This is a genomic window from Butyrivibrio sp. FCS006 (assembly GCF_000424525.1).
GTDB lineage: Bacteria > Bacillota > Clostridia > Lachnospirales > Lachnospiraceae > Butyrivibrio.
In genome coordinates this window covers 1-115343 of the sequence record NZ_AUKB01000014.1, presented here as the reverse complement: position 1 = coordinate 115343, position 115343 = coordinate 1, and the positions used below count along the sequence as shown (strand labels likewise).

Genomic DNA, 115343 nt, shown 5'->3' with positions numbered 1-115343 from the left:
CCCTAAGAGAGAGCCTCATATCGGAGAGGTAAAGATGGAGATAAAGAACTGGAACGTTTATCATCCACTTTATAAAGAAAGAAAAGTCGTTGACAATGTTAACTTATATGTTAAAAAGGGCGAGGTTCTCGGAATCTCAGGTCTTATGGGAGCTGGAAGAACAGAGCTTGCCATGAGCGTATTTGGGAAAAGCTATGGGGAAAACATTACCGGACAGACTTTTATTGATGGAAAAGAAGTTCATCTTAATACTGTAAGTCAGGCAATCAAGAACGGACTTGCATATGTTACAGAAGACAGAAAGGGAAATGGACTTATCCTGTCTAATCCCATAAAGATCAATACAACCTTGGCTAACCTTGACGAAGTAAGTAATAGAAAGGTTATTGATAAGCACAAGGAATACTCAGTAGCAGTAGAGTATAAGGAAAAGCTCAAAACAAAATGTCCTACAGTAGAACAGAATGTTGGAAACCTCAGCGGTGGAAATCAGCAGAAAGTTCTTTTGGCAAAATGGATGTTTGCAGATCCTGAAATCCTTATCCTGGACGAGCCCACAAGAGGTATCGACGTAGGTGCTAAGTACGAGATCTACTGCATTATCAACCAGCTGGTAGCTGAAGGTAAATCAGTCATCATGATTTCTTCAGAGCTTCCTGAAATCCTTGGTATGTGCGACAGAATCTATGTTATGAACGAAGGAAAAATGGTCGGGGAGCTTGATGCAAAAGATGCAACCCAGGAAAAAATTATGACTTATATCTTACAGTCATCTGGAAACGAGGAGGAGAATCATGAATAAAGATCAAGTTTTAGGATTTTTGAAAAAGAACACCATGGTGTTCGTTCTTGTAATAGTTATAGCGTTCTTTTCATTTATGACAGGCGGAGCAATCCTGCTTCCCATGAACGTAAGTAACCTTATTTCTCAGAACGCATACGTATTCGTTCTTGCAACAGGTATGCTGCTCTGTATCCTGACCGGTGGTAACATCGACCTGTCAGTTGGTTCAGTAGTATGTTTCGTTGGTGCCGTTGGCGCAACACTTATGATGAACCTTGGTGTTCCTGTATGGCTTGCAATCATTATCATGATTGCTATCGGAACAGCAATCGGTGCATTCCAGGGCTTCTGGATCGCGTTTGTTCGTATCCCTCCTTTCATCGTAACACTGGCAGGCATGCTTATTTACAGAGGACTTTCAAACGTAGTACTTAATGGTCTTACAGTTTCAATCAAGGATCAGACAAGCTTTGTAAATCTGTTCGGTGGTGGTGCTAACTGCTACATTCCTGATTTCTTAGGCGGCGGAGCACTTAACCTTACATGTCTCTTTGCAGGAATTATCGGAGCAACAATCTACGTTCTTCTTCAGGTTACAGGACGTATCAAGAAAAAGAACTCAGGTTATGAGCTTGAGAACATTGTTACATTCACAATTAAGACAGCAGTTCTGGCAGCAGTACTTGTAGCATTTGCTTACAGACTTGCTCAGCACAAGGGTATTCCTTCAGTTCTTATCTGGGTACTCATCGTAGTATTCGTTTACGGATACATCACAAGCAACACAACAGTAGGACGTTATTTCTACGCAGTTGGTGGTAACGAGAAGGCTACAAAGCTTTCAGGTATCGATACAAACAAGGTTTACTTCCTTGCTTACACAAACATGGGATTCCTTGCAGCACTTGCAGGTATGATCACAATCGCTCGTCTTACATCAGCTCAGCCTACATACGGCCAGAACTACGAGATGGACGCTATCGGATCCTGCTTCATCGGTGGAGCATCAGCTTACGGTGGAATCGGAACAGTTCCCGGTGTTATCGTTGGTGCGGTTCTCATGGGTGTTATCAACCTTGGTATGTCACTTATGGGCGTTGATGCCAACATGCAGAAGGTTGTAAAAGGTATCGTTCTTCTTGCAGCCGTTATCTTCGACGTAGTATCAAAGCGTGGCGGAAAGTTCGTTGTAAAGAACTGATTTTAGAAAAGGTATTTCCAATAGGGTATACAGGACCGGGGCACTCTTGCCCCGGTTTTTTGTGTGGGGAGTCAGTGGGGACGTCGGATTTGGCAGTTTTGGTCCCTAACCCCCGTCCCCAGGGACCAAAACTGCCAAATCCGACGTCCCCACTGACTCCCCCACTCTCCCTCAAATGTGCTATACTATAATCTACTACCCAAATGTTTCAAAAGAGGTATCACCATGATCACAAGTACATCCAACGACCGCGTCAAGAAGGTCGTAAGCTACGTAGAAAAGAGCAAGGCCCGTCGCGAGGACGGCGTCTTTGTAATAGAAGGAATGAAGATGCTCAGGGAAGCTCCTGTTCTTCAGGTTTCCGAAGTATATGTCACAGAGAAGTTCGTCTCCGGCGCAAGCGAGGAGGACAAGGAAATTCTCTGGAGATATGGCGCGGAAGAGGTTTCCGAGGAAGTCATGAAGAAGATGAGCGACACCCAGACACCTCAGGGAGTCCTTGCGGTAATAAGGCAGTATGACTACACCTTGGAGGAGGTCATCGAGGGCTACAACCGGGAGGCGGCAGAATCGGGAAAAGAGAATGCTCCGCTCCTTCTGGTTCTTGAGAATATCCAGGATCCAGGCAATATTGGCACCATGCTCCGCTCAGGCGAGGGCGCGGGAGTAACCGGCGTCATCCTCAGCAAGGGCTGCGCCGATATATACAATCCCAAGGTAATAAGGTCCACCATGGGCTCCATTTTCAGGATGCCATATATATATGTAGAAGATGTTCCTTCTTTGGTAAAAGAGCTGACGGCAAAAGGCGTACACACCTACGCAGCCCACTTAAAAGGGGAGAAGAACTACGACGAATTCGATTACACACAGCCAACAGCCTTCCTTATAGGTAACGAAGGTAACGGCCTTACAAAAGAGACTGCAGATGCGGCTGAGATCTACGTCCTCATTCCCATGAAGGGAGAGGTGGAATCCATGAACGCAGCCACATCATCAGCAATACTTACATTTGAAGCTTCCAGACAGAGGAGGGGATGAAAAAATGACAGTAGGATTTATCGGATTAGGAAACATGGCAAAGGCAATGATCGGCGGCATTTTGCAGAAAGGCCTCATGGGACCCAACGAGATCATAGGCTCAGCCAACACAGAGGAGACCTGCCTTAAGGTTGCCAACAAGTACGGCATCCAGACCAGGAACTCCAACGCTGCAGTTGCCAAGGAGGCAGACATCATCGTTCTTGCCGTTAAGCCTCAGTATCTCAAGGTTGTTATCGCAGATATCATGGACAGCATGGATGATAACAAGGTCATCGTCAGCATCGCAGCAGGCAAGACCATCGCATGGATCGAGAACGAGTTTGAAAAGCCCACCAAGATCATCAGAGTAATGCCCAACACACCTGCTCTTGTAGGCGAAGGTTGTTCTGCTGTTTGCAGGAACGATCTTGTGGACGACAATTCCTATCACTTCGTAAAAGAGCTTTTGGAGAGCTTTGGTAAGGCATATACCGTGCCTGAGTCACTGATGGACGTAGTGGTCGGCGTAAGCGGATCATCACCTGCATATGTCTTTTTATTCATCGAAGCTATGGCAGATGCAGCAGTAGCCGGTGGAATGCCAAGAAAGCAGGCCTATGAGTTTGCTGCCCAGTCAGTACTTGGCAGTGCCAAGATGGTCCTGGAGACAGGCAAGCACCCGGGAGAACTTAAGGACATGGTATGCTCACCTGCAGGTACTACAATCGAAGCTGTGAGAGTACTTGAGGAAGCAGGCTTTAGAGGAACCGTGATGGATGCTGTAACAGCGTGCATCGACAAGAGCAAAAGCCTGTAATTTTCACACTTTTTTGACACAATTTTAATAGAAATTTGACAAAATGGCTCATCTTTGCTATTATTACCTCCGAATTGTTTAAATCTTAATATGTTGCAATATCTTTGTAACAAATTTAAATAAAAAAGAGGATAGCAATCTGTATGGATAACTCACGAAAGTTATTCTCCGGGGCCACTAAGACCATGGCAGTACTTTTCCTGGTTGTGGTAATGTCTTTTACCCAGAGTATAACAGTAGAGGCAAGACGCACTTCAAACTATTTAGAACTTGCTACAGGAATTACAAATATTATCAGTCCCATCGCTCCACTTGGAATTGACAGCGAAGCACCTGAGGTTAAGGCTGCCGAGAATGCAGAGAAGTCAGCAGCAACCGAGAGCAGCACACAGAGTGCTTCAGAGAGCGAATCATCAAATCTCGTGATGGCCAATGTCAGCAGAGTGATGAATGTCAGGGAAGAGCCCAACGAAGACAGCGCTAAGGTCGGAGTTCTTTACAAGGACTGCGGAGGTAAGATCTTAGACAGACAGGACGGATGGACCAAGGTTCAGTCCGGAGATCTTATCGGATGGGCCAAGGATGAGTATCTTTTATTCGATGAGGACGCTGAGGCACTTGCTCAGGACGTTGGTAAGCAGATAGTTACCAGCAACGGAACAGCTCTTAACATCAGGGCTGAGGCTTCATCAGACGCCGAGGTTGTTGGCGTTCTTGCAGAGAACACCTTCGTAGACCTTATCGAGGATACAGGCGATGGATGGATCGCTGTTGATTACAACGATGAGACCGGATATGTTCAGGCTGATTATGTTACATCAACCTTCAAGATCGACTCCGGTGAGACCATAGCAGCCATCAAGCTTCGTGAGGAAGCTGAGAAGAAGGCAGCACTTACCAAGAACCGCGGAGCAGTCAGCGCAGATGCTGATGAGGTCAAGCTCCTGGCAGCTCTTATCCAGTGTGAGGCGGGTAACCAGCCTTATGAAGGTAAGGTCGCTGTAGGTGCGGTAGTTATGAACCGTGTTAAGTCAGGCGGATACCCGAGCAGTATTTACGGTGTAATCTATGCATCAGGTCAGTTCACACCGGCTCTTAACGGAACCGTTGCAAGAGTATACAACTCAGGTAAGATCAGCGATTCCAATTACCAGGCAGCTCAGGCAGCCATAAACGGTGAGACAACCGTAGGCGGAGCACTTCACTTCAGACGTGTAAACGGAAGAGAAGGAATCATCATCGGAGCACACGTATTCTGGTAATTTGGGGTGCACTAAATAAAGCATATATGATAGAATGTAGGGGATTGCTAAGCGCAATCCCCTTTTTGACCCTCGGGGACGGAGTCAAGGGTTCATTTTTATATTTGGAGGAGGAGCATCATGAATTTGTACGGAAGAGATTTTCTGAAACTGCTGGATTTTACCACTGAAGAGATAGAGTACCTCATTGACCTGGCTGCAGAGCTCAAGGACAAGAAAAAGAACGGTATTCTTCACGACGAGCTAAGAGGCAGAAACATTGCCCTGATTTTCGAGAAGACCAGTACCAGAACAAGATGTTCCTTTGAAGTTGCAGCTCACGATCTTGGAATGGGTTCAACCTACCTTAATCCCACAGATTCCCAGATCGGCAAAAAGGAGAGCATCGCAGATACAGCGCGCGTTCTTGCCAGCATGTACGACGGAATCGAGTACAGGGGCTTTGAGCAGGAGATAGTTGAGACAATAGCTAAGCACAGCAAGGTGCCGGTATGGAACGGTCTTACCAACGAGTTCCACCCAACACAGATGCTTGCTGATGCCCTTACAATAAAAGAGCATTTCGGACGCCTTAAGGGAATCCATCTGGTTTACATGGGCGATGCAAGATACAACACAGGTAACTCACTGATGGTTCTTTGCGCTAAGCTGGGTATGCACTTCACAGCAGTATCCAACAAGAAGTACTTCCCATCTGAGGAGCTGGTTAAGACCTGTCAGGAGATCGCAGCACAGACAGGCGCAGTAATTGATTTCTCCGAGGATGCCATCGAGGGAACCAAGGGTGCTGATGTTATCTACACCGACATCTGGGTATCCATGGGCGAGCCCGACAGCGTATGGGAGGAGAGGATAAAAGACCTTGAGCCATACCGTGTAACTATGGACATAATGAAGAACGCAGGAGATTCTTGCGTATTCATGCACTGCCTGCCATCCTTCCACGACCTCAACACAGGCATTGGAAAAGACATAAAGAAGAAGTACGGTCTTGACGAGATGGAAGTTACAGATGAAGTATTCGAATCAGATCGCTCTATCGTATTTGAGGAGGCTGAGAACCGCATGCACACCATCAAGGCAGTAATGTATGCGACCCTCAAGAAATAATGCTAAGTAAAGAACATATAAGCGAGCAGCTGCACACAAGATGGGCAGCTGCAAACATTTGGTATAAAGACATAACGGACTCCACCAACGATGACGCAAAGCGCCTTGCAGAAGAAGGTGCGCCTCACGGAATGCTGGTGGTTGCAGACAAGCAGGAACAGGGCAGAGGCTCACGCGGAAGAAGCTGGGAGACTCCTGCCGGCGCCAACATCGCCATGAGCCTTATAGTACGTCCCAAGGTCCCCATTGAGTGCGTATCAATGCTTACTCTGGTCATGGGACTGTCCGTGGCAGAAGGCGCAGAAAAGGCCATACATGAGAGCATCTCCGAAAGCTCTTTTACCTGTAATATAAAATGGCCCAATGATGTGATCCTGGCGGAGCGGAAGATCTGCGGAATCCTGACGGAGCTTCACATGGAGCCTTCGGGCGAGATGTCGGACGTGGTCATAGGTGTTGGCATAAACGTCAACATGGCGCGTTTTCCGGAAGAAATTAAGGATGTGGCAGGATCTCTTTTGACAGGATGCGGACGACCTATCGACAGGAGCCTTGTGGTGGCCCGGGTCATGGAGAGATTTGAGGAGAACTACGAGAAGTTTGAAAAGACCAATGACTTATCGCTACTTAAGGATCAATATGAAAAGAGACTGGTGAACAAGGGACAGAGAGTGATGCTCCTTGATCCCAGGAAAACTGCGGAAGTAAAAGGCAGAGAAGAAGTAGAAGAAAAATTTGCAGAGCCTCAAAATGAGCAGGGAGAAGCCCTTGGAATAACGGATAAGGGCGAGCTCATTGTCAGGATAGATACCGGAGAGGTGCGCGAAGTTACCGCCGGCGACGTTTCTGTCAGAGGACTCTACGGATATGTATAACAGGAGGCTATGGATATGATCTTAGTCGTTGATGTAGGAAATACAAATATTACTTTCGGCGTTTTTGACGGAGAGGAGCTAAAGAGCTCGTTCCGTATGATGAGCAAGACCGACCACACTTCGGATGAATACGGAATTCAGATGCTGGAGATGATGGGCCATAACGGCATTGATAAGGAACAGATAGAGGGCGTTATGATCGCCAGCGTTGTTCCCCAGGTAATGCACGCTCTGGTCAACGCCATCGTTAAATACATAGGCAGGAAGCCTTATATTGTAGGCCCCGGAATCAAGACCGGCATCAAGATCACAACTGATAACCCAAGGGAGATCGGACCTGACCTTATCGTTGACGCAGTTGCTGCCTATGAGATCTACGGCGGACCTGTGCTTGTGGTTGACTACGGTACAGCAACCACCTATGTTCCGATCAATGAAAAGGGCGAGTTCTTTGCGGGTGTTGTATCACCGGGAATCAGGATTTCAGCCAAGGCCCTCTGGGAGGGAACAGCCAAGCTCCCTGAGATCGAGATCAAAAAGCCCGATTCAATCCTTGCAAGGGAGACCATCTCCAGTATGCAGGCGGGACTTATCTATGGACAGATCGGCCAGTCCAAATACATCATCGAAGAGATGAAGAGAGAATCAGGCCTTAAGGATATGAAGGTTGTAGCAACGGGCGGCCTTGGAAGGCTTATTTCAGAGCTTACGGAGGAGATCGATATCTATGATCCAATACTGACACTTAGAGGCCTTCAGATCCTCTATGAAAAGAACCGTAAGAACAAGCCACAGAACAAGGAATTTGATGATCAGAATCAGCCCGAATAAGGAGTTTATTTAATGAGTGCCAAGGAATTTGAAGAAGAATATAACAAAGAGTTTGAGGAAGACCTCCATATAGATGAGATGCAAAAGACCAACAAGGGACGTGTCTTTGAGCAGGCAGCAGGCGGAAGGATAGTTCTGTGCGGAGCCAACGCCTACGAGCAGAAGTATTATTTTAACCCGCTGTTCAAGCAGATCCCGGACAGCATCAAGAAAGAGCTCAACATCATAAGTGTGCTCTTTACCCAGGAGGCAGGCGGTATCTTTACCATTGTCTTCGAGGAGGACGGCAGCGTTTCAATCGAGACCAATGCTGATGAAGAAGATATCACCTACGACGAGATCACAGCAGGGCTTTTAGTGGGTGAGGTCAGGAGAAAGAGACAGGACCTGTTCGAGGCGCTTGGAATCTACTATAAGATTTATGTGCTGGGCGAGAAGGCTGCAGATGCATTGGATGAGGAAGAAGAAAACGGCGCGTTTTAATTAGAAAGACTTTATGGCAGGATACGGTAAGCTGCAGATTGGCAGCGTAACACTTGATAACAACATAATCTTAGGACCCATGGCAGGCGTTTCCGACCTGCCTTTTCGTGTGCTCTGCAGCGAGATGGGAGCCGGCCTTGTGTGCATGGAGATGGTCAGCGCCAAGGCTATTATTTATAAGAACAGAAACACCAACATGCTGCTGGAGATCCATCCGGACGAGCATCCGGTTTCGCTACAGCTCTTTGGCTCAGAGCCAGAGATAATGCAGCAGGCAGTTGAGATGATCAAGGACAGGCCCTACGACATCTTAGACGTCAACATGGGATGCCCCGTGCCGAAGGTTGTAAGTAACGGCGAAGGTTCTGCTCTTATGAAGGATCCGGCCCTTATTGAAAAAATAGTGTCGGCACTGGTTCAGGTTTCCGACAGGCCTGTTACAGTTAAGATAAGAAAGGGCTTTACCGAAAACAGCGTTAACGCCGTTGAGTGTGCCCTGGCAGCAGAAGCCGGAGGGGCAGCAGCTGTGGCTGTTCACGGAAGAACAAGAGAGCAGTTCTACTCAGGTAAGGCCGACTGGGATATCATCAGACAGGTAAAAGAGTCTGTGAAGATCCCTGTCATCGGTAACGGAGACGTGGTGGACGGAGAGAGCGCCAAGGCTATGTTTGAGCAGACAGGGTGCGACGGAGTCATGGTGGCAAGGGCAGCCCAGGGCAATCCGTTTATCTTCAGGGAGATCAAAAGCTTTTTTGAGAAAGGCGCAGCCTGTGAGAGGCCAAGCAGGAAAGAGGTCTACGACACAGTCATAAGGCATGCCGATATGCAGCTCAAGTACAAGGGTGAGTACATCGGAATCCGCGAGATGCGTAAGCACGTGTCCTGGTACACCTATGGAATGCCCGGAAGTGCCAGGTTCAGGAACGAGATAAACCAGATGACGGACATGGATACACTCAAAGAAGCATGCGGTAAAATAATGCTCCCGCCTAGTGTTGACACATAAAATAATAAACAGTATAATAGCAAAGTTAAAAAATGAAATTAACTATTTTTCAGATATATCTTTTTATGAAGGGTAGGGCAGAGTATTATGGAAGCTAAGAAGAACATTTTAACTAAAGAAGGACTTGCTAAGTACGAGGACGAGCTCCACGAGCTTAAGACAGTCAAGCTTAAAGAGGTTGCTGAGAAGCTCAAGGAAGCAAGAGAGCAGGGCGATCTTTCAGAGAACGCTGAGTACGACGCAGCTAAGGATGAGCAGCGCGATATCGCAGCAAGGATCGAGGTAATCGAGAAGATCCTCAAGAATGCAGAAGTTATCGACGATTCAGATGTTGATACAAACAAGATCAGCATCGGATGCACAGTTAAGCTTAAAGATCTTGAGTTCGACGAGGAGATTGAATACAAGATTGTTGGTTCATCAGAGGCAAACAGCCTTAAGGGCAAGATCTCAAACGAGTCACCTGTTGGCAAGGCACTCATCGGTGCCAAGAAGGGACAGACAGTTTCTGTAGAGACACAGGCTGGCGTCTTCAAGTATAAGGTACTTGGCATTCAGAGATCAGAGGTCTGATAAGAGACTTTAGATAACACGAGCCGGCGATAGCAATTCGTCGGCTCTTTGTACAATATGAAAGACACATATTACGGAGGAAAAAAGGTGGCAGAGAATAATCAGCAGAACAATCAGCAGAATGCACCTGCAGAGGACGTTGGACGTCTTCGCCAGGTAAGAAGAGATAAGCTTACTGAGCTCCAGGCTCAGGGAAGAGATCCTTTCCAGATCGTTAAATACGACCAGACACATCACACACAGCAGGTAAGAGATAACTTCGAGGCTCTCGAGTTTGTAGCTCCTGTAGACGAAGAGGGCAAGGCAGTAGTAGTTCCTATGTCAGATATCCCTGCAGATAAGCTTGTATCCCTGGCAGGTCGTATGATGAGCAAGCGTGTAATGGGTAAGGCATCTTTTGCTAACCTTCAGGACAGAGACGGACGCATGCAGCTCTACGTTTCAAGAAACGATCTTGGAGATGAGGCTTATGCTGATTTCAAGAAGATGGATATTGGTGACATCATCGGTGTTAAGGGCTTTGCTTTCAGAACCAAGACCGGTGAGATTTCAGTTCATGTAAAAGAGCTGACTCTTTTATCCAAGTCTCTTATGCCACTTCCTGAGAAGTTCCACGGACTTACAGATACAGAGATCAGATACAGACAGCGTTACGTTGACCTTATTATGAACGAAGAGGTTAAGGAGACTTTCAAGAAGAGAAGTGCTATCCTTCGTGAGATCCGTAACTTCCTTGCTGACAGAGACTTCATGGAAGTTGAGACTCCTATGCTTGTTGAGAACGCAGGCGGAGCAGCAGCAAGACCTTTCCTTACACACTACAATGCACTGGACGAGGAGCGTAAGCTTCGTATCTCTCTTGAGCTTTACCTTAAGAGACTTATCGTTGGCGGCCTTGAGAGAGTATATGAGATCGGCCGTGTATTCAGAAACGAGGGTGTAGATACAAGACACAATCCTGAGTTCACACTTATGGAGCTCTACCAGGCATATACAGATTATGAAGGAATGATGGAGCTTACAGAGTCCATGTTCCGTTACCTCGCTGAGAAGGTTTGCGGTACAACACTTATCAAGTACGGCGACAACGAGATCGACCTCGGCAAGCCTTTCGAGCGTCTTACAATGAACGATGCCATCAAGAAGTACGCAGGCATCGACTTCGATACAGTTAAGACAGATGAGGAAGCTAAGGCTCTTGCCAAGGAGCACCACATCGAGTTTGAGGACCGCCACACCAAGGGCGATATCATCAACCTCTTCTTTGAGGAGTTCTGCGAGAAGAACCTGATCCAGCCTACATTCATCATGGATCATCCTCTTGCTATTTCACCTCTTACCAAGAAGAAGCCTACAGATCCTGAGAAGGTTGAGCGTTTCGAGCTCTTCATCAACACATGGGAGATGTGCAACGCATACTCAGAGCTCAACGATCCTATCGACCAGCGTGAGCGTTTCGCAGCCCAGGATGCCAACGCAGCAGCCGGCGACGAAGAGGCTGAGCACACAGACGAGGACTTCCTCAACGCCCTCGAAGTTGGTATGGCTCCTACAGGTGGTATTGGTTACGGTATCGACAGACTTTGCATGCTGTTAACTGACAGTGCTACCATAAGGGATGTTTTGCTCTTCCCGACCTTGAAGTCGAGCAAGTAATATAGTGCGTCTTAGAAAGTACAGGGAATCCATAGGAGTCCATATTCGTCCAATCAGGCAACTTTTTGACAGTTCCTTCATTGGACTCCTACGGAGCTATACGACGTTCTATGGATAATAATCGAGAAATCAAAGGACGCGCTATGACGAATTTTGGGGTTGGTCAAGGCCCTGAGGAATAGTCGGTTTATTTTTTGTAACAGTTTTAGCGGCGTATTTTTGATAAATTTGCAATCTTTTAAAACAGAATCTGCATCTTAAGCCACATTTCTTTTCAAAGAGAGATGTGGCTTTTTATCTTTTAGTTCATTTCATTCGTTTTACATCTCGTAACACCCAAAAGGAGGTTACAAGATGGTTCACAAATCAAATTCTCCACCGGATCTTGATAAGTATATCAAGGGAAAACTGCATAACTTCGTCACATATGAAGATGGTGCAAGGCTCTACAGCATTCCTTACTGGAGTTTCGTAAACTCAGTAAAGGAAGCAGGGGCCAATAGGATGATCAGACAACGGGTACTGGTAGATCAGGACATCTATGAAAAATTTATTGAAGATAATTGCCGGTACGAGGAAACGGTAAAGGAGAACAAGGAAATGCCTAAAAGACGAATTGTCCCTAACCTGGAGGAAATGGTTAAAAAGGGAAAAAAGAAATATGTGCGTTACCAGGAAGGCGCTGAGCTCTACTCAATGGGGCTTCATACTTTCGAAAAGCTGGCCAAGGATGCAAGAGCCACAAGGAAGGTCAGAGGAGTTGTTCTGTGTAACACGGAAAAAATTGATGAGTTTATAGAATCATGTTGGGAGGAGGACGATTTTTATGAGTAAGGTTATCAGCGTAGCAAACCAGAAAGGCGGTGTGGGAAAAACCGTCACCAGCGTAAATCTAGGTATTGGTCTTGCAAGAGAAGGCTATAAGGTCCTTATGATCGACGCGGATCCTCAGGGCAGTATGTCAATCAGTCTTGGCTGTGATGAACCGGACAGATTGGATTATTCTCTTGCCACAGCGCTTGTGAGTATTATCAATGATGAGCCTGTAGATGTAACAAGAGGCCTCATCCATCATCCTGAAGGTGTAGATTTTATGCCGGGAAATATAGAACTCTCAAGTTTAGAAATCAGCATGACCGGAGTTATCAGCAGGGAGACAATCCTTAAAGAGTACGTAGACAAGGCCAGAGAAGTATATGACTTCATTATTATTGATTGTATGCCTTCTCTTGGAATGATGACCATAAATGCCCTTGCATGTGCGGATTCAGTAATCATTCCGTGCCAGGCTGCATATCTTCCTGTAAAGGGCCTGCAACAGCTTATAAAGACAATTGGAAGAGTAAAGCGTCAGCTCAATCCCAAGCTCGAAATCGATGGAATTCTCATCACTATGGTAGATAACAGGACCAATTATGCAAAAGACATTTCTGCTCAGATTTACGAAGCTTATTCATCAAGTATAAATGTTTTTGAGACAGAGATCCCGTTATCAGTCAGAGCTGCTGAAATAAGCGCTTCGGGAAGCAGTCTCTACGTATATGATCCAAAAGGAAAAGCAGCATTTGCTTACACATCATTCATAAGGGAGGTAATGGACAATGGCACAAAGAGTTGGACAGAAAGTAAAGCTATCTAGTATTGATGAGCTCCTGGGCGTTCCAAGTATGGAGGGAACTGTAGATCTGGATGTTATGACCATTTATCCCTTTGAGAATCATCCATTCAGAGTGGTAGATGATGAAAAAATGGATGAGCTTGTGGAGAGCATCAAGGAAAGCGGTGTTCTCACTCCGGTTCTTGTAAGACCGGATGATGAGGGCAATTATGAGATGATCTCAGGACACAGACGTCTTCACGCTGCAAAAAGAGCCGGACTAAGGAAGATTCCTGCAATCATTAAGGAAATGACTAATGATGATGCGACTATTGCCATGGTTAATGCGAATATGCAGAGGGAAGAGGTATTGCCCAGTGAAAAAGCATTTGCTTTCAAAATGAAAATGGATGCAATGAAGCATAAAGGTTTTCGCACTGACTTAACCTTGTCGCATGATGCGACAAAGTTAAATACAGGAGAAGATATAGGTGATTCAGCCGGAATAAGCAGATCTCAGGTGCATAGGTATATAAGGCTTACTTATCTATTACCCAAATTATTAGATATGGTCGATGAGGGAAGGCTTTCTTTTATTGTTGCTGGCGAAATATCATATTTCAACCACACCTACCAACAATGGCTCTGGGAATACATCCATGAAAACGGCATGATTAAGCAGGAACAGCTCATGGATCTCCGTCAATATCGTGATGATGACTCTCTCACCCAGGAACAGATGATAGACATCCTTATACAGAAGAGAGCCACTCCTCAGATTAAGAAGAAAGTTACGTTTAACGAAAGAAAGCTCAACAAGTATTTTCCTGCCTACTACTCTCAGTCTGAGATCGAGAGGATCATGATCAGCCTACTGGAGGAATGGAAAAGAACTCATGAAAGCGAGGACACTTAATAATGATGGAATACTTTTATGGTGCGCAGTCAGCACAGTTTGCTTCGGTGGAGATTCCCAAGGAGCTTCTGACAGGGAAGGTGTTTTCTTCCCTGTCTCCCGGAGCCAAGCTTATGTACGCCGTGCTTCTCGACAGAATGCGTGAAGCCAAAAGGCACAGCTGGTATGATGAGCAGAACCGGGTGTATATCCTTTATCCACTGAGAAAATTGGAAGAAGACATTGGCTTTTCCAGGCACACAGTAATCGACTGTATGAAAGAGCTTGAGGATATTGGACTTATATTGCGACTACAGGAAAAGGGAAAGCCCAATAAGATTTACGTCAAGAATTTCAACAGACAAAAGATTTTTCAACTGATTGGGTAGTGCAAATATTGCACCACTATACGTCATAGGACGTCGTAGAAAGTCATTGAATGGAGGAGAAAAGAGCTTTGAGCGACAAGATAACATTTGACTATTTTTATGGTCAGGAATCTGAAATGCATGCTTATTACAGGCTGCCTAAGCTTCTTTTTACAAATAAGATATTCAGAAACATGAGCTCTGATGCCAAGATTCTGTATGGTCTGATGCTGGATAGAATGTCAATTTCGCAGAAGAACAAGTGGATAGATAGCGAAAATAGGGCATTTATCATATATTCACAGCAGGAAGCCATGGAAATGCTGGGCTGTAAGGAGAATAAGGCTATAAATCTTTTTAAGGAGCTGGAGGCCATAGGGCTCATGGAACGCAAGAAGCAGGGCCAGGGAAAGGCAGCTTTATTGTACCTGAAGGACTTCGTTGAGGAAGATCCAGAAGAAGTTCAGACCCGGGAAAAACCAATGTCTGAACAAAATGATGAAGTTTCAGACATGGGAAAAACCAAGGTCAAGACCTTTGAAAAACCAATGTCTAGAGATGGGAAAAACCAAGGTCTAGACATGGGAAAAACCAACCCTAATTATATTAATACTAATAATACTAACTTAGTTAAAATAACAAATCATATCACATCGATGGAGCCTGATCTGAATGATGACTACAGAGCATATTATGAGATCCTTAGGGAAAACCTCGATATGGATACCATGATAGAGCGTCATCCGGAATACAGGGATGATCTTGAGGGAGTCTTTGACCTGATTCTTGAGACAGTTCTTTCCACCCGGAAGACAATCTGGATTGCCAAGAATGAGTATCCCAAGGATTTGGTGAAGTCCAAGTTCTTAAAGCTCAACCACATGCACCTTGAGTACGTAATCGACTGCCTAAAGAGCAACACCACCAAGATCACCCACATCAAGAACTACATGCTGGCAGCCCTGTTTAATGCTCCTTCAACCATGAGCAGTTACTACCAGGCAGAAGTTAACCACAACATGTATGGCACATAATCGTTATATTGACAACATTGTACAACACTCATATAATTTAACTGTAAGTGAACATAAAACAACACTCATGGAGGACAATGATATGCCAAGAGTTAATTTAGCAATCACACAGGAATTATATGATCAGATCGAGAAAGCAGCCAAGAAGGAGAACGTAACAGTCAACTACTACATCTGCGATATGTTGGAAGAGAGGTTCGGCAAAAGAACTGTCTACGACTATACACTTGCCATCAACAACATGATCGCTGAGGCCAAGACAATGAAAGCAGAATTTGTCCTGGCAGATCTTCCGACCTTCGCAGGTGTAAACGATGTTCTTATTGAATACGACATAAAAGAGTCACCGGCCCAGGTCAGATCCCGTCTTGGCAAGATGTTTACAGAAGCAGTCAAGCAGGGAAATGCCAAAGGCATCGAGAGGGCTGTGATTGAAAGAAACGGTGTAGAAGAGTTCAAATCTGCTTCAAGAGCTGCTGTCTACTGTAATAAACTGTATAAACAAAAGAAAAACAGCAAATAATGGCCAGGTGCTTTGGCCATAGAATGGAGGCATAAATGATAGCGGGAATATTTGAAATTCTGTTGGTCATAGCATTGGGAGTGATCTTTATACTGTTGTTTGGTATTCTAAGGGCATTACCTTTTATGTCAGGGCTCTTAGGATCTCTTTTCCTTCTTCTGGTATTTCCAGGGCTTAAAGACATTATTCCCGGAGAAACTAAACTCAGCGTGATAACACTTATTGTTGTGATAGAGTTGTTAATAGCGCTCCTTACATTTAATCAGCAGACCAGTGGACCGATGATTGTGTTTTCCTGCCTCATGTTCGTTGACCTGATCATGGGCCTAAGTTACAGTTTATTCGAATGTGCATCTTGGCAGAAAGCCACGTTTGTGACCGTTGCATACCTGGCTGTGACTTATTTTATATTAGTTTCCAACTGCGACTCCCTCAAAGTCGACAGGGATGATTGCAGAAACATACTTGCCAGTTTGGTTGTGGCATGTATGTATGCCGCTTCAGTTGGGGCTACCTTGCTTGTAATTCTCGGTGCAATCTGGGAGAAGTTCGTCAAGATTAAGTTCTCTGAAGGAATCTATAATATTTATGACAGGATTGGAATAGCCGTAATTTGCATAGCTATGATTGTTACAGCAATAGGCAGTGTGATAAGAGATAGAGTGACGGCATGAAAAGCCGGCTTTGAGTCAGAAGAAAAGTGAAATGGAGAATGGCTCTGGAATCAAGATTTGATTAGTTGATGTCCGGAGCTATTTTATTTTTGTCTGAAAAAAGGTATGATAATCCATAAGTTGTCGGAAAAGATGATAGGTGAGTGGAGAATGAAAAGGTTAATAAGCAAGATTCTTGCTGGGATAGGAATTACGATAGTGGCGATTCCGGTTCTTCTTATAGCGCTATTTGTAGTGATAGAGGTAGTGGGATATGTGGCTAATCATGCAGCAACTGATAAGCAGACAAAAGAGCTGACGGCATATATAGAGAAGTTTATAGAAGATGCAACTATTGTTGACTCACATTCTTTTACCGGAAACACTTCTGGATCAGGTAACCATGTCGAGTGTGAGTCCATGGTCACATTCAATTCAGACATGGCTGAAGATGAAGTGGACCGCATATTTGATGCAAAATACGAGTATCGTGAGCTGGAAAAGACAGATGGGAGCTATATCATTACAGTATATGGTGATGCACCTTTCCCAGATAATATTGAAGGGCATTAAAGGAAACAATATAATTCCAGTAGGATAACTTACTATGGGGTGAAAGTGTGAAAGTATTGATTTTGGGAGCCAGTGGGTTCCTTGGGGGCACTATCTATTCGAAAATAAAGAATAGTGGTAATGAAGTATTAGGAACGTACAGCAAGAATAATAAAAATAGAGATTATATTAAACTGGATGTTTTCGAAATAAGCAGCCTGACTGCTCTCGTGACGGAATATAAGCCTGACGTTATTATCTGGACAGTGATGAATCATGAACGTGAGGAAGAGATTGCTGAAAAAGTGATGCCTGCCCTTTGTGATGCCGTAGGTTCTAAAAGGTTTATATTTGTGTCTACTTCAGTTGCCTATGAGAAAAACATGTCTGAAAGCGTTGAACCATTTCTTAGGACGGAAGAAAGCTATAATCATCATTACTTCAATGGAAAAATAAAGTCTGAGCAAGTTATCCGCAAGTTGCCGAATTATTGTATTGTTCGTCCTGGCAGTATTTATGGCATTGATCCTTTTGGAGAAATGGATAATAGGAGTCTTGCATTGAAAAAACATGTGGACTCCGGAGAGATATATATCAGAGCCAATAATATTGAATTCAGTATCGTTGATGTGAATGAATTAGCTGATGCAATTATTGAACTGACTACAAATGATTATGTCGGGATTCTTAATGTTTCTGAGGAAAAACCAGTATCGCATTATGCATTTAACAAGGCTCTTTGTCGAAAATATGGATGGGATGATAGCTGTATTGTAGCAAATGAGGAAAAAGAAAACATATATTATTTAGACAACAGCTTAAGGAAACGGATTCTTAAGACAAGAATCGGCTGGTTGTAAGATAATATTTCAGTTTAACTCACAGTCACAAGGATATGAATTCTGTGGAATTACATGTTTGTCTTTTTGATAAGATAAATACTATTGATTTTGTCGTGTACACGAGATAAAATCAATATAGATTATCGTGCCAATATGATAACTGGAGGCGGACATGAATCATAATATATTGAAACGGGTCATTTTTGATCAGATTGAGATAATTCAAAGTGCTGAAATCATAGAACGTGACTATGACTTCGAAAAGAATGTCAATTATATTCTTGTCGGGCTTAGACGAGCGGGAAAATCGACACTTTTATATAAAATAGCCAGAGAACTTGTTGAAGCAGGATGCGACTGGTCTCAGATAATTTATGTCAATTTCGAGGATGACAGACTTTTGGGGTTTTCAAAGGATGACTTTAATGACATCATAGAGACTGCTTATGAGCTCACGGATGCCAAAGAGATATACTATTTCTTTGATGAGATTCAGATTATTGATGGCTGGGAACATTTTGCCAGAAGAATGGCTGATCAGAAAAAGCACGTATACATTACTGGAAGCAATGCTAAGATGCTTAGCTCTGAAATGGAAAAGGCTCTTGGAGGCAGATATTTGTCCAAAATGATCATGCCTTTTTCTCTTAGTGAGTCACTGGATTACAAGGAGATAGCTCATGATGAAAAGGCATTTCTGACAACTTCTAAAGCTGCCAAAGTTCGCAGAGGATGCCAGGAATATATTTTGAGTGGTGGCTTTCCTGAAGCGCAGCTTTTATCCAACAAAAGAGAATATATTAAGAGTGTCTATGAGAAGGTTCTCCTTGGAGACATTATAGAGCGTGAAAAAGTAAATAATAAGATGGCCCTCAGGCTTATGATAAAGAAAATAGCTGAAACAGTAATGCATGAAATTTCTTTCAATACGCTGGCAGGGAATGTAAAAGCAACAGGAATTAAGACATCAACAGATTCGATGATTGACTACGTTTCGTACGCTGAAAACGCATATCTCCTGTTCAGAAACAGGAATTATGTCTCGAAGTTTGCAGAAAAAGAGAGCACTCCAAGGTTTTATTTTTATGATAATGGCATTTTGTCATTGTTCCTTGTAGATAAACCATCAGCGCTATTAGAGAATGCAGTTGCGGTATATTTAAAGCGTAGGTTTGACGAAGAAGTGTATTATTTCAAATCCACGCAGACGGGAATAGATATTGATTTCTTTATTCCTGAAGAAGATTGCGCAATTCAGGTTGCCTACAGTTTAGAAACGGCAGAAGGCAGAGAGACTAAGAGTCTTGTATCTTTTTCAGAGAAAACAAAGGGAATACGTCGCCTTATTATAGTTACTAATGAGGAAGAACGTACGATTACAAAAGATGGACTTACTATGGAAGTGATACCTGTTTATAAGTTTATTATGGGGGCAGCATTCTGATTGAATATTATATTGAAGATAATAATTATCACGGCTTATAGAACGTGCTGACTATATGTTGGCGCGTTCTTTTTCTTTAATGTGCTATAATCGAGTTAGCGGAAACTAACACTGTAGATGAGGAGGAGTTTGCAATGAAAGAATGGAGCTTTAAAAGGGGATTGTGGACTGCAATATATGCTGTGTTATATGCAGTCATGACAAGAATCTAACTCTGTGTTTGAAATGGTATTATTGAATTAATCATATGTAAAAACGGGAGGGGAGAGCCTTAGGAAAAGACTTGAAGGAATGTATGATAAGGTGGAGGTCTCTAATGTTCAGAGCATTGCGGTCTTTAACTGTATGAAGAAGCCTGAGGATTTGGGAGTAGAACGATGAAAAAGCAAGTGTTTACTTTGGATAATGATGGATTTATAGGTGCATACTATGGAGGACCTGAGAACAGTAAAAAGGGAGTAATTCTGATGCTTGGTGATTCCTCAGAAGACAGAATGGCCAGATGTGGCGCTAAATGGCTTGTTGATAATGGTTGTCATGCACTTTGCATGTCTGCGGATAAGAAGGACTATGGGCATCACAATTATCCACTTGAAAGATTTGGGTATGCTATATCTTTTCTTAAGAGCAAGGGCATTGAGAAGATTGGGATTGCAGGAGCGTCCACAACAGGAATGATGGCTCTTGTTGTTGCTTCATATTACCCGGAGATCGCGCTTACCATTGCTATGAGCCCACCTGACTTTGTGATGGAGGGCTTTTATCAGGACGGAAAAGATGGAGCACATGAAAGGCCTGGAGATAATGAATCAAGTGTCAGCTGGAAAGGGAAACCTCTGCCTTATCTTCCATATGCATACAGACATCCCGAGTACTGGCAGAAGATAGTAGAAGAGTCCAAAGAGGGTGGCGATAAGATTGCGTCCAGGAAGATGTTTGATGAATCTGAGAAAAGACACCCTATTCAGGAAGATGAAAAGATTAAAGTAGAGAGAATCCATGGCAAGATAGTTTTGGTGGGTGCAGAAGACGATGTACTCTGGGATACCTGTAAGTACATAAGGCGCATGGAAAAGAGGTTATCGGAAATCCCTCATGAGTGTGAATGGGAATCTCTATTATATGAACATGGAACTCACTTTGTTTTTCCAGAGTCGATGCTCAGATCTATGTTGCCGGTGGTCTCAGGACTGCTTGTAAAATTCATGTTCAAGGCAGCTAGACAATATCCAAAGGAATGCAAGGAGACAAGAATTGATATTGATAGGAAGCTTAGCAGGATTTTGAGAAAATGGTGAATTTTCAATTTTTTGTGTAATCTTTAATTGTGTTATTATTGTATCAAAAGGCAAAGGAGGTTATATGATTTGGCGTACTTTGCCTTTTTTATAAGGAGCATTTCTATACTGTAAAGAAACTACACACATAGAATATTCGCGATGGTTTCAATGAGAGATGTTATCATTTAGTTAGCATGTGCTAACTCTAAAGAGGAATGAACGATGACATTTGAAGAAATGGGAAAAATGGATGGGAAGACGCTTATGCTGCTTCCCGGAACATGCTGCAACTGGCAGGGTAAAGAAATAAAGAAAACCTCGTAGTTGCCGTTACGAGGTTTTGCTTTGTGTCAATCATCCAATAGATTTGTCATGCTCTTCATACTGAGAGCTATGGTAGATGCGTTGTGAAGGAATGCTGTAGTGGTTGGGGTGAAGATACCCAACATACCCATGATTATCAGAAAGGAGTTAAACCCGATAATGGAATTGTAGTTCAGGTTGATCCTTCGCATCAGCTCTGTGCTGAGATTTCTAAGTGTCAAAAGAGCTCCAAGATCATCAGAGGAGATGGTTATATCTGCAATTTCTCTTGCAATGGAAGCTCCTGTGCTGACTGCTATTCCGGCATCCGCCTCTGAAAGAGCAGGTGAGTCATTGATACCGTCACCTATCATGATTACTTTTCTGCCTGCTTCATGTTCTTTTCTTATGAATTCAGCCTTGTCTTCAGGAAGAACTTCAGAGAAGTATCTTGTCACGCCGGTCTTTTCTGCAACCGACTTGGCAGTTCTGTCACTGTCTCCGGTCATCATAACTACATTTTCAAAACCAATCTCTTTCAATCTCTTTATTACTGAAGAAGCCTCATCTCTAAGTGGATCTTCGATAAGTATTACTGCAGCGAGCTCTTCACCGATAGCCATATATAGGTGCGAATATTCAGGTGGAAGAGAATCGAATTTGTCACTAAATCCACTTGGAACAATACACTTTTCGTCTTCAAAGATGTAGTGATGGCTTCCTATACATACCTTTTTACCGTCAATCGTACTGGAAATGCCATGTGCAACGATATAGGCAGCTCTGGTGTGTTTCTCTTCATGAGTAAGACCTTTGACTTCTGCAGCTTTTACCACTGCGTTGGCTATGGAGTGAGGGTAGTGTTCCTCAAGGCATGCAGCCAGGCGGAGCATCTCATCTTCGTCATTGTCGCCAAAAGTGACAACCTTGGCAACTTTAGGAGTAGCATGAGTCAGAGTCCCGGTTTTGTCGAAGACTATTGTTTGTGCTTCAGCCACAGCCTCCATGAATTTGCCGCCTTTTACAGATATCTTGTGATCACCTGCTTCTCTCATTGCTGAGAGTACTGAAATAGGCATGGCGAGCTTTAATGCGCAGCAGAAGTCCACCATAAGGATTGATGTGGCCTTGGTGGCATTTCTGGTAAATAACCAGGTGAGGAGTGTGGCACCAAAAGTATAGGGAACAAGTCTGTCAGCCAGGTGAGCGGCCTTTGCTTCTGATTCGGATTTGAGCTTTTCGGATTCCTCTATCATGGCTACGATCCTGTCATATCTTCCCTGCCCCTGTGCCTTCTGTACGGTTATGACAAGTTCACCTTCGTCAATTACTGTTCCGGCATAAACAAGAGATCCTTCTGTTTTGTGGACAGGTTCTGATTCACCGGTCATGGAGGCCTGATTGACGCAGGCGTCACCGCTTAGGACTATACCGTCAAGAGGAATCATGGTGCCGGTTCTGACAACTATCCTGTCGTTTTCTTTTATATCAGAGATATTTGAGAGGACTTCCTGACCGTCAGAAGAAAGCACCCATACCTTGTCTACATTCAGGGACATGGCCCTTGCCAGGTCATCGACGGACTTTTTGTGAGTCCAGTCCTCCATCATCTCGCCCATTTTAAGAAGGAACATCACATTGCTTGCTGTTGCGTGATCGCCCCTAAGTAGTGATACAGCAATACTGGTTGCATCAAGAACAGAAACCTCAAGCTTTCCGGAGAGTAGGCACTTAAGCCCCTTAATTATGTAAGGGATAGCCTTTAGATAAATTATCACCCTTCTTATCTGCAAGGGAATGATAAATCTGCGCACCAGCTTGTTCGCAATGTGAAAGAACATCCTGTCTTCGTATTCGATGCGGAGTTCCCTGCCTGTGTGTTCGGGCACAGTAATCTCTGTTCTATCACTATATTCAGAAAGCGCCTGTATCAGATCATCCCTGCAGGAAGAGTCATAGAAAACTATGGCATTTGAAGTCCGTTCATTTACATCAGCCTTTTTTACAAAAGGAAGTGAGGAAAGATAATACTGGATCTTATCAGCTTCAAAAGAAGACATATGGCGTACAGCAATGTGTACACGCATACGTCCCCCATTTTCATGCAATATTTTACAATTCATAGTATGCCTTTCGTCTAAGCTTACTTATGTCTTATGCATTAGCGGCTTCAGCTTCAGCGTTTGCCAGAACAGCCTTTGCATCCTCTATTTCTTTTGCTCTTTCATCAGCATATCGTTTTTCATTGATTTCCTTTGCATCAGCACTGATATCCTGACAGTTCTCCTTGATGTTAGTGTAGGTCTCAAGGCATGTATCCTTGCATCTGTATGCTGCGGCAGTTATATGTGTGTAGCATTTCTTGGCATCCTTGCTGGAGAGGAGCTTCACTCCTGCGGTACCAAGTGCGAAACCGCATGCCACTTTTCCTATTGTGCTCCAATTGATCATAAATAGTCCTCCTAAGTTTGTGATTGCAACACGAATTGCTCTGTTTCTTTGAAACTCTCGCAATTCTATAAACATTCGGAATCCGCATTTTCATGCTACTTCCTCATGTTTTGTGGCCTCAAAGTCATAAAGCGATTTATGCAAGCATAATCACTTTATGACCTTTAAGCCTTGTTGCAACAATTATAAAACAGTATAGGGAGTGTAGAGTCAGCTAACGAGTGAGAATTTTTATCAATAATGTGGTGGCATGGATATGCATAAAAACGACGATTATGTCTTTGCTTTAGAGTTAGCGAGTGCTAACATATTAGTGGATGACGATTATTCGTCATTGATTGGTGTTGATAAAATGTCTCAAAAATAAAGGAGGTCTTTATGAAATATCATAAGTTTTTTGCATGGGCGGCAGTAATATGCATGATATTAGCAATTATTACCGGGTACAAAAAGGAATAACCTATGACCTACTATGAATTCGGAAAAGAAAATGAAAAAGTAATAATGTTAACATATATCAAGAAGGTACTTCAACTGGTCATAGGTGCAGCTTTTGTTGCGGGGATTGTAATCCTTCATTCTGTGAAGCCGATATGCCACGAGAAATTTCCCGTGTTTATCCAAAACAGCAGGGAATACAAGGACTTAATAAATCTATGATTTGATGGGCAGTCATAATGGCTGCCCTAATAATTTGAGGAAAGGTAGTAGATGCAGTTAATGCGAAAGACTGGAATACTGGAGGAGAAATAACGGACTGATAATAGTTATTGGTATGTATTGAATTATCAGGTCAAGTCTCATATGCTCCATTAAGAAAGATATATCGGAATATAATGATTTACCAATTATTGAATAGTTGTTTTGCTATAAATCCAGGTGTTTATCTGCACCTGTGTTCCTGTGAAAATCTTTTAGCCTCAAAAGGGCAAAATCTTTTATCCAGGACTCATACGCTGGACTCAAAAAAATGGGACTCAAAAACGGGACTTATCTTCGGGATAGGTTCCGTTTTTTTTACGTTTGGAGTCAAAAGAAGAACCTTTATCGGAGTCATACGTAAGACTCAAGTAAATATGCTATCTACGGGATACGGTGTGCATCAAAAAATCCCTAGTTTGAAGCATAAGGAGAGGTTCATAAGAAATAAAGCGTGAAATATGCAAGAAAAAAGAAGGATAGACGCCTTCGTGCTTGTGAGAAAAAACGCTTTGCTGACTCCGAGTAAGAAGCGCTGAGTAAAGAAGTTGAGTCAGGTGAAATGACTCCTAGTAGTTAGCAAAATGAGTCAGGGAGGATGAGTCCCGAGGATAAAAAATCTTACCTCTTCAATTCTGAATAAAATTTCCAAAGACAGCGATAAGGTGAGAAAACTTTTTATTTTCATGGATTGACAATGAGCGTTAGCGTGTGGCTAACATCTTCTGCGTTAGGTATAGCTAACAAAATGATATAAATAGTCATAAGAAATCTTCTACCTGAAATGCCGCATCTTGCCAATGCGGCATTTTTCCTATGTTCTGAAATTTGGATATGGCAAAGGCATTACAATAGAAGTAACTTAAAATGAGCAAAAGCATGGGTTTGTCAGGACAATCATTCGAGAAAGGCTGAAAGAATGGAAAGATGTACATTAGAGAATATATGATAAAGCAAGCCATGCACTTACTGACGGGCTTGATGAAATGTCCGGTTATGCCAAATGGGCTCTAAATCATATGCTTCCGGCTGAGAAAAAAATTCTAAAGAGTGCGAGGAGGCCAGACAGGACAGCTTTAAGCTAATATTGAAGTTCCTTGATGAGTGGGGCAATAGATCCTGCTGAATAAGAGTAGGAGATGAGACAGAAAAAATACTGAAGTACTATTGAAAATGGAGTTAGCGTATGCTAACATTTGAGATAACTGATAATTATTTTCATGATATTAAATATCTATTAAAAACACCCGGTTAGTGCGGGCTTTTCTTTTGAGAATGGGTTAGCTAAAACTAACGAAATAATGTTTGGCTGGAAATGATGCATGATGAATAATGAGCAGATTGTTGAGGCTTTAAAAGAGAGCGGTATGAAAATAACCAGACAGAGAATGATAGTTGCAGATGTCATTGCGGATAATGACGGAGCCAGCTGCAAGGATATCTGCTGTATTGTACGAGGCAAAGATCCTTCTGTGGGAGTAGCTACGGTATACCGCATGATAAATGTGCTGGAAGATATCGGAGTAATTGAGAGGATAGATATGATCAAACATAGGAGGAATGGCGATGAAGGCTGATTACAAGAATTGGATGCCGAAAGGGATGGTACTTGGGACGATTGGAATTACTGCAGCAATATGCTTTGTTACAGTAATCGTAGGTATTGCTTCAATAGTGGGAAAGGTATTGCTGATTTTAACTGTGCTGTTTGCCTTGATATCTTTGTGGATGTACCTGATGTACAGGGCATTTTCCTATAACGGAACACGTCAGATGTCTAAGCAGATAATAGAAGGTGTTTCATCCTATGTAAAAATCCCGGATGGCGGTAAATGCCTCGATGTTGGATGTGGAAGCGGGGCTCTAAGTATTGCCTGTGCAAAGAAAAATCCAGGCGCTCAGATAATTGGTATAGACAGATGGGGGAAAGAGTATGCTTCATTCAGCAAGAGTCTCTGCGAAAGTAATTCTGTTGCTGAAGGTGTAAATAACACATCTTTTCAGCAGGGCGATGCCTGTAAGCTTGATTTTGCAGATGAGACTTTTGATGCAGTAACAAGCAACTATGTATATCACAACATACCAAGTAAGGACAGACAGGCGATTCTTCTTGAAACACTAAGGATCCTTAAGAAGGGCGGAACATTTGCTATTCACGATATTATGTCCAAGGCAAAATATGGAGATATGGAAAGCTTTGTAGAAAAGCTTAAAAATATGGGATACGAAGAAGTAAAACTTGTTGATACTACTAACGGTATGTTCATGAGCAAGTGGGAGTCCATCTGGATGGCTCTTACAGGTTCTGCGATTCTTGTGGGGAGGAAATGATTTATGGGCCTTTTTAAAAACTTTGTAAGTCAGACAAGAAAGCCGGAAGGTTTCCTGGGACAGATGATGGTCAATGGCATGAACAGTGGGCACGCGAAGATGGCAGACTGGGGAATGGCACATTTAAAAACTATTGTACCGGAAGAAATTCTTGAAGTTGGATGCGGTGGTGGAAGAAATGCACATGAGTTGCTACGGAAGTATCCATCTTCTAAGGTTACGGCGATTGATTATTCAGATGTTTCGGTTGCAAAAGCAGCAGCTTACAACACAGGCATGATACAGAAGGGACGCTGCAAGGTTCAGCAGGGCGACGTTTCTAATCTGAACATGAATGAGCAGTATGATCTTGCAACAGCTTTTGAGACCATTTATTTCTGGCCGGGACTTGAGAAATGCTTTTCAGAGGTAAACAAGGCACTTAAGCCTGGTGGAGTCTTCATGATTGTAAATGAGTCTGATGGAACTGATAAGGCGAGTCTCCAGTTTGAGAGCATCATTGATGGCATGAAGTGTCATACAGTAGAAGAAATCGAAGGGGCTCTGAAAGAAGCGGGTTTTTCAAAGGTTAAGTCAGATCATCATGAGAGTAAACCGTGGATTACAGTCATTGCAAAGAAATAAGGAGTAGATGGCGCGGTTATGATGAAGTATAAAGGAACTTATCTGAAGCTCTTTTCGATAATGCTTAAGAAGTACCTGATAAGATAGCGAATCCTCAGTAAAGACGGAGGATAAGGGATGAACAAAAAGATAAAAGCCTATCAAAAGATATATCGAAAAGCGCTGGTAAAAGCAGGGGTGAAAGATATAGATGCCAAGGCAGATGTATATGCTGTTCGCCTGTCAGAGATGTATGCTTCAGATAATTTCAAGAAGCATAATGTTTATCCATCAACAAGTACTCCGCATGTATATGCGGTTATCGCAATGTGCCTGGAACTAAAGAACTTTGGGCTATCAGACAGTGAAATCATGGACACTATTAATTCCGGCTTTGTAGCAAGAAGGACATTTTTCAATGTGATAATTGCAATAATCAATTTACTTCCTAACAGCTTTGACATAGCAAGGAAGTGGAATGTTGGTGACCATGAAAAGCGAGTAGCTGATGGCAGCATAACTTACGATTACTTCAATGTCACAAGGGACAAGGTCGAATACAGAATTTCAAAATGTATGTATGTAGAAATGTTTGAAACATATGGCATAAGAGGGCTTTGCAAAATATTCTGCAATACAGATACAAGAGCCTATTCAGGGCTTAAACGGCACGTAGAGTTTATCAGGCACTCGGATCTGTCAGACGGTCTGTCATGCCATGATGAGGTGATCAGAAAATGTTAAAGAACTACATGAAGGAAGGGCAGAAACTCCCTCTCTTTGGAGTCGGGCCATATATTGTTTATGGAATTGCTATGGTCAATGTAATAGGAATTATCTTGTTTGGCTATGTGCTTAAGATAGGAATTCTGTATGATTCATGGATACTTATTTTACGAGTGGTTGGTACATTACTCATAATAATGGGAATCGGTGTATGGTATATAGGAGCTGTCCGGTCAGATATGGATGATTCTATAACAGAGAACAGGCTTCAGACCAATGGCATTTATTCATGGGTACGGAACCCGATGTACAGCGGCTGGTGGTTTGCACTATCTGGGATTACCCTTATGTGGCATAATGCATGGCTGCTACTTTTTCCGATAGTTGACTGGATTATTATGACAGTTGCACTTATAAAAACGGAAGAGAAGTGGCTTTTGGATTTATATGGTGAGGAGTACGCTGAGTATAAGAAAAACGTAAACAGATGCATCCCGTGGAAACCTGGCATTGGGATATATAGAACGGAGATATCCACAGCTAAGTGGATGATATATGATTTGCCGGGGAATGCAGGCTGGATAATATGGATTGTTTGTACAGTGAAATGTTTGAGGCAAGAGGCGAATATGTATGCCGTACTTTCTGTCATAGCAGCCATTTTCATGATGATTGGCGTGTTGGAACTAATTAGTGAGAGGGCGGCAGGGCTTAACCGCATCCTTACAGCGGCAAGGCTGCACAGGGGCTTTGGAGCATTGTCGCTGGGCGGACTAGTTGGAATCCCTATTTCAATATATGGAATCCTTTCAAATACTGATTATGGATTATCCCTATGGATGCTGACAGGAGCAGTATTATGTGCTCTGTTTGCAGGGCTCATCTTTGTGACCTTTAAAAGAGAGGAATGATATGAGAATACTTGTTTATGGAGCAGGAGTGTTGGGGGGAAATCTTGCAAGCAACTTGTACAGGCAGGGAAAAGATGTCACACTTCTTGCACGTGGAAAATGGTATGAAGAGATAAAAAGAAATGGGCTTAGTATTCATAATTATTTCGGTAGAAAGACCAATGTGAAGATACCTGTGATTGATGGGTTGAGATCGGATGATAGATACGACGTTATATTTGTGGTGGTCAGATATACCCAGATAGATAGTGTTGTTCAACCTCTTAAAGACAATGCTTCCAGAAACATTGTATTTGTTGGGAACAATCTCAAGACAGACGAACTCACAAAAGCACTATCGAAGAAGTCAGTTCTTTTTGCATTTGCAATGTCTGCCGGGCACAGGGAAAAGAGCTATATCAGATCAGTGTCACTGAATAAGATAACAGTTGGAAATACTAAGGGGACTCCCTCGCAGGAGAATTTTGTAAGAAATGTATTCTCCGGAACAAACTTTAAAGTTGTGTATGAATCTAACATGGCAGACTGGCTTTTATGCCATGCAGCATCAGTAATACCAATAGCTTTTGCCTGTTATTATGCAAATGGTGATATAAAAAAGCTTAAGCGTGACAAAGCCTACATCAATAGGATCATGGATGCAACTATTGCGGCTTATACAGTTTTGGAAGACAACGGGCATGAAATTATGCCTGATTCTGATAAAGACTTTAGAAATCCAAAATTCAAGAAGAAATATACCCCATTTTACCAATTCATTTTCGCAACAAAACTTGGAAAACTCTGCACCTCTGACCACGCAATGAATGCAATTGATGAGATGAGTGCGCTCAACAGAGATTTCAAGGAATACATTAGGAAATACGGCGATATCCCAAAGCCGTGGACAGACCTTGAGAGGGATACCAACGGATATCTGATATAAAACAGGGGGAAGAGTAGGGCATGTCAGTTAAGATTAATTCTTTGAGTGAAAAAGAGATTCGTGATATAGGCGATGCTTTCGCAGATTTTCAATATGCTGAATCAGAATTTGGAATGGGGTATCTTGGAAAAGGCAGACAGGCCGTGAGTGATTACATATGCGCTTATGTGCGCATGGCCATTAATGAGAGAGTTCTTTACTCAACAAGCGAGGAACATGAGGGATTTATTGCCTTTAAGAATCCCGGAGTCAACATGAGTCTGAAATCTGCTGTAGGTCTTTTGAAAACTATTCCCGGATGCGCGGATGTAGGTCATTTGCGAAGTGCCGCGAGGGGCTTTTTTAATTCGGGAAAGAGTTATGGAGCCATACTGTCCAAACTTAAAGTGCCTTTCATTTATGTAGGCATGGTTGTGGTAAGAAAAGAATATCAGGGCAAAGGATTCATGCGAAAGGTCCTGGAGATTGCATTTGAGGAAGGCCGAAGACAGGCAGTGCCTGTGGTATTGGATACGGATGCTGTGCTGAAGAAAAATAAATATGAGCATCTGGGCATGAAATGTGTAGTAACTCAGCACTTTACTGATGGAGTAGAACTGTACGGAATGGTATATGAGCCTGACAATATCCCGAAAGAGTGGAAGAGTGAGATCGTTCTCGAGGACATGCGAATTCTGTCTTCGTCCAATAAAAATGTATGGGATCGCTTTGCACCTGTTTATAGCAACTTTGTCACAGGAACTCCGGGAAACAAAAGGGCATATGAGTCCATGTACAAGCGCATAAAAGCAGTGATCAAGGATAAAGAAGTGCTTGAACTTGCTACAGGTCCAGGTGTTATTGCAAGGCAGGTTGCGGATGAAGCAAAAAAGATGATTGCTACAGATTATTCCGAGAAGATGCTTGCTATGGCAAGAAGGGGAATTGTGCCTGAAAACCTTGTCTTTGAAAAAGCTGATGCGTCATCCCTGCAATATGCTGATAACAGCTTTGATGTGATTATCATCGCCAATGCACTTCATGTTATCCCGGAACCTGAAAAGGTCTTATCAGAGATAAAACGGGTATTGCGAAAAGACGGGCTGCTTATCGCTCCAAATTTCATACATGACAATAATAAAAAAGTAAGTGGGATTATGAGTAAGACTCTTTCATGCGCAGGAGTAGATTTCAAAGCAAAATGGGATGCTGACGGATATCTGAAATTCCTTAGAGACAATAGATTTACAACAGTTTACTCAAATCAGTTACCATCAACAATACCTTTAATGTACGTGGAATGTAGGAATGATAGGAAAAATGACGATACATGAATTTGGAAAAGATAATGATAAGGTCATAGTGCTGTTGCACCCATCTGTTGTCATGTGGGATTACTTCGAGTACGTGATTCCGCTACTGGAAAAGAAATATCACCTGATTATTCCGGCACTTCCGGGATATGACCCAGATATTAAGAGTGATTTCACAAGTGTTGAAGAGATCTCAACTGAGCTGGAAGGATGGCTGAATCTGAATGGACTGAGCAATGTGACGTGTCTTTACGGCTGCTCCATGGGAGGAAGCATTGTAGTCAGGATGCTCGCCAACAACAAAGTGAAAGTGCAGAGTGCCGTGATAGATGGCGGTATTACTCCATATCAGCTTCCTTGGATCGTTACAAGATTGATAGCAATAAAGGATTTTTTGTTGATATACACAGGAAAACTTGGTGGAACAAAGCTGTTGGAAAAAGCTTTTTCTACTGATGAACTGTCAGAGGAAGATGTGCAGTACGCAGCAAAGGTCCTAAAGATGATTAGCGCTAAAACAATCTGGAGGACATTTGAATCCTGCAACAATTATTCCATGCCGAAGTATATCCATACTGACTGTAAATACATAGAATACTGGGTCGCAGAAAAAGAGGTAAAAGATAGAAAGTGGGATGTGGAATATATAAAAAAGATCTTTCCACATACAGTATTTAGAAAGATTAAGGACACAGGCCACGGAGGGCTGGCTCCATTTAAGCCGGAAAAGTTTGTGAGGGGGATCAATAGCGTTATATGGAAAAGTATGATATCACAAGGCCGGTAATTCTGAAAAAGGGCGTATATAATCTCAATGACGAAGCAAATTTTAATTATCAGCTAAATCGCGTTATCAACTGGGATGGCGGCAGACTTGATGATGTACAAAAGGTTGCCGGCAGGATCCATAACAGTGATGATTGGAAAAGAGAACTTATCTTGCTCGGCGATGAAGCCATGAAAGAGGGCAGGACAGATAATGCCATTGCCTATTATCGAATGAGCGAGTTCTTCATGTATGACGGTGATCCTGATAAGAGAAAGTACTATGAGAAGGCAACCAAGCTCTTTTACGAGTACTATGCAGATTTCTTTGAGGGAGAAAATCCAAAGATTGAAAGATATGATGTCCCCTATGAGAATGTGAAACTCCCTGTGATGCATGTGGTGCCTTATGGTGAGAGCAAGGGAACTATACTTATCCATGGCGGCAATGACAGCTATTTTGAGGAATTTCTTTTCACTGTCCTATATATGCAGGAACAGGGCTTTGAAGTCTACATGTTTGAAGGCCCCGGGCAGGGTGGCGTAATGCGCGTTCAGGGAATGCATTTCACCCATGAATGGGAGAAACCTGTTAAGGTAATCCTGGATTATTTCAAGCTTTCTGATGTGACTATCATAGGCATATCTCTCGGAGGTTATCTTGCCCCAAGAGCAGCGGCTTTTGACAAACGCATAACTAAAGTGGTTGCCTGGTCCATATTCCCATGCTTTCAGGATATTCTTGTGAGTATGCAACCACAGGGTACGCAGAGAGCATTCCATATCCTCATGAAGCTACATGCCCGTCCACTTCTTAATCTGGTATTTGGCAAAAAAGCTAAGAAATCTCCCATAATCGACTGGGGAATCAAACATGGATGCTATGCCTATGAGGCAAAGGATGCATATAGTTATGCCAAGAAGCTGAAGCTATATGACATTGCGCCCGTCGCAGATCAGATTACGCAGGATATGCTGATTCTTGGGGCCAGTGGAGACCATTTCATTGATTACCATCTTATCGGAAAAGAGATCAACATGCTAAGGAATGTCAGAAGCCTTACATTTCGCCTGTTTACTGACAAGGAAGAAGCGGAAAATCATTGTAATGTGGGTAATGGGAAATTGGCTATAGATGAAATACTTAGTTGGATTACACGTATTGGGAGTAAGGAATGATTGTTACAGCTGTCGCAGTGGGAACCAGGGGAGATGTAAATCCTCTGGCAGAGCTTGGCGAGGAAATGACAAAAAGGGGACATGAGTTTCGGATACTGACATCGGAGGCTTTCCGTCCGCTCATAGAAAGTAAAGGCGTGACCTTCTTAAGGCTTGATACGGATGCAGATCATGTCATGAAATATATGGTTACAGACTATAAGACTAGCCTTGATTTTGTTAATGGGCTATTTAAGCTTAAGAAGGAAAATCCGAGATTTATGGAGCAGACCATTGATGCTATAAAAGGCTCTGACCTTGTAATGTATGGTACGTGCTCAGCTTTTGCAAGACATGCGGCTGAGTATCTTGGAATCAAATGTGCAAGATATTTTTACAGTCCGATGGATCCGACCAGACAATACTCGCTTTATACTGATGATTTTAATTCGGACAAAGTGCTTAAAAGCTATGATGGACTATTGGATGGGATGAGCCTCATGACAATTGTCGCCCTAAATAAATGGAGAAAAAGTGTAGGTCTTCCAAAGTGGAAGAAAAGCAGCAGATATACGGAGCTGGGAGGAAGAAAAGTACTTACTTTTTACCCCACAAGTCCTCTCCTTATGCCAATGGATCCTACATGGGGAGACCATATACATGTGACAGGGTATTGGTATCATCCGGGAGAGAGTATAAAAGAATTTGAAGAATCCGAGGAATTGACGGACTTTTTGACAGCGGGTGAGAAACCGATATTTGTAGCTTTTGGAAAGGCAGAGTCACCTGAACTTGCGAGACTACAGCTGCTGACATTAGATGCTTTAAAAAAGACCGGAATTCGTGCTGTCGTGCAGGCATACCAGATACCGAAAAAAGACAAGATAAATACTGACAAGCTGTATTTTATAGATAACGTCCCATATGCTTATATTTTCGGAAAGGTGAGAGCAGTAGTGCATCATGGCGGAAACACTACAAATGGTCTGGGACTTAGGGCAGGGCTTCCAACACTGGTGATAGCACTGGCGCTTGATCAGCATTTCTATGGCAGGGTGGATCACAAGCTTGGATGTGGACCAAAACCTTTATACATCAGAAAGAAGTTATGTACAGCCACAGAAATCGCAGATTCTCTTAGAGACCTGGTCAGTGGAAATTACGATGTTACGGCGCAGACAATTTCTGAGCTGATAATGAAAGAAAATGGCATAGAAGAGGCTGTTAAAGCAATAGAGGACTATGTTTCAGAGGGGTAAATGAGTATGCTTTTAACTGTTTTTCTTACAATTGTTTTCTGTGCTGCGATAACGCTGATGATGTTTTCTGCGGTGGCATTTATACAGAATGAAAAGTTCTTTTCTTCAGCGCCAAAGGAAGCACAGGCGGTGCTTCGTCATAGAGACAAGGAACTTTTCTATGGGGCGAGGATAATTGGATGGACACTTATGATATTCAGCCTTCTGATGATACTTGGTGTTGGAGTGATTTCAATCTGGGATGGCTTCAGGAGTGGGTTCACGTTTGGGCAGTTCTTCTTCAGATTTGTTTTCATATTCACCGTATACAAGATTTACGATATGGTCTGTTTTGATTACTTCCTTCTCATGAAATTCCGTTTCTTTCAGTTTTATTATCCAGAGGTGGAAAATGTATATAGAAATAGGAAGTATGGATATAACATCAAGAGCCAGCTGCTGAAACTTCTTGTGATTTTCCCGGCAGCGTCAGCTCTTGCGGCCTGGATATGTTCATTGTTTTGAGAAAAATGGGAGAGTTTGAACAATGCAATTTGAGGAATTGGGAAATATGGCCGGGAAGAAACTAATGTTGTTGCCTGGAACATGCTGTGACTGGCAGACGAATTTTGGAACGGTTATCGACAGCTTATCTGAAAAAGTATCATCTTATATGTGTGAACTACGATGGATTCGATGGAAGCGATGATGTTTTTCCGGACATGATAACTGTTACTGAGAAAATTGAGAAGTATATAAAACCATAAAAGATGCAGATCATATACTTGTCATATCTGATGGAAAGATAGTAGAGCGAGGGGATCACAAAGCCCTGATGGATATGAATGGGGAGCATGCACATATGGTTGAATTGCAGGCTTCATGAGAAGATTTATCAATATATCATTTTTCTAATTAGCGTTGATTTTTTATATGTATAATAGTTAGCGGTAACTAACTAAAATGCTTAGCCATATGGCGGAAGGAGAGAAAAAGTATGGATGGAGTAATGACTCAGAGAAAAACGAATGAAAAACTTGGAGGAAAGGACCTGATAAATATAGGTATTTATGCAGCTATTTTCCTTGTGATAATGACTGCTATCTCAATGCTTGGATTTATTCCAATCATGATGCCGATGTTATCTGTCCTTTGCCCTCTTATTGGAGGTATTACCATGATGCTCTTTTATACAAAGGTTAAGAAGTTCGGAATGATAACCATTATGACGATTATTATCGGAGCATTTTTGTGGGTTACGGGAATGGGATATTACCCGTTTTTCTTTGGAATTGTATGTGGACTAGTTGCAGATCTTGTTGCGAAGAGCGGACAATACTCAAGCAAAAAGAAGACGGTCTTAAGTTATGGAATTATGTGCATAACTATATTTGGATGTTTCCTGCCCTTATACCTTGATATTAATGGATATTTTTCCACAAGGACATCTTTTGGAAGTGACTATGTTGAGGCTATGACAAGAATATTCAGACCCTGGACAGCTCCTATAATCTTAGCTTGTTCTTTTGTTTTCGGAGTACTTGGAGCACTCCTTGGAATGCATTTCCTTAAGAAACATTTTGAGAAAGCCGGTATTGTTTAATGGAAGGTGCGGCATATAATCCCGGAAAACTTGATCGCGGACTTATCATGGATCCAAGGACAAAACTGGCGCTTCTTGTTACAGTAACGACATTCGCACTGGGAGGCGCCGGAGGAAGAAGATGTGAGATGCTTGTGCCAATACTTTGTATGGTGCCGTTTCTTCTGCTTCTTACTGCAAAGAGATTTAAGACATCGATAATCGGAATGATACTGTTCTGGGGATCCAGTATGCTTCTGACCTTTGCAAATGCGCGAGGTATGGGAGGCTTTCTATACTATATTATCCTTGGTTCCTGCGGTGTGCTTGGTAGGTTCCTGCCATGCATAATGATGGGACGTTATCTGATGGAGTCAACAACAGTGAGCGAATTTACAGCTGCAATGAAAAAACTCCACGTAAGCGATAATATCATCATCCCATTGTCCGTTATGTTCCGCTTTTTTCCTACAGTTTTAGATGAAGCGGATTCGATAAGCTCTGCTATGAAAATGCGCGGAATACGCATTGGTGGAAAACATGCTTCCAAGATTATAGAGTACAGAATGGTTCCGCTTATGACATGCTGTGTAAACATTGGAGAGGAACTGTCAGCAGCAGCTCTTACAAGAGGTCTCGGAGGAGAAGTGAAAAGAACCAATATATGCAGGATTGGATTTCGGCTGCAGGATTACGCAGCATTGGCATTATGCCTTATTCCCTGGATATTACTGATTATGGATGTGGTGAAATGATTGAGTTTAAAAATGTAAGTTTCAGTTATGCAAGGACTGATGAAGCGTCGGTAAAAGATATCTCCCTGAAGATTAACAAGGGCGAGACAGTTCTTTTATGCGGAGAATCCGGCTGTGGCAAGACAACGCTGATCAGGATGATCAATGGTCTTATTCCACATTTCTACGAAGGACAAATGAGAGGGAACATATACGTGGATGGAACTGATATCACACAGGCGCAGCTTTATGAAACAGCCAAAATTGTGGGATCTGTGTTCCAGAACCCCAGGAGTCAGTTTTTTTGTGTGGATAGTACAAGTGAGCTGGCTTTTGGACCTGAAAACATGGGACTTCCAGAAGATGAGATCCGTGCGCGTATTGACAGTACCGTAGATTCCATGAAGATAAGGGCTTTGATGGACAGAAGCATATTTGAAATGTCAGGTGGTGAAAAACAGAAGATAGCCTGTGCTTCTGTAGATACGCTAAATCCTCAGGTTTGTGTGTTGGATGAGCCTTCGTCAAACTTAAGTCTTGAGGCTATTGAAGACCTTAAGAATACTCTCCTTGGCTGGAAAGAAGAAGGAAGGACTATTGTGGTTGCTGAACACAGACTGTACTGGCTTAAGGATATTTGTGACAGGGTTATCTGCCTTAAAGAGGGGCGGATTATTTTTGATATTCCAATGAGAGAATTTAAGAATCTGTCGGAAGAAGATTTAAGGTGTCATGGTCTTAGGGCTGTAAATGAGAATCTTACGATGATTCCGGTCAAAACAGAGAGTATAAATACCGAGACAATAACCTTCGAGAAGCTTATCTACAATTACAGGAACTGTGATGCACTTAACATAAAAAACCTTGAAATACCCCGGAATGAAATAATTGCGGTAGTTGGACCTAATGGTGCCGGTAAATCAACTTTTTCAAAATGTATATGCGGACTGATGAGGGGGTTCAAAGGTAATACTGTTATCGGCGGAAAGAAGTTAAAGGGCAGAAATCTCCTAAAGAGCGCATACATGGTCATGCAGGATGTGAATCATCAACTGTTCTGTGAGACAGTTATGGATGAAGTTACTCTTGGGATGAATGAAGAAAACGAAGATAGGGTTCTTGAAATTCTTGATAAGCTCGGACTTAAGGAATTGTCGAACAGACATCCCATGAGCCTGTCAGGCGGACAAAAACAGAGGGTTGCAGTTGCAAGTGCACTGCTTTCTGATAAGGATATCATCCTGTTTGATGAGCCTACAAGTGGGCTTGATTTCTATAATATGGAGCGGGTGGCTGAGCTGATATGGTCACTGCGTGGTCAGAAGACAGTGTTTGTTGTTACTCATGACCCGGATCTTGTCAGGAGATGTGCTACGGTGGTTCTACGGTTAGAGAACGGTCATGTTGTAAATACTAATTCAGGCGGAGAGATGAAAGACTATGAAAGAGAAAAAGAAAAGTGTTATTGCACAGCTGTTTGAATACGCAGGCAATCATAAGTATTTTACTATATGCTCATGGATACTGGCTGCCATAAGCGCTCTTGTGGCGCTTGTGCCATTCTATTACATATGGTGCATTATTAAGGAAGTTGTGGAAGTAAGACCGGATTTTAGTAAGGCTACCCACATAGTATCTCATGGTTGGAGTGCTGTGGGTATGAGCCTTTTGGCCATGTTTATATATATTGCAGCTCTTATGTGTTCGCATATCGCAGCATTCAGGGTTCAGGCCAACATGAGAACTGCTATGATGGAGCATGTAATGAAGCTTCCTATGGGGTATATAGAATCTGAGGGAAGCGGAAAGATAAGAAAGATAGTTGCAGAGTCCAGTGCAGCTACGGAGACATTTCTGGCCCACAGTCTTCCGGATAAGGCGGTGAGCTATGCAACTCCAGTGGGACTAATCGCCATGCTCCTTATCTTTGACTGGAAGATAGGTCTTATCTGCCTCATTCCAGCTGTCATCGCATTTCTTGCCATGGGCGGTATGATGGGTGAAAAGATGCAGAATGACATGAAAGAGTATCAGAATGCTCTTGATGAGATGTCAGCTGAGGCTGTTGAATATGTCAGGGGAATACCTGTCGTAAAAACTTTTGGGCAGTCCGTCTTCTCTTTTAAGAGATTCAAGGAAGCTATAGATAAATACGAAAAATGGACTATAACTTACACCATAGGAATGAGAATACCTATGATAGGTTTCACTACAGCTGCTAACGGTGTATTTGCTGCACTTGTAGCCTGTGGACTCATTTTTACCAGAGGAGGCGTTTCAGATACATTCCTTTATAACATCCTTTTTTACATCATCATAACTCCGATACTGACGGTCACACTCATGAAGGTCGCTTATGCCGGTGAGAGCCAGATGGTGGTAAAGGATGCTCTTGAGAGAATGTATACCCTTTTGGAGGTGAAGCCTCTTAAGGAGACCGTAAGTCCACAGATTCCCAAGGATAGCGGTATCAGCATAGAGGACATTACCTTCACCTATGATGAGAAAAAGGCTAATGCCATCGATGGCATCACGCTGGATATAAAGCCGGGTGAACATGTGGCATTTGTGGGACCTTCCGGAGGCGGAAAGACAACACTTGCATCACTTGTTGCGAGGTTCTGGGATGTTAAAGAGGGCAGTATCAGGATTGGCGGCGTTAACGTAAAAGATATCGCTTCATCTGAGCTTATGAAGCAGGTGTCCTACGTTTTCCAGGATAGCAGACTCCTTAAGATGTCTATACTTGATAATGTCAGAATGGGGAGACCTGATGCTACGGAGGCGGAAGTAATACAGGCACTTAAGGATGCAATGTGCTGGGATATAATCGAAAAGCTTCCAGAGGGTATAAATACTATGATCGGAAGTAAGGGCACATATGTATCTGGTGGCGAAGCACAGCGTATTTCCATAGCAAGGGCGTTCCTTAAAAATGCGCCGATACTTATACTTGATGAGGCCACAGCTTTTGCGGATCCGGACAATGAGATAATGGTTCAGCAGGCCTTTGCTAACCTGTCAAATGATAAAACAGTGATCATGATCGCCCATCGCCTGTCAACAGTAGTAAATGCAGATAAGATATGTGTTCTTACAGATGGAAAGGTGGCAGAATCCGGAAAGCATGAAGAACTTCTTGCAAAGAACGGAATTTACGGTCATATGTGGAACGAGTATCAGAAATCAGTAAACTGGAAGGTGGGTAAAGGCGCATGAGTATAGTAGAAAGGTTACAGCATAAATACGCCCTTTCAGAGCAGGGCGCTAAGGATATGATAAAAGCGTTTGCAGCATGTACATTTGCAAACCTGGCACAGATGATGCCTGTGGGAATTCTTTTTATGATGACAGGAGATCTGCTAAATGGGCAGCTGCCGAAGAGCCATGTGGTTATATTTATTGGTGGAAGTATTATTTGTCTTGCGCTTATAGCAATCACTGAGTATTTCCAGTATAATGCTACGTTTTTCTCAACCTATGTTGAAAGCGGTGTAAGAAGGCGTTCTCTTGCAGAAAAATTAAGAAGGATACCTCTTTCTTTTTTTGGGAAAAAAGACCTGGCAGATCTGACCAATACCATCATGGCGGACTGCGCAATGCTGGAGACAGCATCATCACACTGGCTCCCGGAGCTTGTTGGAGCTTTTATTTCTACAACGCTTGTAGTAATAAGTCTGTTTTTCTTTGATGCAAGAATGGCAATAGCTGCAGTCTGGGTGCTTCCTGTAGCATTTATAATCGTGTTTTTCTCAAGAAATGTGATGCATGCTGTAAACAGGAGAGGTAGCAGATATAAGGTGGCATGTCTTGACGGCATCCAGGAAGCACTGGAAACAGTACGAGACCTTAAGGCATATAATGCACAGGATACCTACATGGAAGGACTCAATAAGAAGATCAAAGCTGTCGAGTCCCACAATATTTTCTCAGAGTTTTTAAATGCAGCATTTGTCTGCAGCGCCCAGATGATCCTTAAATTTGGGATAGGAACTGTTGCAATTGCTGGCTCAGCCCTCCTTATAAAGAATGAAATAAGTATTGTCACATTTTTTATGTACCTTCTTGTTGTTTCAAGAATGTATGAGCCTTTGCAGATAGCACTTCAGAATTTCTCTGCGCTTATAGCAACAGATACTCAGTGTGAGAGAATGGATGAAATCCTTTCACATGGCGAACAGACGGGAGCAGATATCCTTTCAAACAAAAACTATGACATTGAGTTTAAGAACGTGCGGTTCTCATATGAGGATGGGGAAACAGTATTAGACGATGTGAGCTTTGTGGCAAAACAGGGGGAGGTCACAGCGCTTATCGGACCTTCCGGCGGGGGAAAGACTACGGTATCAAGGTTGTCTGCAAGGTTCTGGGATATTAATAGCGGACTAATAACTGTTGGTGGAATGGATATATCAAAAATAGATCCTGAGACGCTTTTGTCCATGTATTCAATTGTGTTCCAGGATGTAACTCTTTTTAACAATACTGTTCTTGAGAATATCAGAATTGGCAGAAAAGAGGCTACAGACGAGGAAGTCCGGGCTGCGGCCAAACTTGCCCACTGCGATGAGTTTATCGATAAGCTGCCTGATGGTTACAATACACTCATAGGCGAAAACGGTTCGGAGCTGTCAGGCGGTGAACGGCAGAGAATATCCATCGCCAGAGCATTCCTAAAGGATGCACCGATTATTCTTATGGATGAGGCTACAGCATCCCTGGATGTAGATAATGAATCCCTGATCCAGGAGGCAATCAGTGACCTGATAAAGGATAAAACGGTTCTGATAATTGCGCATCGCATGCGCACTGTCGATGGTGCTGACAAGATAGTTGTTCTTAAGAATGGTACTGTTGCTGAGTCAGGAAATCCTTCTGAGCTAAAGGTAAAAGATGGAATCTATAATCACATGATATCAGTTCAGATGCAGTCAGAGAATTGGAAGATGGCATAACAGCTGGAGGGAAGCAGGCAACATTCATTACGCGGAAAACTCTTTGCTATCTTGAGAAATGTGGAGGAGCTATGAGCATTAAATATGAGATCCTTAAGCGGGTAGTAAAAGCCGCAGGTCTAAAGAAGATGTGGGATGGAAAAACTGCTGAGGAGATTGTTGCAGCAAAGAAAAAGGAAAATGCTAAGAACCATATTCCTGAGCTTAAAGATTCTGAGTTTGATATAGACCGGATCAAGGTTATGGGTTTTACAGTAATCAGAATGAAGCATAAGATCAAAGAACCTCACGCTAATCTCTTTATCATCGGTGGCGGAATGGTAATGGCACCAAGACCTGACGCTGTCAAGAAAGCACTCCGTTTTGCCAAGGAAACAGGAGTTGATGTGTACGTGCCTTACTATCCCCTTTGCACGGATTATCCCCTTACCAAAGCATATGCAATGATCCATGAGACATATAAAGAGATGCTAAAGGACTATGACGCTGGGAACATCTCGATTCTAGGTACATCATCAGGCGGTAATCTTGCGCTGGGAATGGTTCCATACATCAATGACGGGCATGATGATACACCGATGCCTGGCTATATTCTTGCCATTTCACCCGGAACCTGCGTTGAAACAGATGAAGAGTGGGAGCGGATGCTGAAGCTTAATAAAAAAGATGTGGCAATTCCGGCAAGCTATATGAGAACCGCTGTGGATATCATGAGACATGGCGATTTGTCAGTTCCTGAATACATGATATGGCTTCAAAAGGCCGATTTTACCAATTGTCCGCAAGTGACTTTTGTTTATGGCTCCGAAGAAACGTTGTATGCCTGCGCTCCATCTTTCGAAAAAGTCATGCAAAAATATGGAGTGGATTATGAGATGATCGTAGGCGAAGGCATGTTCCACTGCTATCCGGCATTCCCAATAGTGAAAGAGGCCAAGGAAGGCTGGGATAAGATGGTGGATTTAATCAGAAATACTACAAAACAGGGGAGTATAAAAAATGCAATTTGAAGAAATTGGGAATATGTCAGGAAAGACGCTTATGCTGCTTCCCGGGACATGCTGTGACTGGCAGACAAACTTTGGAACAGTAATCGATAGGTTATCAGAGAAATATCGTCTTATATGCGTGAACTATGATGGGTTTGATGGAAGTGATGGTATCTTTCCTGATATGATTACGGTAACAGAGAAAATCGAGAAATATATCTGTGAGAAGCATAATGGCAGGCTTGATGGAGCTATTGGATCTTCTCTTGGTTCAAGTTTTGTGGGTCAGCTTGTTATGAGAAAGAACGTGCATATAGATCATGCTATCTTTGGCAGTCCTGACCTTGATCAGAGCGGGCCGGTATCAGCGTGGCTCCAGTCTATGCTTGTTGTGCCTCTTTTAACAAGCTTTACAGGCAGTGAAAAGAAACGGAATAAATCCAAAGAAAAGCTGAAAAAAATCTTTGAAATGGATGATGAAAATGCTGAGAAATTCATGAACTGTTTTTCCAAGTTTAATCCCCGGTCCATAAAGAATGAGTATTACACAGACCTCCTGACCCATCTTAGGGATGATATCAATGTTGAGCATACAAAAGCTCATTTTATCTATGCCAACAAAATGGGTGAGAAGTATCTTGAACGCTATAAGAAGTACTTCCATGATCCTGACATCAGAGAGTTCAACATGCAGCATGAGCAGTGGCTGTTCGGCGGGAAAGAATACGCAGAACCTGTGCTGAAAGCTATAGATGAATTTATGGTAATGACAGTTTGAGGGTAATATGGGGGTGACTATGGTTCTAATATTAGAGTGCATTGTGGTTTGCTTTATACTATTTCTCCCCTGTGTAGTTGTTATAGCAAATGGAACAGAACAGGGAGCTTTTTTATATGAAAAAGATGTACAGGATCGCGTCGTAGAGATGGGACTTATAACAAAGGCACAGATCGATAAGAACTGTAAATTATTCAAGATAGGCACACTTACAGTGATGATTGCTTTTGTGCTGTGGTCAGTTTATGGCATCAATGGAGCAAGAGGATTTATAGTGCCATTTCTCCAAATATATGCTATGACAATGGCAGAAGGTCTATTCGATAGATTCTTTATTGATTGGTATTGGGTGGAGCATACAAAAGCCTGGACGATTCCGGGAACCGAAGATCTAAGGCCTTACATCCCTAAAAAGACGAAGATTGTGAAGTGGCTGATTACGATTGTAGGCAATCCTATTATTGCAGCTGTACTGGCAGGGATTATGATGGTCGTATTATGAGGGAGGGAAGCAGGTAACATGGTTTGGTATGTATTGGTAATTGAAGCGATAGTATTTGCAGTATTATTTACAACAATTCTTTTTGTGTCTTTTCATGGGGAAAAAATGTACAGTCCGGCATGTATCCATAATTACCCGCCTGATATTCAAGAAGAATACTTCAAAACACATGAAAGAGTGGATGTTTCATATAAATCAAAAAAGGTAGTACTGGCGAAGTCCTGTGGAATAATCATGTTTACAGTTATTCTTACCATATGCGCGAAGTTTGCCGGGGCAGTTACATTTTGGCAGGGATTCGCGATCGCTTTTGGACTCATGGTATGGATTGGAGCCTATGACACACTCTTTCTGGACTGGGTGTTATTTGCAAATATGAAAATGTTCAGGCTGGAAGGAACAGAGCACATGGACAAGGCTTACCATCAGAAGTGGTTTCATTTAAAAGGTGCTATATTCCCGGGGCTGTTGTTTGCACTGATTCCGGCAGCGATTGTAGGACTGTTCATAAGTTTGATGGGTTGAATAAGAAAAGAGCTTTGAGTAAGTGGTAAGTCAGGAACAGAGCATGAAACATGTGGGTACAAGAACGCTTGGGGAAAAGAGCTTTATGTATAATCTTGTAAGAGAAAAATGAAATGATAAATTTTTGAGAAAAGTTAGCGACAACTAACAATAAGTAGTATCATGAAGTATAGTAAGTAAAAGATTGGGGATGAAGAAGCAACGGAGAGCAGTCTGTATGAGCAATACTCTTAAAAAATCTTCTATATTTAAGCGTTTTTATTCGGAATTGGCTGAGAAATACGGAAAAGCTAAGGCAAAAGATATATGGGATTATGCTGAAGAGGAGTTTTCCAGATTAAAGAATGCTGAACCATCCGCAGATAAGGCGAGTGTGTCATATGTCTTTCCGGCAGTAGCTCTATATCGTTCAGTTGAATATTTCTATCCCGGAGAGGCTTTGTCTGTTACACGAGGCTTCGGTACAAAGATGGGACGCAGACTACAAGGTATCTTTAGCAAGATTACTGCTTTTCCGGGCATTCCTTCACTCATGTGGAAGAGGATGGATAGAATTGCTGCAAAACTGAGCGATGGATATGAAATAAGGAACCTTAAAGTTACCAAAGAACAGTGCTTCATGGATGTAGTAAGCTGTCCTCTTAATGATAAGGCACGGGAACTTGGGACTCCGGAAGCTGTTCAGATGATCTGCTGCATGGATAAAGAATATATGAACGGCTTCAGGGGAGTTGATTATAAACGGACTAAATCAGTGGCTGAAGGTGATGACTGTTGTGACTACAGGCTCACAAAGTCGTTGTAAGGGGGAGAAAATGAAGAATCTTACATCAAGACAGAAGATCATGTTCGGGGTATATTCGATGATATTGGCGATTATAGGAGATTATCTCCTTGGCTACGGTACATTTAGCACGTCCAGTTCTCCGGATGCATATATGGGAGTTGAGTGGAGCGTTGCTCCCGATTGGAGATATGCAGTATCGTCAATTCTCGGGTTTGCGTGTGCTGCGCTGTTTGCTGTGGCGGCTGTTGAGCTTCTTAGGGTTATGGAAAAGAAATATCACCTTAATGATTCTAAGCTGTTTGGCCTTTTCAAGATTGCAAACTGGAGCGGAATACTTTATTTTGCTTTCATCCACATAGGTATATGCATGCTCCCTGTTGTGTTTAATGCAGGAATGGCTGCTACAGGCGATGTGAAAACTTCTGCTGATATGGTGTTCAGAGTATTGAAAAGTATTGCAGTTCCCATGGGCATCGGATTTGTAGTATGCGATGTTTTCGTTACAATTGCCTGGATCGGAATGGTGTTTAAGAAAATGATTCCTGTGAAAAAGGCTGCATTTATTTGTTGCCCGGTGATTACCTCAATATTAGGGCAGCTCATGAATTACATTTCTGAAGGTCTAGATTCCGGTTTCGAGTCTTTTGGATGGCTGCTCATGTATCTGGTCTGTGCGTTAAGCCTGGTAGACAAGGATGAGAGGGAATGGATATAAGAAGTAACGGCAGAAACTAAAGGACATGCCCTATAGACAGAAGGGAAAGAGAATATTATAATTTTAAGTTAGCATAGGCTAACATATATAAAGGAGGAGTGGACAATGGAACTTACTTTTGGTGATGTACAGGAAACAGCGCTTATCCCGCTTGCAATAAAGGCAAGTGAGACAGCAAGGTCTAATGCCAGGATTATCGACCTTAAGGCAAAAGAGATAATTGATGCTCTTGGAGTTGATGTTAGTAAATACGATCCCTTTTTATCACATGAGGGAGTTGTAGCCAGAACAATACTGTATAGGAATGAGTTAAAACGACTTATCAGCAAGTACCCTGATGCTCTCTGCATTAATCTTGGATGTGGCTTTGATGATAAGTTCTTGCAGGTAGACAATGGCAAGATCACGTGGTTTGATGTGGATCTTCCGGATCAGATAGAGAAGAGACGTAAAGTGTACTCTGACAGGGACAGGTGCACAATGCTCGATGGGAGTGCGCTTGACGGAGAATGGACAAGGAAACTTCCTAAGCGAGACATGACCATCGTGGTTATGGAAGGAGTCCTTGAATACTTTTCCAAAGACCAGGTAAAGACATGCATCAACATGCTTTGTGACAGCTTCGAACATGGATATCTTCTTGCGGAGCTTCATTCTCCGTTCCTTGAAAAGAATGGTAGCCATCACGATGCTGTGAAACATACTAATGCTTCTTTCGGCTGGGGAACAAAGTCAGGCCGTGAATATCTGGATCTTGAACCAAGGATGAGCCTTGTGTCTGAAACGAGCTATAACGAAGAAATGAAGAAGTATTCATTGCGCGGAAAACTCTTTGCTATCGTTGGAAAGAACATCAACAACAGGCTTGCTGTATTTAAATGGTAAAGCATTAAGGGCGGAATGTATGGATAAGTTTAATGACATCGGAATAGATAACAAGTTAGACTGGGACAGGATAGAAAAGCTTATGCGGATAGGCATGTTTGCCGCATGCATGGTGCTTGTGGGAGATGTGCTTATAGGTTATGGGATGCATGATTCCTCTAAAACAGGTATGGAATGGTTCTTGTCAGCATATTTGCAATTATCAGATACCAGAATGTTTTGGTCAGCATTTCTGGGATTCATAGGTATTCCGCTTGAGGCACTTTGCTATTTTGGAGTGTACAGGCTGATTGTTCCTAAATCACAGAAATATGCTCATCTTTATAGAACAGGAATACTTGGGGTATTGGCTTTCGCGGGATGTGGAGTGCATGTCCCGTGTTTGTCCACATGCTTCTTTTACAAGTATATGAACGATGCTGCCCCGGAGATTGCAGTAGATGCAGCAGTGAAATTTGGTAAATACTTTCTTTTGCCGGGAATGATAGTGTTCTTTCTATTCTGGATCATCCAACATGTGGCACATATTGCAGCATTCACAAAAGGGCTGACTCCATATCCTAAATGGTGCTGGATATTCTGTCCTGCGGTAGGAATGGCCGCAGTCATGCTGTTTAAGTTCCTTCCTGAATCAGAAGTTCGCAATGCTATTACTGCTGCTTGGATCAGTATAGGGAATTTGTGGATGTTCGTTGGACTTTTGGTTATGGCGAAGAAAGTCAAGGTTGGTGACAGATGATTATTCTGATACAGATGGTTTTATTCTGCCTGCTTTTTACTGCGATGGTCATGTACGCGGTAAGAGGGGGCGCTATTGATGGATTGTATTTCTATCCGAAAGCAGTACAGGAAAGGGCTATAGATATAGGTCTTATAACAAAAGAAACTATGCAGAAAAAGCGCAAGGTCTTCATGACAGAGTTTTACATAGTAATGCTGACAGCGCTTGTACTCATTATCGGATTATGGAACAGAGTCTCTGATTTCAAAACGGCATATTTACAGGCTCTGCTATTTCTTGAAGTAATGAATATCTATGATGGTATTGTCATAGACAAGATCTGGGTTGGACATAGCAGGTTTTGGATCTTGCCTGGCTGTGAAGATATTCCATATGTTCAGACTTGGGGCCAGGTTTTGAAAAAAAGAAGCTTGCTGGCAATGATATGGATAGCAGGAGCTGCTATAGTTGCAGGGATTGTGGTGTTTTTGTTTTGAAAGGGAAATGAGATGTATATCAACGAGTATGGAAATCCTAATAATCCAAAGCTCATATTGCTGGCGCCAATGATGATATCCGGTGCAAATCTGTATGATCTGATGAGTCCGTATCTTAAGGGAGATTACTTTATCATCGCTCCCGATCAGGGAGGCCATGGTAAAGCCGGGGCATATATCAGCGCTGATGATGAGTACAGACAGCTTAAATCGTATCTGACTGATAAAGACTATAAGGATATCAAGCTTGTATACGGAGCTTCACTTGGCGTAGCAGTTGCATGGCGGCTATTCTGGGATTCCGATTTTAATTTAGAACATGCCTGGTTTGACGGTGTTGCACTCAATAAGAGTTCTAAGATGGCAGAAGTGCTTGTGTGTAATCTGTTCAGAAAGAGAAAGAAACAGCTGGATAAGACTCATGTGGAAGCATCAAAATCCCTAGTGGATTGGTATGGCTATGACTTCGCAAAGATGATGACTAAGAACTTTGAAAGAATCACGCTGAGTGATATCGATGCAATATGCCATGCATGCTGTACCTACGATATGAAGCCATTGTCAAAAGAGCATCAGGCTAAACTGCACCTGGAGTATGGCGAGAAGGACTTTGACCTGAAGCTTTCTAGAAAATCTTTTGCCAAGTATATGCCGGATGTGAAGGTGGTTATTAGAAAAGGATATCCGCATTGTGGATACATGGCAGCACATACCAGAGAGTATGTGGAAGAGATTGAAGATTTCATAAATAGATGAAAATGAAAAAGGAGAAAGTAGTGATGAATAATAAGTGGAACAAGAAAAATGCGATATGGATGGTTGTATATGCTGTAATCTATGCGGTATTCACGGTTTTGGTTTGCGTGTTGGGAGCTATTCATCCGGTAATGTTTGTGTGCTACCAGATTACAGCAGGAATCTTGTTGTCTGGTGTTACTTTCTACGCATTTAGAAGGATACAGGCACCGGGGTGTGCAGCCATCTTCTCACTGATGATCATCCTGCTATTTGTGATAATAGGGGATGCTGTGCCATGGCATGTGATTCCGGTAGTTGTGATCGGAGTTTTGGCGGAGGCTGGCAGGTTCTTGTGCAAGTATAAATGGAATGGGGATGTGATCAGCACTGTAATAATGAGCTTTTCCACGTTTGGATACTATGGGCAGATATGGTTCAATCGTACATATACTTATGAATGTGCAGTAGAGGAAATGCCAGAAGGATATGCAGATACTCTGATGGTAGTAAGCCCTTTTTGGAGCCTTATAGCAGTGTTGATTGCAGGTGTGACTCTTTCTGTGGCAATCACTGCTGTTACAGCTAAGATATTTAAGCTGGAGAAAAATTGAAAAATCCCTGCCTGCCGAACGTCACTAAAAATGCCCAAACGTCACCAAGATGCATGAAATTTGCATGGTTTTTGCGTTGAAAGCCGATTTTCGATGTGATATTGTTATAATGCGCCAAGAAATGAGCAGCAGGGAAGCAGCTCATCTCCTGGCTTTTTCTTTTGCAAAAGAATAACTGTAAACCAAAGACGCTTGTGTCTGATCGAAGGATTGGACCGGCGTCTTTTTCTATGCTCAAAAATACAAAAGAAAGCGAGAAAACAAAATGGATTTTGAGACATTTAGAGAAAATCTTGCCAGAGATATTAAGGAAACACTTGAGGCCAGGACCGGAACAGACTTTGAGGTCGAGCACCGCACAGCGGAAAAGATGAACGGTAACTATGAGGCAATCGTAGTAAAGCCTGCAGACAGCGAAGTAGGAGTCAGCCTTAATGCATCCACTCTTTATAAGGACTACGAGAGTGGCGTATCTTACGAGAGCATCGCAAAGGGAGCAACTGATCTGGCGGACAGATCTCTTAGAAACCAGCCGGAGTTTGATGTGGATTCTTTCAAGGACTATGACAAGATGAAAGGTACACTTGCAATGGAGGTCGTCTCCAAGGAGAGAAATGCGGAGCTTCTTGATACTGTCCCTCATAAGGATATTGAGGATATGTCAGTGGTTTACCGCTTTGTACTTGGCGAAACACCTGCAGGTTCAGGAACAATCCTTGTTACGAATCAGATGCTTGAGAATTATGGGATTACCGCAGATCAGCTTCATGCGGACGCAATGAAGACAGCTCCTGAGGTGAGACCTCTTGTAATTGAGGGTATGGGCCAGGTTCTTGCTAAGCAGATGGGGGTTGAGGACCTGGAGGTGCTTGGCCTTAACATTCCTCCTGAGCAGGAGCAGATGTTTGTTGCTTCTGTGGAAGGAAATGTCCACGGTGCCGGAGTGCTGGCATACTCCGACTTTTTTGACAAAGTAGCAGATAGGCTTGGTGATCAGCAAAACTTCTTCATTTTACCCAGTTCGATACATGAGCTCATAATTGTGCCTGACAACGGTATTATGGATCTTCACAATCTTGAGAGCATGGTAAGAGAGATAAATGCCTCTGTAGTGGATCCTTCGGAGCAGCTCACCGACAATGTTTACCACTATGATGCCAAGGAAAAGGTCTTTGAGCTTGGTGAGAAGTATGTGGAACGTCAGGCTGCCAAGGAGGCAAGAGGCCATGAGGCTTCGGAAAAGAAATCTCTCCTGGGAGATCTTAAAGCTGCTAAGGATGAGGCTTCCAAGACACCTCACAAGGATGCTGACATCGGAGAAAAGTCCATGGATGGAAAAAGCCTTGGCTGATAACAGAAGATAGCAAAGGTATGATTGGCACTGGCCTGTGGTATATCCCGGACTGGTGCCTTTCTTTTACCAAATACATTTTCATAGAACAAGGAGAAACGAGATGCATAAAGGAAAACCAAGCAAGCATAAACTCAGCTGTGCAAGAAACAGATCAAGAGAAATGAATCCTATCCCGGTTGGGAATCTTAAACCACATAATTGCAAAACTCCATGTCCTTACGGAAATGGAACTACCTTTTGTTTTCCATGTATGGCCAAGATCATGAACGAGCATAATGCATTAAGAAAGGCTGGATAACTGTCTATGACAGATGAAACATCAAGAGATGTTGTGAGATTCGTGATAAGGACAGGTAAGGTGTCGGCTAAGGCTCTCTGGAAGGGGCTTTGCGCAGTTGTTCGTGCTTACAAACACCATAAGCAGACCGGAAAGCAGAGCGTGAAAACTCTTATAAGACAGGGGCAGGGTGCAACCAGTATGGAGGTGAGCGGCGAGAGCCTTCGGACTTTCAAGCGCATTGCCAACAAGTATGGAGTGGATTTTGCCATCGTAAAAGACAAGACTTCTGATCCGGTGCGTTACAACTGCTTTTTCAAAGCTAAGGACATGGACGCTATAACTGCCGTGGTAAAAGAGTACTCGGATAAAGTTGTAAAACGTGAACAGAGGAAAGAAAAGCCCAGTCTCATCAATCAGATCCGTAAGCTCAAAGAGGAAATAGCAAAGCATCCCCGCAAGGAGAAAGTAAAGAACAAGGAGATTGTCAGATGACCTCTAAAATAAAAAAGAAGATCATACTAAACATCCCTTACTTTGCTGTAGGACTCTTTTGCACGAATCTTGGTGAAGCCTGGCGAATCGCCTGGGGCAGCAATATGTCTGAGAAGGTCCAGGGGCTTATATTGTACGGAGGCTTTAAAACTGCCTTTGCAAATATGCTTCCAAGCTTTCATCCATTAGACCTGGCTGTTGGCATTGCTTGTGGAGCAGGGCTTCGTCTTGCAGTTTATATCAAAAGCAAGAATGCCAAGAATTTTCGCCATGGAGAAGAGCATGGATCAGCAAGGTGGGGAAAACATGAGGATATAGAGCCTTTTGAGGACCCGGTCTTTGCAAATAATGTGATCTTGTCACAGACAGAGAAGATCACTATGAACTCAAGACCTCCTGATCCGAAGTATGCCAGAAACAAGAATGTTCTTGTGATTGGCGGCTCCGGCTCAGGTAAGACAAGGTTTTTTATTAAGCCGAATCTTTTACAGTTCCACAGTTCCTATGTTTTAACCGATCCAAAGGGAACGCTCATTGGAGAGGTTGGGAACGCTTTTGTGAAGGCCGGGTACAGGATAAAGGTCTTTAATACCATCAATTTCAAGAAGAGCATGCATTTTAATCCCTTCGAATACATCCATTCAGAGTCTGACATCCTAAAGCTGGTAACAACGCTTATGGCTAACACCAAGGGTGATGGTTCGCCCACCGATCCGTTTTGGGAGAAAGCTGAAAGGCTTCTCTATACGGCGCTGATTGGCATGATCTATTATGAAGCTCCTGCAGAGGAGAGGAATTTCAATACGCTGATTGAGATGATCAATTCAATGGAGGTCAGAGAAGATGATGAATCCTTCAAAAATGCGGTGGATATCCTGTTTGAAAGATTGGAGAAAAAAGATCCCAACCACTTTGCGGTAAGGCAATATTCCAAGTACAAATTGGCTGCCGGCAAGACAGCTAAATCGATTCTTGTGAGCTGTGGTGCAAGACTTGCTCCTTTTGACATTGCCCAGGTAAGGGAAATCATGAGTTATGACGAGCTGGAGCTTGATACCATCGGAGATGAAAAGACAATTCTGTTCCTTATCATGTCTGATAATGACAGTACTTTTAACTTTATGATCAGTATCATCTACAGTCAGCTTTTTAACCTCTTATGTGAAAAAGCAGATGATGTATATGGCGGAAAGCTTCCTGTCCACGTGCGCTGCCTCATTGATGAGGCGGCGAACATCGGACAGATACCTAATCTGGAGAAGCTTATGGCAACAATTCGAAGCCGCGAGATATCAGCAGCGCTTGTGCTTCAGGCTAAGTCTCAGCTGAAAGCTATCTACAAGGACAATGCAGAGACCATCTGCGCTAACTGCGATTCACAGATATTCCTGGGAGGTACAGAGCAGTCTACCTTAAAGGATATCAACGCTACTTTGGGAAAAGAGACAATCGACCACTATTACACAGGTGAGACCAGAGGAAATCAGCCCACCTACAATCTGACTTATCAGAAACTAGGGCGTGACCTTATGAGTATTGATGAGCTCTCTGTAATGGACGGTTCAAAGTGCGTTGTACAGGTTAGGGGAGTGAGACCCTTCCTGTCGGACAAATACGATCTTACACAGCATCCTAATTACAAACTAACTGCGGATGCAGACAAAAAGAACTGGTTTGATGTGGAGAAATTCCTTAGCCACAAAGTGGTCCTCAAACCGGATGATGAGTATGAAGTAATTGAAGTAACAGATGAGGATTAAGACTCAAAAGGTCTTTTCCTATAAATGCCTGGAAACAGGCATGTGCGATCGTACGCCAGAAGTCAGTCGACAGGCTCTGGCAGTAACTATCAACCGGCATCCCGGAATACGAGGGGTGTCGCTAACCAACAAAAAATATTGGAAGGAGGATAGCCAGGAATGCAGGCGGCATAGAGCTGCTTGCATTTTTGGTTTTCAAGAATTATGGCATTTTTTCAGAGTGCAGTAGGATCACTGCAGACAATTGTTATCGCATTAGGCGCAGGCCTTGGAGTGTGGGGCGCCATCAACCTTTTGGAAGGATATGGCAATGACAATCCCGGCGCGAAGTCACAGGGAATGAAGCAGCTCATGGCTGGCGGTGGTGTTGCCCTCGTTGGCACAACACTTGTACCTCTTCTTGCAGGACTTTTCTGATCTGCGAAGAGAGAAGCAAAAAAGACAACTGAATATTGAGAAAGTACAGGCTGGCGGGAGAGAACTCCTGACCAGCCTTCCTTTAATTACATCCAGCGATAAGCTGGCAAAGATATGGGAGGGATGTTGTGGATAGAGTAATCCAGCAAATTGAAGAACATATCAAAGAATTTATAATCCCTGTCCTAATGCAGTATTTTCAGAGTATGTTTGGATACGTTAATGATCAGGTGGCAGGAATCGCTTCAGACGTGGCTGTAACACCATCGGCTTTTTCGCCTGGCGTTTTCAGTATGGTGAGGAACGTGTCAGAAACGGTGATAATGCCCATAGCGGGTATAATACTGACCTTTGTGGCCTGCTATGAGCTGATACAGCTGATCATCAGTTATAACAACCTGGCAAGCTTTGAGACCTGGTTTATCTTCAAATGGATATTTAAGACATTTGTTGCAGTTGAGCTTATTACGCATACATTTGATTTTGCGCTGGCTGTCTTTGATGTTGCCGGGCATGTGATTGCAAGTGCCGGTGGAGTCATTGGTGCATCAACAGCAATTGATTCATCAGCTCTTTCAAGCCTTCAGTCCACATTGGAAACGATGAATGTATTTGAATTGTTTGGCCTGTTTCTGCAGGTATCAATTATTTATGTGACTATCCTGGTCCTTTCAAGGATCATTTTTGTCATTATCTATGTGAGGATGATTGAAATATACATGTATGTTTCCATGGCGCCAATTCCTTTTGCAACATTTGGAAACAGGGATCAGAGCACAATGGGTATGAACTATGTAAAGAGTCTTTTCGCTCTTGGTTTTCAGGGCTTCCTGATCATGATCTGTGTAGGAATATATGCAGTATTGATCCAGTCAGTAGCTTTTTCAAGCGATATAGTCGGATCCCTTTGGGGAGTTGTAGGATATACGATCCTTCTGGCATTCTCGCTCTTTAAGACAAATTCAGTATCCAAGTCAATCTTACAATGCATTTAACAGGGAAGGAGAAAAAATGGCAGCTTCGTACGTAAGCGTGCCGAGAGATCTTACAAAGGTCAAAAGCAAGGTCATTTTCAATCTGACCAAAAGACAGATCATATGCTTTTCGGTGGCGGCGCTCATAGGAGTACCGTCTTTTTTTCTGATAAAAAGCGTGGCTGAGATAAACGTGGCAGTTATGGGAATGATGGTTGTTATGATGCCAATATTCTTTTTTGCCATGTATGAAAAGAATGGAAGACCTTTGGAAGTCTATCTCGGGCATTTCATAGAGGCCGTATTCATAAGGCCAAAGAAACGTCCGTACAGAACGGATAATTACTACGCGGCGCTTCATAGATGTGCTGCAGCAAAAGAGGAGGTGGAAGAAATTGTTCGTGCTTCCGTGGAGGAATAATAAAAATACCAGGGAATTTACCATGCCTGAGGGCCTTAACAGAAAGCAGCAGGAAGAGGTAAAAGAGATAATCAAAAATGCCCAGAAAAATGATGGAACGCCGAGAACATCCCAGCAGACAATTCCTTTAGAGAGAATGTTTCCGGATGGCATCTGCAGGGTGGGAGAGGATTATTACACCAAGACCATTCAGTTTCAGGATATCAACTACCAGCTGGCACAGCAGGAGGATAAGACGGAAATCTTCGAGGAATGGTGTGGATTTCTTAACTTTTTTGACAGTTCGGTTCATTTCCAGCTGTCCTTTATGAACTTCGCAACTGAAGTTGGAGACTTTGAGAAAAAGATCGCGATTCCTCATCAGGCAGACAGATTCAATGATGTAAGGGATGAATATTCCGGAATCTTATTAAAGAACATGCAGGCGGGAAATAATGGTCTGACCAAGGTGAAGTATATAACTTTCGGAATTCATGCGGATTCCATGAAGTCTGCAAAGCCAAGGCTTACGCATATTGAGGTGGATATTCTCAATAACTTCAAGCGTCTTGGGGTAATTGCCGAGACTCTTAATGGAGCACAGCGCCTTGAACTCATGCACAGACAGATGCATATGGGTGAGACGGGTAAATTCCGCTTCGATTGGAAGTATCTTGTAAACTCAGGACTTTCGGTAAAAGACTTTATTGCTCCAAGTTCTTTTGAATTCCCTAATGGCAGATACTTCAAAATGGGAGATACCTGGTGTGCCATGAGCTTTTTATCTATAGATGCTTCTGATATCAGTGACAGGATGCTGGCGGATTTTCTAGGGATGGAATCAAGCCAGATCGTTACAATGCATCTGCAGTCTGTGGATCAGAACGAGGCAATCAAAACTATTAAGCACACAATAACCGAGCTGGACCGCTCCAAGATTGAGGAACAGAAAAAGGCTGTCCGAGCCGGATATGACATGGAGATCATCCCCTCAGACCTTGCTACATACGGTAAGGATGCGAAAGCTCTTTTAAAAGAGCTGCAGTCCCAGAATGAGAGAATGTTCCTGCTTACATTCCTAGTGATGAATACGGGAAAGACCAAAGAAGAGCTTGATAACAACATTTTTCAAGCATCTTCAATAGCCCAGAAGCATTCATGCAATCTGGTGAGACTTGATTTCCAACAGGAGCAGGGACTTGTCAGTACGCTCCCTCTTGCTTATAACGAGGTGGACATACAGCGTGGTATGACAACTTCAAGCACAGCAATCTTTGTGCCTTTCACGACTCAGGAACTGTTTCAGGATCACAGAGGAGCACTGTATTATGGGCTCAATGCTCTTTCCAATAACCTTATCATGGTGGACAGAAAGATGCTTAAGAATCCCAACGGCCTTATCCTTGGAACTCCCGGATCCGGTAAGTCTTTTGCCGCAAAGAGGGAAATAGTTAATTCCTTCCTGGTAACAGACGATGACATCATCATATCGGACCCCGAAGCCGAGTACAGGCCTATGGTTGAGTACCTTGGAGGTCAGGTGATCAGGATAAGTCCAACGTCGGATCAGTACATAAATCCAATGGACATCAACATGAATTATTCTGAAGACGACAATCCGGTGATGCTGAAGGTGGATTTCATCCTGTCTCTTTGCGAGCTTATCATGGGGGCAAAAGATGGCCTGCAGCCTGCGGAGAAGACAATCATAGACAGATGTGTAAGACAGGTTTACAGGAAATATCTCGAGAATCCGTGTCCTGAGAATATTCCGATACTGGAAGATCTCTACAATCTGCTCCTGGCTCAGGAGGAGCCTGAAGCCAAGTATGTAGCAACTGCACTGGAAATCTATGTTACAGGATCTCTTAATGTCTTTAACCACAGGACAAACGTGGAGCTCCACAACAGGCTTGTGTGCTTCGACATCAAGGATCTTGGTAAACAGCTTAAAAAGATAGGTATGCTAATTATCGAGGACCAGGTCTGGGGCAGAGTATCCGAGAACAGAGAAGCCGGTAAGTCCACAAGATACATCATGGATGAGATGCATCTGCTCCTTCGTGAGGAGCAGACTGCGGCCTATACAGTTGAGATATGGAAGAGATTTCGTAAGTGGGGAGGCATGCCGACCGGCGTTACTCAGAATGTCAAAGATCTGCTTGCTTCCAGGGAAGTAGAGAATATATTTGAGAACTCCGACTTTATCCTGATGCTCAATCAGGCGGTCGGAGACAGGGCAATCCTGGCTAAACAGCTTAACATAAGTCCGCACCAGCTTTCGTATGTGACACATTCGGGAGAAGGTGAAGGGCTTATTTTTTATGGGAATGTAATCCTGCCCTTTGTGGACAGATTTCCCAAGGAGACCAAGCTGTACAAGGTTCTTACAACCAAGTTTGCGGAAAAAGAAAATGCTGCTTAACCAAAGGAGATGAGCATGGCTGAAGGATTATATACAAGAAATCCTCCAAGGGATAAGGATCCCGGAGACCAGAAGGATAATGCGCCAAGAGTACATGCAAATAAATTAAAGAATAAGGATTCGGCCAGCAAATACTATGGACAAAAACTAAGGACCGGTAAGGCTGACAATAGTGAGACTCTTGAGGAAAAGAACCATCGTGACAAGCTCAGAAAGCAGACTCAGAAGAAAGCATCTGAAGTTGAGAAGACGAGAAAAGCCCAGGAAGCTGCAAAGAAAGAACGAAATGTGAGTAAAAGTTCGGTAAGTGTTTCTGAGACGGCTTCAAGAGTGGCAGCTGCAGCTGACATTATGTCGGATGTGGTTAATTCATCGGAAGATAACAGGGGTGAAAGCGCTGTATCTGAAGAAGTCTTCGAGGCAGGAGGCTACGTGGCCAGCGGTGCAGCAAGCCATGTTACTTCCAAAGTGAAGAACGGCAAGTATAGCAGTAAAGTCCATGGCCGGAAGGAAGCGAGTGCAGAAACCAAAGAAGCCGCAAGGGAAAAGGCCCGTAGGGAAATTCAGAGAAAAATGATGGAAAGACAGGCTAAAGCTGCTGAGAATGGCGGAAAGATCGGAAGGAAGATAACTGAGAAGGCAGAAGACGTTGTTGGAGCTATCGGTGAATTCATTACTGAATTTGTTCAGGACAATCCGGCGATAAGCATCATTATTGTACTGGTTCTTCTGATAGTACTTATATGCTTTGGACTTCTTAGTTCCTGCGGAGCTATTGCTTCCGGCGGCGGAGATGTCACTGTCATAACATCCTACACGGCTGAGGACACAGATATCCTTGCGGTGGAAGATGATTATAAAGAACTGGAAGAGGGCCTGCAGGATGAGATCGATGAGATAGCTGAAGACCATGCGGACTATGACGAGATCAACTACTACCTTGATGAGGTTGGTCATAATCCCTATGAACTTGCAGCTCTTTTAACAGTGATATTCGAGGCCTACAGAGAAGATGAGGTACAGGAAAAATTACAGGAGATCCTTGAGCTGCAGTATGAAATCACCTATGAGGAAGAGGTTGAAACCAGGGAAAGAGAAGTAGAAGACACAAGATGGGTAGAAGATGATTCCTACGCTGAAGGCGGATACTACGAAGACTACACCTACACAGAGGAATATGAGTATTACATCTGCAATATCTATCTTGTTAATCACGGCATTGACTATGTGGCAGAGAACCTGGGACTCACTGACGATGATATAGCCCGATACGAAGTTCTGAAAGAAACCTACGGTAACAGGATGTATCTCTTCGGCGAGGATGATATCTACAGTATTCCCGGAAGCAGAGAAGGTGACAGTGATGAACATCACGTTCCCGGGGAGTATCTCTCAGATGAAGAATTTGCAAGGATGCTTCATGAGGCTGAGAACTATCTGGGCGTTGAATATGTCTGGGGCGGATACAGTCCTGACGGCTTTGACTGTTCAGGATTTGTCAGCTGGGTAATCAATCACTGCGGTAACGGATGGAACTTTGGAAGGCTTACAGCCAATGGCCTGAGGGCCAGAACAGATTATGTTCCGTCTTCAGAAGCAAAGCCCGGAGATCTTGTCTTTTTCCAGGGAACCTATGAAGTCTCCGGGGCCAGTCATGTCGGAATATATGTGGGTGGAGGCTGGATGATCCACGCCGGTAACCCTGTGCATTACTCAAATATCAATACGCCCTATTGGCAATCACACTTTTTAGAATACGGGCGTATACCGTAAGGAGGAAAAGTTATGTTTGAAAAGTTAAAACGACTCAGGGCCGACCGGGACAGGGCACAGGCCAGACTGAATGAAGCCAAGGCAAAGCTTGATGAAGTCAATGAAAGGCTCAAGGCAGAAGAGGCCAGCAGCATGGTCGGTATTGTTGAAAGGCTTGGGCTTTCTCCTGAGCAGCTTGCAGAATATCTGGGAGTTGAGGAGAGCGAAAAGCTAACAGCTCCAATGAACAACAAGAAAGAAACAAAATCAAAGAGCACTGAAGCAGATGCTCAGGACAAAGAAAACAAAGGAATTGTGGAGGATATCTTAGATGAAAGCTTTTAAGTTAATAGCTGCCAAGGCTAAAGTCCTTGGATGTTCAGTGGCTCTTATGGGGTCACTTTTTTGTTTTACACCTGTAACTGCCATGGCGGGTGGATATGACTGCACCTGCGAGACGAAGTGTACAGAGGATCACGTGGATGAAAACTGCAAGCTCTGTAAACAGGACTATCACAACTGTGAGGGAAAAGAGCCTGAGATAGAGGAAAAGTGGGGACCACTTACACCTGATGGCAACATGGAACTTGTGGATGACTACGGATCTCTTGAAGCGGGAGGCAAGCAGTTCATAACTGTTATGACAAAGAACGGCAACTACTTCTACATCATCATCGACCGTGATGATGACGGCAATGAGAAGGTTCATTTCCTAAACATGGTGGATGAGTCAGATCTTTTGTCCCTCATGGATGATGACCAGGTCAGCGAATATATAAAAGTTACAGGGATAGGCAAGGAAGAGGAAAAAGAGCCTGAAGTGGTGACACCACAGCCTCAGCCTACACCGGAACCTGAACCTGAGCCCAAGGAAGAACCTGAACCCAAGAAAGACCCAGTCAATGTAAATGGAATTATGGCGATCATACTTGTGATCGGACTTGGAATTGCCGGCGGATTTATGTATTACACCTCAACCAAGAACTCCAAGAAGAAGTCCAAGGCTATAGATCCTGATCAGGACTATACCGATGATGATTATCTCAGGAGCATAAGTGCCGAGGATGATGAGATAGAGCTTGAAGAGGAAAAAGAGCCTGAGGATGCGGAAGGCGATAAGGAGGATGAGTGATGGGAGTAACTGAAAAAGAGTTTTCAAAAGAAAAGCTAAAGGTAACACTGGCAAAGCTCTTTGGATTTCTGGAATATGACCAGTTGATTGAAGGTTTTTATAACGAAGATGATTACAACAAATATAAGGATGAAGATGATGACGTCATCATAAACGCACTGGCAGAAGAGTATGCCAATAATCTTTATCCTGAAATCCTTGGTCAGTTCAAGGCATTTGTTCCAAACATCTTCGGATATGATTCGGAAGGTGAGCTTCTTAGCTCAGAACTGTTCTATCTTCCTGCGGTGAAGATCTATGAAGACATAGATACTTCCTACAATGATGGCGTAACAGTAGTCTATGACACCAACGAGATTTACATGCTTACAAATGGCGATATTATTCAGGTTATGTCACTGGTGGTTCAGACAAAAGAATTTATGATGAACTATCGTGGATATGTCCAGGAGCTTAAGGGCGATATCAGCTTTGCATTTGAAGAGGAGGATCTCTTCGGAAGATTGTGGGATATCGCAGCAGGGTATCGCGACGAGGAGGATGAGTGATGGCACGAAAAAGCAGATTAACTATCTTTGCAGTAAAAATAAGTAAAGACATGAAGAAGGAGCCTGACAAAAAGGCTCCTTCTTCAGTTAACGGGGACAAGACAAAGAAGTGAGGAGGTGACTTGAATGCCTGAAACAGCAACAGAAAAGAAATCATATGAGCAGAAAGCTGATTTTAAGAGCCGGGAGGACAGGCTTAAAGAACTGACAGATCAGCTTGAGGTTGGCGTTAAAGGTGTAAGAAATAGCGCAGAGTTTAAAAACCTCCTAGCTACAATGGCCAAGTTTCCTCACTACTCAGTTAATAACTGCATCCTGATCGCCATGCAAAAGCCTGATGCAACTCTCTGTCAGAGCTATACCGGCTGGAAGAACATGGGGCGTTATGTGAAGAAGGGCGAGAGAGGTATCAAGGTCATTGCACCTGCTCCTTACAAGATTGAGAAGGAAGTGGACAAGGTTGATGCCAACGGAAAAGTCATCCTTGATAAGGATGGAGAGCCTGTGAAAGAGACCAGGGAGATTAATGTCATGAGTTATAAGGCAGAGACTACTTTTGATGTTTCACAGACTGAAGGAAAAGAACTTCCGCAGCTTGCTATCAATGAGCTTAAGGGCGATGTAAACAAGTTCACTATTCTCATGGATATTATCAAAGATATCAGTCCTGTACCTATTGGCTATGAAGATATCAAGACCGGAGCCAAGGGGTATTACCATGTGCATGATAAGAGGATTGCAATCCAGGAAGGTATGAGTGATCTGCAGACTCTCAAGACCTGTCTTCACGAAGTGGTCCATGCCAAGCTCCACGCTGACCCAAACAAGGAAATCAGTAAGAACAGGAAGGAGATTGAGGCAGAAGGGACAGCGGCAGTTGTCCTTAACTTTTTTGGCTATGATACAAGCTCCTATAGCTTCCCATATCTGGCATCCTATTCCACGGATGAAAGTCTTAAGGAACTAAAGAGTGCCCTTGGCACCATCAGGTCAACCTCTTCAATGATCATCAAATCTGTGGAAGACATGATGATTCACAAGGAAAAATCTCAGGAGATGAGTCCTGAGCAGGGAGCACTCCTGGAACAATATGCGAAGGAACAGGCAGGTGCTAAGTCCAAAGAAGGGATTGAGAAGAGCCATCATGAGGGTGACGTTCCACTGAGAAATGCAGATGGAGTTGTTGCCGATAATTCTGGAATTACTGGAAATATTGGCAGAAAGATCCTTGGTACAGTCCGTATCCTTCCAGATGGGTGGGGCGGAGTTAAGCAGTCTCTTCTGGATAACCTGAATATCCGAAAGGATCAGATAAAAAACGAAACGGCAGAAAAAGCTGCAAGTAAAGAGAAGGAGGTAGTCACGAAATGAGTGGTATAGATGATGGATGGAAGGATGCTGCCGATTTTGGCGACGAGCTTCCATTTGGAAATTTTGAGGACGGCAGTGGAACTAAGCAGGCCTATACGCCCGAAGACGTAGTAGGCAGCTGTCCTGTATGCGGTGGTCACATTGTTGCAAGAGAGAAGGGTTTTCTTTGTAACAATATGGAGTGCCGTTTTGGTTTGTGGAAGAACAACAGATTCTTTGAGGCAATTGGAAAAGAAATGACCAGGGAAGTAGCAGATGAGCTCCTTAACTGCGGGACAGTCAAGCTTGATGGATGTAAGTCCAAGAGAACCGGGAACTCTTTTAACTGCTATGTGGATCTGACGGTGGATGAGGAGCAGAGGCCTCACTTCGAGATCCGATTTCCTCAAAGGAAAAAGAAAGAAGGGGAGTGATGATTGTATGGAAAGAAAAACAGGAACACCGATAGAAAAGTGGGACGACGTTAACGGAAATGTACCTGAACCGGAGCCTGAGGTAGTGGAGCAGCCGGTGAAGCTTCCACAGGAACAGGACCCTAACATCATCGGAAATGTCAGGAGAGGCCTTGAAGATCAGCTGGAGCAGAACGACAACATGATTGGAGATGGTGTTATCAATAATCTCCCTGAGAATGCTCATGAGAAGGAGTCCATTATCGATAACAACGCCAACGGCATTCCGGATGAAGATGAGAAGCCAATTGGCAAAGATCATTTCCATGAAGTTATCACGGAGAGGGAAGAGAAGACTTCTCTTTTAAAAGAACTCCACGAGTGTAAGCCCGAACCTGATGATCATCCCTGCAGGTCTTTTGCTCCTGAGCTGGTGCTGTGATATGAAAGAACCATCACAGGGCAGAATCTTTGTCCGGGTCACTCCTGAAGAACGGATGAAGATAATGCAGAAAATGGAATTGGCCGGTGTCAGAAAAATCAGCGCTTACATGAGAAAGATGGCCATCGATGGTCATGTCATCATGCTGGATCTGTCAGACATAAAAGAAGTGGAAAGGCTTCTTGGCGAATACACTGATACGCTTAAAAAGTTTGAAAAGAAAGCAGAAGAGACCGGCTGTATATATCTTCAGGACATTAAACAGCTCCAGGTAGAGCTGGATGAAATATGGGAAACATTAAAGGAAATTCTTTTCAGATTATCATTCATCAAATAAGGAAATCACAATGGCAGCAACAAGACTTATAGCACTTCATGCCACCAAGGGCAGGACTCTGGCCAAGTGCCTCAAGGAAAGAACTGACTACGCAATGAATCCTGATAAGACAGAAGAAGGGAGCCTCGTTACAGCTTATGCCTGCAATCCAAGGACTGTTAACGAGGACTTTCTTTTGTCCAAAAGAGATTACGAAGTGGCAAACGGAAAAGAAAAGGGAGACGTGATCGCCTATCAGATCAGGCAGTCCTTCAAGCCCGGGGAGATTACTCCGGAGGAAGCAAATCGAATCGGATATGAGACAGCCATGAGATTTACCAAGGGCAATCATGCATTTATTGTGGCCACACATACCGACAGAAATCATATTCACAACCATGTGATCTTTAACTCCACGACTCTTAAAGGCGACAGGAAGTTTACCAATTTTTCTTATTCCGGAATTGCCCTTGGGAGACTTTCAAATCTAATTTGCATGGAAAATGGTCTGTCAGTTATAGCACCTCAGCCTTATCACAGTAAGACAACTTACATTCATGCTGAGCGCGGACCCACATTTCGCGATGGGATAAGAGAAGCAATCGATATAGCTCTTTCCAAAAAGCCCGGCTCATTTGAGGAGCTGCTGTCGAATCTCTCCGAGCAGGGATATGAGATCAAGAGAGGCAAGCACACTTCCGTTAGAGGAAATGGTCAGACCAGATTCATCAGGTTTCGTTCCCTGGGAGATGGCTATTCGGAAAAAGATCTGCATCAGAAACTTGAGGGTGTGGCAAGAGGAACGGAAGAGAGAAGAGACACTTCTCCAAAAGAAAAAGCCAAGCCATTCTACAGAGAGGACAGCTTCGATCTTCTCCTTAACATGCAGGAGGTTATTGCAAAGGGAAAAGGTCCCGGCTATGAACTCTGGGCGAAAAAGTACAACGTCAAAAACGTCATGAAGGCACTTCTCTTTTTCCAGGAGCAGGGACTTAGGACTTACAATGAACTTGAGAAAAGAGCCGGCGACACTTCCGATAGATTCTCTGAGCTCAGTGATGAGATCAAAGGCTATGAGAAACGCCTTAAGGAAATCTCAGAACTTAAGAGTAAGATCATTGACTACTCCAAGACAAAAGACATCTATCAGCAGTACAGACAGTCTGGTTACAGTAGACAGTTTTTTGCTGAGCACAAGGAAGAGATCATGACTCACAAGGCAGCCAAAGATTCTTTTAACAGGCACAAGGGAAAACTTCCTTCTGTAAAAGAACTCAGCGATGAGTACGGAAAAGTTTTGGCAAAAAAGAAAGCGGCCTACTCCGAATACAAGGAAGTCAGAAAAAATATGCAGACCTATCAGACTGCAAAATATGACATCGATAAGATTCTTGGAATCGAAAAGACTCCGGATCATCAAAAGACACGCGAGCAGACGCGATAATTTTTTAGGGACATTACTATCAGAAAGATGATGGTGGTGTCCCTTCTTTTTTTGTGCCTTTAGCTCTCGAAGAGAGCGTAGTCAGATTGAAAATCTGATGCGAGGGGATTGGGGATACGCCCCAACAAGTGAGTACGACGGAGCATTTATGCGCAGGAATACACCACTTGCCACTTTACTTACTACCGTTAGGACACGGCTCAGCCACGGGTCGGCGCGCCGGAACGTGGACCGGACTTTTTTCTCAATATTTTGTATCTGAGTGGACAAGATATTCCTTGATGGCCGCATCATCTAGTTGGCATTTTTATGGGACTCCAAAAAGTTCATACTGTAACCATAGAGGACCATAGAGGAGACCAATATAGGGGAGACCAATACAGATAAATTACTTTTGGAGTTTTGCTCGCAATCATTTTATGAGGAGGCGTATATGGGGCGACTGATCTACTGGATAAAGAAATGTATACATCGTAACAATAAGTTCTGCAAACACTTCTGCGTGACCTGCGAATTCTATGATTTCTGCAGGAGAGACGGAGAGCTTGATTGAAAAAGCTTGTTGGGGAACATCCAGTTTACATGAAAGGTATAGGTGGTTTTATGAAAAAGATGGTTATGATTCTTACAACAATTGCTGCAGTCGGATTGATGGTTGGATTCTCCAGCATCACAGTTAACGCCTCTGGTTTTGATCTACAGGATCATTACGAAAAGATGAAGGCCAAGAGAGAACAGCAGGAGAAAGAGTTTACTGAGAAGTGGTTGGATGAACTTAAGGCCGATGGGAATCTCACCCCGGAGGCAATCAAAGCTGCTGGTAAGTATGGCGAGGGAAGAGTGCCCAATCATAAATCTACAAGTGGTAGCGGTTCTGGTAGTTATGCTGGAGGAAGTTCCGGTGCAACCACTTCAGGTAAAGGCTGGGTCTACTCGGCTGACGAGTTACATGTCATTGGACTTCCTGAAGGATCCAACGGATATACAAAGCCAGGCTACTATGGGGATGTAGATGGCACTTATTCATCCGGTTATTCAGGATCCGGCAAAGGATGGGTGTACTCAGCAGATGAACTTCATGTGATAGGACTTCCAGAAGGAGAGGATGGCTATACGCTTCCTGGGTGGTATGGGGATATAGATTAACAGATTCATAGTTGGGGCGGGGGATGATCATATATCATTTCCCGCTCTGTGTCCTTAACAGGAAGGCGGTGATCTAATGCTATTTTTCTTTGAACTATTATTGGCAATCATTATTGTTGCTATACGACAATATCTGAAGAATAAGAAAAAATACCAGATTAAGATAAAAAGGATCTTATTGAAAGTTGTAGCCACAGTGTTGGCTCTTCTGCTGACGATTACAGTATTACTACAGGAGTTGATCCAGCAGCTGCTTGATAGGATCAGCACCAAGGAAAAGAAACTGAAACTAGCGGACAAGTTCGAATGAAGAAAGAGAGGTCAAGGATATGTTCTTTGGGAAAAGAGATAAAGACGTTAGATTAACAGATAAGCAGTACAAGGATCTTACTAGCAACATGAGCAAAAAGGAGCGAAGAGAGTTTGAGCGTCGCCAGGATGAGTTTCGCAGGGAAAGAGAGGAAGATAGACTGCTCGGATGGCTTGAATTTGAAGATGAACTTGATGATTTGTGACGATTTGTGACGAAGATTTGTGACGACTGTGACGACTTTTCTTTATAGAAATATTATAACTTCTTATAGATTTATTATGTTATCCCATGAACCGATATGGTAGAATTATCTTGTCGCATTTTACGCCAAGATCAGCAAGGGGACAGCATATGAAGGTAAGTTACAACAAACTTTGGAAGCTTTTAATCGACAAAAACATGAATAAGACTCAGCTCATGGAAGCCGTCAAAACCAGTCCTAATACTATGGCCAAAATGGGCAAGAATGAGAATGTTTCGTTGGAGGTAATTACAAGGATTTGTGATTACCTGCACTGTGATGTTGGGGATATTATGGAAATGGTAGATGAAAATGGGGGGAATAATGACTGAATACAGTGCTGGATTAACATCAAAGTTATTTTGGCTGCAAGAATCAAGAAAAACGGCAGCATTAATCATCGAAGGTAAGAAGAAGAATGAAATAAAGGAAATATGTTGGTCAGAGAATATTTACCAGGTTAAAGCAGAGTATCGTGCTGGGGAGGTTCTTAATGGTACATATAGGAGAGTATCGCTGCTTCCATCAGAGGTAATGACAGCATTTGTGTCATGCGATATTGAGACAGCTAAGGTCATTAATCTCATTGCTATATTGATGGATAGTAGGTTGTTCTTCGAATTTATGCATGATGTATTTGAAGAGAAGCTTCGACTTGGTGAGAAAGAAATAACAGATAGGGATTTAAATGTATTCTTCGATGATAAAGCTATGCAGAGTGATGTAGTTGCCGGGTGGACAGATGTTGCGGTTAAAAAATTGAAACAGTGTTTTACGCGAATGTTATTGGAAGCTGGACTTCTTACAAGTAGCAAGAAACCAAGAATGATACACGAAGTGCATGTTGATTATCGCACAAGAGAATTGTTAGTGAAGAACGGATTGGAAATATATCTTAATGCAATTACAGGAGATAAGTAATGCGTGAACTATCGATAGACGAGAGACTTAATCAGATTGAGGACAAGATATCAGAAAAATCCTTTAGAGAGAATAAGGGGCTTGGTAATGAAGTTGGATACTATGTATTTGACTACAGCCCCAAGGATGAAATAATTGTCCGTAATCATCTGAAGTATTTAAAAGACAAGATTAATAACGGCAATAAAGGATTTCATATTATTGAGTTTGACCTGTTTCATTTGATGATAGAAATTCTGACGGAGCAGGGATACCTTGAAGACTTTTTCGAATTGGAAAAAGAGAATGGGTTCCAGGATTGTGCAGAGGGAATTGTAGAAACACTTGGATTGGATGAAACAAATGAACTCAATCTGATTATCAGTAAAATATTGGAGACTGACTTAACGGATAGCGTGATATTTCTTACCGGAGTAGGGAAGTGCCATCCGATAATAGCAAGTCACAATATACTTAATAACCTTCATCAGGTTTTGGATAGTGTTCCGGTGATACTGTTCTGTCCCGGAGAATATAGTGGACAGGATATCTCGGTTCTAGGAAAGAAAGCAAATTACTACAGAGCTTTTAAGTTAGTATAAGCACAGGAGAAATGATATGCAGATAAAGGATATGTTTGAAAAAAGGATTGATCGTGATATTAAGGGTGTTATTAAAGTTGGTCAGTCCGATGAAGAGAATGTATTTCAGGAGTTGGATGAGTATGTTGTAACTAAGGAACTCCTTAAGCATTTTATTGATTTCTTTGATAACTATGAAAAGGGTATCAATGGAAATACAGACAAGATGGGTGTTTGGATTTCTGGATTCTTTGGAAGTGGTAAATCTCATTTCTTAAAGATTCTTTCATATCTGTTGAAGAACAGTGTTGTCGAAGGCAAGCATGCAATTGAATATTTTACTGATGGTAAAAAGATCGATGACCCTATGCTTATCGCAAAGATAACTAAAGCAGGGAACCTCTCATCTGATGTCATGCTTTTTAATATAGATTCCAAAGGTTCTGCTAAGGTTAGTTCTTCTAAGGAAGCTATAGTGGAAGTGTTCATGAAAGTATTTAATGAGATGCAGGGATACTGTGGGTCTATTCCCTATCTTGCAGATTTTGAAAGACAGCTTGATAACGAAGGTAGATTTGACGAGTTTAAGGAAAAGTTTGAAGCTATCGCTGGGGCGCCATGGGAAAAGAAACGACAAGCTTTTGCAGTTATGCAGGATAAGATTGTGAAAACCCTTGTGGAAATGAATTTCATGAGCGAAGAGGCTGCCAGAAACTGGTGCAAAAATGCTAAGAGCGATTATGACTTAACAATAGAAAAATTTGTTGGACTTGTGCAGGAGTATATAGCTAAGAAAGGCAGTAATCATCATGTAGTGTTCATGGTGGATGAGGTCGGCCAGTATCTTGCGGATGATACAAAGCTTATGCTTAATCTGCAAACTATCGTGGAGGATTTGGGAAGCGCATGCCGCGGCAAGGCGTGGGTTATTGTGACCAGTCAGGAAGATATTGATTCTATTACGAAGACAAGAGGAAATGATTTTTCCAAGATTCAGGGTAGGTTTAATACAAGACTATCCTTGTCAGCATCCAATGTTGATGAGGTAATAAAGAAGCGTATTCTTGAGAAAAATGAGACTGCAGATGAGACTCTACGACTGTTTTATGATGATAATTCTACTAGGATTAATAATCTTATACAGTTTAAAGGCGGTGCTACATACAGAAAAGAGTACGCAGATAGGTCTGATTTTGCAGCCTGCTATCCGTTTATCCCCTATCAGTTCAATTTACTGGGATATGTACTAACTGCAATACGTACTTATGGCGCCAGCGGCAAGCATCTTTCTGATCAATCACGTTCTATGTTGGCTTTATTTCAGGAATCCACAAAGAGAATTATGGATGATGACCTTGGAGTGCTGATACCATTTTCATATTTTTATGATCCACTGCATAAGTTCATTGACCACCAGCATAGCCAGGTTATCTCTGATGCACAGGGGCGCAGCAGGCTGGAAGAGTTTGATGTTGAGCTTTTGAAAGTTCTCTTCATGATCAAATATGTAAGAGAAATAAAAGGAAATGTAGATACACTGACAACGCTCATGATAGGGAATATAGAAGATGAGCGAGTAGAGGTAAGACGCAAGATTGAGGATGGTTTAGATCGCCTTGTAAAAGAGAACCTTGTGCAGAAAAATGGTGAAATTTATACATTTCTTACCAATGAGGAGCAGGGAATCAATAATGCTATTAACAGTGAAACTGTAGAAATGGGAGAAATTATTGGTGAAGCATCTACAGTTATATTCGAGGAAATATATCCAGAGAAGAAATACCGTTATAGCACTCGTTATCTATTTCCATTTAATCAGAAAGTTGATGATAGGTACTTCAAGGGAAATCAAAACAATAATATCGGGGTTACTGTAATCACACCGTATGGCGGAGATTATACTGACTCTGCTCTTCGTGTACTGTCAACAAATCCTAATGAACCCGCTGTTATTATCAAGCTTCCAAATAATAGCGCTTTCCTTGATGAGATAACAGACTCTATAAAGATTTATAAATTCCTTAATAAGAATAGAGAAGGAGCAGGCAACTTTGACAGTATTCGCCGGGCAAAGGAAGATGAGCGCATTGAGAAAAAGGATCGTATTCGAATATTCCTTGAGGAAGCACTCAAGAATGCAGATATCTATGTAAATGGTGATAAGGCTAATATTGGAGTCAAAGATCCGGTATCCAGGATAAATGAGGCTCTTGGAAAGCTTGTAGCAGTCATTTATAACAAGCTTACATACATGGAAACAGCCCCAGAATTGTCTGATATTGCAGCAATCTTTAATTCAGACAATGGGCAGATGAGTTTTATTGGCACAAGTGATAAGGTACCAAACAAACTAGCTCTTGATGATGTAATAAGACAAATAGAATTAGGAAATCAGAGAAGAACAAAGACTTCAATGAAAACCTTACAGGATATGTTTATAGCTGCTCCTTACGGATTTGATCCTAAGGATGTACAGTGGCTTGTCGCTATGCTATTTAAACTTGGTCGCATAAGCCTTACACTCAATAGTCAGTCATTGTCGCTAATAACTAATACAAAGGATGAGCTGGTTCGTTATATAACCAAGAGGGATTTTGTTGAAAAACTGCTTATTGACATTAAGGAGAGAGCAACCGATAGTCAGATTCGTTCCGTGAAGCAGGTACTACAGGATTGCTTTGGAATTACTATTACAAGCGACGATGACGATGTATTACAGAAGTCATTCATCACTTATGCTGGGAAGAAGCAGAAGGAATACGAAGATATCCTTGTTGAGTATCGTGTAAATGATAAGCTTCCATGCAAACAATTGATGGAAAAAGCGAAGAAGGAACTGGACAGCATTCTGGAGATAAAGGACGCAGCAGAGTTTTTCAGGACTGTTGATAAAAAACGGGATGATTTATTGGATGATGCCGAGGATACAGCTCCAGTATTCGATTTCTTTAATGGTGAACAGCGAACAATTTTTGAAAAGGCACAGAAGTATATCCGGATTTTTGAAGATAGCAAGACATATGTACGAGACCAGGAAATAACAGACATATATGGAAAAATAACTTCAATTGTTGATGACAAAAAACCTTTTGGAAGGATTCATGAACTTCCAGAGTTAATTCAGCAGTTTGTTCAGAAATATGGTTCTCTTCTTAACAGTGAGGCTAAGGCGATTGAGCCAGCCCTCGATGATGATAGGAAAATCGTTTTTGATGTATTGAATTCTAAGCCTTTTGCCGATGTGTTTAAGGAAAAGTTTACTGACAGGTTTGAGGAGCTTAGGAAGAAGCTTGAAACATCGCATGAAATAGCACAGGTAAAGAATATCAGGCTAGAGAGCGATACATTGAAGCTCAGATGTCTGGATGAGATTGAAGAGTATGAGCAGGAACATGCTACACCATCAGTACCTGATACGCCACCAGCTGGAGGAGAAGTTTCACCCAAGCCAGATGTGTCGACACCTAAGCCTAAGAAAAAGAAAAATCTGTCTATTAGTAGCATGGCAGGGGCAAGAACCTATACTCTCGCTAATGAAGAAGATATAGATAAATTCCTTTCAGAGATGAGGAAAAAACTTGTTTCTGAGCTGGATGGAGACACAGTAATTACATTGAGTTAACCCAAAGCGTATTGGAGAATATTTATATGAATAAGAATGCAATAAAAAAATTTGCAATGGCTGCAAGAACCAGGCTTATTGCTACAGTTTCAGACAAGGCAGGTGAGCTGGGGATAACTAAAGATGGAATAAGTGAACCTTCCAGCAAGGGAGTGGGGTTTGAGGTTTACAGGACACCTGCCGGAACCGAAATCATGCTTCAGGGAAATCAGATTGAGCAGAGACGTCGCCTTGTATGGCAAATAAAGGCTAGAGGACTCGAAGCTGTTGTAGAAGAGATTGCATACACCTGGTTTAATCGCATCTGTGCGATTCGTTTTATGGAAGTAAATGATTATCTTCCTACAAGAGTTAGGGTGCTTTCGTCCCTTCAGCAAGGGAAAAATGAGCCGGATTTATTGACTGAGGCTCCTAATGTGGATTTGGACTTTACAGATAGTGAGCGTGAGTTCATATTGCAGGCAAAAATTGATAATAGGTTAGATGAATTATTCTCAAAACTATTTATTAAGCAGTGCAATAAGCTGTCAGAGATTTTGCCAGAGCTTTTTGAGGCCACAGAAGATTATACAGAGATGCTTCTTTCATTGTCCTACACAAATGAGGATGATGTGGTTCGTATGCTTGTGGATGGCGTGGATGAGGCAGACTTTAATGTTGCTACGCCTGATGAAAATGGGAATCCTACTGGTCAGGTGGAGATCATTGGCTGGCTATATCAATATTACAATACTGAGCTCAAGGACGATACTTTTGCTAAGCTCAAGAAGAATGTAAAGATTAGTAAAGAACGCATTCCTGCTGCTACACAGCTATTTACGCCGGATTGGATTGTGCGTTATATGGTTGAAAACTCGGTGGGTCGTATATGGATTGAGCATTTAAGAGCAGGTAACGCTGAGATTGATGAGAAGGCTGTCGCAGAGAACTTTGGGTGGAAGTATTATCTCCCTGAAGCAACACAGGAGTTGGAGGTTACTACAAGACTGGTAGAGATTCGCAAATCTTATGCGGATATTAAACCAGAGGATATTTTGTGCATTGACCCTTGTATGGGATCGGGGCATATTATTGTCGCTATGTTCGATGTTTTAATGGACATTTATAGAAGTGTGGGGTATGGAGAGAGAGAGGCTTCATTTGAAATAGTAGAGCATAATCTTCACGGAATTGATATTGACAGGCGGGCATATCAGTTGGCGTATTTTGCAGTTATGATGAAGGGGAGGCAGTATAATCGTAGATTTTTTAGGGGCAAAAATGACGAATGTCCTCGACCCCATATTTTTTGTTTTTTGGATAGCAATGAGGTTAATAGATCTCAACTTAAGTATTTTGGGGGAGATTTTAGTGAACTAGAAAAGAATAATGCTATAACTCAGCTAAATGGATTGCTTGATTCTTTTGTAGATGCAAGAGAATATGGTTCATTATTGATAATTGATAATTATGATTGGGAATTATTGAATAGGTTTGTCGCAAAGACGAATGAAGAAGGGCAGATATCGTTGGATTCTGTTGGGTTAGATCAAGCCCAATACACGATAAAAGAAATAGTAAAGATCGCAGAAGTCCTTACTCAAAAGTATTACAGTGTCGTTACTAATCCTCCTTATATGGGGAGTTCTGGCATGGACAGCTTGTTGGCGAGCTATGTGAAAGATAATTTCCAGGACTCTAGAAGTGATTTGTTTGGTGCATTTATTGAAAAGTGTCAAGATATGACGCGTAAAGATGCTTTCTCTGCTATGATAACGCAACATGCGTGGATGTTTTTGGCTAATTTTGAAAGGCTAAGAAAAAAAATATATTTAAACAATATAGTATCAATGGTTCATTTAGGATCAAGGGCATTTGATGAAATAGGGGGAGAAGTGGTTCAAACAACTGCTTTTATCCGAAGAAAAAGTTTCGATGCTGCATATAAGGGAACCTATATTCGCTTGGTGGATTTCCCCGGAGAAATTATTAAGCGTGACAAGTATTTAAGCGTGCTTTTAGGTCGTGATAATGATTGCTGTTACCTATCTTCTGTTGAGAGGTATGAGAAACTTCCAGGCATGCCAACAGCATACTGGGCTAGCGATAGGCTGTCGGATTCATTCAGGAACAAGCGATTAGGAGAACTTGCTCAACCCAAGGTTGGATTACAGACAGGTGATAATGCTAGATTTCTTAGACTTTGGTTTGAAGTAGATATAACAACAGAAGAATTGAGTGCTGGTTCTGTTAACGATGCAAAAAGCAGCCACAAAAAATGGTTTCCGTACAATAAAGGTGGAGAGTTTAGAAAGTGGTATGGGAATTATGATTATGTTGTTAATTGGTTGAACGATGGATATGAAATAAAGAATTTTAAGGATTCTAAGGGAAAGCTTAGATCGCGCCCACAAAACATTGAATATTATTTTAGACCGGCAATAACATGGTCTTTTGTGAGTACTGTGACATTTGGAGTCAGGTATTCCCCTAAGTATTCCATTTTTGATGTTGCTGGCTCTTCGGTTTTTCCAGAGCAAGATTATTATTACTATTTGACAGGGTTTATGTGTTCAAAGGTTTGCAATGAATTGTTGCAGATACAGAATCCAACTATGAATTATCAGGCTGGTAATATAGCAAATCTACCTGTGATAATTGATAAAAAGGAAATAATTGATGAATTAGTAAAAAAGTGTATTGAAATATCAAAAGAAGATTGGGATTCATTTGAAACTTCTTGGGATTATAAATGTCATCCGCTGATCAGAGGAAATAGGATAAGTGAAGCATATCATGAATGGGAAAAAATATGCGATGAAAGATATTCTCAATTGAAGAATTACGAAGAAGAAATAAACAAGCTATTTATACAAATCTATGGCCTTGATGAAGAAATAAGTGCAGAAACCAGTAATATCACAATAAGGAAAGCAGATTTAGAGAGGGATATAAGAAGCCTGATTTCTTACGCAGTTGGATGTATGTTTGGAAGGTATTCTCTTGATGATGAAGGACTTATATTTGCTGGAGGAGATTTTGATATACGTAAGTACACTTCATTTAAACCAGATGAAGACGGTATCATACCAATCAATGATGAAGAATACTTCAATGATGATGTCGTGGGATTACTATGCAGTTGGCTTAAGCAAGTGTATGGAGTAGAAACATTAGAAGAGAATCTTGATTATATTGCTAAGGCACTTGGCGATAAGGGGAGTACTTCTCGAGACACTATAAGGAACTATTTTTTGTGTGAATTTTTTAAAGACCATTGCAGTATGTATTCTGTAGGTGGTTCGGGAAAAAGGCCCATATATTGGATGTTTGACTCTGGAAAAGAAAATGGCTTTAAAGCAATTATTTATATGCACCGCTATAACCAGGATATAGTTGCGAAAGTACGTGCGGAATACTTACATAAAACACAGAAGGCTATAGAACAGTCTTTGGCTAGCGCACAATATGTGTTGGAAAATAGTGGTAGTAGTACGGAGCGCTCTAAGGCAACAAAGAATATCTCTAAGTATACAAAGCAGTTGGCAGAAATACAGGTATATGATGATGCAATTGCGCATGTGGCCAATCAACGTATCGCTATAAATCTTGATGATGGAGTCAAAGACAATTATGTTAAGTTCCAGGGAGTTGAAGTGGCGAAGGAAGGAATGAAAACTATCAAGGTTGATTTGCTTGCCAAGATAGGCTGATTAATAATTGCATTTTAAGGATGGGAAAATGGGAATACGGAAAGATAGTTTTACGGGATTCATTATTGATGGGAAGCAAAAATATCCTTTTTATGCTGCTAAACAGATTTTCCATTTTATTCCAGAAGGATTTGGAATATTTGCAAATGCCATAAAGCGAGAAATACATTGTGAAGATCAGTTTATGTATGGGTATACTACTGATGGATTTCAGATTGCGCTATATGCAGGAACTGATAAGAAGGAGATAACTGCCAACTATTCTTTACAACCTGGAATATTTTTTTTAAGTAGAGCAAACTGCCATCATTATGATATGACGACTTTCGAAGCAGTTGAGTTTCGCGGTGGAACTTTAAATAATCTTTATGAGAACAAGGTCGAAAGCACTTCATTTGATGAAAAGCGGTCTGTATTTATAAGAGAGTATAAGCAATTTATACAGAATCATCATTTGGAGTTGGGGGACAATAAATGCAATCTTAACGTTTTTTCAATCCCATCGAAAAGCAATCCACAGATAATGGATTTATGTTTGAGATTCGAATTTGATAATGAATTGCCATTGATATATGTCAAAAGAATCTTTCATGATATATCTGAACTTTGCAGGTTATTGACAAATCGCGAGAATGTAGGCTTTGACAGCATAGAACTGTATAAGATTGATGATAAGACGCAGAAGTGGCTTGGGTTTGCTGAAGGCATTGCGTATTATCCATATGATTTGTTTACTCAGAAAGCTTTTCAAAAAAATGTTTTGCTAGAGCACATAGAAAAGCAATTACCAAATATAATTGGATTGATTGATGAAGATAAGGTTAGAAAGCCCAAGTACAATTTTGATTTTATGCCAGAAAGTGATGAGGATGCTTATGTGATATCTAACGACAAAATAAAAAATGTTTGTTCATCACTTGAATGCGAGATGTCATTCATTAAGGATTGGAATTCAGAAAAAGACAGTTCTCTGAGAGTGTTGCTTGAAGATGTAAAAAAGGTCATCAATAATCACAGAAAGTCTGAGATAAGGTTAGATGACAAGACATATGAAAATATTTTTTCAAGTATGAGTCATTGGGACATGCCAAGTGCTGTTAAAATGGGCATACTTTATGAAAAACATCGCACCTTTATGGAATACTACGAAAAGAAGTGGCACATGCAATGCGGAGCAGAACATATAAATGCACTCGTAAAATATAGGAATGATGTAACTCATGGCAGATATAGGAATTTAGATTCAGATATTGTTGGCACGGCATTTATTCTCATGGCGTTGTCATATTGCTGTTTCTGGGAGCGGATGGGGCTTGATTCCAACATTATTACAGAACTTGTAAAGCAGGGAAGAATATTGTAAAGGAACATTATATGGATTTAGAACATATCAAAGAACAATTAAATGCTGAGTTTTCCAAATCATCTGTGAAATATGTTTTTTGGTTCGATGATAAGGCTGAATACGAAAGTGAAATTGGCGATATAACACTAGAAAACGCAAAAACTCATGTTTTAGATGGCAGGAACTGGCTGTATTCTAAATGGCTATTATTTGAATCCGATCCTGATAGCAAATACTTGATATATGCGCCGTTTTCTAGACCTTCAGATGCTGAAAATCCGCTTGCAGATGCATATTATTACTCAGTGCCATATTATACTGATCGCGTCTCTCAGATGTCACAAGAAATTGGAATGGAAACCAAGTTCAAGGAACATCTGGAAGGATATTCGAATTTTTGGAAAAACAAAAATCGTATCGAGAAGTTTAAAGAACTTGGCATTGATCACTATACACCTGAAACTATAGATATAGGCCTTCTTGCAGTACTGGTTGGAGTGAAAACACCTAGTTTTGAGGAAGTGGTAAAGCAATTGCTTCTAGCGGCTGACGTAGTAGAATACTTCAAGGCTTTTGAGGCAAATGGTCTTGAAGATTGCTTTTGGAAACTATGCGAGAAATATTTTGGCTATAAATCAGAAAAAAAGAGCATAGATGATTTGGCAGCTTGTCTTATCATGACATACACCCACAATTCAATGAAAGGAACCCTTCCTGATACATGGAATGGGTATGTTCTTGATAGGAAAAATGATGCTGTTGTATTTGTCAGAAACATCATGGACAACATTTTGTATAAAGACAGATATGATGAGATTTCAGCAAAAATAGATAAGAATCTACGCGTGACTGCAAAGATAGAAGAGGAATATGTAAAAGGGAATATTGATCTAGCAGATATCACGGAATGCGATTCGTTTTCCGGAATTGATGACATTATTATCCAGTGGGCTTTAGAGAGACTTGGAGAAGAACTAATTGATTCAAGAGTTGGTGATATGACCATTGAAGAGATAGCAGACCTACGCATGGGGAAGGCGTACCACTATTCTGATAAATATGCCAATCAGTATAAAGCATTGAAATACGCTTATAAAATCATGAAGTCCATTAGTTTGATGGAGTTTTCTTCTGATATAGAGAAGATGATTACGAATTATCGCAGCGAAAAATATTTGGTGGATTCATATTATCGATGGTTCTATTATGCGTATGATCAAATAGATGATAATGACGCTTTTTCCATGGTGCAGGAGCGGGTCGAAAATATTTACTCTAATACATGGCTCCAGAAGATGGTTCCACGATGGAATGAAAGTCTTACGCAGGATGTCATGGATAATCTTGATATCACTAGACAGGAAAAGTTTTTTGATAGATTCCTTCAGCCATATGATGGAAAGGAACGCGTTATAGTTATTATCTCTGATGCTCTTAGGTATGAGTGTGCGATGGAACTCATTAACCGCTTCGAGTTTGATGAAAAATGTACGGCTAAGATGGATGTAATGCTGAGTGGATTACCATCTGTAACATCTGTTGGAATGGCAAGTTTATTACCACATAAGGAATTATTGGTAGATGAAAAGCTGAACATATCGATTGATGGAAGCGCGTGCGGAGACTTACAGGCAAGAGATAAGATACTTAAAGCTAAAAATGAAAAGAATGCTGCCATAGCATTTGATGATATATATAAGGCGGGGAAGGCAAGAACTAGAGAACTTCTTCAAGGCAAAAATATTGTATATATCTATCACAATCAGATAGATGCTCGTGGTGATAAGCCTGCAAGCGAAGATGAGGTGTTCAATGCATGTGCAGAAGCTTTAAATGAGATTGTTAAGCTTGTAAGGAGACTTACAGGAGATGTTTCAGCCACAAGGTTTATCATAACTGCTGATCATGGATTTTTATATAAGAGGAATAAGCTTCAGGAAAGTGACAAGGTTCCTGTAGACCGTTCTATATGTACATATGATAATAAGAGATTTTTGATTACAACGAAGGAATCTAATCAGCAGGGTACTATTTCACGTATAATGGCATACATGAATCATTTTGTTACTACGCCGATTGGAGCAGATATATTTGCTGTGGGCGGCGGTGGATCAAACTATGTTCATGGTGGTTCATCCATGCAGGAGATGCTGATTCCTGTGGTTGAAGTAAAGACTGCGACAGGCAAGCAGGATTATGACTTTGCGGATGTGATATTGATTTCAGTTTCTAGAAAGGTTACAAACCTCATTACTTTCTTTGACTTTATACAGACCGAGAAGGTAACTGATGTTATGAAGGCCCGGAATTTGATAGCGTTCTTTGCTACAGAGGAAGGAGAGAAAATATCATTTGATGTACCGCTTGTTGCCAACATTAAGGACGATGCACCGGATAAACGGACATTTCATGAGAAGTTTACCCTTAAGAGCCGAGAGTATAAGCGAGAAGATAAGTATTATATGCATATAGCCGATGCCGAGGATGAGAAAAATATACTTCACAGCTATGAGTTCATGATAGATATTGCATTGGCGGAGGATTTTGGGTTTTAAATAATGGGGTATGAAAAGAAGGTGCTTCTATGAATGAGAATCGAGGATCCCAATGGAGAAAATGGGATTTACATATACATACAGCCAGTTCCTATGATGCTACCTATAAGGGGAACGATGCAAACAAACTACTTTGCGATGCATTACGGGATAATGGAATTGCGGCAGCTGTTATTACCGATCATTTCATAATAGACGATCAGAGGATTGCAGATTTAAGAAATCTAGCAAAAGATATTGTATTCTTCCCGGGTGTCGAACTGAGAACAGATAAGGGCTCATCCAATATACATGTTATTTTGATATTTTCCGATGAGCAGGATCTTAAGACTTTGGCGGAAGATTTTAATGCAATAATGCTCAGATCAAAAGCGAAAGCAAAGGAATCTGATGAGAAAGTATATTGGGACTACAGCGATATAGTTGAGTTTGCCAGAGACCATGATGCTTTAATATCTATACATGCGGGGAAAAAGTCAAACGGAATAGATAAAGAAATCGATAATGGAAATCTGTTTAAACAGGCAATAAAGGAAGAGTTTGCAGAGAGTGTTGATTTTTTTGAGATTGGCAATGCAAAGAAGGATATTGAGTCTTACCATAAGTATGTTTTTAGTGAGATAAAAGAAAAGCCTTTAGTAATGGGATCTGATTGCCATAATCCCAAAGAGTACACACCAAAAGAGTTTTGCTGGATAAAAGCAGATTTAACCTTTGAAGGATTAAAACAATGTGTAATTCAACCGGCTGAGCGGGTGTTTATAGGTTCAGTGCCTCCGGCTGTGGATAGGGCACAAAAAAATAAAATGGCAATAATAGATCAGCTATCTGTTAGAAGAATTGATAATCCTAAAAATGATAAGGCTAATTGGTTAAATTTTGATATTCCACTCAACTCTTCTATGGTTGCGATAATAGGTAATAAAGGAAGTGGGAAAAGTGCATTTTCTGATATAGTAGGACATTTATGTAAGGCTAGGACGATGGATCGCGCTTCTTTTCTTACTACTACTCGATTTAGAAAGCAACCCAAAAACTATGCTGCCGATTATGAGGGTACTATTGTTTGGGCGGATGGGGAACGTGTGACTCTATCATTAGCTGAAGACAACTATGACACCGTGATTGAAAGCGCTCAGTATTTGCCTCAAAAATTCATTGAAGAGGTGTGCAATGATATAGACTCTTTCTTTCAAGAAGAGATTGATAAAGTCATTTTTTCTTACGTTGACAAGGCTGAGAGAGGAAGTGCTTCGTCGCTTTCAGATCTGGTGAAGCAAAAAGCTCATGCATTGGATATGGAAGCTGAAGGAATTAAGACTGAGATTTCTGAAGTGAATAATCGGATCATTGAGCTCGAAAGAAAATCTACCAGTAATTACAAGAAAATGGTAGAGGATAGTTTAAAGCAGAAACAGGATTTACTAAACCGACTGGAAAAAACTAAGCCTGAAGAAGTGCAGAAACCTGTTGGTAAAGATGGAGATAAAGAATATCAGGCTGCTCTGGTCAAAGTTAATGGAACTATTGAATCGATTAATTCTGAGATAAAGCAATGCAGTGATCGCCTTACAAGCATTAACATAGAGTGCAATGAAATAAATGAGTTACTTGCTAAGATAAAAATGATCAGTGATGACGTAGAGAACCTTAATGCTACTATTGAGTCGTTTGGGCGCAAGTATTCCGTGTCATTAGAAAAAGCTCATTTTTCATCTCCTAGCGAGGTTGTAAAGCAACTGCGTGAAAGCCTGCTTTTAGAAAAAAGTACAATACAAGAAAAACTGGATGGAGTAGGTGATACAGATGGCTTGAAGAAACAATTGATTCATGCACAAGAAGAAAAAGAGAAGCTTATTTCGACAACAACAGCAGAAGAAAAGCGATATCAAAAATACCTGAGTGATTTAGAGGAATGGGTTAATGAAAAGAAAAACGTTATAGGTGATAAAGAGACAGAAGGTTCGTTGGAGTATTATAAGAAAGAAAGTTTGTATATAAATAATTCTTTAAAAGATGAATATGAAAATGCGAAAAATGCAAGGGAAAGTCTCTTTTTTGATTTGTATGCCCAAAAAGAAAAGATGGTTGGAATTCTGCAAGAAATCTATTCTCCTATACAGCACGAGATAGAAGAACTACTTGGAGAAATTGAGGACAACATAGAATTTCAAGCAGAGATAAGGCTGACAGATAATGACTTTTCCTCAAAAATACTGCAGAACATAAATAGTAGGATGTCAGGAGTTTTTAGAGGCAAAACAGAAGCGGCTGCAACTTTGGACAAGTACATTAAACAGACAGAGTTTGATAAGCCAGAAAGTGTATTTTCACTCGTTACAAATGTACTGCAAGCAGTGGAAGAGGATATTGATGCTTCTGAGAAAAAGGTCCAAAACAAGAGCGAGCTATATGATTACCTATTTGGGCTTGAATATGCAGATGTGTTATTTAAGCTTAAGATGGCTGGAAGAGATTTGGAAGAGCTTAGTCCAGGAGAAAGGGGAATAGTATTACTTGTTTTTTACCTTGCGTTAAGCAAGAATAATTCTCCAATAATAATAGATCAACCGGAAGATAATCTGGATAATCAGTCGGTATATAGCAAATTGGTTCCTTGTATATGTAAGGCAAAGCAAAGGCGTCAGGTTATTATAGTTACTCATAATCCTAATATTGCTATAGCTTGTGACGCAGAACAGATTATTTTTTGCGAGATGGATAAGGATAATTACCAACACATAAGGTATTCTACAGGGGCGATAGAAAACACTGAAATAAAAAAACATGTAGTTGATGTGCTGGAGGGAACAATGCCGGCATTTAACTTAAGAAGACAGAAATATATTTGGAATGAAGAATAAACATAGAGTGTCATATAATAGTTGCGGCTAACATGGAGAAGATAATGGAAGAAGAAAATAGAATTGAAATGGAAGAGCAGCAGGATAGTTTATTACGTGAGAATCCAAACGAAGAAATTGATAATAAATTGCGTAGATACTTTGATGGACGTATAGTTCGTAAGGATCTTACTAAGAAAATTAAGGAAGGTGCAAATGTTCCGGTATATGTTCTGGAATACTTGCTTGGTCAGTACTGCAATTCTGATGATGAACAGATTATCGAAGAAGGTGTGAATAACGTAAAACGTATTCTTGCTGATAATTATGTTCGTCCTGATGAGGCTCAGAAGATATTGGCTATTCTTACAGATCGTGGTTCTTATACCATAATTGATAAGGTTACAGTCAATGTAAATCTTAAGGAGAATAGGCAGGAAGCGGAGTTCTCTAACCTCGGAGTAAAGGGCGTTCCGATCATTTCTGATTATTCAAAACAGTATGACAGGCTTCTTTGTGGAGGTATCTGGTGTATTGTCCAGCTTGAGTATGATTATGTGGAAGAGGATAAGAAAAATGTTAATCCTATTCGTATTAGAAAGCTTACACCTATCCAGATGCCACATATAGACCTCGATGAACTGAAGGATGGAAGGAAGGCTTTCACTAAGGATGAGTGGATCAACATACTGCTTCGTTCAACAGGTATGGAGTGTGATAAGTTCTCATATCGAGAGAAATGGCTTCTTCTGGCGCGTATGCTTCCGCTTGTAGAGAATAATTTCAATCTTTGCGAGCTGGGGCCTAGAAGTACTGGTAAGTCACATATTTACAAAGAAATATCTCCAAATAGTATTCTTGTTTCTGGAGGCCAGACAACTGTGGCTAATTTGTTCTACAACATGGCAAATAAAACGGTTGGTCTTGTAGGCCTTTGGGACTGTGTGGCTTTTGATGAGGTTGCAGGCATTACCTTCAAAGATAAAGATGGTATTCAGATCATGAAGGACTATATGGCGTCTGGTTCTTTTGCAAGAGGAAAGGAAGAGAAGGCTGCCACTGCATCTATGGTATTTGTTGGAAATATTAACCAGAGCGTTGATGTTCTGCTGAAGACATCTCATCTGTTTGAGCCGTTCCCATACGTAATGGCTTATGATACAGCATTCCTTGATCGTATGCATTGCTATATTCCAGGATGGGAGATTCCGAAATTTAGGCCAGATTTCTTTACAGATGATTATGGGTTTATTACAGACTATTTATCAGAGTTCATGCGTTGCATGAGAAAAGAGAACTTTGGTGATGCGATAGATAAGTATTTCCGTCTTGGTAATAATCTGAATCAGCGTGACACTATTGCTGTAAGGAAGATGGTATCTGGATTTGTTAAACTTATTTATCCTGATGGTGTGTATGAAAAGGAAGATATAGCGGAAATATTAGATGTTTCATTAGAAATGCGTAGGCGTGTAAAAGAGCAGCTGAAGAAGATTGGCGGAATGGAGTTCTATGATGTCAATTTCTCATATAGGGAGATTGATGATTCTGATTTTGAAGAGCATTTTGTATCAGTGCCTGAGCAGGGAGGTGGAAAGCTTATTCCTGAAGGCATGAACAAGCCTGGCCAGGTTTACACGATTTCCCAAGGTAAGACCGGTATGATTGGTGTTTACAAGCTTGAAACCCAGATGCTTCCAGGTAATGGTAAGTTCAATCCTACAGGAATCGGTTCTGATAGAGAGGCTAAGGAAGCTGCAACTACAGCATTTAACTTCCTTAAAGCAAACAGTAACTCCATCAGTGGGACAATCAGCACAACAAAGAAAGATTATATTGTAAATTATCAGGATCTGAACGGAATTGGTATGACACCAAAGCTCGCGCTGCCGACTCTTATAGCAATATGTTCATCTGCGCTAAGCAAGCCAACTGTCGGAAGTCTTGCTGTACTTGGTGAGATTACTATCAGTGGCACAGTAATGAAAGTTGAAGAGCTGGCAAGTGTGCTACAGGTTTGCTTAGACTGTGGTGCGAAGAAAGTTCTTATGCCAATTACTTCTGCATCTGATTTTGCAACTGTACCAAGCGAGTTGCTGGGGAAGGTTGACCCAATATTCTACACATCAGCGCAGGAGGCTGTATTTAAGGCACTTGGAGTTGATTGATATTTGAATGCAGGTATAACGTATGGATGCTATACAGAGAATTGTGGTTGATAGTCTTAATAGTCATCCGGAGTTTCTGAATGACAAGAATGCTTTGCGAGGGGCTTTGCTGGATATCCTTCCGAAAGACAAGCTCCAGGCTAATGTTTTGCTTTTTGCATATGAGCAAGATGTAGTCAATAGGCTAAAAGGTGAAGGAATTGATCAGGTTAAAGCAAGTGTAATATCAGGCCTACAGAATAACTATGGTATTACAAAAGAAAATGCAGCGTGGGGTGTTGAGACCTGGTGCTACGTTTTGGGCATAGAGCAAACAAATAATTCGTTTCAAGAAAATGAGTATGATGATAATTCATATGAGAGGCGTGTAAAGAAAGCCCTTCAAGCCGTACAGAGCAGGAGGAATTGGCGTCAAAACCAGTTAACTATTTACAATGATGGTCAGCTTATTTCTGAGCCGGAAAACTATGAAAAAATCTTTTTGCAGTGCGATATAAATACAATTGACTTAAGTAGATGCAAGAATCTTAAACACTTATTTATTTGGTCAGGAAGTCATGGTGATCTATTTGGGATTCCAGTGACTAAGGAACTATCCATATCAATTTTCTATGACTGGCAATATTTGAAGCAGTTTTCATTTGGCGAAGCAGAAGATTTGTCACTTAGCATTTATACTACTGATGATGTGGTGGCACTTTGTTTAGAGAAAACAAAAAAGCTTAGTCTTTCTTTTAAGAATAAGAATGATACTGCATTGCCAGTAGCATTGAATTTGACTGGATGTAACAAGCTTGAGGAATTGACACTTTCGCATGTAAAGCTGAAGGATTATGAAAACATTGGTGAATTAGAAAGCCTTAGATCGATATCAATTAAGGATAGCGAAATACCTTCTCTGGTTTGGCTTCAGAATTGGCCACAGATAGAGACTGTTTCTCTTTTGGATTGCAATATTTCAGATATTAAAGGGATTGAGGACCTAAGAAACCTTTGCACATTGAATCTGAATAATAATAGGATTTCTAATTTGTCTCCTGCATTGGAGCTTTTGAAATTAAAAAAGCTTTATGTACAGGGCAATCCTGTAGATGGTAGGCAAATTGAAGCCCTTAGAAACAATGGCGTCTCTGTTATTGCAATTGATGAAGATAGAGATCCGGAAAGAGCTGCTAATGAGGAAGAGCGATTTTTAGAAAGTGCAATAGATATTCAATTACAAGAAGATGATAAACCACTTTCAGAATTTCCGGAGTTTCAGCAAAAAACAATCAAGAAAAGTAGGGAACTTCCTTTTGATAAAAGACTTGAGAGTATGATTCAGAGGAGATTCCAAATAGAGTTTTCTAACATGACACCATGGAAATCATGGGAAGACAGGAATAATTGGGAGGCAAGAGACAAATACATTAAGAAAAAGCAGGAGCTATACCCATTCCTGAAAGTACCGGTCCAGATGCTAAATGCAATGGATCTGGAAAAGCAAAAGTTTTGCGAATCCGATAGTAAAAATCGATTAGTTTATATTTGGGACGGAAACATAATTGCTATAGATGTTGAAATGACTCCTGGTAGAGGTGCACTAGCGATAAAGGGACAGGAATCATATTTCTGCAGTAAAATAGCTAATTTAGTTAAGAAGAACTGGCCACGTGACAGACAGGATACCATAGAGAACAACTTTTTCGAGATAACTATAACTGACAAGTACTGGCGAGTAGATGCAGAGGACTTAATTTATCCAGTTATTATAACAGCGTTGGCATTATACGAGGGAATTTGCGCTGGTAAAACAGTAGTAATTGGAAACTTCAAAATTGATGGGACTCTTAAAAGAGAGTCTTCCAGCATGAGAAACATACGTATAGCAGAAAAAGAATGTGCCAAGAATGCTTTCATTTATGGAAGCGCACGTTCTTATGATCGAAAAGAACTATCACGATACCACTTAAATTACTGTTATGTTAAAGACTACAGGGATGTTTTGAATGAGCTGAAGGCAGTATCAAAAGATAAATTTGAGCAGATGAGTTTGATGGATTTTATGTAGGAGTTTACATTGTTTGAGGATGATTTTACCAAAATGTTAATAGAACATCCTGAATGCAAAGCTGACAGGAGAACTTTTTCTTCATACATGAAGGACCTTTTTCCGGAGGAAAAGCTTAGGAATAACGTGCTTTCAGACCTTGTAGAGATTGGGATTATCAGAGATATTGAGAGCAATTCGGAGCTTGATGCAACATTTTCGTACCGGTATGTAAAGACTCTTGTAGATAACTTTGGAACAGGAGAAGAAAATGCCGAGAATGCAGTGTATATCTGGTGCCAATGCTATGGAAAACTTGTATTAGGCAAAAGTTGCGATCTTACACCACATACTGCAAAGAAAAATGAGGCAAGTAGAGCAGAAAAGGGATTATATCAAGATTATTTCTCATATCAGCTTAATGGCGACAAGTCTGCAGTTACCGGATGTTCAGATACTAATGCTAAAACACTTGTAGTTCCTGCAATCCTTAATAATCATCACATGAAACTTGTTGAGACCAGTGCTTTCGAAAACATGTGGAACATAGAACAGGCTGTGCTGGCAGAGGGCTATGCAGAAGTTGGAACCAGATCTTTTGCTAAATGCAGGAATCTAAGACAGATGATTCTTCCTTATGGTGTTACAAGGATTGGTGAGGAAGCATATGCGTTATGTGAGAATCTTACTACTTGTAATTTGGTAGAATCATTGATTTCAATCGGAGCGTATGCATTTCAGCAGACAAAGCTACGATTGGTTCAGTTTCCCAAGTCTCTCATGAGCATAGGAAATGGTTTGTTTAAGGATTGCTATTACTTAGAATATGTTGTTTGGAATCTGAATATTGGCAAAATCCCGTCTGAAACCTTCAGTGGGTGTATCAATATGAAGGAGTTTGAGATATTCCCTACAGTTGAAAGAATAGAAAGCCGAGCATTTGCAAGATGTTCAGGCATAAGAGAGCTAAATATTCCAGATTCAGTTGTCTTTATTGCAGATGACGCATTTATAGATATGTCAGAGGAGTTTACCATTAACTGCGATATGGGCAGTGAGGCTGAGAAGTTCGCAAGAAGTCACAAAATAAAGTATACTATTGTATGAGGGAACGTACATGGATGATGTTCAGAAAAAGATTGTGACAGCGTTAAAAGGAAACAAAGAATGTCTGACAGACCATTCAAGGCTTAAAAGTGTGTTGGCTGATGTTATTCCCGGCGATAGGATTCACACTAATCTAATTATGAATGCGTATGATGATCAGATTTTTAAACGGTTCTTTGAACCAGATATAACCTTGGCAATGCTACAGTTTATTCCTTCTCTTGTAAGTGGATATGGAATTTCTGAGGAAAATGCGCTTTGGAGCGTTGTTACGTGGTGTTATGTTTTCAGTAGGATTGACGTGGCGGAAGCATTGCTGAATTTTAAAAGTGGTCCAACAATCATAGAGAATAAAGGGAAAGCTGGCTCGCAAAACGTAATTAATCCAGATAACGAATGTGGTGAAGTTGAATTAATGATGTATAAAGCTGGGTTGGATTTTCCAGTGGGTACATTAAGAATTCTTATAGATTATGAGGAAAGTCCCGGCCATGATGATCCCTATATAACTTGTTATATAGGGAAGAATCCTAATGACCTACGAGGAGCTATATATTTACGTAGACAATCATATATTGAAATAAAGAAGGGAGAGTATATAGAGTTTCAAAAATCTTTAAGTTACTATACACCTATAAGTATTCGCTATGAAAAAGTGGGAGATTAATGGATGGGTTTCTTTGATTTGTTGTTTGGTCAGAAACAACAGCAGACAATTCACATGCCATCGATCATGAGTTCAGCTGATGTTAATACAATTCAGATGGGACAGTTTCCTTCGATTGCGACAAATGATATTTATCTGCAGAAGGGTGAGATTTGCTATTATGCAGATAACGCTAGGCTTATGAATGAGAAGGTTGTAAAAGATTATATTCGTCGCTATGCCGGGACATCCTTCAACGGAATTATATTTGATTGGATGAGATATGGTCAGGGGTATTCCAAGAAAATCCAAGTTGGGCAGCATACAGAGACGGAGTATTTTGACGGAAAACTGTTTGTGACCAGTAAAAGAACAATTTTTCTACAAAAAGAAGCAGGTTTTGATAAGAAGCACACATCGATAACTGCGATAAATGCATATGATAACGGTATCGAGATACAATATGGGTCCAGGACTTATACAGTGTTTGTGCCGGATGGATATTTGTTAAATGATCTTTTTGAATTACTTCATTAAAGGAGAGGATTCTTATGAATGCAGAACTGACTGTAGGCAAAGTACTATCATCTTCGAGTGGGAATTCTTACAAGGTAGAGCAGCTTCTCGGAGAAGGTGGACAGGGTTATGTTTATGAAGTTTCCTGTAATGGAAACAAATATGCCATGAAGTGGTATAAGGGCGATACTCAGTCAAGACCGGAGCAGAAGGCAATATTAGAGAATTTATTACAGAAGTCAAAACCTTCTGATGCTTTTTTATGGCCTCTTGATTTGGTATTCGACGGCAATTTATATGGATATGTCATGCCTCTTAGACCAAGCCGCTTTAAAGATATCCCTGCTCTTATGTCCAGAAAGGCAGATCCTTCTTTTAAGACCTTATGTAAAATAGGATTTAATCTAGTAACTAACTATAGAAAGCTTCATGCAAGCGGCTATAGCTACTGCGATATCAACTTTGGAAATGTGTTCTTTGATCCAGATAATGGCGATGTCCTCATATGCGATAATGATAACGTAACAATAGACGGTATGAAGCAGTCTTTAGCCATGGGAACACTCGGTTTCATGGCACCTGAGCTTGTTATGGCTTGTGAGACGCATTCATCGGATAGGCCTTCTACGGCAACAGATCTTCATTCTTTAGCAGTTCTTTTATTCTACATATTTATGATTGCTGATCCTTTCCAAGGGGAAATGGTCAACAATATTAAGTGCTTTGATCAGGCAGCTAAAACATTAGTTTATGGAAAGAAGCCGGTATTCATTTTTGATCCCAATGATAAATCGAATAGGCCAGTAAAAGGCGTTGATGATAATGCAACGGTATTTTGGAATCTTTACCCGGATTACTTCAAAGATCTTTTTGTGAGAACACTTGCAGATGGTCTTCATAATCCTAATAAGCGAGTTCAAGAGGTAGAATGGCAGAATGCGTTGATAAGGATGATGGATGGCATTTTAACTTGCCAGAACTGTGGCGCTGAAAGTTTTTATAACGAGGCTATTGAAAGCTCTGGGGCAGGCCATATTTGTTGGTATTGCAGTAAATCTATACAGATTCCGACTGCGATTAGGATTGGTTCTAACAAGATAATTCTTAATGCTGATGCTACTATTACGGAGCATCATGTGAAGGATAACTATAATGTCACCAAGATAGTTGCTACAGTGTCGCAGAATCCTAAGGATCCAAGCATAAAGGGCGTTAAGAATGAAAGCTCAGAGAATTGGGTTTATGAGAAAGTTGATGGTACACAGGTTACATTACCACCAGGAAAATCAGCAACTATAGCAAAGGGATGCAAGATTAAATTTGGCCAGGTCGAAGGCGTATTTGAATAATTACAAAACTTAAGGAGGGTAGTTTTATGAGCGAACAGATGAAAAGACCAGGTGGAGCTTTAGCTAGTAGACCACTTCATTTTATTTGGATGGTAGACTGCTCCGGTTCAATGAGTGGAGATAAGATTTCCACAGCTAACTATGCAATTAAGGATGCTATTCCTGGGATGCAGAAGGCTGCAGAGGAAAATCCGAATGCCCAGCTCTTGATTAGAACACTTAAGTTTGATGATGGAGCAATGTGGGTAACACCGGCTCCGGTTCCAGTAGAAGATTTTGAATGGGATCCACTTGATGTTGGTGGACTGACTTCAATGGGAGCAGCATTTAATCTTCTTTCAGACCAGCTTGAAATGCCTCCGATGTCTGAGAGAGCTCTCCCGCCTGTAATAGTCATGCTTTCTGATGGAAATCCGACAGATGATTATAGGGGAGGACTTAACAGACTTCTTAGTCTTCCGTGGGGCAAGAAGGCGGTAAAGATTGCCATAGCTATTGGCCAAGATGTTGATAAAGCTATTCTTCAGGAATTTACATGTAATCCAGAGCTTGTGCTTCCTGCAGATAATGCTGCTCAGCTTTCAAAGATGATAAAGTGGGCATCCACAGTTGCTAAGCAGGTTTCATCACCTGTAAGCAGACCAGTTGAGACACCTGTAAGTGGAAGCGCATCTGCGCCAGTTTCTACGCCGATTGATATTTCGGGTATTCCTGATCCTGCAGATGATCCTGTAGATGATGGTGATGTATGGTAAGGAGGCCTAAAACATGGCAGTGAAGACCTATGCAGCAAGCGTTATAGGTGCTTCTCATCTCCGTAAGCCTAATCCGATCTGTGAAGATTCATCCTGGTATGACAAGGATGGAGAGATTTCTGGTGCTATTGTTCTTGCGGTAGCAGACGGACATGGTAGTGATCAGTGTAAGTATAGTTCGGATGGTTCAAAGGAGGCAGTTAAGGTCTTTCATACAATTATCAAGCAGCTAGTTGAAGATGAGAGATTAAATGGAAATCTTAAAGGCTTTAAGAATACACCATTTAAAGATGTAGAGCTGACTAAACAGATAAGTCAGAAATGGATAAATCGTATTACCCATGTTCATAGAAATAATAAGGAGCGTGAGCAAGAATTCGATAAGCCGAGTAAACTATCCCCGCTTGATATGGTATACAAAAAGGCTGAGAAGCACACAGATTGGTACTGGGATGTGGATCCCATGCTTTATGGAACAACGCTGTTGGGCATAGCAATAATGGGAGATGATATTTTGGTCTATCAGATTGGAGATGGAGATATTGTTATCGTTGATGATGATGGCGTAAGAAATCTGATTGATGGCGATCATTTTCTTGGAGTTGAGACTTACTCCTTAGCTCATAAGAACTCATGGAACTATGCGAAGACAGATGTTGTGACAGTAAAAGACCTTCATAAGAAACCATGCCTTATTATGCTTTCATCCGATGGCCTTGCAAACAGCTATGCAAGTGAAGAAGAGTTTCATAATGCTTGCAAAGACTACTATCAGGTAATAAGAGATAATGGATTTGATGCAGTTTGTAAAGCTATAGGAAATGACAAGGAGGGCTGGCTTCGAGAAACAAGTGATGGCGGGTGTGGAGATGATATTTCTTTAGCATTAGCCTACTTTACACCAGAAGATGAAAATAAGGATGCTACGACATGTGATAACAAGCATGAAGATGCGAAAACAATAGAAGAAGATCCCGAGGCTGTTTCAGCGCAAAAGAATAACAAAGAAGAAAGAACAGAATTTAAAGAGTTGGAGTTTACAGAGGTGGAGAGCAAATGACTTGCTCTCCGCTCTTTGGAGGAAGTAGATGATTGCAGATAGATACTACTATAGTCGTCTTACAAAGCGAGAGCAGACGATATATAAGGATCTTTATCAGGGTGTAAAAAATATGGAGCCCAGAATCAGCACAATCTATTTTTCTGATGCCCAAACTATAGCAAACAAGGTTTTTGAAGCGTTTGTACGTGATAATCCTCATTTTTTTTATTTTGATTTTACTAGATGCAATCTTTTACAAAGCAGTAAGGAAACGGTATTTGAGGCCAACTATATTTACAGCAAGAGCGATGCAGATAAATATTCTAAAAGATGTATGCAGAAGGTTGATGAAATAGTCAAGCAGGTATATGCTTCTGCAGGTAATGATGAAGTTAAAAGAGAGAAGGAGCTTTATACATATTTCTGTGAACACTTTCATGGGTTACAGTTTGATGACGGAAGGAAACTTTCCGAACCTGTATTTAGGGGACATTCCATCATAGGACCTTTGATAGATGGGAAGGCTAACTGTGATGGATTTGCAAGAGCATTTAAATTGGTACTGAATGCGATGGACATGAAGTGTATTTTTGTATCAGGGACTGCTGATAGTCCTGATAACGGACCTAATCAGCCGCATGGATGGAATATAGTAAAAATTAATGGGAAAAACTATCATACGGATGTCACTTGGGGTGTTGCGAATAGTAGTCCGGGGAATGTCGTTTATAATTTTCTTAATCTGACTGATGCTAGAATTTCTGCAGATCATCACTGGAAAGGAACACTACCAAAGTGCACTTCAGATGACTTGGGACACTTCAAGGCATCAGGGTTACAGATAGATAATACAATCTTTTTAAAGAATCATATTAAGAAAGCTATTCAAGCCAAAAAGACAATAACCGAATTTGAGCTTGTTAAAGGCCAGGGAAAATGTGGCTTTAATGATTTAAGTAATGCAGTGCAACTTGTCCAAGCAGCAGCACAGCGGGCAAGTGGGGAGGTAAGGGAAAGAATTAGCTATGAAATAAAGTATATGCCGGGGAGTACCGCGTTTCGTATGGAAATAAAGTATGACTGATCATGGAGTTACAGATGGCAGATAAGACTTTTTTGGAACAGTATGGTGCTCATCTCAATAGAGAACAATTGGAGGCAGTACAAAGCATAGATGGCTTTGTACTGCTTCTTGCGGTTCCAGGCAGTGGAAAAACGACTGTTTTGGTAACTCGACTGGGGAACATGGTATTCAACCATGGAATTAGTCCGGACAGTATCTTAGCGTTGACATATACGAGAGCAGCGACCAAAGATATGGAACAGCGCTTTAGGCATATTTTTTCGGATAAGGATTATCCGGGAGGGCTCGAATTTAGGACAATTAATAGTATTTCTTTGGATATTATCCGTTATACTGCGCAGCAATTGCAAAGAAAAATGTTTAATTTGGTCGATGACAAGGCACAATATAAGATTGTATATGGACTTTATGTGGAAATCTTGAAGGAATATCCAACAGAAAGTGAAGTAAATGACATTATCAAAGAGATCGCGTATTGCAAAAACATGATGCTTACTGATGAAGGAATCAAAAAACGTGGAGATGATTTAGGAATACCATTATTGGTGCTTTACTCAAGATATGACGAGAACCTGCGCGGCAATGGATTGATGGATTATGACGATCAGCTACGATATGCATATGCGAATCTGATTAAGAGACCAGAAGTGCTGGAACATTATCAGGATAAGTATAAATATATATGCGTTGACGAAGCGCAGGATACCTCGAAAATTCAGCATGAGATTATTCGTCTATTGGCAGGAAAAAATAAAAATCTTTTCATGGTTGGCGATGAAGATCAGAGTATATATGGTTTTAGAGCTGCTTATCCTGAAGCATTACTGAATTTTGAAAAAAGATTTCCTGGTGGAAGAGTATTGGTAATGGATTATAACTATAGATCCAATGCCAACATTGTTTCTGCTGCGGACTATTTTGTTCAGCATAATAAACTTAGACATAAGAAGAACATAAAACCAACGCGGTCGAGAGGCTTAGAAATAGAATATCCTGTGCTCAGTTCAAGAGGTGCTCAGTACAATTACCTATTAAATGTTTTGGCGGCCACAAATCATCAGGTGGCAGTGCTATATAGAAACAATGAGAGTGGATTGCCTCTTGTCGATTTGCTTGACAGAAATAAGGTGCCATATAGGATAAGGCAGGCAGATGTAAGCTTTTTTACCAATAGGGTTGTGATTGATGTTACGGATATTATCCGCTTTGCCATGAATCCATCGGACAAGGCAATATTTATGAGGATATATACCAAGCTTCACACATATTTAAAGAAGACCAGCGCTGAAGAAGCATGCAAATATGCAGAACATGCGGGGATTACTATAGTTGAGGCCTTGGACCACATAGATGATATTAGTGATTCTGCTTTGAAAAAGTGGATGGATATAAAGTCCCATTTGAAAGTATTACTTCATGAGTCACCGGAGAAAGCGCTGGTACGCATAGAAAAACACATGGGGTATGGGGAATACCTGGAGGATAAGCATATTGATTCCAGTAAGCTGTTCACTCTGAGGATGATAGCAAGAAATGAAGAGACAGTAACAGGTTTATTAAAACGACTCGATATATTGAAAGAATTGATTTCAAATACTGAGCCTGATTACAAGGCAAAGGTGGTTCTTTCTACTATCCATTCAAGTAAAGGTCTTGAGTATGATGAAGTATTCCTGATTGATGTATGCGATAGCGTGTTTCCAAATAAACCAGGGTATAAGAATAAAGGTTTGCAAACACCGGAATATATCCAGTATGAAGAAGAAAGAAGAATCTTTTATGTGGGGGCAACACGCGCTAAGGATAAGCTAACTGTACTGAAGTATAACGGGGCATATTCAAGTTTTGCTAATGAACTTGAGATGGAAAAGAAGTACAGGGAACGTTCGCAAAAAAGCAATGTGAACAAAAATTCCGGAACTGTAGTAACACAAAAGACGACTAGCACTTCAAATAAAAGTAGAACGGCTACAAAAAGTTCTGGTTATATGGGTAAATCAGGGGGTGGTTATAAGCCCAAACGTCCTACTAAACCATTTAAGCCTGAGATACCTAAGGGGGCAAAATGCAAGCATTGTGGTGACGACGGAAAATGTTGGAAGAGGGATTTCTTTAAGTACAACACAAGCTGCAATCGTCCAGAGAAATGCAGTAGTTTTAAACGTTAGGTTTTGATAGATATTTCAAACGAAAAGAGGATACCGTTATGCTCTGGTATGATTCGATAGAAGCTCAAAAGACAGGAAAACCACAGCAGGGAAGTGATCTGCTAATAAGACTTGTTAAGGATCTGGAAGATACTAGGAGTGAATATAAAGGTTATTCTTATGTGAGAACAATCCGCAACATCCTTATTGGAAAAGAAGATGCGGCTATTGCGCCATTTTTTAAGGGGAAGCCGTATTATGGTCAATTTGAGGCGTTGACTCTTGAACGTGTGGAAGAAATGATGGATGCGCTTGTTAGTAGTTATCAGCTGGATGTCATTCACACAGAACATGGCAAACTATATTGTTCAAGAGAGTCTGGTTACGATGATGCAAATGACTGTAGTTATTCTTTCAACAGCGTTGAGGAAAATAAGACGGTGACAGATTTGAAGTCGCTCCTATGTAAAAAGCCTGATGCATGGGCACACATAAATGAATTTAGGTCTGCGCTGTTAGATTTGTATCCAAATGATAAAGTGAAGAGGAACCTTATCTTCCATTGTGTTGAAGAAGGCATTCCTAAAGATTTACAAATGATAGAACTGCTTGATGCAAATAATTTGTTTTTGTTTTCAAACAGGTTGGTTAAAGCTGTAGGCTGTGATGAGGAGCTGGCAAAGGGAATAATTAGTATATGGGCCGATGCGCTTGGCATAGACGTTGCCATTTCAAGTGGTAATGATGATACGAAAGCACAGGAACTATATGAAATAGCTACAAAATATGATGAGGATGGCGATCATAAAAATGCTATAAAATATTATGTTGAAGCTGCAAACAGTGGATCTGCGATTGCTGCATTTAATTTAGCTGGATCTTATGAACTGGGTTCGACTGGATTAAGGGCTAATCAGAAAAAGGCGTTCTATTGGTATGAGAAGGCAGCAGAACTTGGAGATCCGGACGCACAAATTGAGACAGCCAAAAGATATCATTACGGAAATGGAGTTCAGCAAGATCAAGAAGAGTGTAAAAGATGGCTTGCAATTGCAGAGGAAAATAAAAACGACAATTATGAGATTTATAGTGAATTAGATATTGATTGCGCATATTATTCATGGTTTGGAGATGAGGATCGACTTTACGACAATTTTGAATTTGAAAACTTCTTTTTAATCAGTTATAGCGGAAGTGAGGCAATAGAGCTTTTTGAAAATGCTGCATGGAGTGGCTATGGTGGTAATTATGGAGTGTTAGGGAATATTTATTTCAATGGAGATTATGAGGGACAGTTTGAAATACCGATTTCTAGGGAAAAAGCATATGCATGGTATAAATTATTCTACGAAGATTATAAGGCGGGGAAAATAACATTATTTAATCTAGACGGAGTTATTGAGGCTTTTTACTGGTATGCTTTTTTATCAATTCTGCTTAAGATAAAGACTTACAAAGAGACAGAGGTAAAACAGATATGGGAGGATGTTGTCAGTCTTGTTGAGGATAGTGACGATGATATTACAAAGGGGTTAATGTTTGAATCAGAAGTACAATTCCTGTATTTGATTGGGGAAATCTTTTATACAGGCAAGGTAAAGTTGAATCCTTTTGGCGAAAATATGGGGAATCTCTGCAGTGTAGAAAAAGATTATAAGTTATCAGAACGAGCGTTGCAATTAGCCAAAAAATTCGGAGATTATAAGGCTTGTGTATATTTGGCAGAGATTTATAGGTATGGTCTTGTTGGACAGGCTGATTTCAAAAAGGCTGAGCATGAAGCTGTTTTTGCTGTGGAAATTAGCTTGGGAAATAATAAGGATGCGATTGACTGGTGTCAGAGTTACTTTGTTGATTCATTAGACTGGGATATAAGAGATAGTTGGGAGGATATTCCAATTGAAGATGTCTTTGAAGATGTGGATCAATCTGATAATAGTGTTCTTAAAGTTTTAATTGATAACGATGTATGTACTCTGGAGGACTTTAGAGAAAAAGGGGTTGAAATACTAGGTAAGAATAGCAGTCTTGCTTTAGCACTTTGGAATGAACATTTATTTGAAAACATTGAAAATGTAATAGAGTCTTACTTTGACGTCCATGGCGAAGATGAGGACTCGGATGAATTTGAGCTTCCATTTAATTGATCATGACCGACAAAGTTTATAATTTGATTCTGCTTTCAGAAAAAGGTGGCTAAATGACAATTATGGACCAGGATAATTATTCAAAAGATGATATTATTGGATTCCTTAAGAAAATACCTGTATCAGATATCGGGCTTTCAGTAAAGGTTTCTAAGATACTGACAGATAGTGGGCTTAATACATTATATGATCTCTGTGAGACGGATTTTCTTAAGTTCAGAAGTGGTATTAAAGGACTGGGGGAGGTAGGACAAAAAGAAGTTCTTGCACGAATGAATCAGCTGGGGCTAAAGTTCAGATGGAATGATGACGGGCCTTATTCACGCTTGTTTTCAAATAAATGGAGAGAAAATTGTAATACCGATTATGAAGATATAGATGTATCGAAAATCCTTGATCTAGTAATGCGATGGGAAAATGGAAATGATTAAAGAAACTATGCAGAGGTGAATATATGGCGACATTGAAGCTGGGAAAATTACAGGAAGTAGATATTAGAAAACTATGGAATCATGAGCAATACGATTTTTCAGAGTGGCTTTCGAAGTCAGAAAACCTTGAGCAACTTAATGAGACTATTGGAATAACTCTAAGCGAAGTAGAAAAAGAGGTGTATGTTGGTTCATATCGATGTGATCTGGTTGGTATTGATGAAACTACAGGGGATAAAGTAATAATTGAGAACCAGCTAGAGACATCAAACCATGATCACCTTGGAAAGATAATTACTTATGCATCAGGATTGGATGCTAAGGTGGTCGTTTGGATTGTGAGGGAAGCTCGTGAAGAACATAGAAGTGCCATTGAGTGGCTAAATAATAATACTTCTGAAAAGCTCAATTTCTTTTTGATAGAAATCCATGCATATCAAATAGGGGACTCTTTATGTGCTCCGAAATTTGAAGTTGTTGAAAAACCTAATGGATTTATTAAGTATGTAAAATCACAGAATGGTTCCGGAGAGTATAACAAGTCACAGGGTGAGAGAATTGAGTTTTGGACACGTTTCAACGAAGTTTTGATTGAGAGAGGAAAGCCTTTTAATGTTAGAAAGGCTACAAGTGACCATTGGTATGATGTAGCCATTGGAAAAACAGGTGTACACGTCTCTATGACGCTGGTAAACAAGGAAGGTGTTATTGGTATCGAACTATATATTCATGATAATAAGGAATTATTTGATAACCTATATGCCCAGAAGGATGAAATTGAAGCAAAGCTTAATCTTAAACCCGAATGGCAACGACTAGATGGCAAGAAGGCATCAAGGATTATTTACAGGATTCAGGGATTGAATTTTGATGATCATTCAAACTATGACTACCTTATGAATGAAATGATTGATAAGGCAGTATTATTTACAAATGTGTTTAAACAGTACGTATAAATTGGAGAATGGCTATGATTGGTTCACGTAAAAAATGGGGAACAGAAGGTCATATTGAGGATGATGAGAGGAAACGAGCTTATTATAAACGAACTGAAGGGAAAAAGTGTAATTATAAGTCAGAAAGTGGGAAGTGTACTTTAGAAGGCTATGTCAATAAAGGAATGAACTGCAAAAGACCAGGCGGTTGCCACCATTTTAATGCAGACTAATGAATAAAATACGGTCAAATAGGCACATTACGACTGTTATTGGCTGTTATTGGGCTGTTACGGGCTGTTATTGGCTGTTGGGGTTACGGGACGAAACCACTTGGTTACGTTTCGTAACCCTTTCTGTTGCATTAGATTTCTCCACTGAATATAATCAGCTCATCAGAGTCGACACTGATTTTTTTAGGAGCAGATGTTTATGGATGGAACAGATAAGAAACTACTGGATTTGATCAAAGGAAATGCTCGTATGAGCTATCAGGAAATTGGTGATGCATTGGGAATGTCCCGCGTAGCAGCCAAGAAAAGAGTGGACAAGCTTGAGAAAGCAGGGATAATCCGTGGGTATAACACCTACATCAAGAAGGAAGATGAGGTGACGATGCTCATTGATATCATAACCACATCTGAAGGATTCGACAAGGTGCTGGAATACGTTGCCACAAGGACGATGTACGTGCGCCAGATTTACACGACCCTTAAGGCAAATCATATCCATCTCGTAGCTGTATCTGATTCTCCGGAAGACATCAAGTACATGACCAAGATAATCGAGAAAGCCTGTTCGGATGATATCAAGGAATATCATGCCCGCCAGGTACGTCAGATTATCAAGGACGTCTATGGAGGAATCAAATATGAATCAGGATCAGAGTCGAACACTAACACAGATAGTTGAGGCACTTGCAGGAACAAGGCTTCATGAGAGAAAGGGAGGCAAGTTTTATTTCAACTTCTACCTGAACAGCAGGGCCGGAGAGACACCAATAGAGGCGCTAGACCTCGGAGTCAGAGCTTATAACTCATTGAAAAGAGCAGGCTTCTCAACAATCGGGGATTTGGCTGAGGCAATAGCTGAAGGAACAGAGATAAGTAAGATCAGAAACTGTGGCGCCAAGAGTTGCAGAGAAATAATGGAAAAGCTCTTTTTATACCAGTACAATGCACTTCCGCAGGAGAAAAGAGAAGGCTATGTGAAGGAAGTTATCCTGTTGAATGCCAGCAAAAACACGTGAACATAAGTACGCGTATCCAGGGAGGAATATGGGACTCCTTGTGTGGCATGATAGTATCATCAGAACAAAGCAAAACAATTTTTATCACTGTTTTAGCATAATAACACAGAGAATCTCGCTGAAGTAACCATGTATTACATGAAGGCTTGGCGGTAATCTTATAACAGGATAAAACTCTTTTCACCTGAAATGGAGGTAGTGGTTATGAAGAGGACATTATTAAGTATCTTAGTAGCAGTAATGATGATGATTACAGCTGTGGGAATGACATCGGTATCTGTAGAGGCAGCTGGCAAGAATAAAACAACAAGCAGTTATTCATCAAGCAAGAAGAGCTCAAAGAAGAAAACAACAAGTTCCAAGTCAAAGAGCTCTTCTAAATCATCAAGCAGCAAGAGTTCATCTAAGAAGAGCAGTTCTAAGTCATCAAAGAAATCCTATGACTCATATGACGTGCATAATTACAAGTCAGCACAGGACTTCGCAGATGATAAGTACGAAGAATTCTACGATTACGAAGATGACTACGAAGATGAAGACGAAGCTTATGATGCAGCTGAAGATTACTGGAATGATAACTATTGATGCAGATTGATACAGATCAGGAGGAAAAAATTATGGCATATACATTTGAGAATTATCATCATTTAGGAATGGAAAAACTTTGACGGCGGAAATGACCGCTGGGATTTTAATCATGACGGCGAGGTGAGTATCTTTGAAGAAAACTCAAGAAGAGCTTATGACCAGGTTATGTTTGACAACATCTTTGGTGAGGATGAAAAGCACTCTTCCGATGACTGGGATGACGATGATGACGATTTCGATGATGATTTCGGAGACGACTTTGGAGATGATTTTTAATCGTGTGTGTTTTGACATATGCAGATCCTGAATGAAATGATCCATCCTCTGGATAGTAAGGATTTGTTGCCACAGGGCGTGCGGTCTGGTAGGGGATTTCGTGAGATCAGCCGGGCTACTCCTTTCTAAAGAAACTGACAATTGAATTATAGATGAGGATATCTAGATGAAGACATATTTAAGAGAGGTTGGTTTTGCAAATAGAATATTTGCTCTGCTGCTGGCACTTTCTTTGGGTATGTCTTCTTTTCTGTTCTGGAGCGTTAAGACTCATGCAGAGGATGAGATCCCAGCATACAGCGGAAGCGCTTCAGTAACTGTGAACAAGAATGTACCAGGTTTTACAGCTGATGAGATTACAACAAAGTCTTATGAAGGCTATGGAGAGCTGGATAAATTGGGACGTTGCACTCCGGCTATGGCCTGCCTTGGAAAAGAACTGATGCCTACTGAAGAACGGCAGTCAATCAGCATGGTAAAGCCCACCGGGTGGAAACAGAACAAGTATCCTGGCTTGATAGATTCGGATCCTCCGTATTTGTACAATAGATGTCATATGATCGGATTCCAGCTGGCCGGTGAGAATGCCAATGAGCAGAATCTGATCACCGGAACACGATACATGAATGTTGAAGGAATGCTGCCTTATGAGAATGAAGTTGCGGAGTATGTTCGGGACACCGGAAAACATGTAATGTACAGGGTAACTCCTGTATTTGAAGGAAATAATCTTCTATGCAGCGGTGTTCAGATTGAAGCTTATTCTGTAGAGGATAAGGGCAAAGGAATCTCTTTTAATGTATACTGCTACAATGTGCAGCCGGGAGTAGAGATTAACTATGCTAATGGAAGCAATAAGCTGGCACCAGAAGCAGACAAGATGGTGGACACCAATTCTTTTATTATAACTGGCGGAGATTCCGGGAATGGATTGGACAGATCTTCGGCAGGTAATGAGGCTTCTGAAATTCCTGCAGGGACCACATTTGTAGTTAACACGAATTCCAGGAAGTTCCATAATCCTTACTGTGACAGTGTGAAGGATATGAAAGAAAAGAATAAAATGTACTATGAAGGCACAAGGGATGAGCTGATACAGCAAGGGTATGATCCTTGCAAGAGATGCAATCCTTAATGAGGTAGTGTTATGCCATTTCAAATAATCAGAGATGATATTACAAAAGTAAAAGCAGATGCCATTGTGAATACAGCCAATCCATGGGTTGCTGTAGGTGATGGTGTTGATGCTGCTATATACGAGGCTGCTGGGAAAGAACAGCTTTTGGAAGCCCGCAGAGAGATTGGAGAACTTGAACCGGGAATGGTTGGGATAACTCCGGCTTTTAATCTCGATGCAAAATTCATTATTCATGCCAGCGGACCATGGTGGAAAGATGGAAGGCATGGTGAGCCGGAACTTCTGCGTCAATGCTATGACAGATCTCTGGAACTGGCCAGGGACAATGATTGTGAGTCTATTGCTTTTCCTCTGCTGGCTACAGGAACCTATGGCTTTCCCAAGGGGCTTGGAATTCAGATAGCAGTTGATTCTTTTACCAGCTTCCTGGAAGAGAATGAGATGGACATCACGTTGGTGGTGTTTGGAAGTACTTCTGTACAGATTTCAGGCGAACTGGCGCTTGATGTTAAGCATTTCATTGATGATAAGTATGTCGAGGAGAAGCTTGCCGAGGAGTATAGGAACGATGGAATTCCTGCAGCAAGCAGGCCGGGGATGCTTCAAGGTGCTAGATTAAGCAATTCGGCAGTGCCTAAATCATTGAAGATACCGGACTTTCTTCATAGAAAAGAGTCAAAGGCAGAGGAAGAAAAGACCTATGAGGAATTTGAGGATGCTGAGATTTGTAGTGCTCCTGCAGCTGAGGAGGAACTCTATGAGTGCTCCAGCATGTCTCTTGATGATACGCTCAAAGAAATGTACACAGATTCCTTTGAGAAACATCTTCAGCAGCTCATCAACAAGAAAGGGCTCAAGAATTCTGAGGTTTATGCAGCAGCCAATATCTCTAAGCAGTATTTCTCAAAGCTTATCAAGGGACAGGTTAAACCATCTAAAGAGAAGGTTCTTGCTCTGGCTGTTGGACTTCAGCTTAACATGGATGAGGCCATTGATTTCTTGAGACTTGCAGGATATGCTTTTTCTCCAGTGTCCCAGACGGATGTGATCGTGGAGTATTTCATAAGGCACAAGGACTACAACGTGATGAAGATTGATATCGTTCTCTTTGATTATGGCTTGGATTCGCTTTCAAGCTGACACAAAGTGGTTTTTTACAAAGGTCTCCTCCGGGTTGACCTTTTTCTTTTGCCAAAAAGGTATTATTACATCAGAACAAAGGAAACAGCTCACTGCAGGGAGCTACAGATGTGATGACGGAGGCAAAAGGAATATGAATAATAATCTTACAGAGATAGTTTACATACTTGATAGATCAGGATCCATGGGTGGGCTTGAGGAAGATACAATCGGCGGTTTCAACTCAATGATGGAGAAGCAGAAAAAGACAGGAGAGCAGGCGTTGGTTTCGACAGTTCTTTTCGATGATGTGTGCGAAGTGCTTCACGATAGAGTGCCACTTGATAAGATTGAAAAGATGACAGACCAGCAGTACTACGTCAGAGGCTGCACAGCTCTTCTGGATGCAGTTGGAGGAGCAATCCACCACATCGGCAATGTTCACAAGTACGCCAGGGAAGAGGATAGGCCAGCGAAGACTATATTTGTCATAACAACAGATGGCATGGAGAATGCCAGCAAGAATTATTCTTATGACAAGATCCAGAAGATGGTCAGGAAGCAGCAAGAGAAATATGGATGGGAGTTCATTTTCATCGGAGCTAACATTGATGCCTATGCTGAAGCGCAGAGGCTTGGAGTAAGAAAAGAAAGAGCTGTAAATTATGTACATGATGATATAGGAACAGCAAAGGTGTACGCAGGAGTATCATCCATGGTTTGCAAGTCAATGAAAGTGCCTGATTTTCTTTTGAGGAAAGAGCTGGATGAGTCAAATTGGGCTGAAGAGATAAACGAGGACTACAATAGACGTGGAAAGAAAGCCGCAAGAAGATAAAGGAGTGATTTAGATGGCAGTAAAGGGAGCTGTTTTAGGAGATATATTAGGAGCACAGTTTGAGTTTGACAGGCCTAAGAATCTGGATTGGAAGAACGTGCCTCTGGCAGATGGTGATGCGATTGGGTTCACAGATGATACTGTAATGACTTTAGCTATTAAGAAGGCACTTAAGACCGGAGCAGATCTGGTTGATACCATGGTAGAAGTAGGCCGTGAGTATCCATTTGCCGGATATGGAGGAAGGTTCTTTAACTGGATAAACGGAAATAATCATGAGCCTTACAACAGCTGGGGTAATGGCAGCGCTATGAGAGCATCTTTTGTTGGAGAGTTCTTTGAAGATTACGACGAGATGCAGAAGATGGCTGAAGCTACAGCTATGGTGTCGCACAACCATCCTGAGGGAATCAAGGGAGCAGTTGTGACAGCAACATGTATCTGGATGGCTAAGCATGGCAAGAGTAAGCAGGAAATCTATGACTACGTTCTTGAGCAGTATCCAAAGGCTGACTATGAATACAGTATTGCTTACAGCCTTGATGAGATTAGACCTCGATATAAGTGGAACGAGAGCTGCCAGGGATCTGTTCCTGCAGCCATGAGATGTTTCTATGAGAGCAGCGACTATGAGAGCTTTATCCGAAATGTCTTTTCACTGGAATGTGACTCTGATACTTTCGGAGCAATTGCCGGTGGAGTGGCGGAAGAGTTCTACGGCGGATTCGGAAGCGTGGATGCGGAGGGACTTCTGAAGAAATATCTGACTCCGGAGCTGTGGGAAATTTTGAATATGTAATTGTTTACCCATATTGGCAAAAAAATGAAAAAATTGCCGATATGGGTACTTTTATGTTTGCTCATTTATAGTGGGATGAATAGGGCCGTTGGGGTTATAATGGATGTATCTGTTTCGGAGGAGTTTTGTGGTATGTTTTTGGTCATGGGAATTACAGATGGCAGGAAGGACTTTTCTTTTAACCAACTTGTGACCTGCACTATCTGTGGAAAATACGGACGATTCAATGTGTTCATGACTTATACAGTGTTGTCGTTTTTCTTTATTCCGACTTTCAAGTGGAACAAGCATTACTACGTGCAGACGAGCTGCTGTGGGACAGTTTACGAGCTTGATCCGGAGATAGGTAAAGCTATTGCCAGGGGAGAAGAAGTAGAGGTTAAGCAGAATCACCTGACCAGAGTAATAAATGGGAGGGGATTTACTACCGGATATAAGAAATGCAGACTGTGCGGATATGAGACGACAGAGGATTTTGATTTCTGTCCTAAGTGTGGAACGAGGTTTTAAATGAAGATTAAGCAGATTTTTGATGGGGATTATGGCTGCGAAGAACTGCAGCCAGGACAGAAGCCGAAGGTATCAGTTACGCTTGTAGATGATGCCGGAAATGAAAAGCTCGTATCAGTGGAAGATGACTGGCTTACAGAGAATGGATTAGATATTGGATCAGAATGGCCATCAGGAAAATGAGATAGGAGACATGAATCATGGTAAAAGTTTATTGCTATTCTAGATGTACTACTTGCAAGAAGGCACTGAAATGGCTTGATGACAATGGTATTAAGTACGAGAGCCTTGATATCAAGGAGCAGCACCCGGACCGCAATATGATAAAGGATCTCAATGTTAAGAGTGGGCTTCTTTTGAAAAAGTTTTTTAATACCAGTGGACAGCTGTATCGGGAAATGGAATTGTCAAAAAAACTTCCGACAATGAGTGATGATGCGATGTTAGACCTGTTGGCATCGGATGGAATGCTTGTAAAACGACCATTACTGATTACTGACAAGAAAGTGCTTGTCGGATTTAAAGAGGATGAATGGAAAGAGGCGTGCTTATAATGATGGGAGGTCTTTATGGACAAGATCTTTGAAGTTGCTGACCGTTACATAAAATCGAGTGATTGGAAATTGTTTTCAGTTCTGAAGTTTTGCCTAATTTCTTTGGGCATTATGCTTGGAATGCTTGTTAGACCACAGAACAAAAGAAAAGTCTACGGACTTGCAGGAATAACATTTCTTCTGACATATATTCCGCTAATGGCAAGATTTTTTAAACTGTATATGGATGATGAGGAGAACGAAGCCTAATGGTTAAAAAGATTGTTAGGGATCCAATGTTCCTGCAGCAAAAGTCAGAGTATGCAACAGAGTCTGACAAGCAGGTTATTGTAGATCTGCTTGATACATTAAGAGCCAACCAGGAGCATTGCGTTGGCATGGCCGCCAACATGATTGGTGTGAAGAAAAGAATTATCGTGGTGGCTATGGGACCATTCCATTTTGCTATGGTGAATCCTATTATTACCAAGAAGTGTGGAGAATATCAGACAGAAGAGAGCTGTCTTTCTCTCGATGGAGTAAGACCCTGCACCAGATATAAGGAGATTGAGGTGGATTATCTTGATCAGGACTTCAAGCCTCAGCATGGGAAGTACAAGGACTTCACAGCTCAGATAATCCAGCATGAGATCGACCATTTTGAGGGAATCCTTATATAAACGAGTTCAGACCGATGCGAGGGAACCGGAAAACGGTTTGCATCGGCCTGTCTTATGATATGTATAGGCATCCCAAAACCTATACAAGAGGTGTTTCTATCATACTATAATTGCATTGAAATATATATTAAATACCGATTAAATTTGCACGAGGAGAAAATATGCAGGGGAAGTATCCGGTAATAACATTGTGTGGAAGTACCAGGTTTAAAGAGCAGTTCATGGAGGCTCAGAAAAAGCTCACGCTTGAGGGAAACATTGTTATCAGCGTGGGGCTCTTTGGCCATTCCGGCGATCAGGAAGTCTGGGAGAACGTGGACGAGGGCACTCTTACAAAGACAAAAGAGATGTTGGATGCAATGCATAAGGCTAAAATAGACATGGCGGATTCTATTTATGTAATCAACGTCGGAGGTTACGTGGGATCGAGTACCAAGAGTGAGATAGAGTACGCTATAGCTCATGGCAAAGAGGTTAGATACCTGGAAGAACCATAACAAGGAAAAAGAACAGATAGACGCAGAAACTATTGGTGATAAGAATAAGTTTTTGATTTGCCTAGATAGTAAATTAAATGCCTGATAATCACCGATATAGATATATATGAGCCTTCCGGCTTAAGATATAATGATTTCAACATAAAAATTGTTGGAGGGCTTATAATAATGACTGCACAGGTTTTATTGATTCTTGTTTTGGTTGCTACGATAATACCGGTATGTTTACTGTTCGGTATTCCTGCATCAAAATATAACAAGAAGGTTCAGAAGGAAGAAACGGAGGAAAGACAATGAGCAAATATGTTTCACTGGACAAACGAAGTAAGAAACAGCAAAAAGAGTACCATTCCAAACAGAGACGCACCTGGGGAGATCTTAATCCAGTAACAAGGAGCGTTCCAAACGGAAAGGCCTACAACCGCAAGAAAGAAAAAGAGAGGATCAGCAAAGAATTCAGGGATGGATTTGGAGCTGATTCTTTTTTGTTTGAATCTAAAAGTGTTTTCGCAAATAGCGAAATAACATGCCCCTTTTTGCTGATATAATCATGTAATCTTTGCTCTGACAGAAATATAATGAATTCATCAACAAGCAACAGATGACAATGGTTTTTGATTTGAGAAAGGAAGGTGAGGAATCATGTTGTCGCTGCTTTTTATTATATTTTTCTTTTGGATTTTTGGAAAAATGATTGGCTTTGCATTCAGAGCAAGCTGGAGCATCATCAAAGTTATGTTTACACTGGTGTTCCTTCCACTTATTCTTGTGGGCCTTGTATTTAAAGGACTTGTTGCTATTGCATTGCCGGTACTGTTGGTGGTTGGGCTCTTTAGCCTTTTGGAAAGGGCCTGAAAATGAAAGAGGACAAGGAAATGACAGCGGACAAAAGATTTAAAAAGGTTTATTCACAGGGAGCAGTTAATGTTACTGAGATCTGGGTTGACCAGGACACAGGCGTTAACTACATATTCCATGCAAGTGGATATGCTGGAGGACTTACACCCATGCTGGACAGGGATGGTAAGCCGGTAATCAGTCCAGTTGAAAATAGATAGTACTCGGCAAAGGCGGTCTGTGGGGTGACCATTACCATGGACCGCCTTTAAAACACTTTTATCAATAAATATCGTTAGGGCAAAAATCAATTTAAAGGTAAACCCGGAGCAATCCGGCGGCACAAAGCTATAGGGACTCGAAAGAGTTAGCCAGTTGCAATCATTATAGGAGCTGGCAATCAGCTCCATTTTTTTACCACAAAAGTAATAAAAGTGATTCGATTCCAGTAAATATGGGCATTCCAAGCAGTCCGGATTATAACCCTTCAAAATTGTTAGGATAGTATCATCAGGAAACAGCAAACAGCAAACCGAATTAAAAAAGCCATTTTAAAGTCAGGAGGCCATTATGAAGTACGCAGTTATAGATCTTGAGTTTTGTAAAGTACCTAAGGGATATAAGAAGTTCGGTTATAAGTGGTGCCAGGAGACAATCCAGATCGGAGCAGTCCTTCTTGATGAGGATTATGAGATTATTGATGAGTTCAATACTTATGTAAGACCTGAGTATGGTCACATAGACTGGTTCATCGAGAATATGACTGGAATATCCCAGGCTGACGTAATCTCAGCTCCTTCATTTGCAGAAGCTCTGGAGGCTTTTCTTGATTGGCTTCCATATGACGATGTCAGATGCGTATCCTGGAGCGATTCAGATCCTAAGCAGATTGTTCACGAAGTAGTTGCCAAGGGAATTGAAGATGAGCGCCTTGAGATCATCTTTGCTAACTGGATGGATTGTCAGAAGACCTTTGGCCAGAAGATGGGCAGGAAGAATGCGTACAAGCTTGAGGAAGCACTTATCGCATCAGACATTATTCCTGAGGGTAGAGCACATGATGGCCTGGCTGATGCCTACAACACAGCACTTCTTTTCGCTAAGCTTGAGCAGAATCCTGATTATGAGCTGAATGAGTTCTACCAGACTGCAAGGAACGAGGAGACTGAGCATCTGAGCTTTTGCATGGGAGACCTGTTTGCGGGGATAGTGCTGGCGTGAATACAAAAAAATGGGGGACAACATATTACCACCTTTTTGGTGGGGGTATGTTGTTTTTCTAACTGATAAAATAAAGAAAAATCCATGAAAAGATTACGCAGAGTCATCAAGAAGTAATTAAATATATACAATGTTTATTGTTATTTCGGAATTGGAATTACGCTATCATGATACAATTATTGTTGGAGTAGTTTGTGCGAATGACAATATTTTGAAGAAAAAGAGTTGCCATCTGAAGTTGCGGGGCAGCGGTGGATTATACCTTTTTAAAGCTTCCATAACATATTGTATAGTAACAGGGGAAACATATCAGAAAAGCACATCATATAGTTGGTGTTTTTATGGGACTGCAGATTTTGCATACTATAACCATAGACAACCATAGACCACAAATATGAAAAATGAGGTGAATATGATTTCTGATAGAACAAAAAATAAAAAAGTAGTAGATCACGAAGATCCATTCTGCACGCACTGTGGTGCAAACCTTATGGAGCAACCGGGATTCAATCCGTTGTTAAGTGCCTGGATATGTAAAGAATGTGGGCAGGTGTTGACTGGCGGAGATGGCGAGGACAAGAGATTTCCGGGAGTCGTCCAGTTATGTGATGAGTGTGGAGCTATTCTTGATAATCAGGCAGGATTCTCTGACTGGCTGGATGAGTGGAAATGTACAGAGTGCGGTCATGTCAACAAAATCGATGATTCAGAGTATGAAATCGAAGAAAGATACCAGTTTGAAAAGAACAGGAAGAGCGATGGTATGACAGTCAAAGAGGCCAGAATTATTGAAGAGGAATTCTATAGAAAGTCCAATCCTTCTGGAGAGGAGGAGTTCATGTACATAGAGGCCATGGATTTTCTTATCTCAGAAGAGAAGAATCCTTCTGACATGATGTCTTTAGGCGGCTATTATTATGAACTTAAGAGATTTGACCTTGCTCTTAAGTATTATGAGATGGCATCTACTTATGACAGCGATGCTGCTGATGAATGCCTGGGTTACATATGGTATTACGGCAGAACAGGTGAAAAGGACTATGAAAAAGCTTATAAGTACTATAGTCGAGCCATGGAACGTGGAAATCTTGTTTGCACCTATAAAGTCGCTGACATGTACAAGAACGGATATTACGTTGAGAAAGACTATGACAAGTACGTATCCATCATAGAAGAGCTCTATCCCAAGGTAAAATACGCAAGGAATTTAGGAGAGCCTCTTCCTGAGGTGTTTACAAGGCTTGCAAAAATACGAACCCGCCAGAACAGACCGGAGGATGCTGTTGATTTATATTTCAGAGCGAAGGATTTCCTTGCACAGAGGCTCAGCTATAATGCTTTTTTTGGTCATCTTAACATTATGAAGTGGATGATAGATGACCTGTATGAGCTTATAGAGTTTGATGTGAACAGCTTTGATTTTTATGATTTGTACTATCTTTTGAACAGGCCTTCAAAGGTGCGCTTTACTTTTGAAGGAAAGGAACAGCATCTGGAATCGCTTATCGAGGAAGGTGCATGCATAGTGCATTTCAATGACAAATGGTACAGAGACAGGGATGAGTTTTTCCAGAAAGCCTGTATCGGGAATGAGAGGCTTACCGCTATTTATGACAGGTTGGAAGATTTTGAGGTGATATGATGGACGAGATTATAAAAGTTAAAAATGAAGGTTATGCGGAATATGAGGAAGTGCTTCTTGAGCGTGATAATGTCAGAAAAGAGGCACTTCATTGGAAAATGGAGTACACAAGGGAATTTGGTAAGCTGATAGCAGATCTTTTTGAAATGAAGATTACCTGCATCAAGAAGAAAAAGATCATTACTTACTGTCAGGCAGAAGTAAATAAAGGCAAGGATATTGATCATGATGCGATGTTTGCGTACATAAACCAGGAGATGCAGGAGTATAACAGGCAGCTGCAGCAGATGATTGATGAGAATGAGGCTGCAAATTCCGGACGCCAGATTAGTACTAGTGCTGCTACAAAGATAAAAAAGATCTATCACAGATTAGCCAAAATGCTCCATCCTGATATCAATCCCAAAACTGATGAGATTCCGGAACTTAAGAGATTATGGCATATGATCGTTGTTTCATATAATGCCAATGATCTTGAAGAACTTGAGACAGCGGAAGTCCTCGTAAAGAAAGCGCTTGAGGAAGTGGGCTGGGAGAATATAGTTGTTGAAATAGATAATCTCCCGGAAAAAATACAGAGAGTACGGGATGAAATAATTGAGATAAAGGGCGAGGACCCTTATCAGTACAAGTTCCTGTTATCGGATTACGAAGCCGTACAGGAAAAGAAGGAAGCTCTTCAAAAGGAAATGCAGGAATATATGGATTACGAAAAAGAGCTTGATACGATGATGGAACAGTTCCTTAGTAGCGGGGTGAGTTTTAAATGGACAATGGATTAGAAGTAAGAAAAGAAGGTGTTGTTTCCCTGGTTGAGAATCATGATCTTGGGGATATCATAAAGCCTCTGGTAAAGGATATTCATCTGTTTGATTCTTATGTGGCAGGCACTACACATCTGTCAGACAAGTCAGTTCTGGAAGATATAGAAGTGGGTGATGTTCTTATGCTGCAGCGTGAAGACAATAAGTTTGACAGCAATGCAATTCTGATCCTTGATGGTCAGAAACGGAAGCTTGGATATGTTCCTGAAAAGGATAACATTGTATTTGCCAGGCTTATGGATGCTGGTAAGCTCCTTAAAGCGAAGATAACAAAGATTGAAAAGAAGGGCAGCTTTACACAGATCAGCGTAGGTATATATCTAGTAGATTTCTAAGGAAGCAATTGGAGGTAGAACATATGGCTACACATGAGCAGAGAATAGAGGTATTCCGGGATACTCAAGAATGGTGTGAGAAAAACGACAAGCTGGCGGCTTCTATTGCTACAGCAAAGAAAAATACCAAGATATATTGGGAAGATGATTACCCAGCATTTGTTCAGGATAAAACATATGAAACAACGATCAATGTTTCTAAAGACAGGAGTTATCAGGCAGCAATGCGTCTCAGCAAGGATGGATATACCAAGATTGCTGTCATGAACTTTGCTAATGCATTCCACGCAGGTGGAGGCGTAACACGGGGAGCAAGTGCACAGGAAGAGTGTCTATGCAGGACATCGACTCTGTACCCGCTGATATACAGGCGAACACTCAGGGATACTTTCTATAAGCATCATAAGACGTTAAATACTCCAAAGGCTTCTGATGCCTTGGTTTACACAGAAGGGGTAGTTATCTGTAAAACGGATACTGATCTTCCTGAAAGGCTTCCGGAAAGCGATTGGACAACTGTTGATGTAATAACAGTTGCAGCTCCAGATTTAAGGTCCAAATCAAATTTATATGCTGCTCTGGTTGGCGGTGGAACATACATGAATGATGCAGAATTATTTGGGTACCATGTTAAAAGAGCAATCCATGTACTTACGTGTGCAGCGGCTAAAGGTGCGGATGCTCTTGTATTAGGAGCTTTTGGGTGCGGGGCATTTCAGAACAATCCTAAAGTAGTGGCCAGAGCTTATAAAGTTGCTCTGCAGGAGTTCCCAAAAGTTTTTAAACATATTGAATTTGCAGTATATTGTGGACCAACAGACACAGGAAACTATGAAGCTTTCAGAGATGCGCTGATGTAACAGGAGGATAATATGGATTTCACAATTATTAAGGGTAATATCGTTGATGCAAAGGTTGATGCCATTGTTCTTCCGGCAAATTCAAAGCTGAAAGAAGGTAGTGGCGCTTCAGAAGCTATTTTCAAAGCTGCGGGTAGAAAGCAGCTTACTAAGAAATGTAATGAAATCGGATTCTGTGAGGTTGGTTCAGCTACTGTGACATTAGGTTATGACCTTGGATGTAAGTGCATAGTACATGCCGTTGTTCCGAGATGGGTTGATGGAGATCATGATGAATATGATTTGCTGAGCTCAGCTTATGTTTCAGCGCTTAGTGTTGCAGATGCTGTTGGATGTAAGAGTATTGCGTTTCCACTGTTGGCATCCGGAAATAATGGCTTTGATCTTGAATTGGCCCTTGAAATCGCAATTAAGACCATTGAAGCTTATGAGTCCCGGACTTTGGAAGATGTGAGAATTGTTATTTTTGGTAATCGCATTGCGTCAATAGCGAAAGAGAAAGGCTATGATGTCGGGATTCTCCCCAGAAATCTAGAAAGAGATGAGGAAGAACGGAAGAAGAAAGAGAAGGTAGCTAAGCTTTTTAACGATGTAAAAGAGGTGGCTGCTGGATTTGCAGAGGATGGACTTCAAGCTGGATTGGATTACCTAAAGGATCCTGAGAACCGTAAAAAGACTATTGAATTCGGTAAGAAGATTGCCGGAGTGGTATTAGATAGATAAAGAGGTATGGTGTATGCCTAAGAAAAAGAAGAAAGAACTTGTTTTTCAGAGTGTGGACTCATTACAACAAATTGTAAATGTTGTTAATGAGGCTGCGGCCGCTGTTAATGATAAGTCAAGAACTATAAGAGAAAGTGCTATTCCAGAGGTGCTTACAGGTGCACTTGGAGCCGGAATTGGTGGAATAGGCTCTTTTGCGGCATTATATGGATTGGGAACAGTGGGACTATCAGCAGTTGGAATCACAACGGGACTACATGCGGCAGGAGCGCTTATAGGTGGCGGGATGGTTGCAGGAGTATTTGTTCTTGCAGCTCCTGTTGCTGTATTGGCTGCTGGTGGTGTAGGAGTAGCAACACATCTTAAACATAAGCAACTCAAGCAGGAAAAAGAAAGGCTTTACAAAGAGGCACTGGTAAAGCATGAGGCAATTATACAGGCTTTAAAAGATGAGGTTAATGCTGACAAGGAGAGGCTTGATTATTTACAAAGTCTCAATATTTTGCTGCAGCAGGCGCTGAAGGATTTAAAGAGCGATTTAGGCGAAGACATTGTATAAGGTGTTATGGGTAAGTACGATCATTCTGAATTGGAAAAAGAAATTAATAAGGTGCTTGCTTACCAGCAGAAGGAACTGGAAGACATAAAATGCATGGATTGGGATAGAGCAGAAGAATCTATAGCTGAGAGTGAAAAGCTGCTGACATCACTTGGATATAAGTTGCCTGAGAAAAAATCAGAGCTAGCATCTATGCCACGCAAGGTTATGATAGTTCCTAATTGGGAGGAACTATGTGAAGAGGCAGAGAAGTCTATACAGGGTGAAGTAGAGCTGGAAGCATTATTTACTGAGGCTGAGCTAAAAGCAAATGAAGCTTATATTGTTCAGTTGAACTCTGAATTCAACAGCCTTCATAAACTTGATAAGTTTGACATGGCTATAAGTGCATCTGCTGCATTATTAGGCGCACTTGTGGACATACTGCTGGTGGGGATTCCGCAGAAAACTCCCGATGGATTGAAGGCAGGACCATTATCGAACTATATTCGTGGCTATTTTGATAAAAGGTTCCCGGAAGCAGAAATGGAGCAGCTTGCGAATTCTAAAGTGAGCAAAGTCCCTTTCGATGCACAGGATAACAGACATACTACGGTCTATGTTGAAGGTTTATCTGCATATTATCATCGTTTGCTTTCGCTAGGGCATGATCCAATATTGGGATTTATAATAGGTGTTGCTGATATCCTTAATGGAACTATGACAACCATAGATAAAAAAGGAAATATTGTTCGTCAGGTCATGGAAAATTATAGTGATAGAACTGAAAAAGATATATTTGATGCGCTTTCGAAGCAGATAATACATTTTAAATCAGATATAACTACTTCCATGGGATTGCCAGCACCAATGATGGCATTATTTAACTTGCTGCAGTTTGGCAGCATTGGAGACGAAAAACTTACGATAGCAGAGATTGTCCAAGGAATGTATTTTGAAGGATATGATTTTATTCATTTCTGCTCTATGTCAGTACCTGTTATGGTTACTGAGCTGGTTGTAAGGCTGGGGTACGCTATAAAGAGAATAAAAGAAGGAAACTCAATAAAAGATTCAATTCCTTTTTCAACTGATCACTTGAAGAACCCGAAGCTTGGAACAATGCTATTTATTGCTCATTCCGGGATGACAGCTGTTAATGCTGGAAAGGTTTATTTCACTCAGAATCCTTTGGCAATAAACTATCCTGAATGGATGGCTTTTGGAAGGTGTGCCTATAAACAGCTTAAGTGGGCTTTGTTGGAAAAGCCGGAAGCCAGAGCGCGGTACATTGAAGGGCACATAAATGAGGAAATGGATGCAGTATTGCTAGATGTAGAGAATACATTTAATGATATCTCAAAGGATTATATAGTGGTATTCGACTAATTTAACAGGAAAGATGGCGATGGGATTAGTACTCATCGCTGTTTTTATTTGAAAGCACGCTGTAAAGCCTGCAAGTCATAGGTCAAATGAAAAACTGAATTCCGGTTTATAGTTGCAAAAAATGCATGTGAGGCTTTTTTAGGAGTTTTTTTATAAAAACGGTACTTTGACATGCCCCAAAAACATGCTAAAATCGGTTTACCAATTCTGTTTGTTTGCATAGCAAACAGATGGCTGGAGCAGATTGAGAAAATTTAAATTCCACCCATCAAAAGAGATTTTATGATCTTCGGGTGGTTATCTGTCTGCTGATTTATTAGTCTACGTGATTATTTATCACGGTATTCAATGAGTGCCGGTTTTAGCAGGACTTCGTCTGGGGAGACTTTTTTCAGTCCTGTTAAAGTCGGTATCTTTTTATCTA

Annotated in this window: 121 protein-coding genes and 1 riboswitch (1 of these 122 running past the window's edge); of the genes, 119 read left to right on the top strand and 2 right to left on the bottom strand. The window is 41.4% G+C overall.

What is annotated here, in order from left to right:
- From mmsA to G633_RS0106550, 23 genes are all read left to right on the top strand, one after another.
- On the top strand, nt 1-802 hold the 3' portion of the coding sequence (gene mmsA, locus G633_RS0106670; RefSeq protein ID WP_026519457.1) for a multiple monosaccharide ABC transporter ATP-binding protein. Its footprint begins 752 nt before the window's first position; 802 of the gene's 1554 nt are visible here — the last part of the coding sequence; the start codon falls outside the window, past its left edge; its stop codon occupies nt 800-802.
- Nucleotides 792-1985: a multiple monosaccharide ABC transporter permease gene (mmsB, locus tag G633_RS0106665; RefSeq protein ID WP_035770834.1), complete on the top strand. Its 1194-nt coding sequence runs from the start codon at nt 792-794 to the stop codon at nt 1983-1985. Before mmsA ends, mmsB begins: the two co-directional genes overlap by 11 nt.
- A gap of 225 nt (nt 1986-2210) precedes the next feature.
- A complete protein-coding gene (locus G633_RS0106660) occupies nt 2211-3026 on the top strand; it encodes a TrmH family RNA methyltransferase (protein WP_026519455.1) in 816 nt (271 codons plus the stop codon).
- 4 nt (nt 3027-3030) lie between these two features.
- Nucleotides 3031-3825 carry a pyrroline-5-carboxylate reductase gene (gene proC, locus G633_RS0106655; protein ID WP_026519454.1) on the top strand — a complete coding sequence of 265 codons (795 nt, stop codon included), beginning with the start codon at nt 3031-3033 and terminating at the stop codon, nt 3823-3825.
- Between the two features lie 143 nt (nt 3826-3968).
- Nucleotides 3969-5087, top strand: coding sequence for a cell wall hydrolase (locus G633_RS0106650; protein ID WP_026519453.1), 1119 nt, complete (start codon nt 3969-3971; stop codon nt 5085-5087).
- Nucleotides 5088-5207: 120 nt separating this feature from the next.
- A complete protein-coding gene (gene argF, locus G633_RS0106645; RefSeq protein ID WP_026519452.1) occupies nt 5208-6197 on the top strand; it encodes an ornithine carbamoyltransferase in 990 nt (329 codons plus the stop codon).
- Nucleotides 6197-7072, top strand: a complete 876-nt coding sequence (locus G633_RS0106640) for a biotin--[acetyl-CoA-carboxylase] ligase (RefSeq protein ID WP_051200019.1) — start codon at nt 6197-6199, stop codon at nt 7070-7072. The genes argF and G633_RS0106640 overlap by 1 nt, the downstream gene beginning before the upstream one ends.
- 15 nt (nt 7073-7087) lie before the next feature.
- Nucleotides 7088-7903: a type III pantothenate kinase gene (locus G633_RS0106635; RefSeq protein WP_026519450.1), complete on the top strand. Its 816-nt coding sequence runs from the start codon at nt 7088-7090 to the stop codon at nt 7901-7903.
- Nucleotides 7904-7915: 12 nt separating this feature from the next.
- The gene (locus tag G633_RS0106630) at nt 7916-8386 is read left to right on the top strand and encodes a DUF6145 family protein (RefSeq protein WP_022769847.1); all 471 of its coding nucleotides are present in this window, start codon (nt 7916-7918) and stop codon (nt 8384-8386) included.
- 13 nt (nt 8387-8399) lie between these two features.
- The gene (gene dusB, locus G633_RS0106625; RefSeq protein WP_026519449.1) at nt 8400-9392 is read left to right on the top strand and encodes a tRNA dihydrouridine synthase DusB; all 993 of its coding nucleotides are present in this window, start codon (nt 8400-8402) and stop codon (nt 9390-9392) included.
- 87 nt (nt 9393-9479) lie between these two features.
- Nucleotides 9480-9965 (top strand): transcription elongation factor GreA, encoded by a 486-nt coding sequence (gene greA, locus G633_RS0106620; RefSeq protein WP_026519448.1) that lies wholly within the window; start codon nt 9480-9482, stop codon nt 9963-9965.
- A gap of 87 nt (nt 9966-10052) precedes the next feature.
- Entirely contained in the window at nt 10053-11621 is a 1569-nt protein-coding gene (gene lysS, locus G633_RS0106615) for a lysine--tRNA ligase (protein ID WP_026519447.1), read from the top strand.
- Between the two features lie 354 nt (nt 11622-11975).
- Complete coding sequence (locus G633_RS20385; RefSeq protein WP_330363339.1) at nt 11976-12455, top strand: DUF6462 family protein; 480 nt, start codon at nt 11976-11978, stop codon at nt 12453-12455.
- Nucleotides 12448-13260 carry a ParA family protein gene (locus G633_RS0106600; protein WP_026519446.1) on the top strand — a complete coding sequence of 271 codons (813 nt, stop codon included), beginning with the start codon at nt 12448-12450 and terminating at the stop codon, nt 13258-13260. The genes G633_RS20385 and G633_RS0106600 overlap by 8 nt, the downstream gene beginning before the upstream one ends.
- On the top strand, nt 13223-14134 hold the full coding sequence (locus G633_RS0106595) for a ParB/RepB/Spo0J family partition protein (RefSeq protein ID WP_026519445.1): 912 nt from the start codon (nt 13223-13225) through the stop codon (nt 14132-14134). The genes G633_RS0106600 and G633_RS0106595 overlap by 38 nt, the downstream gene beginning before the upstream one ends.
- A gap of 2 nt (nt 14135-14136) precedes the next feature.
- Complete coding sequence (locus G633_RS0106590) at nt 14137-14502, top strand: replication initiator protein A (protein WP_026491487.1); 366 nt, start codon at nt 14137-14139, stop codon at nt 14500-14502.
- Between the two features lie 68 nt (nt 14503-14570).
- Entirely contained in the window at nt 14571-15515 is a 945-nt protein-coding gene (locus G633_RS0106585) for a DUF6017 domain-containing protein (RefSeq protein ID WP_026519444.1), read from the top strand.
- A gap of 82 nt (nt 15516-15597) precedes the next feature.
- A complete protein-coding gene (locus G633_RS0106580) occupies nt 15598-16038 on the top strand; it encodes a hypothetical protein (protein ID WP_026519443.1) in 441 nt (146 codons plus the stop codon).
- Nucleotides 16039-16073: 35 nt separating this feature from the next.
- Complete coding sequence (locus G633_RS0106575) at nt 16074-16712, top strand: hypothetical protein (RefSeq protein WP_026519442.1); 639 nt, start codon at nt 16074-16076, stop codon at nt 16710-16712.
- 150 nt (nt 16713-16862) lie between these two features.
- Entirely contained in the window at nt 16863-17264 is a 402-nt protein-coding gene (locus G633_RS0106570) for a hypothetical protein (protein WP_026519441.1), read from the top strand.
- 47 nt (nt 17265-17311) lie between these two features.
- Nucleotides 17312-18103, top strand: a complete 792-nt coding sequence (locus G633_RS0106565; RefSeq protein WP_026519440.1) for an NAD-dependent epimerase/dehydratase family protein — start codon at nt 17312-17314, stop codon at nt 18101-18103.
- Between the two features lie 154 nt (nt 18104-18257).
- On the top strand, nt 18258-19529 hold the full coding sequence (locus tag G633_RS0106560) for an ATP-binding protein (RefSeq protein WP_026519439.1): 1272 nt from the start codon (nt 18258-18260) through the stop codon (nt 19527-19529).
- A gap of 377 nt (nt 19530-19906) precedes the next feature.
- Nucleotides 19907-20827, top strand: a complete 921-nt coding sequence (locus G633_RS0106550) for an alpha/beta hydrolase (protein WP_026519438.1) — start codon at nt 19907-19909, stop codon at nt 20825-20827.
- Between the two features lie 332 nt (nt 20828-21159).
- On the opposite strand, the gene G633_RS0106540 is transcribed toward G633_RS0106550, so the two are convergent.
- Nucleotides 21160-23235 carry a heavy metal translocating P-type ATPase gene (locus G633_RS0106540; protein ID WP_026519437.1) on the bottom strand — a complete coding sequence of 692 codons (2076 nt, stop codon included), beginning with the start codon at nt 23233-23235 and terminating at the stop codon, nt 21160-21162.
- A 31-nt stretch (nt 23236-23266) separates the two neighbouring features.
- The gene (locus tag G633_RS0106535) at nt 23267-23563 is read right to left on the bottom strand and encodes a DUF6110 family protein (protein WP_026519436.1); all 297 of its coding nucleotides are present in this window, start codon (nt 23561-23563) and stop codon (nt 23267-23269) included.
- 462 nt (nt 23564-24025) lie between these two features.
- Here G633_RS0106535 and G633_RS0106520 point away from each other — a divergent pair, with 462 nt between their 5' ends.
- From G633_RS0106520 to G633_RS0106025, 96 genes are all read left to right on the top strand, one after another.
- The gene (locus tag G633_RS0106520; RefSeq protein WP_026519435.1) at nt 24026-24223 is read left to right on the top strand and encodes a hypothetical protein; all 198 of its coding nucleotides are present in this window, start codon (nt 24026-24028) and stop codon (nt 24221-24223) included.
- A 1361-nt stretch (nt 24224-25584) separates the two neighbouring features.
- Nucleotides 25585-25839: a Fur family transcriptional regulator gene (locus G633_RS17640; protein WP_035770830.1), complete on the top strand. Its 255-nt coding sequence runs from the start codon at nt 25585-25587 to the stop codon at nt 25837-25839.
- Nucleotides 25829-26593 carry a class I SAM-dependent methyltransferase gene (locus G633_RS0106510; protein ID WP_026519434.1) on the top strand — a complete coding sequence of 255 codons (765 nt, stop codon included), beginning with the start codon at nt 25829-25831 and terminating at the stop codon, nt 26591-26593. Before G633_RS17640 ends, G633_RS0106510 begins: the two co-directional genes overlap by 11 nt.
- Before the next feature lie 3 nt (nt 26594-26596).
- A complete protein-coding gene (locus G633_RS0106505) occupies nt 26597-27217 on the top strand; it encodes a class I SAM-dependent methyltransferase (protein WP_026519433.1) in 621 nt (206 codons plus the stop codon).
- A gap of 117 nt (nt 27218-27334) precedes the next feature.
- Complete coding sequence (locus tag G633_RS0106500) at nt 27335-27940, top strand: L-2-amino-thiazoline-4-carboxylic acid hydrolase (RefSeq protein ID WP_026519432.1); 606 nt, start codon at nt 27335-27337, stop codon at nt 27938-27940.
- Nucleotides 27934-28833 carry a methyltransferase family protein gene (locus tag G633_RS19720; protein ID WP_081664705.1) on the top strand — a complete coding sequence of 300 codons (900 nt, stop codon included), beginning with the start codon at nt 27934-27936 and terminating at the stop codon, nt 28831-28833. Before G633_RS0106500 ends, G633_RS19720 begins: the two co-directional genes overlap by 7 nt.
- A gap of 1 nt (nt 28834) precedes the next feature.
- Nucleotides 28835-29758, top strand: coding sequence for a ketopantoate reductase family protein (locus G633_RS17630; protein WP_051200018.1), 924 nt, complete (start codon nt 28835-28837; stop codon nt 29756-29758).
- 20 nt (nt 29759-29778) lie between these two features.
- A complete protein-coding gene (locus G633_RS20250; protein WP_242838841.1) occupies nt 29779-31071 on the top strand; it encodes a methyltransferase domain-containing protein in 1293 nt (430 codons plus the stop codon).
- Nucleotides 31046-31837, top strand: coding sequence for an alpha/beta hydrolase (locus tag G633_RS0106480; RefSeq protein ID WP_330363337.1), 792 nt, complete (start codon nt 31046-31048; stop codon nt 31835-31837). The genes G633_RS20250 and G633_RS0106480 overlap by 26 nt, the downstream gene beginning before the upstream one ends.
- Nucleotides 31807-32994 carry an alpha/beta hydrolase gene (locus G633_RS0106475; protein WP_035770828.1) on the top strand — a complete coding sequence of 396 codons (1188 nt, stop codon included), beginning with the start codon at nt 31807-31809 and terminating at the stop codon, nt 32992-32994. Before G633_RS0106480 ends, G633_RS0106475 begins: the two co-directional genes overlap by 31 nt.
- A complete protein-coding gene (locus tag G633_RS0106470) occupies nt 32991-34232 on the top strand; it encodes a glycosyltransferase (protein WP_026519428.1) in 1242 nt (413 codons plus the stop codon). The genes G633_RS0106475 and G633_RS0106470 overlap by 4 nt, the downstream gene beginning before the upstream one ends.
- Nucleotides 34233-34736 carry a hypothetical protein gene (locus G633_RS0106465; RefSeq protein WP_242838840.1) on the top strand — a complete coding sequence of 168 codons (504 nt, stop codon included), beginning with the start codon at nt 34233-34235 and terminating at the stop codon, nt 34734-34736.
- 104 nt (nt 34737-34840) lie between these two features.
- Nucleotides 34841-34978 (top strand): hypothetical protein, encoded by a 138-nt coding sequence (locus tag G633_RS19915; protein ID WP_155834926.1) that lies wholly within the window; start codon nt 34841-34843, stop codon nt 34976-34978.
- Between the two features lie 230 nt (nt 34979-35208).
- Nucleotides 35209-35814, top strand: a complete 606-nt coding sequence (locus G633_RS0106455) for an MptD family putative ECF transporter S component (protein WP_242826150.1) — start codon at nt 35209-35211, stop codon at nt 35812-35814.
- Nucleotides 35814-36548 carry an energy-coupling factor transporter transmembrane component T gene (locus G633_RS0106450; protein ID WP_026519425.1) on the top strand — a complete coding sequence of 245 codons (735 nt, stop codon included), beginning with the start codon at nt 35814-35816 and terminating at the stop codon, nt 36546-36548. Before G633_RS0106455 ends, G633_RS0106450 begins: the two co-directional genes overlap by 1 nt.
- Nucleotides 36545-38008 carry an ABC transporter ATP-binding protein gene (locus tag G633_RS0106445; RefSeq protein ID WP_026519424.1) on the top strand — a complete coding sequence of 488 codons (1464 nt, stop codon included), beginning with the start codon at nt 36545-36547 and terminating at the stop codon, nt 38006-38008. The genes G633_RS0106450 and G633_RS0106445 overlap by 4 nt, the downstream gene beginning before the upstream one ends.
- Entirely contained in the window at nt 37968-39746 is a 1779-nt protein-coding gene (locus G633_RS0106440; RefSeq protein ID WP_026519423.1) for an ABC transporter ATP-binding protein, read from the top strand. Before G633_RS0106445 ends, G633_RS0106440 begins: the two co-directional genes overlap by 41 nt.
- Before the next feature lie 2 nt (nt 39747-39748).
- Complete coding sequence (locus G633_RS0106435) at nt 39749-41482, top strand: ABC transporter ATP-binding protein (RefSeq protein WP_026519422.1); 1734 nt, start codon at nt 39749-39751, stop codon at nt 41480-41482.
- A 71-nt stretch (nt 41483-41553) separates the two neighbouring features.
- Nucleotides 41554-42492 carry an alpha/beta hydrolase gene (locus tag G633_RS17625; protein WP_051200017.1) on the top strand — a complete coding sequence of 313 codons (939 nt, stop codon included), beginning with the start codon at nt 41554-41556 and terminating at the stop codon, nt 42490-42492.
- Nucleotides 42482-43249, top strand: a complete 768-nt coding sequence (locus G633_RS0106425) for an alpha/beta fold hydrolase (RefSeq protein ID WP_242838839.1) — start codon at nt 42482-42484, stop codon at nt 43247-43249. Before G633_RS17625 ends, G633_RS0106425 begins: the two co-directional genes overlap by 11 nt.
- A gap of 19 nt (nt 43250-43268) precedes the next feature.
- Nucleotides 43269-43751: a hypothetical protein gene (locus G633_RS0106420; protein ID WP_236845951.1), complete on the top strand. Its 483-nt coding sequence runs from the start codon at nt 43269-43271 to the stop codon at nt 43749-43751.
- A gap of 18 nt (nt 43752-43769) precedes the next feature.
- Complete coding sequence (locus G633_RS0106415) at nt 43770-44276, top strand: hypothetical protein (RefSeq protein ID WP_026519420.1); 507 nt, start codon at nt 43770-43772, stop codon at nt 44274-44276.
- A 217-nt stretch (nt 44277-44493) separates the two neighbouring features.
- On the top strand, nt 44494-45081 hold the full coding sequence (locus G633_RS0106410; protein WP_026519419.1) for an L-2-amino-thiazoline-4-carboxylic acid hydrolase: 588 nt from the start codon (nt 44494-44496) through the stop codon (nt 45079-45081).
- 10 nt (nt 45082-45091) lie between these two features.
- Nucleotides 45092-45778 (top strand): DUF6796 family protein, encoded by a 687-nt coding sequence (locus G633_RS0106405; protein ID WP_026519418.1) that lies wholly within the window; start codon nt 45092-45094, stop codon nt 45776-45778.
- 105 nt (nt 45779-45883) lie between these two features.
- Complete coding sequence (locus G633_RS0106400; RefSeq protein WP_026518380.1) at nt 45884-46663, top strand: class I SAM-dependent methyltransferase; 780 nt, start codon at nt 45884-45886, stop codon at nt 46661-46663.
- 19 nt (nt 46664-46682) lie between these two features.
- Entirely contained in the window at nt 46683-47402 is a 720-nt protein-coding gene (locus G633_RS0106395) for a DUF6796 family protein (RefSeq protein WP_026519417.1), read from the top strand.
- On the top strand, nt 47399-47881 hold the full coding sequence (locus G633_RS0106390) for a hypothetical protein (protein WP_304412520.1): 483 nt from the start codon (nt 47399-47401) through the stop codon (nt 47879-47881). Before G633_RS0106395 ends, G633_RS0106390 begins: the two co-directional genes overlap by 4 nt.
- A 12-nt stretch (nt 47882-47893) precedes the next feature.
- Nucleotides 47894-48637 carry an alpha/beta fold hydrolase gene (locus G633_RS20090; RefSeq protein ID WP_196804237.1) on the top strand — a complete coding sequence of 248 codons (744 nt, stop codon included), beginning with the start codon at nt 47894-47896 and terminating at the stop codon, nt 48635-48637.
- Between the two features lie 23 nt (nt 48638-48660).
- Nucleotides 48661-49230, top strand: coding sequence for an MptD family putative ECF transporter S component (locus G633_RS0106380; RefSeq protein WP_026519414.1), 570 nt, complete (start codon nt 48661-48663; stop codon nt 49228-49230).
- Between the two features lie 265 nt (nt 49231-49495).
- Complete coding sequence (locus tag G633_RS0106375; protein ID WP_026519413.1) at nt 49496-50581, top strand: DUF5688 family protein; 1086 nt, start codon at nt 49496-49498, stop codon at nt 50579-50581.
- Between the two features lie 103 nt (nt 50582-50684).
- Nucleotides 50685-50882 carry a hypothetical protein gene (locus G633_RS0106370; RefSeq protein WP_026519412.1) on the top strand — a complete coding sequence of 66 codons (198 nt, stop codon included), beginning with the start codon at nt 50685-50687 and terminating at the stop codon, nt 50880-50882.
- Nucleotides 50883-50888: 6 nt separating this feature from the next.
- Complete coding sequence (locus G633_RS0106365) at nt 50889-51356, top strand: PcfB family protein (RefSeq protein WP_022770878.1); 468 nt, start codon at nt 50889-50891, stop codon at nt 51354-51356.
- Nucleotides 51353-53116, top strand: a complete 1764-nt coding sequence (locus G633_RS0106360) for a VirD4-like conjugal transfer protein, CD1115 family (RefSeq protein WP_026519411.1) — start codon at nt 51353-51355, stop codon at nt 53114-53116. Before G633_RS0106365 ends, G633_RS0106360 begins: the two co-directional genes overlap by 4 nt.
- Nucleotides 53117-53320: 204 nt before the next feature.
- On the top strand, nt 53321-53533 hold the full coding sequence (locus G633_RS0106355) for a Maff2 family mobile element protein (protein WP_022770880.1): 213 nt from the start codon (nt 53321-53323) through the stop codon (nt 53531-53533).
- 128 nt (nt 53534-53661) lie between these two features.
- Complete coding sequence (locus G633_RS0106350; protein WP_026519410.1) at nt 53662-54528, top strand: VirB6/TrbL-like conjugal transfer protein, CD1112 family; 867 nt, start codon at nt 53662-53664, stop codon at nt 54526-54528.
- A 16-nt stretch (nt 54529-54544) separates the two neighbouring features.
- Complete coding sequence (locus G633_RS0106345) at nt 54545-54928, top strand: PrgI family protein (RefSeq protein ID WP_026519409.1); 384 nt, start codon at nt 54545-54547, stop codon at nt 54926-54928.
- Between the two features lie 22 nt (nt 54929-54950).
- On the top strand, nt 54951-57332 hold the full coding sequence (locus tag G633_RS0106340) for a VirB4-like conjugal transfer ATPase, CD1110 family (RefSeq protein WP_026519408.1): 2382 nt from the start codon (nt 54951-54953) through the stop codon (nt 57330-57332).
- 15 nt (nt 57333-57347) lie between these two features.
- Complete coding sequence (locus G633_RS17620; RefSeq protein WP_051200015.1) at nt 57348-59105, top strand: C40 family peptidase; 1758 nt, start codon at nt 57348-57350, stop codon at nt 59103-59105.
- A gap of 12 nt (nt 59106-59117) precedes the next feature.
- Complete coding sequence (locus tag G633_RS0106330; protein ID WP_026519407.1) at nt 59118-59429, top strand: DUF4315 family protein; 312 nt, start codon at nt 59118-59120, stop codon at nt 59427-59429.
- A complete protein-coding gene (locus G633_RS17615; protein ID WP_051200014.1) occupies nt 59416-60216 on the top strand; it encodes a DUF4366 domain-containing protein in 801 nt (266 codons plus the stop codon). The genes G633_RS0106330 and G633_RS17615 overlap by 14 nt, the downstream gene beginning before the upstream one ends.
- The gene (locus G633_RS0106320; RefSeq protein WP_026519406.1) at nt 60216-60764 is read left to right on the top strand and encodes a hypothetical protein; all 549 of its coding nucleotides are present in this window, start codon (nt 60216-60218) and stop codon (nt 60762-60764) included. The genes G633_RS17615 and G633_RS0106320 overlap by 1 nt, the downstream gene beginning before the upstream one ends.
- Before the next feature lie 126 nt (nt 60765-60890).
- Nucleotides 60891-62135, top strand: coding sequence for an ArdC-like ssDNA-binding domain-containing protein (locus G633_RS17610; protein ID WP_051200012.1), 1245 nt, complete (start codon nt 60891-60893; stop codon nt 62133-62135).
- Nucleotides 62132-62548 (top strand): hypothetical protein, encoded by a 417-nt coding sequence (locus G633_RS0106305; protein ID WP_026519405.1) that lies wholly within the window; start codon nt 62132-62134, stop codon nt 62546-62548. Before G633_RS17610 ends, G633_RS0106305 begins: the two co-directional genes overlap by 4 nt.
- Before the next feature lie 7 nt (nt 62549-62555).
- Nucleotides 62556-62969: a hypothetical protein gene (locus G633_RS0106300; protein WP_026519404.1), complete on the top strand. Its 414-nt coding sequence runs from the start codon at nt 62556-62558 to the stop codon at nt 62967-62969.
- Nucleotides 62926-63306, top strand: coding sequence for a plasmid mobilization protein (locus tag G633_RS0106295; RefSeq protein ID WP_242838838.1), 381 nt, complete (start codon nt 62926-62928; stop codon nt 63304-63306). Before G633_RS0106300 ends, G633_RS0106295 begins: the two co-directional genes overlap by 44 nt.
- A 10-nt stretch (nt 63307-63316) precedes the next feature.
- A complete protein-coding gene (locus G633_RS0106290) occupies nt 63317-64729 on the top strand; it encodes a relaxase/mobilization nuclease domain-containing protein (RefSeq protein WP_026519402.1) in 1413 nt (470 codons plus the stop codon).
- 549 nt (nt 64730-65278) lie between these two features.
- Nucleotides 65279-65875, top strand: coding sequence for a hypothetical protein (locus G633_RS0106280; RefSeq protein WP_026519401.1), 597 nt, complete (start codon nt 65279-65281; stop codon nt 65873-65875).
- 329 nt (nt 65876-66204) lie between these two features.
- Entirely contained in the window at nt 66205-66390 is a 186-nt protein-coding gene (locus G633_RS0106270) for a hypothetical protein (RefSeq protein WP_026519399.1), read from the top strand.
- A gap of 149 nt (nt 66391-66539) precedes the next feature.
- The gene (locus G633_RS0106265; protein ID WP_026519398.1) at nt 66540-66761 is read left to right on the top strand and encodes a helix-turn-helix domain-containing protein; all 222 of its coding nucleotides are present in this window, start codon (nt 66540-66542) and stop codon (nt 66759-66761) included.
- A complete protein-coding gene (locus G633_RS0106260) occupies nt 66754-67350 on the top strand; it encodes a DUF1819 family protein (protein ID WP_026519397.1) in 597 nt (198 codons plus the stop codon). The genes G633_RS0106265 and G633_RS0106260 overlap by 8 nt, the downstream gene beginning before the upstream one ends.
- Nucleotides 67350-67931, top strand: a complete 582-nt coding sequence (locus G633_RS0106255; RefSeq protein WP_026519396.1) for a DUF1788 domain-containing protein — start codon at nt 67350-67352, stop codon at nt 67929-67931. Before G633_RS0106260 ends, G633_RS0106255 begins: the two co-directional genes overlap by 1 nt.
- A 16-nt stretch (nt 67932-67947) precedes the next feature.
- Entirely contained in the window at nt 67948-71532 is a 3585-nt protein-coding gene (gene brxC, locus G633_RS0106250) for a BREX system P-loop protein BrxC (protein ID WP_026519395.1), read from the top strand.
- A 26-nt stretch (nt 71533-71558) separates the two neighbouring features.
- Nucleotides 71559-75224 carry a BREX-1 system adenine-specific DNA-methyltransferase PglX gene (gene pglX, locus G633_RS0106245; protein WP_026519394.1) on the top strand — a complete coding sequence of 1222 codons (3666 nt, stop codon included), beginning with the start codon at nt 71559-71561 and terminating at the stop codon, nt 75222-75224.
- Between the two features lie 28 nt (nt 75225-75252).
- Entirely contained in the window at nt 75253-76587 is a 1335-nt protein-coding gene (locus G633_RS0106240) for a hypothetical protein (RefSeq protein ID WP_026519393.1), read from the top strand.
- Between the two features lie 11 nt (nt 76588-76598).
- Nucleotides 76599-79124 carry a BREX-1 system phosphatase PglZ type A gene (pglZ, locus tag G633_RS0106235; protein WP_026519392.1) on the top strand — a complete coding sequence of 842 codons (2526 nt, stop codon included), beginning with the start codon at nt 76599-76601 and terminating at the stop codon, nt 79122-79124.
- Between the two features lie 29 nt (nt 79125-79153).
- A complete protein-coding gene (locus G633_RS0106230) occupies nt 79154-81988 on the top strand; it encodes a TrlF family AAA-like ATPase (RefSeq protein WP_026519391.1) in 2835 nt (944 codons plus the stop codon).
- A 68-nt stretch (nt 81989-82056) separates the two neighbouring features.
- Entirely contained in the window at nt 82057-84135 is a 2079-nt protein-coding gene (gene brxL, locus G633_RS0106225; RefSeq protein ID WP_026519390.1) for a protease Lon-related BREX system protein BrxL, read from the top strand.
- A 22-nt stretch (nt 84136-84157) separates the two neighbouring features.
- Complete coding sequence (locus G633_RS0106220; RefSeq protein ID WP_026519389.1) at nt 84158-86185, top strand: hypothetical protein; 2028 nt, start codon at nt 84158-84160, stop codon at nt 86183-86185.
- A gap of 9 nt (nt 86186-86194) precedes the next feature.
- Nucleotides 86195-87271, top strand: a complete 1077-nt coding sequence (locus tag G633_RS0106215) for a leucine-rich repeat domain-containing protein (RefSeq protein ID WP_026519388.1) — start codon at nt 86195-86197, stop codon at nt 87269-87271.
- A gap of 10 nt (nt 87272-87281) precedes the next feature.
- Nucleotides 87282-87938, top strand: a complete 657-nt coding sequence (locus tag G633_RS0106210; protein WP_026519387.1) for a hypothetical protein — start codon at nt 87282-87284, stop codon at nt 87936-87938.
- Between the two features lie 3 nt (nt 87939-87941).
- Nucleotides 87942-88454, top strand: a complete 513-nt coding sequence (locus G633_RS0106205; protein WP_026519386.1) for a hypothetical protein — start codon at nt 87942-87944, stop codon at nt 88452-88454.
- 14 nt (nt 88455-88468) lie between these two features.
- Nucleotides 88469-89782, top strand: coding sequence for a serine/threonine protein kinase (locus tag G633_RS0106200; RefSeq protein WP_026519385.1), 1314 nt, complete (start codon nt 88469-88471; stop codon nt 89780-89782).
- 26 nt (nt 89783-89808) lie between these two features.
- The gene (locus G633_RS0106195; RefSeq protein ID WP_051200010.1) at nt 89809-90537 is read left to right on the top strand and encodes a vWA domain-containing protein; all 729 of its coding nucleotides are present in this window, start codon (nt 89809-89811) and stop codon (nt 90535-90537) included.
- Between the two features lie 13 nt (nt 90538-90550).
- Complete coding sequence (locus G633_RS0106190) at nt 90551-91597, top strand: protein phosphatase 2C domain-containing protein (RefSeq protein WP_026519383.1); 1047 nt, start codon at nt 90551-90553, stop codon at nt 91595-91597.
- Between the two features lie 28 nt (nt 91598-91625).
- Nucleotides 91626-92663: a transglutaminase domain-containing protein gene (locus tag G633_RS0106185; RefSeq protein WP_026519382.1), complete on the top strand. Its 1038-nt coding sequence runs from the start codon at nt 91626-91628 to the stop codon at nt 92661-92663.
- Nucleotides 92664-92677: 14 nt separating this feature from the next.
- Entirely contained in the window at nt 92678-94831 is a 2154-nt protein-coding gene (locus G633_RS17605; protein WP_081664701.1) for an ATP-dependent helicase, read from the top strand.
- A 38-nt stretch (nt 94832-94869) separates the two neighbouring features.
- The gene (locus G633_RS19180; RefSeq protein ID WP_051200008.1) at nt 94870-96957 is read left to right on the top strand and encodes a tetratricopeptide repeat protein; all 2088 of its coding nucleotides are present in this window, start codon (nt 94870-94872) and stop codon (nt 96955-96957) included.
- Between the two features lie 53 nt (nt 96958-97010).
- A complete protein-coding gene (locus G633_RS0106170) occupies nt 97011-97388 on the top strand; it encodes a hypothetical protein (RefSeq protein WP_026519381.1) in 378 nt (125 codons plus the stop codon).
- 23 nt (nt 97389-97411) lie between these two features.
- Nucleotides 97412-98344 carry a DUF4268 domain-containing protein gene (locus tag G633_RS0106165; RefSeq protein ID WP_035770827.1) on the top strand — a complete coding sequence of 311 codons (933 nt, stop codon included), beginning with the start codon at nt 97412-97414 and terminating at the stop codon, nt 98342-98344.
- Nucleotides 98345-98358: 14 nt separating this feature from the next.
- A complete protein-coding gene (locus G633_RS0106160) occupies nt 98359-98556 on the top strand; it encodes a hypothetical protein (RefSeq protein WP_026519379.1) in 198 nt (65 codons plus the stop codon).
- 199 nt (nt 98557-98755) lie between these two features.
- Nucleotides 98756-99235, top strand: a complete 480-nt coding sequence (locus G633_RS0106155; RefSeq protein WP_026519378.1) for an Lrp/AsnC family transcriptional regulator — start codon at nt 98756-98758, stop codon at nt 99233-99235.
- Complete coding sequence (locus G633_RS0106150) at nt 99195-99572, top strand: DNA-directed RNA polymerase subunit alpha C-terminal domain-containing protein (RefSeq protein WP_026519377.1); 378 nt, start codon at nt 99195-99197, stop codon at nt 99570-99572. The genes G633_RS0106155 and G633_RS0106150 overlap by 41 nt, the downstream gene beginning before the upstream one ends.
- Before the next feature lie 204 nt (nt 99573-99776).
- Nucleotides 99777-100157, top strand: coding sequence for a hypothetical protein (locus G633_RS0106145; protein ID WP_026519376.1), 381 nt, complete (start codon nt 99777-99779; stop codon nt 100155-100157).
- Between the two features lie 123 nt (nt 100158-100280).
- Nucleotides 100281-100436, top strand: coding sequence for a hypothetical protein (locus G633_RS19910; RefSeq protein WP_155834923.1), 156 nt, complete (start codon nt 100281-100283; stop codon nt 100434-100436).
- A gap of 166 nt (nt 100437-100602) precedes the next feature.
- Complete coding sequence (locus G633_RS0106130; protein ID WP_026519375.1) at nt 100603-101571, top strand: DNA/RNA non-specific endonuclease; 969 nt, start codon at nt 100603-100605, stop codon at nt 101569-101571.
- A gap of 12 nt (nt 101572-101583) precedes the next feature.
- On the top strand, nt 101584-102714 hold the full coding sequence (locus G633_RS0106125) for a macro domain-containing protein (RefSeq protein ID WP_026519374.1): 1131 nt from the start codon (nt 101584-101586) through the stop codon (nt 102712-102714).
- Nucleotides 102715-102847: 133 nt separating this feature from the next.
- Complete coding sequence (locus G633_RS0106120) at nt 102848-103531, top strand: vWA domain-containing protein (protein WP_022770136.1); 684 nt, start codon at nt 102848-102850, stop codon at nt 103529-103531.
- 13 nt (nt 103532-103544) lie between these two features.
- Complete coding sequence (locus G633_RS0106115; protein WP_026519373.1) at nt 103545-104330, top strand: ADP-ribosylglycohydrolase family protein; 786 nt, start codon at nt 103545-103547, stop codon at nt 104328-104330.
- Between the two features lie 132 nt (nt 104331-104462).
- Entirely contained in the window at nt 104463-104840 is a 378-nt protein-coding gene (locus tag G633_RS0106110; protein WP_026519372.1) for a zinc ribbon domain-containing protein, read from the top strand.
- Complete coding sequence (locus G633_RS0106105; protein WP_026519371.1) at nt 104841-105023, top strand: hypothetical protein; 183 nt, start codon at nt 104841-104843, stop codon at nt 105021-105023.
- A 17-nt stretch (nt 105024-105040) separates the two neighbouring features.
- On the top strand, nt 105041-105394 hold the full coding sequence (locus G633_RS0106100) for an arsenate reductase family protein (RefSeq protein WP_022770130.1): 354 nt from the start codon (nt 105041-105043) through the stop codon (nt 105392-105394).
- 15 nt (nt 105395-105409) lie between these two features.
- Complete coding sequence (locus G633_RS0106095; protein WP_026519370.1) at nt 105410-105643, top strand: hypothetical protein; 234 nt, start codon at nt 105410-105412, stop codon at nt 105641-105643.
- Nucleotides 105643-106053 (top strand): peptide deformylase, encoded by a 411-nt coding sequence (locus G633_RS0106090; protein ID WP_026519369.1) that lies wholly within the window; start codon nt 105643-105645, stop codon nt 106051-106053. Before G633_RS0106095 ends, G633_RS0106090 begins: the two co-directional genes overlap by 1 nt.
- 161 nt (nt 106054-106214) lie before the next feature.
- Nucleotides 106215-106550: a hypothetical protein gene (locus G633_RS0106085; RefSeq protein WP_026519368.1), complete on the top strand. Its 336-nt coding sequence runs from the start codon at nt 106215-106217 to the stop codon at nt 106548-106550.
- 168 nt (nt 106551-106718) lie between these two features.
- Complete coding sequence (locus G633_RS20345) at nt 106719-106847, top strand: hypothetical protein (RefSeq protein ID WP_022770125.1); 129 nt, start codon at nt 106719-106721, stop codon at nt 106845-106847.
- Complete coding sequence (locus G633_RS17595; protein WP_022770124.1) at nt 106844-107098, top strand: hypothetical protein; 255 nt, start codon at nt 106844-106846, stop codon at nt 107096-107098. Before G633_RS20345 ends, G633_RS17595 begins: the two co-directional genes overlap by 4 nt.
- 142 nt (nt 107099-107240) lie before the next feature.
- Complete coding sequence (locus tag G633_RS0106070) at nt 107241-107405, top strand: hypothetical protein (RefSeq protein WP_242838837.1); 165 nt, start codon at nt 107241-107243, stop codon at nt 107403-107405.
- 20 nt (nt 107406-107425) lie between these two features.
- The gene (locus G633_RS0106065; RefSeq protein ID WP_026512613.1) at nt 107426-107608 is read left to right on the top strand and encodes a DUF6440 family protein; all 183 of its coding nucleotides are present in this window, start codon (nt 107426-107428) and stop codon (nt 107606-107608) included.
- A gap of 86 nt (nt 107609-107694) precedes the next feature.
- Nucleotides 107695-107770: riboswitch (cyclic di-GMP riboswitch) on the top strand.
- Between the two features lie 187 nt (nt 107771-107957).
- Nucleotides 107958-108608: a 3'-5' exonuclease gene (locus G633_RS0106060; protein ID WP_026519366.1), complete on the top strand. Its 651-nt coding sequence runs from the start codon at nt 107958-107960 to the stop codon at nt 108606-108608.
- Nucleotides 108609-109020: 412 nt separating this feature from the next.
- Complete coding sequence (locus G633_RS20085) at nt 109021-110250, top strand: tetratricopeptide repeat protein (protein WP_026519365.1); 1230 nt, start codon at nt 109021-109023, stop codon at nt 110248-110250.
- Nucleotides 110247-111032 (top strand): hypothetical protein, encoded by a 786-nt coding sequence (locus G633_RS0106050; protein ID WP_155834922.1) that lies wholly within the window; start codon nt 110247-110249, stop codon nt 111030-111032. The genes G633_RS20085 and G633_RS0106050 overlap by 4 nt, the downstream gene beginning before the upstream one ends.
- A complete protein-coding gene (locus G633_RS0106045; RefSeq protein WP_026519363.1) occupies nt 111017-111409 on the top strand; it encodes an HIRAN domain-containing protein in 393 nt (130 codons plus the stop codon). Before G633_RS0106050 ends, G633_RS0106045 begins: the two co-directional genes overlap by 16 nt.
- A gap of 23 nt (nt 111410-111432) precedes the next feature.
- The gene (locus tag G633_RS0106040; RefSeq protein ID WP_026519362.1) at nt 111433-112269 is read left to right on the top strand and encodes a TIGR02452 family protein; all 837 of its coding nucleotides are present in this window, start codon (nt 111433-111435) and stop codon (nt 112267-112269) included.
- Nucleotides 112270-112281: 12 nt separating this feature from the next.
- Nucleotides 112282-112992, top strand: a complete 711-nt coding sequence (locus G633_RS19170) for a macro domain-containing protein (RefSeq protein WP_051200006.1) — start codon at nt 112282-112284, stop codon at nt 112990-112992.
- A gap of 13 nt (nt 112993-113005) precedes the next feature.
- On the top strand, nt 113006-113551 hold the full coding sequence (locus G633_RS0106030) for a hypothetical protein (RefSeq protein ID WP_026519361.1): 546 nt from the start codon (nt 113006-113008) through the stop codon (nt 113549-113551).
- A gap of 6 nt (nt 113552-113557) precedes the next feature.
- Nucleotides 113558-114919: a hypothetical protein gene (locus G633_RS0106025; RefSeq protein ID WP_026519360.1), complete on the top strand. Its 1362-nt coding sequence runs from the start codon at nt 113558-113560 to the stop codon at nt 114917-114919.
- The last annotated feature ends 424 nt before the right edge of the window (nt 114920-115343 follow it).

Bases quoted from the DNA above. Each gene is read 5' to 3' on its own strand.
- G633_RS0106660 (WP_026519455.1), top strand. From the start codon at position 2,211: ATGATCACAAGTACATCCAACGACCGCGTCAAGAAGGTCGTAAGCTAC.
- proC (WP_026519454.1), top strand. From the start codon at position 3,031: ATGACAGTAGGATTTATCGGATTAGGAAACATGGCAAAGGCAATGATC.
- G633_RS0106650 (WP_026519453.1), top strand. From the start codon at position 3,969: ATGGATAACTCACGAAAGTTATTCTCCGGGGCCACTAAGACCATGGCA.
- argF (WP_026519452.1), top strand. From the start codon at position 5,208: ATGAATTTGTACGGAAGAGATTTTCTGAAACTGCTGGATTTTACCACT.
- G633_RS0106640 (WP_051200019.1), top strand. From the start codon at position 6,197: ATGCTAAGTAAAGAACATATAAGCGAGCAGCTGCACACAAGATGGGCA.
- G633_RS0106635 (WP_026519450.1), top strand. From the start codon at position 7,088: ATGATCTTAGTCGTTGATGTAGGAAATACAAATATTACTTTCGGCGTT.
- G633_RS0106630 (WP_022769847.1), top strand. From the start codon at position 7,916: ATGAGTGCCAAGGAATTTGAAGAAGAATATAACAAAGAGTTTGAGGAA.
- dusB (WP_026519449.1), top strand. From the start codon at position 8,400: ATGGCAGGATACGGTAAGCTGCAGATTGGCAGCGTAACACTTGATAAC.
- greA (WP_026519448.1), top strand. From the start codon at position 9,480: ATGGAAGCTAAGAAGAACATTTTAACTAAAGAAGGACTTGCTAAGTAC.
- G633_RS20385 (WP_330363339.1), top strand. From the start codon at position 11,976: ATGGTTCACAAATCAAATTCTCCACCGGATCTTGATAAGTATATCAAG.
- G633_RS0106600 (WP_026519446.1), top strand. From the start codon at position 12,448: ATGAGTAAGGTTATCAGCGTAGCAAACCAGAAAGGCGGTGTGGGAAAA.
- G633_RS0106595 (WP_026519445.1), top strand. From the start codon at position 13,223: ATGGCACAAAGAGTTGGACAGAAAGTAAAGCTATCTAGTATTGATGAG.
- G633_RS0106590 (WP_026491487.1), top strand. From the start codon at position 14,137: ATGATGGAATACTTTTATGGTGCGCAGTCAGCACAGTTTGCTTCGGTG.
- G633_RS0106580 (WP_026519443.1), top strand. From the start codon at position 15,598: ATGCCAAGAGTTAATTTAGCAATCACACAGGAATTATATGATCAGATC.
- G633_RS0106575 (WP_026519442.1), top strand. From the start codon at position 16,074: ATGATAGCGGGAATATTTGAAATTCTGTTGGTCATAGCATTGGGAGTG.
- G633_RS0106570 (WP_026519441.1), top strand. From the start codon at position 16,863: ATGAAAAGGTTAATAAGCAAGATTCTTGCTGGGATAGGAATTACGATA.
- G633_RS0106560 (WP_026519439.1), top strand. From the start codon at position 18,258: ATGAATCATAATATATTGAAACGGGTCATTTTTGATCAGATTGAGATA.
- G633_RS0106550 (WP_026519438.1), top strand. From the start codon at position 19,907: ATGAAAAAGCAAGTGTTTACTTTGGATAATGATGGATTTATAGGTGCA.
- G633_RS0106540 (WP_026519437.1), bottom strand. From the start codon at position 23,235: ATGAATTGTAAAATATTGCATGAAAATGGGGGACGTATGCGTGTACAC.
- G633_RS0106535 (WP_026519436.1), bottom strand. From the start codon at position 23,563: ATGATCAATTGGAGCACAATAGGAAAAGTGGCATGCGGTTTCGCACTT.
- G633_RS0106520 (WP_026519435.1), top strand. From the start codon at position 24,026: ATGACCTACTATGAATTCGGAAAAGAAAATGAAAAAGTAATAATGTTA.
- G633_RS17640 (WP_035770830.1), top strand. From the start codon at position 25,585: ATGATGAATAATGAGCAGATTGTTGAGGCTTTAAAAGAGAGCGGTATG.
- G633_RS0106510 (WP_026519434.1), top strand. From the start codon at position 25,829: ATGAAGGCTGATTACAAGAATTGGATGCCGAAAGGGATGGTACTTGGG.
- G633_RS0106505 (WP_026519433.1), top strand. From the start codon at position 26,597: ATGGGCCTTTTTAAAAACTTTGTAAGTCAGACAAGAAAGCCGGAAGGT.
- G633_RS0106500 (WP_026519432.1), top strand. From the start codon at position 27,335: ATGAACAAAAAGATAAAAGCCTATCAAAAGATATATCGAAAAGCGCTG.
- G633_RS19720 (WP_081664705.1), top strand. From the start codon at position 27,934: ATGTTAAAGAACTACATGAAGGAAGGGCAGAAACTCCCTCTCTTTGGA.
- G633_RS17630 (WP_051200018.1), top strand. From the start codon at position 28,835: ATGAGAATACTTGTTTATGGAGCAGGAGTGTTGGGGGGAAATCTTGCA.
- G633_RS20250 (WP_242838841.1), top strand. From the start codon at position 29,779: ATGTCAGTTAAGATTAATTCTTTGAGTGAAAAAGAGATTCGTGATATA.
- G633_RS0106480 (WP_330363337.1), top strand. From the start codon at position 31,046: ATGATAGGAAAAATGACGATACATGAATTTGGAAAAGATAATGATAAG.
- G633_RS0106475 (WP_035770828.1), top strand. From the start codon at position 31,807: ATGGAAAAGTATGATATCACAAGGCCGGTAATTCTGAAAAAGGGCGTA.
- G633_RS0106470 (WP_026519428.1), top strand. From the start codon at position 32,991: ATGATTGTTACAGCTGTCGCAGTGGGAACCAGGGGAGATGTAAATCCT.
- G633_RS0106465 (WP_242838840.1), top strand. From the start codon at position 34,233: ATGAGTATGCTTTTAACTGTTTTTCTTACAATTGTTTTCTGTGCTGCG.
- G633_RS0106455 (WP_242826150.1), top strand. From the start codon at position 35,209: ATGGATGGAGTAATGACTCAGAGAAAAACGAATGAAAAACTTGGAGGA.
- G633_RS0106450 (WP_026519425.1), top strand. From the start codon at position 35,814: ATGGAAGGTGCGGCATATAATCCCGGAAAACTTGATCGCGGACTTATC.
- G633_RS0106445 (WP_026519424.1), top strand. From the start codon at position 36,545: ATGATTGAGTTTAAAAATGTAAGTTTCAGTTATGCAAGGACTGATGAA.
- G633_RS0106440 (WP_026519423.1), top strand. From the start codon at position 37,968: ATGAAAGAGAAAAAGAAAAGTGTTATTGCACAGCTGTTTGAATACGCA.
- G633_RS17625 (WP_051200017.1), top strand. From the start codon at position 41,554: ATGAGCATTAAATATGAGATCCTTAAGCGGGTAGTAAAAGCCGCAGGT.
- G633_RS0106425 (WP_242838839.1), top strand. From the start codon at position 42,482: ATGCAATTTGAAGAAATTGGGAATATGTCAGGAAAGACGCTTATGCTG.
- G633_RS0106420 (WP_236845951.1), top strand. From the start codon at position 43,269: ATGGTTCTAATATTAGAGTGCATTGTGGTTTGCTTTATACTATTTCTC.
- G633_RS0106415 (WP_026519420.1), top strand. From the start codon at position 43,770: ATGGTTTGGTATGTATTGGTAATTGAAGCGATAGTATTTGCAGTATTA.
- G633_RS0106410 (WP_026519419.1), top strand. From the start codon at position 44,494: ATGAGCAATACTCTTAAAAAATCTTCTATATTTAAGCGTTTTTATTCG.
- G633_RS0106405 (WP_026519418.1), top strand. From the start codon at position 45,092: ATGAAGAATCTTACATCAAGACAGAAGATCATGTTCGGGGTATATTCG.
- G633_RS0106400 (WP_026518380.1), top strand. From the start codon at position 45,884: ATGGAACTTACTTTTGGTGATGTACAGGAAACAGCGCTTATCCCGCTT.
- G633_RS0106395 (WP_026519417.1), top strand. From the start codon at position 46,683: ATGGATAAGTTTAATGACATCGGAATAGATAACAAGTTAGACTGGGAC.
- G633_RS0106390 (WP_304412520.1), top strand. From the start codon at position 47,399: ATGATTATTCTGATACAGATGGTTTTATTCTGCCTGCTTTTTACTGCG.
- G633_RS20090 (WP_196804237.1), top strand. From the start codon at position 47,894: ATGTATATCAACGAGTATGGAAATCCTAATAATCCAAAGCTCATATTG.
- G633_RS0106380 (WP_026519414.1), top strand. From the start codon at position 48,661: ATGAATAATAAGTGGAACAAGAAAAATGCGATATGGATGGTTGTATAT.
- G633_RS0106375 (WP_026519413.1), top strand. From the start codon at position 49,496: ATGGATTTTGAGACATTTAGAGAAAATCTTGCCAGAGATATTAAGGAA.
- G633_RS0106370 (WP_026519412.1), top strand. From the start codon at position 50,685: ATGCATAAAGGAAAACCAAGCAAGCATAAACTCAGCTGTGCAAGAAAC.
- G633_RS0106365 (WP_022770878.1), top strand. From the start codon at position 50,889: ATGACAGATGAAACATCAAGAGATGTTGTGAGATTCGTGATAAGGACA.
- G633_RS0106360 (WP_026519411.1), top strand. From the start codon at position 51,353: ATGACCTCTAAAATAAAAAAGAAGATCATACTAAACATCCCTTACTTT.
- G633_RS0106355 (WP_022770880.1), top strand. From the start codon at position 53,321: ATGGCATTTTTTCAGAGTGCAGTAGGATCACTGCAGACAATTGTTATC.
- G633_RS0106345 (WP_026519409.1), top strand. From the start codon at position 54,545: ATGGCAGCTTCGTACGTAAGCGTGCCGAGAGATCTTACAAAGGTCAAA.
- G633_RS0106340 (WP_026519408.1), top strand. From the start codon at position 54,951: ATGCCTGAGGGCCTTAACAGAAAGCAGCAGGAAGAGGTAAAAGAGATA.
- G633_RS17620 (WP_051200015.1), top strand. From the start codon at position 57,348: ATGGCTGAAGGATTATATACAAGAAATCCTCCAAGGGATAAGGATCCC.
- G633_RS0106330 (WP_026519407.1), top strand. From the start codon at position 59,118: ATGTTTGAAAAGTTAAAACGACTCAGGGCCGACCGGGACAGGGCACAG.
- G633_RS17615 (WP_051200014.1), top strand. From the start codon at position 59,416: ATGAAAGCTTTTAAGTTAATAGCTGCCAAGGCTAAAGTCCTTGGATGT.
- G633_RS0106320 (WP_026519406.1), top strand. From the start codon at position 60,216: ATGGGAGTAACTGAAAAAGAGTTTTCAAAAGAAAAGCTAAAGGTAACA.
- G633_RS17610 (WP_051200012.1), top strand. From the start codon at position 60,891: ATGCCTGAAACAGCAACAGAAAAGAAATCATATGAGCAGAAAGCTGAT.
- G633_RS0106305 (WP_026519405.1), top strand. From the start codon at position 62,132: ATGAGTGGTATAGATGATGGATGGAAGGATGCTGCCGATTTTGGCGAC.
- G633_RS0106300 (WP_026519404.1), top strand. From the start codon at position 62,556: ATGGAAAGAAAAACAGGAACACCGATAGAAAAGTGGGACGACGTTAAC.
- G633_RS0106295 (WP_242838838.1), top strand. From the start codon at position 62,926: ATGATCATCCCTGCAGGTCTTTTGCTCCTGAGCTGGTGCTGTGATATG.
- G633_RS0106290 (WP_026519402.1), top strand. From the start codon at position 63,317: ATGGCAGCAACAAGACTTATAGCACTTCATGCCACCAAGGGCAGGACT.
- G633_RS0106270 (WP_026519399.1), top strand. From the start codon at position 66,205: ATGTTCTTTGGGAAAAGAGATAAAGACGTTAGATTAACAGATAAGCAG.
- G633_RS0106265 (WP_026519398.1), top strand. From the start codon at position 66,540: ATGAAGGTAAGTTACAACAAACTTTGGAAGCTTTTAATCGACAAAAAC.
- G633_RS0106260 (WP_026519397.1), top strand. From the start codon at position 66,754: ATGACTGAATACAGTGCTGGATTAACATCAAAGTTATTTTGGCTGCAA.
- G633_RS0106255 (WP_026519396.1), top strand. From the start codon at position 67,350: ATGCGTGAACTATCGATAGACGAGAGACTTAATCAGATTGAGGACAAG.
- brxC (WP_026519395.1), top strand. From the start codon at position 67,948: ATGCAGATAAAGGATATGTTTGAAAAAAGGATTGATCGTGATATTAAG.
- pglX (WP_026519394.1), top strand. From the start codon at position 71,559: ATGAATAAGAATGCAATAAAAAAATTTGCAATGGCTGCAAGAACCAGG.
- G633_RS0106240 (WP_026519393.1), top strand. From the start codon at position 75,253: ATGGGAATACGGAAAGATAGTTTTACGGGATTCATTATTGATGGGAAG.
- pglZ (WP_026519392.1), top strand. From the start codon at position 76,599: ATGGATTTAGAACATATCAAAGAACAATTAAATGCTGAGTTTTCCAAA.
- G633_RS0106230 (WP_026519391.1), top strand. From the start codon at position 79,154: ATGAATGAGAATCGAGGATCCCAATGGAGAAAATGGGATTTACATATA.
- brxL (WP_026519390.1), top strand. From the start codon at position 82,057: ATGGAAGAGCAGCAGGATAGTTTATTACGTGAGAATCCAAACGAAGAA.
- G633_RS0106220 (WP_026519389.1), top strand. From the start codon at position 84,158: ATGGATGCTATACAGAGAATTGTGGTTGATAGTCTTAATAGTCATCCG.
- G633_RS0106210 (WP_026519387.1), top strand. From the start codon at position 87,282: ATGGATGATGTTCAGAAAAAGATTGTGACAGCGTTAAAAGGAAACAAA.
- G633_RS0106205 (WP_026519386.1), top strand. From the start codon at position 87,942: ATGGGTTTCTTTGATTTGTTGTTTGGTCAGAAACAACAGCAGACAATT.
- G633_RS0106200 (WP_026519385.1), top strand. From the start codon at position 88,469: ATGAATGCAGAACTGACTGTAGGCAAAGTACTATCATCTTCGAGTGGG.
- G633_RS0106195 (WP_051200010.1), top strand. From the start codon at position 89,809: ATGAGCGAACAGATGAAAAGACCAGGTGGAGCTTTAGCTAGTAGACCA.
- G633_RS0106190 (WP_026519383.1), top strand. From the start codon at position 90,551: ATGGCAGTGAAGACCTATGCAGCAAGCGTTATAGGTGCTTCTCATCTC.
- G633_RS0106185 (WP_026519382.1), top strand. From the start codon at position 91,626: ATGATTGCAGATAGATACTACTATAGTCGTCTTACAAAGCGAGAGCAG.
- G633_RS17605 (WP_081664701.1), top strand. From the start codon at position 92,678: ATGGCAGATAAGACTTTTTTGGAACAGTATGGTGCTCATCTCAATAGA.
- G633_RS19180 (WP_051200008.1), top strand. From the start codon at position 94,870: ATGCTCTGGTATGATTCGATAGAAGCTCAAAAGACAGGAAAACCACAG.
- G633_RS0106170 (WP_026519381.1), top strand. From the start codon at position 97,011: ATGACAATTATGGACCAGGATAATTATTCAAAAGATGATATTATTGGA.
- G633_RS0106165 (WP_035770827.1), top strand. From the start codon at position 97,412: ATGGCGACATTGAAGCTGGGAAAATTACAGGAAGTAGATATTAGAAAA.
- G633_RS0106160 (WP_026519379.1), top strand. From the start codon at position 98,359: ATGATTGGTTCACGTAAAAAATGGGGAACAGAAGGTCATATTGAGGAT.
- G633_RS0106155 (WP_026519378.1), top strand. From the start codon at position 98,756: ATGGATGGAACAGATAAGAAACTACTGGATTTGATCAAAGGAAATGCT.
- G633_RS0106150 (WP_026519377.1), top strand. From the start codon at position 99,195: ATGAATCAGGATCAGAGTCGAACACTAACACAGATAGTTGAGGCACTT.
- G633_RS0106145 (WP_026519376.1), top strand. From the start codon at position 99,777: ATGAAGAGGACATTATTAAGTATCTTAGTAGCAGTAATGATGATGATT.
- G633_RS0106130 (WP_026519375.1), top strand. From the start codon at position 100,603: ATGAAGACATATTTAAGAGAGGTTGGTTTTGCAAATAGAATATTTGCT.
- G633_RS0106125 (WP_026519374.1), top strand. From the start codon at position 101,584: ATGCCATTTCAAATAATCAGAGATGATATTACAAAAGTAAAAGCAGAT.
- G633_RS0106120 (WP_022770136.1), top strand. From the start codon at position 102,848: ATGAATAATAATCTTACAGAGATAGTTTACATACTTGATAGATCAGGA.
- G633_RS0106115 (WP_026519373.1), top strand. From the start codon at position 103,545: ATGGCAGTAAAGGGAGCTGTTTTAGGAGATATATTAGGAGCACAGTTT.
- G633_RS0106110 (WP_026519372.1), top strand. From the start codon at position 104,463: ATGTTTTTGGTCATGGGAATTACAGATGGCAGGAAGGACTTTTCTTTT.
- G633_RS0106105 (WP_026519371.1), top strand. From the start codon at position 104,841: ATGAAGATTAAGCAGATTTTTGATGGGGATTATGGCTGCGAAGAACTG.
- G633_RS0106100 (WP_022770130.1), top strand. From the start codon at position 105,041: ATGGTAAAAGTTTATTGCTATTCTAGATGTACTACTTGCAAGAAGGCA.
- G633_RS0106095 (WP_026519370.1), top strand. From the start codon at position 105,410: ATGGACAAGATCTTTGAAGTTGCTGACCGTTACATAAAATCGAGTGAT.
- G633_RS0106090 (WP_026519369.1), top strand. From the start codon at position 105,643: ATGGTTAAAAAGATTGTTAGGGATCCAATGTTCCTGCAGCAAAAGTCA.
- G633_RS0106085 (WP_026519368.1), top strand. From the start codon at position 106,215: ATGCAGGGGAAGTATCCGGTAATAACATTGTGTGGAAGTACCAGGTTT.
- G633_RS20345 (WP_022770125.1), top strand. From the start codon at position 106,719: ATGACTGCACAGGTTTTATTGATTCTTGTTTTGGTTGCTACGATAATA.
- G633_RS17595 (WP_022770124.1), top strand. From the start codon at position 106,844: ATGAGCAAATATGTTTCACTGGACAAACGAAGTAAGAAACAGCAAAAA.
- G633_RS0106070 (WP_242838837.1), top strand. From the start codon at position 107,241: ATGATTGGCTTTGCATTCAGAGCAAGCTGGAGCATCATCAAAGTTATG.
- G633_RS0106065 (WP_026512613.1), top strand. From the start codon at position 107,426: ATGACAGCGGACAAAAGATTTAAAAAGGTTTATTCACAGGGAGCAGTT.
- G633_RS0106060 (WP_026519366.1), top strand. From the start codon at position 107,958: ATGAAGTACGCAGTTATAGATCTTGAGTTTTGTAAAGTACCTAAGGGA.
- G633_RS20085 (WP_026519365.1), top strand. From the start codon at position 109,021: ATGATTTCTGATAGAACAAAAAATAAAAAAGTAGTAGATCACGAAGAT.
- G633_RS0106050 (WP_155834922.1), top strand. From the start codon at position 110,247: ATGATGGACGAGATTATAAAAGTTAAAAATGAAGGTTATGCGGAATAT.
- G633_RS0106045 (WP_026519363.1), top strand. From the start codon at position 111,017: ATGGACAATGGATTAGAAGTAAGAAAAGAAGGTGTTGTTTCCCTGGTT.
- G633_RS0106040 (WP_026519362.1), top strand. From the start codon at position 111,433: ATGGCTACACATGAGCAGAGAATAGAGGTATTCCGGGATACTCAAGAA.
- G633_RS19170 (WP_051200006.1), top strand. From the start codon at position 112,282: ATGGATTTCACAATTATTAAGGGTAATATCGTTGATGCAAAGGTTGAT.
- G633_RS0106030 (WP_026519361.1), top strand. From the start codon at position 113,006: ATGCCTAAGAAAAAGAAGAAAGAACTTGTTTTTCAGAGTGTGGACTCA.
- G633_RS0106025 (WP_026519360.1), top strand. From the start codon at position 113,558: ATGGGTAAGTACGATCATTCTGAATTGGAAAAAGAAATTAATAAGGTG.